Source organism: Arthrobacter sp. M2012083 (assembly GCF_000281065.1).
Taxonomy (GTDB): Bacteria; Actinomycetota; Actinomycetes; order Actinomycetales; family Micrococcaceae; genus Arthrobacter.
In genome coordinates, this window is sequence record NZ_AKKK01000047.1 from 56,123 (window position 1) to 170,501 (window position 114,379).

A 114,379-nucleotide genomic window follows, 5' to 3' on the forward strand; every position below is an offset into this window, starting at 1 on the left:
GTGCAGGCGGGCCACAACTGGGACGCCCTGGTGGAATACTCGGTGCTGCACGCCTGGTCCGGCCTGGAGGCCTTGTCCGGGATACCGGGAGCCACCGGAGCCACCCCGGTGCAGAACGTGGGAGCCTATGGCGCAGACGTTTCCCAAACCATTGCAGCTGTCCGTACCTGGGACCGCGAACGCAATGCAGTGCAGACGTTCACCAACTCCGAACTCAAGTTCGGCTACCGCGACTCCATCCTGAAGCAGACCACCGTCCAGGGTTCACCCCGCTATGTTGTGCTGACCGTCGAGTTCCAGCTGCCACTGGGACGCATGAGCGCCCCGGTCCGGTACGGTGAATTGGCCCGCGTGCTGGGCGTAGAGGCCGGCAAGCGTGCGTACTCCAACGATGTACGGAGGGAAGTCCTCCGGCTCCGTGCGTCCAAGGGCATGGTGCTGGATCCGGAAGATCGCGACACCTATTCCACGGGCTCCTTCTTCACCAACCCGATCGTGCCAGCGGAGCGTGCCTCAGCTCTGCCGGAGGACGCGCCCCGATATCCCGCTGGTGAGTACGGGCTCGTGAAGCTCTCCGCTGCGTGGCTCATAGACCAGGCCGGATTTGGCAAAGGCTTCGGTCTGGAGGAATCCAGCGTCTCCGGTGGGCGGGCTTCCCTGTCCACCAAACACACACTTGCCATCACCAACAGGGGTTCAGCCTCGGCCGCGGACATGGTGGCCGTCGCACGCGAGGTGCGTACCGGCGTCGTCGAACGCTTTGGCATCGAACTGCACCCGGAACCCTTGTTGATCGGCGTCAGCCTCTAGCGAGTGCGCCTCTCGGCTATCGGCAGGACTTTGTTGAGCAGCAGGAACGTGAGGCCGCAGCTGACCGCTCCCAGCAGGAAGATCTGGCTAAAAGCGATACTTTGCGGCGACGGTCCGCTGGGCATGAACAGCCCGGCCGTGGCGAAGCCGACCAAGCCCAGGAGCAGGACGATCGCTCCGAGCAAGAAGCTGCGGACCTGGGCAGCGGCTGCCGGGTAGAACCAGGGTTCGGGGGCGTCGTCGTCGCGGTCGGCTACGGGTTGGGTGGCGGCAGCGGTTCCGATGAGAAGGGCGGCTGCCGCAGTTGCCACCAGGCTTACTGTCTGGATGGCCTGCATTGAAGGGGAAAGGCTTACTCCGGTCCCTACCGCCACGATCAGCCCGGCTCCAAGCCCGGCGAGCGTGCAGAACCAGCCGGCGGTAGCCAACCACCGGCTCATCGGCCGCACGAACGGAGCTAGATCACCAAAAAGCATGAACCCATCCTAGGATCTACTGCTGGGTGACGGCTGGGAGGCACGGCAAGGTTCCCTGTGCTGGCCGGTCCTCTTAGGATGAAGCATGCCTGCAGAGAGAACCACTCCCACTCCGCGCGTTATGGGCCGGTTGCGGCTCGCCAGCCAAGGCCTGTTGGGTGGCTTCACTACAGCTTCGGACGCGGTCCGGTGGATGACAGCCATGCAGGCGCAGGACCTCGGCTCAGCTTTGTGGGCAGTAGGACAGCGCGTTCCGGGCACGGCTGCGTCGGACGTCCGGGCCGTCCTCGACGACGGGACGGTGGTCCGTTCGTGGCCCATGCGCGGGACATTGCACTTGCTTGCCCCCGAGGACCTCCGCTGGATTTTGGGCATCACCAGTGACCGGCTGATGAATTCACTGGCAGCCCGCCACCGTGAACTCGGCATCACGCCCCATGACATCAGCCATTGCCGGGACATCGCGTTCAAAACCCTTGAGGTCCTCAAGGCAGAGGGCGCGCCAGGAGCCACACGGGAGCAGCTGTTCCAAGCGTTCGAGGAGGCCGGCCAGTTCACCAAGGCGCAGCGGGGCATTCACGTACTGGGGAGCCTTTGCCAGCGCGCGTGGCTGGTCCAAGGGCCGATGGCAGGGACCAACGGCAAAGTGGGTGTGCAGCAGCTGTTCGTGCCGTTCGACGAGTGGATTCCGGACTCGAGGGAGCTGGGACGCGAGGAGGGAATTGCCGAGCTGCTGTTCCGCTACTTCCGGAGTCGTGGCCCCGCCACCATCAAGGATTTTTCGTGGTGGAGCCAGGTGCCCATGACCGAAGCGCGCAGGGCCCTGAACGAGGTACAGGGCCGCCTGGTTGAGATGCCGTTCGACGGCACCAGCTATTGGCTCTCGCCGGAAACAGCAGAAATGCTCGACGACGGCGTCCCCGGTTCGCGCTCGTTCCTGGCACTTCCGGGGTTCGATGAATTCCTGCTCGGTTACCAGGACCGGAGCCTGGTGCTGGCTCCCGAGCATGCGGAGTTGGTGGTGCCTGGCAAGAACGGAGTGTTCAAACGGATCATGGTGTCCGGGGGAGAAGTGGTGGGAACGTGGGCCAGGACGGTGAGTGGCAAGACCATAGGTGTGGTGCCGGAACCGTTCACAGGACAGCTGGGTCCGGCCGCTGAGCGTTCGTTCCAAGCCCAGGGCCGTGCCTACCTGAAGTTCATGGCCGCCTGAGACCTCAGCCAGAGCCCGCCGGCAGTCCCCCGTATACGTGGAAAACCCGCTGTTCCGTTGCTGGGCAGCCACGGAACAGCGGGTTGGCGACGTGCTAAGCCGGGCAGGGCTAGAGCTTGCCCGTCACAATGTTGAGCATGCGGCGGAGCGGCTCGGCCGCACCCCACAGGAGCTGGTCTCCCACGGTGAAGGCGCTGATGTATTCCGGTCCCATTTCGAGTTTGCGGATACGGCCCACGGGGATGTCCAGGGTGCCGGACGCTGCCACGGGGGTGAGGTCCGCCATGGAGGCTTCCTTGGTGTTGGGAACAACCTTGGCCCATTCGTTGTCCTTGGCCAGGAGGTTCTCGATTTCGGTCACGGACAGGTCTTCACGCAGCTTGAGCGTGAGGGCCTGGGAATGGGACCGCATTGCGCCGATGCGGATGCACAAGCCGTCCATGGCGATGTGGTCCTTGCCAGCGGTGCCGTTTCCGGTGCCGAGGATCTTGTTGGTCTCCACGCCGGCCTTCCACTCTTCCTTGGACTGGCCGTTGCCGAGGTCGGCGTCGATCCACGGAATGAGGGAACCGGCCAGCGGCACACCGAACTGGGTGGCATCAACGCCGGTGCGCTGGGCTGCGAGGACCTTGTGGTCGATTTCGAGAATGGCCGACGCGGGATCGTCCAGTTCGCTGCTGACCTCGTTGTTGAGGGTGCCGAACTGGTTGAGGAGCTCACGCATGTGCCGGGCGCCGCCACCTGAAGCTGCCTGGTATGTCATGGAGGTGCCCCACTCGACCAGGTTGTTCTTGAACAGGCCGCCGAGCCCCATCAGCATGCAGGAAACCGTACAGTTGCCGCCAATGAAGTCCTTCACGCCACCGGACAGTCCGGCGTCGATGACATCGCGGTTGATGGGGTCCAGCACGATGATCGAGTCGTCGTTCATGCGCAGGGTGGACGCAGCATCGATCCACAGGCCATCCCAGCCGCGGTTGCGGAGTTCGCCGTGGACCTGCTTGGTGTAGTCGCCCCCTTGGGCGGTGACAATAATCGGCAGCTTGGCCAGCGTCCCAATATCGAACGCATCCTCGAGCTTGCCGGCCCCATCAGCGAACGACGGGGCGGCACCTCCTGCGTTCGAGGTGGAGAAAAATACCGGGTTGATGTTGGCAAAGTCGTTCTCGTCCTGCATGCGCTGCATCAGGACGGAACCGACCATGCCACGCCAACCGACCAGTCCAACGGACGGATTAGCTGCTGTAGTCATTCACCAAGTCTAAACTTTCGGAGCAAAGTGCCGCTGTTGGTTACGTCACGCGCACAATGCCCGACGGCGGCACTCGCCGAAGCGATCAGGCGGACTCAGTCGCGGGGACTGTTACGCCGGGTGGGCGGCTCGAAAGTCTTGCCGTTCCGGTACCGAAGACGCGAGGCCTTGCGTTCCTTGAAGTAGAGGTACCAGGACGTAGGAATAATCCAGAGGCCGAAGACGATCCCAAACACGATCTGGCCCCAGTTGACCTCTTCTGTGCCGTCGACGAACAGCTTCACCATCAGCACACCCACCACAGTCATGATCAGAGTGATCAAGATGCTGAGGAAGAGGAGACCACTCGCGGAATTGATGGGCTTGACGGCGCTGCCGACGTCACCCTTGTACACGCCGTACTCTTCAACTGTCAGGCCCTGCCGCTCCGCCTCAGCCTCTACCTGCCGCGCGTAGTAACCCTTCCTTCGCCCACGGCGGTCGTCCGGGTGGCTCATGTGCCGGCTTGGCCGCGGGTAGCCAGGATCCGCCCCAGGAGACCGTTGGTGTCCAAACCTGTGGTCTCGCACCCCAAAAGTTTCCGGCCACCACAGCCCCCAAATCTGTTCAACCAACCGCTTCTGCGTCCAGTCGACCCTACGCCGTCAAGCCATGAGCCACGATGGGGAGAAGTACCCCGCCCTCACGCGACTCATCAGCGGCAGCCTAGAGGCCGGCGTCGTGTTCTTGCAGCAGGACGGCTTTACGCTTGCGCAAGGCAAAAAAAGCACCAAAGGCAAACACCTGTGTGACAACGATCAGCACGATAATCCCGGCAATTCTGTTGCCGCCCAAGATCATGGTGAGACCCACGATGGCAGAGATCAGGGCGAAGAGCGGCAGCAGCATATAGCCCAGCACGAACAGGGTTTCTGGTTTTTTCAGCATGCGGGCTTTCCTAGTTTTCGTTCCGGCGCCATGTGGTGAACCGGTAGTTGGTGCCGTTTTTGGCGGTGAGCCAGCCTTCGGAGGGGGCTACGGCGTCGAAGGTCCAATCCCCACCGAGTTCCGGAGCGAAGGTGTCGCCTTCGAGCTCGGCATCAATAATGGTGACGACGGCCAAGTTGGCGATACCCATGGACTGTTCAAAGATTTCGCCGCCGCCAATAATCCACACTTTTTGGCCACCGGGCGCGAACTGCGATTCCAGCAGTGCCGCATCGAGGGATGAAACCACGACGGCGCCCTGGGCCTCGGGCGTGGAGGCCCACTCGGCGTTGCGGGTCACCACTATGTTGGTGCGGCCGGGGAGCGGACGGTACTTTTCGGGGAAGGACAGCCAAGTCTTGCGGCCCATGATGACAGGGTGGCCCGTAGTGAGCTGGCTGAAGTGCTTCAAGTCCTCGGGGAGGTGCCAAGGCATGGCGCCGTCCTTGCCTATCACACCGGACGTGGTTTGGGCCCAGACCAGTCCGATGCCCGTCATGCGTGCCGCGGTCTCCTGGGTGAAGATGACGCCGGGAAGCTGGGATGGAGTCTCAGGGGTAGCCATGCTCATACCGCGATCGGAGCCTTGATGGTGGGGTGGTGGCGGTAATCCACAACCTCGAAGTCATCCAGCGTGTAATCGAAGATGGAGTCCGGCTTGCGAAGGATCTTCAATTGCGGGTACTCATAGGGCTCGCGGCTGAGCTGCTCAGCAACCTGGTCAACGTGGTTGTCGTAGACGTGGACATCGCCGCCGGTCCAAACGAATTCCCCTGGTTCGAGTCCAAGCTGCTGCGCCACCATGCGCGTGAGCAGGGCGTAGGAGGCAATGTTGAAGGGGACGCCAAGGAACGTGTCCGCTGAGCGCTGGTACAGCTGGCAGGACAGCTTGCCGTCCGCCACATAGAACTGGAAGAACGCATGGCACGGTGGCAACGCCATGTCCTTGAGCTCGGACACGTTCCAGGCAGACACGATGTGGCGCCGGGAATCGGGGTTGGCAGCCAGATTGGTCATGAGCTCGGAAATCTGGTCGATGTGGCCGCCATCAGGAGTGGGCCAGCTGCGCCACTGGACGCCGTAGACGGGACCCAATTCGCCGTCAGCATCCGCCCATTCGTCCCAGATGGACACACCTTGGTCCTGCATCCATTTCACGTTCGAGTCGCCGCGCAGGAACCACAGGAGTTCCACTGCCACGGATTTAAAGTGGACCCGCTTGGTGGTGATGAGCGGGAAGCTCTCGGCGAGATCGAACCTCAACTGGCGACCGAAAACGCTGCGCGTTCCGGTTCCGGTGCGGTCCGACTTGTGCGTGCCGTTGGCCATGACATCGCGCAAAAGGTCTTCATAAGGGGTGGGGATGCTCACGAGTCCAGCTTACTTGTTTCGGTAAGGCGTCCCCGAAGCATTTCCACGCGCACGTTAGTCGTCAAAAGGCTTGACCTGCTCCACTGACACGATTTTCCGTTCAGATCCCCGCGCTACCTGGCAAACAATGACCTCACCCGGCGACAGGTAGGGATCAGAGGAAGGAAGCAGGTTCCGCAGGACCTGTGACATGTGCTGGCCCAGTTGCTTCAGCGCCGTGGGCAGGGCGGGGCGATGCGTACACACGGCGATCGGCACCTGCTTGTCGAACAAAGCTTCAACAGCGGCTGCGGTCTTCTTGGGGGAGCGCTGGTGGGTGTGCTCGGTGAGTGCTTCCACCAGCTTTACTTTGGCCCCGGTGGCCTTGGCGTAAGGGGCGATAGTGGCGACACAACGCGCCCAAGGGCTGGTCACAATACGTTGCGGTTTCCACACGTCCAGGAGACGCTGGACGGCCACTGCCTGGCGCTGGCCGGTTGCTGCCAAGGGGCGGTCGCCCTCGGCCTTTGTCCATGAGGAGCGCGGCTTGGCTTTGGCATGGCGGATCAGTACCAACGGCCACGTGTCCAATTCCCCGCGGACGTGGGCCTTCTCGAGGTATTCGAGGGGCTCCACGTCCGTAGGGTTGCTCAGGAAGCTGGCCGCCCGGTCCGGGCTGCACCACATGACGCTGTCCACTTCCTTGCCGTCGGGCCGAAGCTGCGCTCCGTTGACCTTGACCGCCCAGTACCGGACCACCTTCAAGCCTGCAGCCACATGGTAGTGGATGGCCGGAAGGGGTATGCCCAGTGGGGCCTGTAGCCCAATCTCTTCCCACACTTCGCGGGCGGCGCATTCAGGAACTGTTTCGCCGGCGTCGAGCTTTCCTTTGGGCCATGACCAATCGTCGTAACGTGGACGATGGATCAGGAGGACCTCAAGTCCACCCTTTGTGACCCGCCAAGGAATGGCGCCGGCGGCGACAACGGCCACCGACTCACCGGGATGGTCTGTTTGATCCGCCACAGGGGTATCGCTGTTCAACTGGGTCCTTACCGCCGGGCCGCAGCGCGCTGGCGTGAGCGGGAAGCCAGAAGCCAGGACTGCATGTCCAGCAAAGGCTTGCCGTCTTCGTCCAAGTGGTGCCTGGTCCAGTGCCCCTGATCGTCCAGGTGCCAACTGGCGGTTCCGTCGTCAACATAGCGACGCATCAGGTCCATGACCGTTGCCGTGTCTTCCTTGCTGGCCAGCTGAACCAACGCTTCAACGCGGCGGTCCAGGTTGCGGTGCATCATGTCGGCAGAGCCGATGTATACCACGGGCTCGCCGCCGTTGCCGAAAGCAAAGACGCGTGAGTGTTCAAGGAAGCGGCCCAGTACGGAGCGGACGGTGATGTTCTCGCTGAGCCCCGGCACCCCCGGGCGCAGTGAGCAAATGCCGCGAACCACGACGTCCACCTTCACCCCGGCCTGTGAGGCGCGGTAAAGGGCATCGATAATGGCTTCGTCAACCATCGAGTTGACCTTGATCTGAACCAAACCGGGGACACCCGCACGTGCATTGCGGATTTCGGCCTCGATCCTGTCCACCAGCCCGGCACGTACCGAGCGGGGCGCCACCAGCAACCTCTTGAACGTTGACTTCGGGGCGTAACCGGAAAGCTGGTTGAACAGCTTGGAGAGGTCTTCGCCCACTTGCTCATTAGCGGTCAACAAGCCTAGGTCCTCGTAATAGCGTGCCGTGCGCGGGTGGTAGTTGCCGGTGCCGATGTGGCAGTAGCGGCGCAGCCCGTCCACTTCCTGTCGCACCACCAAAGACAACTTGCAGTGGGTCTTCAAACCCACGATGCCGTACACCACATGGACGCCTGCTTGCTCCAGCTTTCGCGCCCAGGAAATGTTGGCCTGCTCGTCAAAGCGGGCCTTGATCTCCACGAGGGCCAGGACCTGCTTGCCTGCTTCCGCGGCATCGATCAAGGCATCAACGATGGGGGAGTCACCGGATGTCCGGTACAGGGTCTGCTTGATGGCCTGCACCTTGGGATCGGCTGCTGCCTGTTCCAGGAAGGCCTGAACGGACGTGGAGAAGGAGTCGTACGGGTGGTGGAGCAGGATGTCCCTGCGGCGCATGGCGGCAAAGACATTGGCTGCCTTGGACGTCTCGGACTCATTCAGGTACCGCGACGTGTGGGGCACATGCTTGGGGTAGTGGAGGTCGGCGCGGTCGATGCCGCTGATAGCGGACAACCCGCGGAGGTCCAACGGTGCGGGCACGGAGTAGACCTCGGACTCTTCGACGCCAAGCTCCCGGATCAGCAGTGCCTTGATGTTCGGGTTGATGTCCGTAGTGACTTCCAAGCGGACCGGCGGGCCGAAACGGCGACGCAGCAGTTCCTTCTCCAAGGCCTGCAGAAGGTTCTCGGCGTCGTCCTCTTCAACTTCCAGGTCCTCATTGCGGGTAACGCGGAAGGTGTGGTGCTCCAGCACTTCCATGCCGGGGAAGAGCTTGTCCAAGTGGACAGCGATGACTTCTTCCAGGGCGATGAACCTGGCTACGCGGCCCGGGATTGCTCCGGCGCGCGGTCCGTCCACGGAAATGAGGCGGGGCAGCTGATCGGGAACCTTAACGCGGGCGAAGAGCTCTTTGTCGCTGATCGGGTTGCTGACGATCACGGCAAGGTTGAGGGAGAGGCCCGAGATGTAGGGGAAGGGGTGCGCAGGGTCCACAGCCAGCGGCGTCAGGATGGGGAAGACCTTCTCCTGGAACATGATGCTGATCCGGTGGCGGGCATCCTCATCCAGTTCATGCCAGTGCATGATGTGGATGTGCTCGTAGGCCAATGCGGGACGGATCTGCTCCGCGAAGACCCGTGCGTGGCGTTCCTGCAGCTTGTGGGCCTCTTCGCTGATCTGTTCCAGCACCTCAATGGGACTTAGTCCCGCAGGGGAGGGCACGGCGAGCCCGGTGGCGATGCGGCGTTTGAGGCCAGCTACGCGCACCATGAAAAACTCGTCAAGATTTGAGGCGAAGATGGAGAGGAAATTGACACGTTCCAGCAGGAAGAGGTCAGGATCTTCGGCGAGTTCCAGCACGCGGGAGTTGAAGGCCAGCCAGCTCAGCTCGCGGTCCAGGAAGCGATCCGGGGAGATGTCGCCCTCGGGCTCCAGGCTCGGCGCGAATTCCGGAATATCGATGCGGTCCTGGGTGGCTCGCGAAGCCGGCACTTCCGAGGATCCGAAGCGCGGGGGCAATGTTGCACCCTTCGAGGTGGATCCGGCGGTACCGACGGGGTCCGGCTGCATGGGGTTCTCCTAAGCTCAGGACGGGGTTTCCTCCCACATTACAAGCAATTTCGGTGCTCGAATCCAAGATGTCACCGGCTTTCCGTCCGGCGATCTCCCGAGGTTAATTTTCGGTTAACGGACCGTACATTACATCGGTGTCCCAGCGAACGAAGCCGAGTTTCTGATAAAGGGCTACCGCGGCCTGGTTATCAGCGTCCACGTAGAGCATCACAGCATGCAGGTCCTGGTCTTGGAGGTGCTTGATGCCCGCAACCGTGAGGGCCTTGCCAAGCCCCAAACCTTGCGCTGCCGGTGTCACGCCCACCACGTAGACCTCCCCGATGGCCGGATGGGGACCTTGCCGGGGGTGGACCTTGGTCCAGTGGAAACCCAGCAGCTCACCTTCAGTGTTCACAGCCAACAGGAAGCCTTCAGGATCGAACCAATCCTCGGCCTTGCGTGCCTCAAGGTCCGCGAGTGTCATGGACCCCTGTTCGGGGTGGTGGGAGAATGCGGCCTTGTTGGCTGCCAGCCAGGCCTGCTCATCCTGGCCCGGAACGAAGGCGCGGAGCGAAACACCGTCCGGGAGTCCGGCGTCGGGCAGTGATGCGGTTGAAGACATCAACCGCATCTTCCACAGTTCGCGCATTGGACCGTAGCCAAAGCGCGTGGCCAACTCGGCAGCGGCCTCGTGGTTGCCGTGTGACCATGCGCTCAATCCGTCGAGGCCCCGCTTGCCCTGCAGCGCGCCCAGCAGCCTTCCAGCAACGCCCTGGTTGCGGTAGCTGGGGTGGACGGCCAACTCCAGGACACCGCTTCCGTCTTCACTTTCAACGACGACGGCGACGCCCGCCAGGTCTTCAGCCGTCGCCGGATCTGAATCTTCGTCCGGGGCATAAAGCACGAAGGACAGGACTGAATGCTCGCCCGAGTCCGCACCACGCAGCATCACAAACGTCTGTTCGGAGAAGGGCGGGTTCCCGTCGGACTCCCCGGCGGCAGCGGCGAGGGTTTTGACGTCCCTGAGGAGTTCGGTGTCCAAAGCTCCGGCGATGATCAGTACGGGCCAGTTTTCCGGGTGCGCGTGACTCATGATGCAAGGCTATACGTCCGGTGCAACCCTGATGATTTGATGTCACTGGAAATGGGAGGTAGTCTCATTATCTCGTTCGGCATTGCGGTATGTCCGTGAGTCAGCGCAGGGGGGATCCACCAGTGGGGTGGCCTCGATACGTTCGACCCGTATGTCCTCCACCACGAAGCAAAGAAGAGGCCAGGATCCGTGTGGATCCTGGCCTCTTCTTTGGTTTCCTTCATGTGTCTGTCCCGGTCGCCGCTCAGGCTTCGGACAACTCATCGTCCGGGAGGCGGACAAGGGTGAGCCGGTAGCCAACGTTGCGGACTGTACTGATGAGGTTCTCGTGATCCACGCCGAGCTTGGCCCGAAGCCGCCGGATGTGGACGTCCACTGTCCTGGTGCCTCCGTAGTAGTCGTAGCCCCACACCTCGGTCAGCAACTGTTGGCGGGTGAAAACCCGGCCCGGGTGCTGGGCCAGGTACTTCAGGAGTTCGAACTCCTTGAACGTCAGGTTGAGTGGCTGTCCGCTTACGCGGGCGGTATAGCTTGCCTCATCAATCACGACGCCGGCCGCCCGGATTTCGGTCTGGGTTTCCTCTTCGCCGGGGACGGCACGCGCCATTGCCAGCCTGATGCGGGCCTCGACCTCCGCAGGCCCGGCGGAGTCCAGCACAATGTCATCCACTGCCCAGGCTGATGAAACGGCAGCCATGCCGCCTTCCGTGAGGATCAACATGAGCGGCGCACTGAGGCCGGTGGCCTTCAACAACTGGGTCAGTGAGCGGGCGCCCACCAGATCCTTCCGGGCATCCAGGAAGACAATATCCGTGGGGTCGGTCTCCAGTAGCGCGGTGGGTTCTGCCGGGAGGATGTGCACGCGGTGGTTCAGCAACTCCAAGGCAGGCAAAATGTCCACCGAAGAGCCGGTGCTGTTCGTTAGGAGCAGGATGTGCGACATAGTTCCTCCAATGGGCTTTACGCGCATCATCGGGCGTCGAAACCGGAGTCTCACCGGTCGGTCACAACGCATTGGCGGCCTCTCCCGTTGTAACGGGATCGCGGCCAACACAGTGCGCTGTTGAAGTCTGAGTATACCCATCAGTGCCTTACGACACATGGATTCGTGACGGGGAAGCGCTGGAATTACGACATATTGGCTCGGCTTAAGGCAGGATTGTCGAGAGGTCGTAAGGCGCATCGGATTGAGGTCGGCACACAGTGAAGTCTTGGAGCATCGGGGTATTCGGACTCGTGGCGCTCGCAGCCATCGTGGCCAGCACCTTCGTTTCCCGGGAAGCCATGGTGGGCGCAGGCATCGTGGCGTCAGCGGCCGTCGGGATCGGCTGGCCGCATTTCCTGGCTGTCCCGGCCAAGAAAACGCTGGCTGCCGTCATTGCTCTCGCGGGCGCGGGCTCTGCTGTCACTGCTGCCTACATGCCGGCGCCCGGATTCCTGGACGGTACACCCGCGTTCGTGGCTTTGGGCGTGATGGCAGTGTTCGTTGTCCAGTTGGTCAGGGGCACCGGGCAGGCCCAGCGCTTGGAATCCACCCTAGGCTGCTCTGCCGGCGTGCTGCTGAACTGCCTTGGCGCGGGATGGATCGCCAGTGCACGGTTCAACGGTGTCAGGGAAATGGTCCTTGTGGCCGGACTCAGTGCCGCGGTTGCCCTGCTGGTGGGAATCATCCGTTGGCCGGACAGGATCGTGGCTCCGCTCGGCGTTGTGATGGCTGGGCTGATGGGACCGCTGGCAGGTCTTGTTTTCTCCGACATCGCGGTGCTTCCGGCCGCTTTGGTTGGTGTGGTGGTGGGTTCCGTCCTGGTGTGCTTCCGGCGGATGACCACCCTCCGGAGGGGACGCCTGAACATACCGGCCGCGATAGGAATGGGCGTAGCGCCCGTTTGGGCTGTGGGGGCCTTGGCTTACTTCATAGACAAACTACTCATCTACTAACGGTTAGGATTGCATCATGTCTGTACTCGCATTTGAAATCTTCTTCCTCGTTCTCCTTGGCCTGGCCAGCGTCGCCATGGCCTGGTTCGCGGGATTTGTCGTTTACCGCCTTTTCAAGGGCCAGAAGTAACCTTCTGATCCTGCAGCTCGACAGAGGTAATCGTTGTGCCTATTGAGATCCCAACAGATCTGACGCCTGAACTCGTCCCCCTTTCCTGGCTCATTGGTGAGTGGGAGGGCCGCGGCCGGCTCGGCAGCGGAGACGAGGATTCCGAGCATTTCGTCCAGCACGTTTCCTTCACCCACAACGGGCTCCCGTACTTGCAGTACCGGGCCGAGACCTGGCTCAGTGACGACGCCGGCGAGAAGTTGCGCCCGTTGACCGTTGAAACGGGGTTCTGGGCCTTGGAACGGAAGCTTGAAGAGGGCGACGGCGGCCCCGGCCTGATACCGGCCGACATCGTCCCCGTCCTCAAAACAGCTGACGAAGTCGAGGAACGTCGCAACAAGGAGGGTGGCTTCGATATTTCGGTGTCAATCGCCCACCCCGGCGGAATCACCGAGCTCTACTACGGCCAGATCAAGGGACCCCAGATCCAGCTGAGCACCGATATGGTGATGCGCGGAAGCCACTCCAAGGAGTACACGGCGGCCACACGCATCTTCGGTTTGGTTGATGGCAACCTCCTGTGGCGTTGGGATGTCGCTGCCAGCGGCAAGGCTCTCGAAGCGCACGCCTCGGCATTCCTCCACAAGGTGTCCTGACCCGAGGCCTCACTGTACGTTCCATGGCAACCAGCAGAAGGAGCAGATAGTGAACAACCTCAAACCGGAGGGCTACAGCGGGCTCAAGGCTGTCTTCTTCAATGGCACGCTGAAGCCCTCGCCGCAGCTCAGCAACACCGACGGCCTGATCAAGATCAGCCGGGACATCATGGAGAAACAGGGCGTCAGTACCCGCCTTATCCGGACCGTGGACCACGACATCGCCAGTGGTGTGTACCCGGACATGCGCGAGCACGGCTGGAAGACCGACGAGTGGCCCGAGATCTATCCGGCTGTCCGCGACGCTGACATCGTTGTGGTTGCCGGGCCGATCTGGTTGGGCGACAACTCGTCCATGACCAAGAAACTCATCGAACGGTTGTATGCCCACTCGGGCGAACTGAACAGCAAGGGGCAATGGGCGTTCTACCCCAAAGTGGGTGGCTGCCTCATCACCGGCAATGAGGACGGGATCAAACACTGTTCCATGAATGTGCTGTACAGCCTTCAGCACATCGGCTTCACCATTCCGCCCCAGGCCGATGCCGGGTGGATCGGCCCGGTGGGACCCGGACCCAGCTATCTTGATGAAGGATCGGGCGGGCCGGAGAGTGACTTCACCAACAGGAACGCCACCTTCATGACGTGGAACCTGCTCCACATGGCCAAGCTCCTGCGGGATGCCGGGGGAATTCCTGCCTACGGCAACCTGCCGGAGGAATGGAAAGCGGGCACCCGATTCGATTTCGAAAACCCGGAATACCGCTGACCCGCAAGGACTTCTACTACATATGACTTACAAGAGCCCCCTGTTGTCGCGCCCTGGCGCCGTTGAAGATACCGGGCTGGATGCCGGCGTTGCGGCTCACTACGGTGAACCACTGCGTGAGCAGCGCGCCCTGGCGACCGGTACCGCCGTCGTCGATCTTTCGCACCGTGGCGTGGTGACCGTGACCGGCCCGGATCGGCTCAGCTGGCTGAACACACTCTCGTCCCAGCAGCTCACCAATCTCCAGCCCGGGGTCGCCAGCGAACTGCTGCTGCTCAGCGTCCAAGGGCGCATCGAGTTCGACGCCCGCGTCATTGATGACGGCAGCACCACATGGCTGGTCGTTGAGACCGCCGAGGCCGCACCGCTTGCTGAGTGGTTGAACAGGATGAAGTTCATGCTCCGCGTCGAGATCGAGGACGTCTCCGAGCAGTGGGCCGTTTTGGGCGCCACCAAGCCGGTGGAGCAGCTGTCCGGGCGCTTGGTATGGGAGGATCCATGGCCGCACGTCAGCCCGGGGGGATACGCGTACAGCATCGTCCCCGAGGAATCGCATCCGGGGCTTGAACGCCCTTGGTTCGAGTACCTTGTACCGGCCACCGAGTTGGAACAATCCGTGGAAGGCCTTCCCTTGGCAGGCGCCATGGCGGCAGATGCCTTGCGGGTTGCAGCGTGGCGGCCACGCCTTGGCGCCGAGACTGATGAAAAGACGATTCCCCACGAGCTGGATCTTTTGAGGACCTCGGTGCACCTGAACAAAGGCTGCTACAAGGGCCAGGAGACCATAGCGCGTGTCCACAACCTTGGCCACCCGCCCCGGCGCCTCGTGTTCCTCCAGCTTGATGGGTCGCAGCACACGTTGCCGGCTGTCGGCAGTGTCGTATTTGCCGGGGAGCGCAAGGTAGGTACTCTGACATCGGTGGCGCAGCACTTTGAAATGGGACCCGTTGCTTTGGCCGTGATCAAGCGGTCCGTTTCGGCGGAGGAAACCCTGACGGTGATGGACGGTGAGGAGCCTTACATCGCAGCCCAGGAAGTGATCGTCGCCCCCGACGCCGGCCAGGTTGTCGGGCGCCAGACCGGATTCCTGAAGGGACCCCACCGATGACCCAAGCCACAGGCCCCGACGACGAAACGTTGGCCCTGGCCCACGCCTTGTTCGATGCTGCCCGCGAAGGTGATACAGAACTGTTGCGGGGCTACTTGAACGCCGGCGCTCCTGCCACGTTGACGAATGCCGCAGGTGACTCCCTGCTGATGCTGGCGGCCTACCACGGGCACGAGGAAGCCGTGCAGCTCATCCTCCATCACGGTGCTGACGTAAATGCCCCGAATGATCGCGGACAGACGCCACTCGCCGGAGCGGTCTTCAAGGGATACACAGGTGTGGCGCGGGTCCTGCTGGATGCGGGAGCAGATCCCGACGCCGGAACTCCCACGGCGCGCGAGGCCGCCTCGATGTTCGCCAGGTCAGAGATTCAAGCCCTCCTGGGGTAACACCCAGGCAACGCGGAGAGAGCCCGGTCATAGCGACCGGGCTTTCTTGCGCCTGGATACTCCACGTGGAATAGTTGTTGTGGAATATCTGAAGGAAAAGGGGGGTCGTCGTGGCCAAAGTCGCGGAACTGACGCCGCTCGGTGTCGCCTCACTGGCGCTCCTGGCAGAAGAACCCAGGCATCCTTACGAGATGTACCAAGTGCTGATGGCACGCCATGAAGACCGGCTCGTCAAAGTTCGTCCCGGCACGCTTTATCACGCAGTGGGCCGACTGGCGGAAAACGGCCTTGTGGAGGCCACGGGAACGGAACGCGAAGGCAACCGTCCCGAACGGACGACGTACCGGATTACCGCCGCAGGTCATGACGCCCTCAACGCGCGGCTCCAAGGCATGCTCTCCACGCCCGTCAACGAATACCCCGTGTTTCCCCACGCAATCGCCGAAGCCCATAACCTTCCCGCGGATGTGGTGATGGAACTGCTGGCGGAGCGGCTGCTAGCCCTCGGCGCCGACCTCGACTTCCTCGTTCATGCCGAAGCAACCGTGACGGCCAAGGGGCTGGATCGCAAGTACTGGATCGACATCACATATCAACAAGCAATGCGTCGCACGGAGATCGCGTGGATCCGCGAACTCCTCGAGGAGTTGCGCAATGGGCGCCTGCCCTGGGATGAACCCCGGCCAACTCCAACTGAACTTTCATACAAGCCAAAGGAATCCCTTGGAAAACGTAGCTAAGCCGTGGCCCGCCCTGTGGTCACTGGTGGTGGGCTTCTTCATGATCCTCATCGACACCACTATTGTGTCGGTGGCCAACCCTCGGATCATGGAGGGCCTCAAGACGGACATCAACGCCGTCATCTGGGTGACCAGCGCGTACTTGCTGGCTTATGCAGTGCCCTTGCTGATCACTGGCAGGCTGGGTGACCGCTTCGGGCCCAAGAACCTGTACCTGATCGGCCTCGTCGTCTTTACGCTCGCCTCGCTGTGGTGCGGACTCTCCGGTGACGTCACCATGTTGATCGCGGCCCGTGCCGTCCAAGGCTTGGGTGCCGCCATGATGACTCCCCAAACCATGGCAGTAATTACGCGTATCTTCCCGCCGGACCGCCGTGGTGCAGCCATGGGGTTGTGGGGAGCCACGGCCGGCATGGCCGTGCTGATCGGACCGATCCTTGGCGGCTTGCTGGTGGACAGCCTCGGCTGGGAGTGGATCTTCTTCGTCAACGTCCCCATCGGGATCGTGGCCTTCATCCTGGTGATGCGTTTCGTGCCGAAATTGACGACCCATAGCCATACGTTCGACGTCGTGGGCGTGGTGCTTTCCGCCGTCGGTATGTTCCTGCTGGTCTTTGGCATCCAAGAGGGCCAAACGTACAAATGGGGAACGGTCGCAGGCTTCGTTTCCGTGTGGGGGCTGATCATCACGGGCCTCATAGTCCTGGTGCTGTTTGTCGCCTGGCAGTGGCTCCTTGAACGCCGCGGCGGGGAACCCCTGCTGCCGCTTGGCTTGTTCAAGGACCGCAACTTCTCCTTGGGCAACACCACCATCATGGCCGTTGGGTTCACGGTGACCGCCTTCCCGCTGCCCACCATCTTCTACTACCAGACCGTGCGAGGCCTGACGCCCACGCAGTCTGCGTTGCTGATGATTCCCATGGCCGTCATTTCAGGTGCGCTTGCCCCGTTCGTGGGCAAGCTCATAGACCGTGCCAACCCTCGCTGGTTCGCGTCCTTCGGCTTGGTCTGCCTGGCTGGGGCATTGTTCTGGACGGCGTCCCTGCTGGGGCCGGATACTCCCATCTGGATGTTCCTGCTGCCCAGCGCACTGCAGGGTGTTGCCAATGCATTCATTTGGGGGCCGGTGTCCAACGCCACCACCCGTAACCTGGAACCACGCCAGGCAGGGGCCGGTTCCGGCGTCTTCAACACCACGCGCCAAATCGGTGCTGTCCTTGGTTCGGCTGCCATCGCCGCCCTCATTCAGTCGCGGCTCGCGGCGGAGTTGCCCGCAGCTTCCGCCGGGGCTCCTGTGGGCGAAGCCTCCATGGGCGGAGTGTTGCCCGAGGCGCTCCACGCAGGATTCTCTACGGCGATGAGCCAGTCCATCTTGTTGCCCGCCTGCGCGATTCTGCTGGGTGCCGTGGTGGCGTTGTTCTTTGGCAAGCCGAAGTCGGTCAGAGGCTGGGGCGGTAAAGCCGCTGGAGAACCGGCCGTACAGGAATCTGTCCGGAAGTAGCAGGTGTTCGGTGCCGGGACCAGCCCACTTTTGGGCTGGTCCCGTCCTGTTTAAGGAAAGTTCCCGCCCTCTACTTGCCCAAAGCCGGGCCAGTTCGGTTCCTTTTTAGCCGAGGAGTACGCTCGCGTGGAGCCCGCCGGTGGCAAATCCCAAGCTGCGTGCCATCGCAAGCGCTCCGGTGTTGCTGACATCGGCCTTCCACTGAAGGGTCAGCCCGGATGCCAAGGCTTCGTGCGCAGCGATGGACGCGGCCAAGGTGCCCAAACCGCGCCGTCGCCAGGGAGGCGCAACCAGGACGCCCATATTGGCCAGGATGCCTTCCCACTCGGCATAGGCGCCGCAGGCCACGGGCGTGGGCTGGTCCTCTTCGGGGTGCATGATGGTGAAGCGATGCTCGAGCCCTTGCAAGCCAACTTCATTGACGTCATCCGGAGGGCACAAACCCTCCAGGCTGATTGCTTCGGGGTTGCCCTGCGAAACCGTAAGTTCGTCGGAGGGCTGTTGGAGCGGTAGATCGTCTGCAAAGAACAAGGCGGAGGAGCCAAGCCCATGCCCGCCGTGTGATCGCGTAATGGTCAGCAGCGTCACGTGTTGGGCGAGCTGGGTGTCAGCGATTGCTGCCGCATTATCCAGGGCCCATTGCGGTCCCACGAGCGCCGAGACACCAAAGAGGCGGAGGAAAACCAAGGCCCGCGCGGAATTATCCACGCGGACTATACGGTTGCCGGGGTCCCCTGGGTCTACCGAAGAAGTGGTGAGCCGGGCAGCCGCGCTGGCGAAAGCGTCGTCGTCGAGCCCCAAACGGCGAGCCCACGCCAGCTGGATAATGGCAGCAGACGTGGGCTCAAGAGTCATGGATTCAGCCTAGCCGACTAGCCGAACAGCACAGACGCTTCGTCGTAGCGGTGTTGCGGGACGGTCTTGAGCTTGCCGAGTGCTTCTTCGAAGCCCACGTGGGAGATGTCAGTACCCTTCAGGGCCACCATGGTGCCCCAGCGCCCCTCCACCACCGAGTCGATGGCTGCCATGCCCAAGCGCGTCGCCAGGACGCGGTCGTAGGCGGTGGGGACGCCGCCACGCTGGATGTGGCCGAGGATCGTGGCCCGGGTTTCAATGCCCGTGCGCGCTTCGATTTCGGGTGCCAGCTGATCGGCTATGCCGCCAAGGCGGGGACGGCCGAAGGTATCCAAGCCGCGCTCGGAGTGCGGGGACTCCATGTGGTCCGGGACGAAGCCCTCGGCAACCACCACCAGCGGCGCACGGCCACGGTCGTGGGCTTCCTGGACCCATTCAGTGATCTGCTCGATACTTGCCTTCTGCTCCGGAATCAGGATGGCGTGGGCGCCTGCTGCCATCCCGGCGTGCAAAGCGATCCAACCGACGTGGCGGCCCATGACTTCGGCGATCATGCAGCGGTGATGGGATTCGCCGGTTGTACGCAGCCGGTCGATGGCCTCGGTGGCGATCTGCACGGCGGTATCGAAACCGAAGGTGTAATCGGTGGCATCAAGGTCGTTGTCCACGGTCTTGGGGACGCCAACAATCTTCAGGCCCGCGTCGGTGAGGCGCTTGGCAGCTGCCAGCGTTCCCTCGCCCCCGATTGCGATGATGGCGTCGATGCCAAGGCGTTCCATGTGTGCCTTGATGACGTCCGGGCCACCGCCGTTTTCAAAGGGGTTGGTGCGGGAGGTGCCCAGAATGGTGCCACCCTGCTTGGCGATACCGCGGACCATGGTGCGGGGGATGTCGATGACATCACCTTCAACTACACCGCGCCAGCCGTCGCGGAAGCCCACAAACTCCTGGCCGTGGATGGCAATGCCCTTGAGGACTGATCCCCGGATCACTGCGTTGAGGCCGGGGCAGTCGCCACCGCTGGTAAGAATGCCAATTTTCATGTTTGCTCACTCATGGCTTGGAGGAATACGTGCAGAGCGCCACGCTGAGCTCCCCATGATTGTAGACGCGCATGTGGGGTGGGACACAAATGGTTACTTTTGCCCCTGGCCGTGCGGTATTGGAAACCTGGCTGAAAACAACGAAACGCCCCGCCAATTGGCGGGGCGTTCCATTTTTTGGGCTGGCCGTAACCGGCAACTACCGGGAACGCTGGCTGATAAAGGATTCGAGTGCGATCTTGTTGTTCTGGTCCGGCAAGATGAGCCAGCCCAGGATATAGACCACGAATGCGGGGCCGGGCAGCAGGCAGAAGAGCAGGAAAGCGACCCGGACGTACGCTACGTCGACCCTGAGCTTTGCTGCGATTCCGCCGCAGACTCCGCCGAGCCAGCGTTGCGGACCACGCTTCAGGCCGAAGCCCCTGACGATGCTGAAGAACTTGTCCATGGCTACACCCTTCCCTGTTGCGGTTGCTTTGTCACGTTGCTGCTTCCCATCACTTAGCCGGGCTCTTCGGTGTGCCGGAACCCTTGCGGGCCGACAGGAGACCGCCGACAACCAGGGCTGCTCCCGCGCCGATCATCAGGCCGATCAGGACATACGTACCGTTCAGCGTGACCCAGCCGAGTGTCGAGATGACGATCAGGGCCGCGAGGGCGATCACAATCAATCCCCACACCACTGTGCCTATCCGTGCCTGCCGGGGTTCGTCGTCGTCCGCATGTTCCACCTTGAAGCTGGGCTCCAACGGCGGCGTGAGCGGGATCTGCTGGAGGCTCGGCTTGGGAAGGGCCTCCGTGGGGCGGGTTTCCCTGGGCAAGGCCTCCGTGGGGCGGGCTTCGGTATTACGTGGTTCCTTGGGCAGTGGCTCGGTGGGTTGGGCCTCGCGTGCGTTCCCCGGCTCGTTGGTGCTCATATCAGTTTCCTTCCTGGATGGTCACGTTGCTGAACGTGCCGTCAATTTCCACCACGAGGTTGGCTCCGGGCTTTTCGGTGTTGTAGAGCGTCCTCTCGTCCTGCAGCCGGCCGCCTCGGTCCGTGCCACGTTCGTTGAGGTTGCCGAACGTCATGTCCGCCCTGACCTCCACAGGGACGTCGTCGGGGATGATGACGGTGACATTGCTGGCGGTGGCATCTACCGGAATCAGCACCTCGGAAACCAGCGGGGGTGTCATGGTGATTTCGCTCAGGTCCACCACGCCTTGTGCTCCGGTAACATCAATGCCTTGCCGTGCCTGCTCCAAGCTGGTGGGCGCCCAGTTCACGTCATGGAAGGTGAAGCGGTCGCCGTCCCTGGGGACCACATTGAAGATTCCACCAATGATGAGGGCGGCTACGGCGAGGAAGCCAAGGAAGCCTGACGTCCGTCCACGAAGTCCCGCGATGAGGATGCCCAAACCGAGTACGGCGGCACCTGTAGCCCAAACCACGGCGTTGCCCGAGTTGCCCAACTCGATGACGTTTCCGACGTCGAGCGCTTTCAAGGTACCGCCGGCAAGAAGGGCCGCACCGGCTGAGACCGAAACGATCGCAGCCCCAGGACCGTTGCTCCTGGGAGCAGCGGGCTTGGGCTGCCAGCCTTGTGGGGGAGTGGAACCGTAAGGAGGACGAGGGCCGGAGGGCGTGGACGGTCCTGAGGGGCCAATCGGCCCTGACGGGGGAACTGCCCCGGAACCGTGGCCATGACCGGATCCGTAGCCTCCTGCCGGGCCATAGGCGCCCCCTGTGGAAGGACCTCCGTAGGTTTTGCTGCCGGGCTGGCCACTGCCGTAGACGGGCACACCGGTGTTGGCGCCGGTGGTCGTGGTGGACGCGAATGACGTGGGCGTACCGTAGGCAGCTGTGCTGCCGGAAGAGTACGGTGCCGCGGAGTAATTCTGATGGCCCACAGGTGGTGTTCCCTTCGAAGCTTTGTTGCGTTGAACCAGGAAGTAGATGAGATAGACGACTCCGCCCATCCAGAAGAGCGTCCAGAACAGGCCAGGGAGTCCATCCCAGCCCCAGCCCCAGAATCCGCGGCCCAGGCTCGGCAGGCCAATAATGGTGGTGATCAACGCACCGGTCATGCCCCCTGACCATCGGCCCGCGGCGGCTTCCTGCACGTGGATGCGGCCGTCAGGCTCCGGGAGGAGTGCCCAAGCCACGCCGTACAGCAGCACGCCGACGCCCGCGAACAGCGCAAGGACGATGAAGATGCCCCTCACAATCAGGGGGTCGATGCCGAACCGGTGGGCCACTCCGCTGGAGACGCCGCCGATCCAACGGTCCGGTCCCCGGCGGATGCCTTGGTTACGGATCCAGTCGAAGAAATTCTGCTGGGAGGTTGCAGGTGCGCTGCCGGCTTGCGGATACCCGCTGCCGGCGGCGCCGGCTCCCGAGGGAGCACCGGTTTCGTCGGGTGCCCCGGAAGGTGCTCCCGAAGATGCCCCGGACGTTGCACCCTGGGCGCCGGTGGAAGCGCCGGTGTTGGCGCTGGAGCCGGATTCGCCGGCGGTGCCTGGCGTTCCGGGTTCCTCTGGGTTCATGCTGTTCGCGTTCATACTTCGATCCTGCCGCCCGGGCCATCCTTCCCTCTACTGGGGGATACCCTGATTGATCCCTGAAGGACCCCCGAACAACGCCGGATTGCGGTCCGGGGCACCCTGATCCGTGTTTGGATTGGTGCATGACAACCGTTGTGCAACGCCCCACGCTGGTCCGCAGCAGCGACCGCATGATCGCGGGCGTTTGCAGCGGTTTGGCCGATCATTTGGGCTGGCCGGTCAAGTTCGTCCGGCTGGGCATGATTCTGGCTTGCTTCGCGGGGGGAGCAGGCGTGGCCTTCTACGCATGGCTGTGGACCATGGTTCCCACCGCGGACGAGAACGCCAAGCGCAACGCCCGCCGCCCGGCGTCGCCCATTGCTCCTGCGGTGAGCCTCGCGCCCGCCTCCGGGGCCACAGGCCCTTCCGCGGCAACAACGTACGACGCCGGACCCTCGCCGACCGTGGCCGGCGCGCCTCCGGCTTCGGGTTCAGTCACGGGCAACGGTTCTGTCCTCGGAAATGCAGGTGCCAGGCCTGTCGCCGAACCTTCTGCCTTTGGCAGTGCCGCGTCCCCGGGGGATGGGGCAGGATCGCGGAACTGGGCCGGATCTTGGGACGAAGCAACCAACGGCACCGGAAGTACGTTGTGGTCCTGGTTCACGTTTCGCAAGATCCAGTACGGCAAGGAAATCCTGCTCGGTGCAGCCTTGCTCTTGGTCGCTGCGATACTGATCGCCCGCCAGTTCGGCGTTGACGTCCCCTTGGGCACCCTTATTCCGGCCGCGGCCATTCTTGGTGGCGCGGCGATTGCCTGGATGCAGCTCGATGAGACCCGCAGGGCCGGCCTGGTGGACAAGACCAAGGCCGACCAAGCCGGCGGCTGGACGCGCTTGGCAGCGGGTTTGGCGTTGGTGGTGGCCGGCGTCCTGGTGATGGTGTCCGGCTCGGGGTCGTGGGAGCAGACGTGGCTGGCGTTGCTTGCCTCCATCGCTGTTTTGGGCGGCGTTGCCTTGGTACTGCTGCCGTGGGGGCTGAAGTTCTGGAAGGACCTCGAAACCGAACGCGCCGGCCGGGTCCGTGAAACTGAACGCGCGGAGATCGCTGCCCACTTGCACGATTCCGTGCTTCAAACACTGGCGCTCATCCAGCGCAGGGCAGGATCCGAGCAGGACGTGATCCGGCTTGCAAGAGCCCAGGAACGCGAACTCCGGTCCTGGCTGTTCAGTGATCCTGCCAAGGAATCGGGCCTTCTGGCAGACAGGATCAAGGCTGTCGCCGCGGAAGTGGAGGACTCCCATGGGCATGCCGTGGAGGTTGTCACTGTCGGGGACACTGACATGACGGACCGGCACGAGGCGTTGGTCCAGGCAGCCAGGGAAGCCATGCTCAATGCGGCCCGGCATGGTGGCGGAACGGTGTCCGTGTACCTGGAGAGCACCGCCGGTAGTACGGAGATCTTCATCAAGGATCGTGGCCCGGGCTTCGACCCGGATGCTGTCCCGGATGACAGGCTGGGTGTCAAGGAGTCGATCATCGGCCGGATGAAGCGGCACGGCGGCACGGCGGTCATCAACAGCAGCAGCGATGGAACGGAAGTTCGATTGGGCCTTCCATCTATAAGTCCGGATGCCAGCGACCTGCGGAACAGCGACCTGCGGAACGGCGAACAGCGGAATGGAGAAGCGAAACAATGAACAACAGCCCTGAAACTGGTGCCGGACGCAGGGTGCGCGTGGTCATCGTGGACGACCACACCATCTTCCGCTCCGGATTGAAGGCGGACCTCGACGAACGCATGAACGTGGTTGGCGAGGCCGGAACGGTGGAGCAGGCCGTTGCCGTCATAGCCGCGACGCGCCCTGAAGTAGTGCTCCTGGACGTGCATCTTCCCGGCGGGTTGGGCGGTGGCGGCCGTGAAGTCATTGCCGGCTCCGGCGCTTTGCTCGGAACCACCAGCTTCCTGGCCCTGAGCGTGTCCGACGCCGCCGAGGACGTGGTGTCGGTCATTCGGGCCGGAGCACGTGGGTACGTCACCAAAACCATCTCCGGCAAGGAGATTTCCGATGCCGTTATTCGCGTGGCCGATGGCGACGCCGTCTTCTCGCCACGCTTGGCGGGCTTTGTGCTGGACGCTTTCGGGACCGCTCCCGCTGACATCGCCGACGACGAATTGGACAAGCTTTCTGCCCGCGAACTCGAAGTCATGCGGCTCATTGCCCGGGGCTACAGCTACAAGGAGGTGGCCAAGGAGTTGTTCATCTCCGTCAAGACGGTGGAATCGCACGTGTCGGCAGTCCTGAGGAAGCTCCAGCTGTCCAGCCGCCACGAACTCACCAAGTGGGCAGCCGAGCGTCGCCTCCTCTGAGCGCTGGCGAACACACCCGGAGCCGAATTGCGTTCCGCCGTCACCCACTTTGATGTCCATGCCGCCCCGACACGCCTCGCGGTGCCCGTGTTGAGGAAGCTTGCGGGGCCAATGTGGGTGATAGCGGCACCGTCCCCTCCACAGGAGCCGACAGAAGCTGGAGGTTCCTGACCTTCTTTGCAAACAAAGCAGCCTCCGGGCAACCTGTTCAGGTTGCCCGGAGGCTGATCCAGCTACCAAAGGGTCAGGAAGCCACGCTTCAGCCCTAAAGACTGATTACTTGGCCTTGCCCAGGAACTCCTGGATGCGGCGGACACCCTCGGCGAGGTCGTCATCGCCGAGTGCGTAGGACAGGCGCACGTAGCCGGAGGGACCGAAGGCCTCGCCCGGAACCACGGCAACTTCGACTTCGTCCAGGATGAGCGCTGCGAGTTCCGCAGAAGTCTCCGGGCGGACGGGACCGTTGGAGGTCTCGAATTCCTTACCCAGCAGGCCGCGCACGTCCGCGTAGACATAGAAGGCACCGGTCGGCGTCGGGCATTCAACACCATCGATCGCGTTCAGGCCGGCGACAATCGCCTTGCGGCGTCGGTCGAACGCAACTTTCATCTCGTCGACGGCGGTCAGCGGACCCGTGAGGGCTGCTGCGGCTGCGATCTGCATGATGTTGGAGACGTTGGACGTTGCGTGGGACTGCAGGTTGGTGGCGGCCTTGATGACGTCGGCAGGGCCGATCATCCAGCCAACGCGCCAACCGGTCATGGCATAGGTCTTGGCAACGCCGTTGAGGATGACAACTTTGTCGCCCAGTTCGGGTGCAGCCGTGGCGATGGACGTGAACTCGACGCCGTCGTAGGTCAGGTGCTCGTAGATCTCGTCAGTAACAACCCAGAGGCCCTTGGATGCGGCCCACTTGCCGATCTCCGCAACCTGCTCGGGGCTGTAAACAGCGCCGGTGGGGTTGGACGGGGAAACGAACAACAGGATCTTGGTCCTGTCCGTTACAGCGGCCTCAAGCTGCTCGACAGTGACCAGGTAGCCCTGTTCCGGTCCGGCGAAGACCTCAACGGGCACGCCGCCGGCGAGGCGGATGGCTTCCGGGTACGTGGTCCAGAAGGGCGTGGGAATGATGACTTCGTCGCCCGGGTCCACGAGGGTTGCGAACGTGTTGTAGACGGCCTGCTTGCCGCCGTTGGTCACCAGGACCTGGGAGGGATCAACCTGGTAGCCGGAGTCCCGCAGCGTCTTCTCGGCGATGGCCTTCTTCAGTTCGGGGAGGCCACCTGCGGGGGAGTAGCGGTGGTACTTCGGCTGGCCTGCCGCCTCAATGGCGGCCTGGACGATGTAGTCCGGGGTGGGAAAATCAGGTTCGCCGGCACCGAAACCGATCACGGGACGTCCCGCGGCCTTCAGTGCCTTGGCCTTGGCGTCAACGGCAAGGGTGGCGGATTCTGCAATGGCGGAGATTCGCTGTGAAATGCGGGCGGTAGTTGTTCCGGCAGACATCTAGGTACCGTTCTTCGCAGGCAGCTCGAGGGCTGGATGATGGGATTCGACGTAAACTACCTTATGCTGTTCTGCGGAGCTCCCGGGTGCCTGCAGAACTTTGTGACTGATAATGCTGGTCACAGGCTTTGAGGGCTGGGAGGTCCGGAATCGGGCCGGTTCGACTATCGCGAAATTCTTGCGTAGACTGGTTCACCGGTGTTGAAAAGCACCACAGGCTGAAGTGCGGCCTGAAACAATGGATTCGATCCATAGGGTAGTGGCGCAATTGGTAGCGCAGCGGTCTCCAAAACCGCAGGTTGCAGGTTCGAGTCCTGTCTGCCCTGCGCAAGCTGTTCCGGCGGAAACGCCGGAACACGCGCAGCAACCATGGCTCTGATCAGAGTCGGGTCAACGACTTTGCAAGGTGAGTGAGGACCAGGTGACCGAAACAGCTGCCAGCAGCTCGAAGGGCCGTCCCGCCAAGAAAGCCGATCGCGGCTTCTTCGCCCGTATTGCACTCTTCGTCCGCCAGGTGATTGGTGAACTGAAGAAGGTCGTTGCGCCCACCCGCAAGGAACTGATCAATTACACGCTCGTGGTGCTGGTGTTCGTAGCCATCATGATGCTCATCGTCAGCCTGCTGGACATCGCCTTCGGGACGGGAGCCAGCTGGGTCTTCGGTGGCACAGGGGCTGTGGACCGCTAAGCGGATCTGTCCGCAAACTGTGTGAATTCCTTGATTCTTCAGGGATTTTGCGGGGTTTGCGGAATTGAGCCATTTAAATAGGCATGTTAGGCAATGAGGAAGCAGGAGACCAAGTGTCTGAGCAGGAGCTCGAGGTAAACGAGACTGAGCTGGGCGGAACCGCCGAGGACTCAGCCGACGCCACGGCAATTGTCGCGGAAGAGTCCGAGGTTGATTCCGCTGCGCCCGAATCTGCCGACGCCGACGATTCCGAAGAGGACTTCGAAGCTGACGTGGACGCCGAGTCTGATGACGCGTCGGACGAGGTTGCCGGCGACGAGGAAGAGTCCGACGGCGACGACCTGGCAGCCGCTGCTGCTGCAGCACCGGCCGATCCGGCTGAGGAGTTCAAGGCCAAGCTGCGCCGCCAGGAAGGTGACTGGTACGTCATCCACTCCTACGCCGGTTACGAGAACCGCGTGAAGGCCAACCTTGAGACCCGCATCCAGACCTTGGACATGGAAGATTACATCTTCGAGATCCAGGTTCCCATGGAAGAGGTCGTCGAGATCAAGAACGCGCAGCGCAAGGTCATTAACCGCGTGCGCATTCCCGGCTACGTCCTCGTCCGCATGGACCTGACCGACGCTTCCTGGGGCGCCGTCCGCCACACGCCAGGTGTCACCGGCTTCGTGGGCAACGCCCACAACCCCGTCCCGCTGCGGCTCGATGAGGTCTTCTCCATGCTCGCCCCGGTCTTCGAAGAAGAGCAGGCAGAGCAGGGCAAGCCCGTCAACAAGCAGAACCAGGCTCCCGTGGCCGTCGACTTCGAGGTCGGCGAGTCGGTCATCGTCAAGGAAGGTCCGTTCGAGACTCTCCCGGCTACGATCTCCGAGATCAAGCCCGAGTCCCAGACCCTGGTGGTCCTGGTCTCGATCTTCGAGCGCGAAACCCCGGTGACGCTCGCATTCAACCAGGTCACCAAGATCTAGCTGATTCCAAAATTTCGCTCCAGTCCTGCCTGCTTAGCAGTTCGGGAGCGGCCGGTCGCCTCGCCATGGCGGCCACCAACCTGGGACGCGCTCCTGTGTCCCAGGAAGCTATTGAGAGAAGGACCCTACATTGGCTCCCAAGAAGAAGGTCACCGGCCTCATCAAGCTGCAGATCCAGGCAGGTGCCGCTAACCCGGCTCCGCCGATCGGTCCTGCGCTTGGCCAGCACGGTGTCAACATCATGGAATTCTGCAAGGCGTACAACGCTGCAACGGAATCCCAGCGCGGAAACGTTATCCCGGTTGAAATCACGGTCTACGAAGACCGTTCCTTCACCTTCATCACCAAGACCCCGCCGGCTGCAGAGCTCATCAAGAAGGCTGCAGGCGTCACCAAGGGTTCGGCTACCCCGCACACCGTCAAGGTTGCCAAGCTGACCCAGGCACAGGTCGAGGAAATTGCTTCCACCAAGATGGAAGACCTCAACGCCAACGACATCAAGGCAGCTGCCCTGATCATCGCAGGTACCGCCCGCTCCATGGGCATCACCGTAGAAGGCTAGTAACCTTCGAAGGCCCTTGCGGCCTTCACTCGCCGGGCAACCGGCATCTGAAACATTAAAATGTCGCGGGATCCTTGCCGGATCCGCGACTTGTGGCAGGGCCCAGCGCGGTCCGCAGACCACAACTGCACAAGGAGAAATAGCAGCATGGCAAAGCGCAGCAAAGCATATGAGGCAGCCGTAGCCAAGATCGAGGCAGACAAGGTCTACGCCCCGATCGAGGCCATCACCCTCGCGAAGGACACCAATCCTTCCAAGTTCGACGCAACCGTTGAGGTCGCTTTCCGCCTGGGCGTCGACCCGCGTAAGGCTGACCAGATGGTTCGTGGCACCGTCAACCTGCCCCACGGCACCGGTAAGACCGCCCGCGTCCTCGTTTTCGCAACCGGCGACAAGGCTGAAGCAGCTATCGCTGCCGGCGCCGACTTCGTTGGTTCCGATGACCTGATCGAAAAGATCGCAGCCGGCTGGACCGACTTCGACGCCGCAGTGGCAACCCCTGACCTCATGGGCAAGGTTGGCCGCCTCGGTAAGGTCCTCGGCCCGCGTAACCTGATGCCGAACCCGAAGACCGGTACGGTTACCCCGGATGTCACCAAGGCTGTCAACGACATCAAGGGTGGCAAGATCGACTTCCGCGTCGACAAGCACTCCAACCTGCACTTCATCATCGGCAAGGTGTCCTTCGACGTCAACAAGCTGGCTGAGAACTACGCAGCAGCACTGGAAGAGGTGCTTCGCTTGAAGCCGTCCGCTTCCAAGGGCCGCTACATCCAGAAGGCTACCGTTGCCACCACGTTCGGTCCGGGCATCACCGTTGACCCGAACGTCACCAAGGTCCTCGTCGACGCGTAAGCTTCGCGAGCACTTGCTCTGATAAAAGGACCGTCCGGCTTTGCCGGGCGGTCCTTTTTCTTGCCCTTTTCCCTGTTCACCACCGGGGGAGAGCCGTAGGCTGTGGTGCGTGCCGACGTCGAACTCTTTCGCCATCTCCGGGTTATCCGTGGAGCGGATCCCGGTCCCGGAAAGCCCCGATGCGAACGGCGAGCCCGATTTCCGGGCCTTCCATGACCTGGAAGTTGCCCACCACATGGATCTCTGGGGCAACCTGGACCGTTGCTCCACTCTGGCTGAGGCTGTCCTTTTCTGGCAGGGCAATGAATACGAAGAACGGCACGTCTTCCTGGCACGTCTCGATGGTTCGGTGGTGGGCAGCGGCACCCTGACCTTACCGCTGAGCGAAAACACGACGACGGCGGGCGTGGACGTCCTTGTTCACGCTGCCTATCGCCGGCGCGGTATTGGGACGAGGATCCTTGCTGTCCTGGAGCAGGTGTCCCGCGAACGGGGTCGTCTTTCCTTTGACGGCTATTGCGGGGAGCCCCTAGCTCCTGTGATGGCAGGCGCTGAACTCCTTGAGGCAAAGTCCGGAACCGGCGGGGTGCTCGTGAACTCTGCGTCGGCGCGCTTCGCTGTCCATCATGGGTATTCGCTGGAACAAGTGGAAACGAACAGCACGCTGCCGTTGCCCGTCCCGGAAGCACTGCTGCATGATCTCGAAGTAGTGGCGCTGCAGAAGGCAGCGGGCTACAGCTTCATTGCCTGGCAGGACCGCTGTCCTGATGAGTTAGTGGAAATCTTCGCCAGGCTCAAGAGCCTGATGAGCACCGAGGTGCCTCTTGCCGGGCTCGGCTGGGAAGGTGAACGGTGGGATGCTCCCCGCGTTCGCCAAGAGGAGGCGACGTGGCTGGCCGGAGGGTCTGATTCCGTGGTGTCGGCGGCCCGCCATGACGCCACCGGTGAACTGGCTGCCTATACCGTGCTTACCCACCGTTCTGCCTTGCCCGCCGTCATCTACCAAGAGGACACTTTGGTGGCTCCCGGGCACCGGGGCCATCGCTTGGGCATGCTGGTAAAAATAGCCAACCTTCGGCGGGCGGTGGAGCTATGGCCGGACGCCACATCGGTAATGACATGGAACGCCAGTGAAAACCGACATATGCTGGCCATAAATATCGCCCTTGGATTCAAGCCTTCCGGCTTTGAAGGCGAATGGCAGAAACGGCTGGGATGACTGTAGACGAGGCGAAGACCGTTCAAGTCGAGCAGCTGTGGGTGCCTGACACCCTGGACAGCCCCGACGCCGCTGATTTCCTGGACGCCGTTGAAGTTGGCCGCCGGGTACGCATGGAGACGTGGGGGAGTGACGACCTCGCCTATACGCCATTGGAAAAGCTGTTGGAGTTTGCCGATCCCTACGAGCGCCAAATCATCTTGGTGGCAAAGGTTGAGGGCGTCATCGTGGGCACAGTGGATATTGCCTTGCCGTTGGCCGACAACCTGGACTTGGCCGAGTTCACCTTGGACATCCTTCCCGAGTTCCAAGGGCAAGGTGTTGGCCGTCAGTTGCTGGAGGCGGCGGAGCAGCTCGCCCGGGCGGAAGGACGCACCATGGCACTGGTGGACACTAACCATCCGGCAACCTCGCTCACGGAGATACCCGAGGATCAGTTGATCCCGGGCAGCGGCGCCGGCTTTGTACCTGAGAGCAGCAGGGAGGTGGACTTCGCCAAACGGGCCGGGTACACCCTTCAGCACATCGAACAATTCAGTTCATGCGTGCTGCCATTGGATTCCAAGCTGGTGGGGGACTTGCAGCTTGAAGCCGAAGAAGCCAATGGCGGCCGGTATACCCTGCATCACTGGACTGACCGTTGCCCCGAACCATGGCTTGAAGCCGTGGCCGCACTGGAGAACGCTGCCGGCGAGGTAGTCCGTGACGACGCGGACCAAGACGCGCCGGAAGTGGAAGCGAGCGGAATGGTCTTCGACGCAACGGTGCTGCGCGAAACCGAGGACGCAGCTTTGGCGCAGGGCCGGCGCACGGTGGTGACCGCCGTCGAACATATTGAGAGTGGAAGGCTGGTAGGCCTGACAACCATCAGCGTCCTCGCGCACCGCCAGGACGTGGTTTTCCAGGACGATACTTTGGTCCTGCAGGACCATCGGGGCAACAAGCTCGGTTTGTTGATCAAGGTTGCCAACATGGAACGGCTGAGTGAGCAGTTTCCTGACGCCCGGGTCATCTATACCTGGAACGCCCCCGAGAACAGGTACCTCCTGACCGTGAACAAGCAGTTGGGATTTACCACCGCGGGTGTCACCGGGCTGTGGCAGAAGGAACTTCCGGGCAGGCTCACAGGGGCTACGTCGTCAGACTAGGCAGGGTCGATTTGGTTTGCCGAACACTCTCCCGTAACCTTGAAGTACCAAAGACCGTCGGTTGATGGGAATCCACTCTTTCGAGCACAGCTCAATTCTGTAGCTGCGCCCTTGAGGTAAAAGTGAATTCCTTGACGAAGGACCCTGAACATAGGGCGGCCGGCGCAGGTGAACGAAGCAAGTCTCCACGGATCAAACTGTGTTGAGCCAAGCCCCGTGCATCTGCGCGGGGCGTTTTTAGTTTTCAGCTCTCGTGAGCGGGGACCCGGAAGACCGGCTTTATTCCCCGGAAGGAGGGTTATGACAACGCCTAGCAAGATCTCCGCAGTTGCAGAGATCACCAACGATTTCAAGGAATCGAACGCGGCTGTCCTGACCGAATACCGCGGGCTCACTGTTGCACAGCTCAAGGAACTGCGTGTTGCGCTCGGCCAGGACACCAAGTTCTCGGTCGTCAAGAACACCCTGAGTGCCATTGCAGCCAAGGAAGCTGGAGTTGAAGCATTCAACGATCAGCTCGCCGGCCCTACTGCAATCGCCTTCATCAAGGGTGACGCTGTTGCTGCTGCCAAGAGCCTGACGGACTTTGCCAAGGCCAACAAGCAGCTGGTTATCAAGACCGGCGTCTTCGAAGGCAAGGCATTGGACGCAGCAGGAGTTGCCGCACTGGCAGCCCTCGAGTCCCGCGAGCTGCAGCTTGCACGTGTTGCTGGTGTCCTCAAGGCTCCCGCATCCGCTGCTGCACGCATCATCGACGCCCTGCGCCTCAAGCTTGAAGAAGAGGGCGGCGCATCTGCACCGGCCGCTGAAGAAGCCCCGGCCGCTGAAGAGGCTGCTGCTGAAGAGGTTGCGGCTCCGGCCGAAGCCGCTGAAGCTGCAACCGAAGAGAACTAAGTTCTCCCCTCAATCAAACTCTGGTGCACGGACAGGCTTAGCCCGGATCTGCACCAACTAATGGAAGGACGCCACCATGGCGAAGCTCAGCAACGAAGAGCTCATTGAAGCTTTCAAGGAACTGACCATCATCGAGCTCTCCGAGTTCGTCAAGCTCTTCGAAGAGACCTTCGAAGTTACGGCTGCTGCTGTTGCAGTTGCTGGCCCCGCTGCCGGCGGTGCTGCTGAAGCTGCTGAAGAGAAGACCGAATTCGACGTCGTTCTCGAAGCTGCTGGCGACAAGAAGATCGCAGTGATCAAGGAAGTTCGCGCCATCACCTCCCTCGGCCTCAAGGAAGCCAAGGACCTGGTTGACAGCGCACCGAAGGCTGTTCTCGAAGGCGCCACCAAGGAAGCTGCCGAGAAGGCAAAGGCTCAGCTCGAAGAAGCTGGCGCCACGGTTACCCTCAAGTAACTCGTCTTGCTTGTGGAAGTCCCGTCCGGTTCTCCGGGCGGGGCTTCCTGCGTTTAACGCATCCAAGGTTTCGGGCACCCAAGTAGGTAGCAGCTGAGGCCGTTTGGGGCTCAAAACGGCCTCATCCGCTACTTAGTTGGGTTCGCTGATGTCCGCTACTACCGCGCCCAAGGCGGCCGTGAGTGCGTCCGCATCAACGAAAGCACTCCGGCCATGCGCCCCGGCGCCCATGGAGATACGGCGCCCGGTAATGGTGGCGTCGGCATAGACGGGCCACGGTGTGGTGCTGCCAAGCGGAGTTATGGTTCCACGCTCGTAGCCGGTGGCGGCCAAAGCGACGTCGGCGTGGGGGAGCGAGAGTTTGTTGACACCCACCAAGGCTCGCAGCTTGGGCCAGGAGATCTGGCGGTCCCCCGGAATGAGTGCGAACAGGAAACTGCCATCACGGTGTTTGACCACCAACGATTTCACAATGTCCGCGGGACTGATGCCCAGGATGTCGGCAGCCTCTTCCAAGCTGCGGGCAGCTGGACGTTCGACGACGTCAACGTCCAGGCCGCGCGCGGCGGCGTCAGACAAGAATCGTTCGGCACCCTCCATCCCGGGCACAGGCACTGCTTCAGTCATCAGTCGCGGTACAGGAGGAGGGCTTCACCCTGTCCTCCGCCTCCGCACAAGGAGACAGCCGCTTTTCCGGTTCCCCTGCGCTTGAGCTCGTGCGCGGCATGCAGCGCGAGCCGCGCTCCGGAGGCCCCGATGGGGTGGCCCAAGGCTATGGCGCCGCCATGGATGTTGCACTTTTCCAGTGGGTAGCGGAGGTCCTTGAGGGACTGGACGGCCACCGAACCGAAGGCCTCGTTGATTTCGATGAAGTCCAGGTCCTCCGCTGTCCAACCGGCCCGTTTCAATGCCTGCGCTATGGCGTTCGATGGCTGGGAGTGCAGCGAGTTATCGGGTCCTGCGACTTGCCCGGGCTTGCCAACCACAGCCAGGTAGTCCAGCCCGTTGTCCTTGGCGAAGCGGCGACTGGTCAATACCAGTGCGGAGGCGCCGTCGGACAGGGGAGAGGAGTTGCCGGCGGTGATGGTGCCGTCGGTAGCGAAAGCAGCCTTGAGTGGCGCCAGCGTCTCCAATGAGGTGTTGGGCCTGACGCCTTCATCCGCGGTGAGCACCAGGGGATCGCCCTTGCGCTGCTTGACACTGACCGGAGCGATTTCGACGTCGAAAGTTCCGTCCGCAATTGCGGCTGCAGCCCGCTGGTGGGAGGCTGCCGCAACTTCATCCTGGGCCTTGCGGTCGATCCCGAGCGTGACGTTTTTCGTTTCCGTGGACAATCCCATGGACTGTCCGTCGAAAGCATCGGTGAGGCCGTCGTGAGCGGCGACGTCCAGGGCCTGAATGGCTCCGTAAGTCCAGCCTTGGCGGGAACCCGGGAGGAGGTGCGGCGCGCGCGTCATGGATTCCTGGCCTCCGGCAACCACCACTGTGGCATCACCGCTGCGGATCATGCGTGCTGCATCAATGACGGCTGTGAGGCCGGACAGGCACACCTTGTTGATAGTGACGGCAGGGATGTTCCAGCCGACGCCCGCGGCGATGGCGCTCTGCCGGGCGGGATTCTGGCCTGCACCGGCCTGAAGGACCTGGCCCATGATGACCGCGTCCACTTGTTCGGCCTTGACACCGCTGGCCGCGAGTGCGGCAGATATGGCATGGGCACCGAGGTCGACGGCGGTGAAGCCCGCCAATTGCCCGTTGAGCCGACCCTGTGGCGTACGGGAAGCAGCAAGGATGACAACGTCATTGTCGTCAGCGGAGTTGGTCATGATCTCTCTTCCGATCCGGGAGTGGGTGTAGCAAGGCTATCGCGGAGAGCGCTCCAGCCAACTTCTTCAACAATTGTGCCGTTCCTCCCATTCCTTGGCGGGTTCCTCAGGTACCTGCCCGGGCATTGGTGCCTGCAGCAACCGTGCTTGCAATCACGGACGATCTGGGGTAGACAGGAAGGCTACTTTGCCGTATCGTAGATATTTGCGTCTTCCCTGTTAACCTTCAGCCTTCATATAGCGGTGGGCTTTACCTCTCAGCTGCGTCATTGACGTGCCGTTCCGAAACGTGCACTGCCAAAAGCGGACTGGGTCCGGGTCATATAGCGGAACCGGAACAAGTATCCTGCGGAGCACTCTGCAGGATGCAAACGGGGGAGATCTGAAAACGCCTGAAGGTCTGTGGAAGGATCCCTCTTGGTCGCCTCGAGCACCTCTAATAACGAAACCGCTAACACGGCAAGCACCGATGGTGCCACCCGCCGCCTCTCATTCGCAAAGATTCACGAACCACTTGATGTTCCGAATCTTCTCGCCCTGCAGACAGACAGCTTTGACTGGCTGGTCGGAAACGAACGCTGGCAGGCGCGGGTAGCGAAGGCTGTCGAGGAGGGCGACCTCAGCGTCGCCACCACCTCCGGACTTGCCGACATCTTCGAAGAGATCTCCCCCATCGAGGACTTCCAGGGCACTATGTCCCTGAGCTTCTCCGAGCCGGAGTTCGCTGACCCGAAGTACACCATGGCCGAATGTAAAGACCGTGACGCCACCTACTCGGCCCCGCTGTATGTCAAGGCCGAGTTCATGAACAACAACACGGGCGAAATCAAGCAGCAGACCGTGTTCATGGGCGACTTCCCCCTCATGACTGAAAAGGGAACGTTCGTCGTCAACGGCACCGAGCGTGTCGTTGTCTCCCAGCTGGTCCGTTCGCCGGGCGCCTACTTTGAGCGCACCGCTGACAAGACCAGTGACAAGGACATCTTCACTGCGAAGATCATCCCGTCGCGTGGCGCATGGTTCGAACTCGAAATCGACAAGCGCGACCAGGTCGGCGTTCGCCTCGACCGCAAGCGCAAGCAGTCGGTCACGGTTCTCCTGAAGGCCCTTGGCTGGACCGAAGGCCAGATCCTGGAAGAGTTCGGCCAGTACGACTCCATGCGTGCAACGCTGGAGAAGGACGCCACCGAGACCCGCGAAGACGCGCTTCTGGATATCTACCGCAAGCTGCGTCCGGGCGAGCCGCCCACAGTTGAGGCTGCCCAGTCCCTGCTGGACAACCTGTACTTCAACGCCAAGCGCTACGATCTTGCCAAGGTTGGCCGTTACAAGATCAACCGCAAGCTCGGCATCGACCGTTCCCTTGGCGACAAGGAAGCATCGGTCCTGCACGTTGAAGACATCGTCGCCATGATCAAGTTCCTCGTTGCGCTTCACGCCGGCGAGAAGACCCTCATGGGCAAGCGCGACGGCGAAGACCACGAGCTTCGCGTCGACGTCGATGACATCGACCACTTCGGCAACCGTCGCATCCGCGCCGTGGGCGAACTGATCGAGAACCAGGTCCGCACCGGCCTCTCCCGCATGGAACGCGTCGTCCGCGAACGCATGACCACGCAGGACGTCGAAGCCATCACGCCGCAGACACTGATCAACATCCGTCCCGTCGTGGCAGCCATCAAGGAGTTCTTCGGAACTTCCCAGCTGTCGCAGTTCATGGACCAGAACAACCCGCTCTCGGGTCTCACCCACAAGCGTCGCTTGTCCGCGCTTGGCCCGGGTGGTCTGTCCCGCGACCGTGCAGGCATGGAAGTTCGAGACGTTCACCCGTCCCACTACGGACGTATGTGCCCCATCGAAACTCCTGAAGGCCCGAACATTGGTCTGATTGGTTCGTTGGCATCCTACGGCCGCATCAACCCGTTCGGCTTCATCGAGACGCCGTACCGCTTGGTCTCCGAGGGCGTCGTTTCCGACGAAGTCCAGTACCTGACGGCTGACGACGAAGCCGAGGTCCTAATCGCACAGGCCAACGCTCCGCTGGATGCTGACAAGAAGTTCGCGGAAGAGACCGTTCTTGTCCGTGCCCGTGGTGGTGGAGGCGAGCCTGTCCTGGTTCCCGCTGCCGACGTTCAGTTCATGGACGTTTCCCCGCGCCAGATGGTTTCCGTGGCAACCGCCCTGATCCCGTTCCTTGAGCATGACGATGCCAACCGTGCACTCATGGGTGCCAACATGCAGCGCCAGGCCGTGCCGCTGGTCCGTTCCGAGGCTCCCTTCGTGGGCACCGGCATGGAGCGCGCAGCAGCCGTCGACGCCGGTGACGTTGTCATCGCGAAGAAGGCAGGTGTGGTCACCGAGGTATCCGCCGAGCTGGTTGTCATGATCAACGACGACGGTACTGAGACGAACTACCGCATCAACAAGTTCGCCCGTTCCAACCAGGGCAACTGCTACAACCACCGCGTATTGGTCAGCGAAGGCCAGCGCCTGGAAGTTGGCGGCATCATCGCTGATGGTCCCGCAACGGACCAGGGCGAGCTCGCCCTTGGTAAGAACCTGCTCGTGGCATTCATGTCATGGGAAGGCCACAACTTCGAGGACGCCATCATCCTCTCCCAGCGCATTGTTGCTGAGGATGTACTTTCCTCCATCCACATCGAGGAGCACGAAATTGACGCCCGCGACACCAAGCTTGGTGCCGAGGAAATCACTCGTGATATCCCCAACGTGTCCGAGGAAGTCCTTGCAGGCCTGGACGAACGTGGCATCATCCACATCGGTGCCGAGGTTGAAGCCGGCGACATCCTGGTCGGAAAGGTCACCCCTAAGGGTGAAACCGAACTGACCCCGGAAGAGCGCCTTCTGCGCGCGATCTTCGGTGAGAAGTCCCGTGAAGTCCGCGACACCTCCCTGAAGGTGCCCCACGGCGAGTCCGGTACGGTCATTGGCGTGCGCGTCTTCGACCGCGACAACGACGACGAACTGCCCCCGGGCGTGAACCAGCTGGTCCGCGTCTACGTTGCAGCCAAGCGCAAGATCACCGACGGCGACAAGCTCGCCGGCCGTCACGGCAACAAGGGTGTTATCTCCAAGATCCTTCCGATCGAGGACATGCCCTTCCTTGCAGACGGTACCCCGGTGGACATCGTCCTGAACCCGCTGGGTGTTCCGGGTCGAATGAACGTTGGCCAGGTTCTGGAAACCCACCTCGGTTGGGTTGCCAAGACCGGTTGGAAGATCGAAGGCGAGCCGGAGTGGGTCAAGAACCTCCCGAACCTGCCCCGTGAAACCGGCCAGACCACCGTTGCCACCCCGGTGTTCGATGGCGCCCGCGAAGAAGAAATCACGGGCCTGCTTGACTCCACCAACGTGACCCGCGATGGCGACCGCCTGATCGACTCCTCCGGTAAGACCCGTCTGTTCGACGGCCGCTCCGGCGAGCCGTTCCCGGACCCGATCTCCGTCGGTTACATGTACATCCTGAAGCTCCACCACTTGGTGGACGACAAGATCCACGCGCGCTCCACCGGCCCGTACTCCATGATCACGCAGCAGCCGCTGGGTGGTAAGGCTCAGTTCGGTGGCCAGCGCTTCGGTGAAATGGAAGTGTGGGCGCTCGAAGCTTACGGTGCCGCTTACACCCTTCAGGAACTCCTCACGATCAAGTCGGATGACATCCATGGTCGTGTGAAGGTCTACGAAGCCATCGTCAAGGGCGAAAACATCCCTGAGCCTGGCGTTCCCGAGTCCTTCAAGGTCTTGATCAAGGAAATGCAGTCGTTGTGCCTGAACGTGGAAGTCCTTTCCACGGACGGAACAACGATCGAAATGCGTGACTCTGATGACGCAGTCTTCACGGCTGCGGAAGAACTGGGCATCGATCTGTCTCGTGCAGAGCCCAGTTCCGTAGAAGAGGTCTAGCAGCTGTTCCGGCGGGCAGCCTCAACAACTGTCCGTCGGAACAACTCCCTCTTCCCGTAACCAAGACTTCAGAATTTAGAGAACAAGAGAGAACAGGGACCATATGTCCAGCGAATCCTCCTTCGGCCTCATGCAGATCGGCCTCGCCACCGCGGAAGACATCCGCGGATGGTCTTACGGTGAGGTCAAGAAGCCGGAAACCATCAACTACCGCACGCTCAAGCCCGAGAAGGACGGCCTCTTCTGCGAGAAGATCTTCGGCCCGTCCCGCGACTGGGAATGCTACTGCGGTAAGTACAAGCGCGTCCGCTTCAAGGGCATCATCTGCGAGCGTTGTGGCGTTGAAGTCACCCGCGCCAAGGTGCGTCGTGAGCGCATGGGCCACATCGAGCTGGCCGCGCCTGTAACCCACATCTGGTACTTCAAGGGCGTTCCCTCGCGCTTGGGCTACCTTTTGGACCTGGCACCGAAGGACCTTGAGAAGGTCATCTACTTCGCTGCCTACATGATCACCAGCGTTGACACCGAAAGCCGTCACGCTGAACTGCCGAACCTCCAGGTCGAGCACGACCTCGAGAAGAAGCAGATGGTGGACAACCGCGACAGCGACATCGCCACGATCGCCCGCGACCTTGAAGACGAGCTTGCCCGTCTTGAAGGCGAAGGCGCCAAGGCTGCCGACAAGAAGAAGGCCCGCGACTCTGCTGACCGCCAGATGGCGAACGTCCGCAAGCGTGCCGACGCCGACATCGAGCGCCTTGAGCAGGTTTGGGACCGCTTCAAGAACCTCAAGGTCGCTGACCTTGAAGGTGACGAAGGCCTGTACCGCGAACTGCGCGACCGTTACGGTCTTTACTTCGAGGGCTCCATGGGTGCCGAGGCAATCAAGAAGCGCCTCGAGACCTTCGACATGCAGGCTGAAGCTGAGTCACTGCGCGACACCATCCAGAACGGCAAGGGCCAGCGCAAGACGCGTGCCTTGAAGCGCCTGAAGGTCGTCAACGCGTTCCTGACCACCAACAACAGCCCCCTCGGCATGGTTCTCGACGCCGTACCGGTGATCCCGCCGGAACTGCGCCCGATGGTCCAGCTGGACGGTGGCCGCTTCGCGACCTCCGACCTCAACGACCTCTACCGCCGTGTGATCAACCGCAACAACCGACTCAAGCGACTGCTTGACCTCGGTGCTCCGGAGATCATTGTCAACAACGAGAAGCGCATGCTTCAGGAAGCTGTTGACAGCCTCTTCGACAACGGTCGTCGCGGCCGCCCCGTCACGGGTCCCGGTAACCGCCCGCTGAAGTCCCTGAGCGACATGCTCAAGGGCAAGCAGGGTCGTTTCCGCCAGAACCTCCTCGGCAAGCGCGTTGACTACTCGGGCCGTTCGGTCATTGTTGTCGGCCCGCAGCTGAAGCTGCACCAGTGTGGTCTGCCCAAGCAGATGGCCCTGGAGCTCTTCAAGCCGTTCGTGATGAAGCGCCTGGTTGACCTCAACCACGCACAGAACATCAAGTCGGCAAAGCGCATGGTGGAGCGTTACCGTCCGCAGGTTTGGGACGTGCTGGAAGAGATCATCACCGAACACCCGGTGCTGCTCAACCGTGCACCTACCCTGCACCGCCTTGGCATCCAGGCCTTCGAACCGCAGCTTGTGGAAGGCAAGGCAATCCAGCTTCACCCGCTGGTTTGTGGCGCTTTCAACGCTGACTTCGACGGCGACCAGATGGCAGTACACCTGCCGCTGAGCCCGGAAGCCCAGGCCGAAGCACGCATCCTGATGCTGTCTTCGAACAACATCCTGAAGCCGTCCGATGGCCGTCCGGTGACCCTTCCTTCGCAGGATATGATCATCGGTCTCTACCACCTGACCACCAAGCGCGTCGGCTCCGCCGGCGAAGGCCGCATCTTCTCCTCGGTTTCGGAAGCCATCATGGCCTACGACGCCCGTGATCTGCACCTGAACTCCCAGGTGAAGATCCGTCTGGACGACTTCGTGCCTTACGCAGGTTGGGAAGCTCCGGAAGGTTGGGAGCCCGGTCAGCCGGCTCTCGTTGAAACCTCCCTGGGCCAGGTCATCTTCAACCAGACGCTGCCCGAGGACTACCCGTGGGTTGAGGCTGTTGCGGACAAGGGCGAACTGTCCCGGATCGTCAACGACCTCGCCGAGCGCTACCCGAAGGTTGTTACCGCGGCAACGCTGGACAACCTGAAGGACGCCGGTTTCTACTGGGCTACCCGTTCGGGTGTCACGGTTGCCATCTCCGACATCGAGGTGCCTACCTCCAAGCCTGCCATTTTGGCCGGTTACGAGAACATGGCTGCCAAGATCCAGGGCCAGTACGACAAGGGCCTGATCGACGACGACGAGCGTCGCCAGGAACTGATCGAAATCTGGAACAAGGCAACCAACGAAATCGCCCAGGCGATGCGCGACAGCCTGTCCCCGATGAACACCATCAACCGCATGGTGTCCTCCGGTGCACGTGGTAACTGGATGCAGGTCCGCCAGATCGCGGGTATCCGTGGTCTTGTGGCGAACCCGAAGGGTGAGATTATTCCTCGCCCGATCAAGTCCTCCTACCGCGAGGGCCTGTCGGTTCTGGAATACTTCATCGCCACGCACGGTGCCCGTAAGGGCCTGGCCGATACCGCTCTCCGTACCGCCAACTCGGGTTACCTGACCCGTCGTCTGGTGGACGTTTCGCAGGACGTCATTGTCCGCGAAGAGGACTGTGGTACCGAACGCGGTCTGGTCACCCCGATCGCCGTGCCGGATTCCAACGGTGAGCTCGTCCTGGACGAGAACGTCGAGAACAGCGCCTACGCACGTACGCTGGCTGTCGACGTCGTCGATGCCCAGGGCAACGTCCTGGCTGCCGGCGGCACTGACTGCGGCGACGTCGTTATCGACCAGCTGCTGGCTGCAGGCATCACCGAGGTCAAGGTCCGCTCCGTACTCACCTGTGAGTCCAAGGTCGGCACCTGTGCACTCTGCTACGGCCGGTCGCTGGCCACCGGCAAGACCGTGGACATCGGCGAGGCCGTGGGCATCATCGCCGCACAGTCCATCGGTGAGCCCGGTACCCAGCTGACCATGCGTACGTTCCACACCGGTGGTGCTGTTTCCGCCGGCGGTGGCGACGACATCACCCAGGGTCTGCCCCGTATCCAGGAGCTCTTCGAAGCCCGTACTCCGAAGGGTGTCGCACCGATTGCTGAAGCAGCCGGCCGCATCACCATCGAAGAGTCCGAGCGCCAGATGCGCTTGGTCATCACTCCGGACGACGGTTCCGAAGAGATTGCCTACCCGGTGCTGCGCCGTTCACGTCTCCTCATCGAGGATGGCGAGCACGTCAGCGTCGGCCAGAAGCTGATCAACGGTCCGGTGGACCCGAAGCAGGTTCTGCGCATCATGGGCCCCCGTGCCGCACAGAAGTTCCTTGTGGACGAGGTTCAGGGCGTTTACCGCAGCCAGGGTATTGGTATCCACGACAAGCACGTCGAGGTTATCGTCCGCCAGATGCTGCGCCGCGTGACCGTCATCGAATCCGGCGACTCCGACCTGCTCCCCGGTGAGCTTGCGGAGCGCGCCCGCTTCGAGGACGAGAACCGCCGCGTCGTGTCGGAGGGCAAGGCCCCGGCTTCGGGTCGTCCGGAACTCATGGGTATCACCAAGGCTTCCTTGGCTACCGAGTCCTGGCTGTCCGCAGCTTCCTTCCAGGAAACCACCCGCGTCCTGACGCAGGCGGCCATGGAAGGCAAGAGCGATCCTCTGCTCGGCCTCAAGGAAAACGTCATCATCGGTAAGCTCATCCCGGCTGGTACGGGTCTGCCCCGCTACACAGAGGTCACTGTGGAGCCGACGGAGGAAGCAAAGGCAAGCCTGTTCACGGGCCCCAGCGCTTTCACCGACTTCTCCTACGACGCCCTGGGTGGCGACGGCGCTCCCGAGTTCCACGCCATCCCGTTGGATGACTACGACCTCGGCAACGACTTCCGCTAAATCGGCAAGTTGACGCTGTAAAGGTCAGGTCCCGTACTCCACGAGTGCGGGGCCTGACCCGCTTAACTACGGCTTTCGTGTGGCAGACCAAGGGAGTGGAGGACGACGGCGGCAGCCGGCCTGCGCCGTCGTCCTCCATACACCCGATTAAGGCGCCAGATCAAGCCGTGCTAGACTTTTGGTAATTGTTCTGTGTGGCAGTGGATGAAGGCCGCCGCAGCATCATTTTGGTTTTGTTCTCATGGTGCTGGGTGGAGCCTGTTTCCGGGTTGCGGGCAACATGCGCAACGAATGCCGCACTTTTGCACGCCTACCGGAGTTTCGGCCGGCTGCACGAGCAACGCCAAAGTTCCCACGTTTACACCGGCTGGCGCCTGTGTGTGGGGGCAGAGATCAAACAACGGAGAACACGAAAGTGCCTACGATTAACCAGCTGGTCCGCAAGGGCCGCACGCCGAAGGTCTCCAAGACCAAGGCTCCTGCGCTGAAGGGCAGCCCGATGCGCCGCGGTGTTTGCACCCGCGTCTACACCACCACCCCCAAGAAGCCGAACTCGGCTCTCCGTAAGGTGGCACGTGTGCGCCTCAACGGTGGCGTAGAAGTTACCGCCTACATCCCCGGTGTTGGCCACAACCTCCAGGAGCACTCCATCGTGCTCGTCCGTGGTGGTCGTGTTAAGGACCTTCCGGGTGTCCGCTACAAGATCGTCCGCGGCGCACTCGACACCCAGGGTGTCAAGAACCGCAAGCAGGCTCGCAGCCGTTACGGCGCAAAGATGGAGAAGAAGTAATATGCCTCGCAAGGGTCCGGCCCCTAAGCGGCCGCTAGTTTCCGATCCCGTTTACGGCTCCCCGTTGGTCACGCAGCTGATCAACAAGGTTCTTGTCGACGGCAAGAAGTCCACCGCAGAGCGCATCGTTTACGGCGCACTCGAAGGTGCACGTGCCAAGTCCGGCGGCGACCCCGTTGCCGCTCTCAAGAAGGCCATGGACAACGTCAAGCCTTCCCTCGAGGTGCGTTCACGCCGTGTTGGTGGCGCTACCTACCAGGTTCCGGTTGAGGTCAAGCCGGGTCGCTCCACCGCCCTCGCTCTGCGTTGGCTCGTGGGCTACTCCAAGGCCCGCCGTGAGAAGACCATGACCGAGCGCCTCCAGAACGAAATCCTGGATGCCTCCAATGGTCTTGGTGCCGCTGTGAAGCGTCGCGAAGACACCCACAAGATGGCCGAGTCCAACAAGGCCTTCGCACACTACCGCTGGTAAAAACTTTCCGGACGCCGCCGGCTCACTGAGCCGGCGGCGAACGTGTAGTCCATCCGAAAGGGAGACCCCGTGGCACAGGACGTGCTTACCGACCTTAATAAGGTCCGCAACATCGGCATCATGGCCCACATCGATGCCGGCAAGACCACCACTACCGAGCGCATCCTGTTCTACACGGGTGTGAACCACAAGATCGGCGAGACGCACGACGGCGCTTCGACGACTGACTGGATGGAACAGGAAAAGGAACGCGGCATCACCATCACGTCTGCCGCCGTGACTTGCTTCTGGGACAAGAACCAGATCAACATCATCGACACCCCCGGCCACGTTGACTTCACGGTTGAGGTTGAGCGCTCCTTGCGCGTCCTCGACGGTGCAGTAGCAGTGTTCGACGGCAAGGAAGGCGTGGAGCCGCAGTCCGAGACTGTTTGGCGCCAGGCTGACAAGTACAACGTTCCGCGCATCTGCTTCGTCAACAAGATGGACAAGCTGGGCGCTGACTTCTACTTCACCGTAGACACCATCATCTCCCGCCTTGGTGCCAAGCCGCTGGTCATGCAGCTGCCCATCGGTGCTGAGAACGACTTCATCGGTGTTGTTGACCTCCTCGAAATGCGCGCCTTGGTTTGGCCTGGCGACGCAAAGGGTGACGTCACCATGGGCGCTTCCTACGAAGTTCAGGAAATCCCGGCGGACCTCCAGGCCAAGGCCGAAGAGTACCGTGCACAGCTCGTTGAGACTGTGGCCGAGGCTTCCGAAGAGCTCATGGAGAAGTACCTCGAAGGTGAAGAACTCACCCTCGAAGAGATCAAAGCCGGCATCCGCAAGATGACCATCAACTCTGAGCTCTACCCGGTGTTCTGTGGTTCTGCCTTCAAGAACCGCGGTGTCCAGCCGATGCTTGACGCCGTTGTTGACTTCCTGCCGAACCCGCTCGACGTCCCGCCGATGATCGGTCACGATCCCCGCGACGAAGAGAAGGAACTCACCCGCAAGCCGTCTGCAGACGAGCCGTTCTCGGCCCTCGCCTTCAAGATTGCTGCGCACCCGTTCTTCGGTCAGCTGACCTTCGTCCGCGTGTACTCCGGTCACGTCGAGGCAGGCGCCCAGGTGGTTAACTCCACCAAGGGCAAGAAGGAACGCATCGGCAAGCTGTTCCAGATGCACGCCAACAAGGAAATGCCCGTCGAGGGCGCTACCGCCGGCCACATCTACGCAGCCATCGGTCTGAAGGACACCACCACGGGTGACACCCTGTGTGACGCCAACAACCAGATCGTCCTCGAGTCCATGAGCTTCCCGGAGCCCGTGATCTCGGTTGCCATCGAGCCCAACACCAAGGGTGACCAGGAGAAGCTCTCCACGGCCATCCAGAAGCTCTCCGCTGAGGACCCGACCTTCCAGGTCTCCCTCAACGAAGACACGGGCCAGACCATCATCGCCGGCATGGGCGAGCTTCACCTGGACATCCTGGTGGACCGCATGCGCCGCGAATTCAAGGTCGAGGCAAACGTTGGCAAGCCGCAGGTTGCTTACCGCGAAACCATCAAGCGCGCCGTTGAGCGCCTTGACTACACGCACAAGAAGCAGACCGGTGGTTCGGGTCAGTTCGCAAAGATCCAGATTGCGATCGAGCCCATGGACACCGCCTCCGGCGAGCTGTACGCGTTCGAGAACAAGGTCACTGGTGGCCGCGTTCCGCGCGAGTACATCCCGTCCGTTGACGCTGGTATCCAGGATGCACTGAACGATGGCGTCCTGGCCGGGTACCCGGTTGTCGGCATCAAGGCCACGCTGATTGATGGCGCGTCCCACGACGTTGACTCCTCGGAAATGGCGTTCAAGATCGCCGGCCGTATGGCTTTCAAGGAAGCCGCACGCAAGGCGAACCCTGTTCTGCTTGAACCGCTGATGGATGTTGAGGTCCGCACACCCGAGGAATACATGGGTGATGTTATTGGTGACCTGAACGCCCGTCGTGGCCAGATGCAGTCCATGGAAGACGCAGCAGGTGTGAAGGTTATCCGTGCACACGTTCCGCTGTCCGGCATGTTCGGTTACATCGGTGACCTGCGGTCCAAGACCCAGGGTCGTGCTGTGTACTCCATGACGTTCAACAGCTACGCGGAGGTCCCCAAGGCAGTAGCCGACGAGATCATCCAGAAAACCCGCGGCGAGTAATCTCCCGGTAACGGATGCAATTCCGGTATCGGGAAGGCATCTGAGCGCTTGAGGCGGGGCTGCGGCGACAGCCGCGGCCCGGCCCCTGCGCAAACAGGCTCGAGGAACTACCATTGGTTCCTGAATCTGCAATTTCACCAAAACCAAGCCCCCAAGTAGACTTGCTAAAGTTTCTGCCGCGAAAAGCGCGGCCGAGGAGCACTTCACTTGAAATCGTTCTAGGAGGAACCTGTGGCAAAGGCAAAGTTCGAGCGGACTAAGCCGCACGTCAACATCGGCACCATTGGTCACGTTGACCACGGTAAGACGACGCTGACTGCCGCCATTTCCAAGGTGCTGTACGACCAGTACCCGGATCTCAACGAGCAGCGCGACTTCGCGTCGATCGACTCTGCTCCGGAAGAGCGCCAGCGCGGTATTACCATCAACATCTCCCACGTGGAGTACCAGACCGAGAAGCGCCACTACGCACACGTAGACGCCCCGGGTCACGCTGACTACATCAAGAACATGATCACCGGTGCTGCCCAGATGGACGGCGCAATCCTCGTGGTTGCCGCAACCGATGGTCCGATGGCTCAGACCCGTGAGCACGTTCTGCTCGCCCGCCAGGTTGGTGTTCCCTACCTGCTGGTCGCACTGAACAAGTCCGACATGGTTGATGACGAAGAACTCCTCGACCTCGTCGAAATGGAAGTTCGTGAGCTCCTGAGCTCGCAGGGCTTCGATGGCGATGAGGCTCCGGTTGTTCGCGTTTCCGGTCTCAAGGCTCTGGAAGGCGACCCGGTTTGGGTCAAGTCCGTCCAGGACCTGATGGCAGCTGTCGACGAGTCCGTTCCGGACCCCGTACGTGACCGCGACAAGCCGTTCCTGATGCCGATCGAAGACGTCTTCACGATCACCGGTCGTGGCACCGTTGTTACGGGCCGCGCCGAGCGTGGAACCCTCGCCATCAACTCCGAGGTTGAGATCGTCGGCATCCGCCCGATCCAGAAGACCACGGTTACCGGTATCGAGATGTTCCACAAGCAGCTCGACGAAGCATGGGCCGGCGAGAACTGTGGCCTGCTGCTCCGCGGTCTGAAGCGCGACGACGTCGAGCGTGGCCAGGTTGTCGTCAAGCCGGGTTCCATCACCCCGCACACCGACTTCGAGGCTAACGTCTACATCCTTTCCAAGGACGAAGGCGGACGTCACAACCCGTTCTACTCCAACTACCGCCCGCAGTTCTACTTCCGTACCACGGACGTAACCGGCGTTATCACCCTGCCGGAAGGCACGGAAATGGTTATGCCTGGCGACAACACTGAGATGACCGTTGCGCTCATCCAGCCGATCGCTATGGAAGAGGGCCTCGGCTTCGCTATCCGCGAAGGCGGCCGCACCGTTGGTTCGGGACGTGTCACCAGCATCATCAAGTAGTCTCTACTTGTAGATCGGTGACGCTCCGGCCCAGCCGGTAGTTAGCTAAAAGAACCCCACCGCTACGGCGGTGGGGTTCTTTTTGCTATAGTTACTCTATCGAATGGATAAAGGCAGTGCAGCTGCTGCGTCCGGCGCAACCTAGGAGCTTCCATGACTGCATTCCTCATACTGCTGCTCATCGTCGGTGTTGGCGGTGTTGGCTTTGCGGTCGGGTTGGCCAAGGGCCGCCGAGGGACTTCGTCCGATGCTTCTTCCATGCCGGACCAAGCCGCATATCAAGCGGGCTACCTCGCCGGCCACTTGGCTGGTTGGCGGGATGCGGAGGCCAAGGGGCAGGCTGCGGAAAGACCTGCGGAAAGACCTTCGAGCGTGACGGTAGTTGCTCCCCCTGTGAGCCCGCCTGTGGCTCCGCCGTACGGTCAGTCGCCCACAGGCTTGCCGGTCCAGCCCTCCATGCCAGCACCAGCTGTGCGGCACCCCTTGCCGAACCAGGCGCGGTATTTCCAACCGCCTACCCCACAGACCGTCAGTCAGCCTGTCCCTCAACCGCAGGCACCTTTGCTTGCTCAGCGGCCTCCGATTGCGCGGGAAACTCCCGAAGCCGCCGCTGCCCGCAAGGCGAAGCGTGACCAGCAAAACATCAACATCACTCTCTACGTGGCCAGCCTCCTGCTGGTAGCTGCGGGGGCGTTGTTCGTGGGCACTAGCCTCCCTGCGCTCTTCCGCTTCGTGGGTATTTGGTTCATCACTGCTTTGTTCTACGTGTCGGGCATGGTGATACATTCCCGCGTTCCCCGCCTGCGACCAGCTGCGATCGCCTTCGTGGGAACGGGCCTTGCGCTCATTCCCGTCACCGGTTTGGCCATGTACAACTTCGTTCTCCACAACGGTCCTGCCGCTTGGCTGGTCACGTCGTTGCTGGGCACGGCTGTTCATGCATACACAGCAGTGAAGTTGGACAACAAGGTCCTGGCCTTCCTTTCCCTTAGCTTCGTCGTCTCAACGGCGTGGTCCGGTGTCTCCGTTCTTGGGGGCGCCTTGGTCTGGTACTTCACGGCACTCATCGGCGTGGCCGTTCTCCTGACTGTTGTCTCCCTGCTGCGTCCCACGTGGCTTCCTCCGTTGTATGTCCGTCCGCTGATGGTGTTGCACCCCTCCTTGGTTCCCCTCGTGGCCGTTGCTGTGACCTTCACTCCGCAGCTTTTGGCGAAGGGGGAGTACGCCTGGGTGATGTTTATGTGCGGTATCTACTTTGCTGTCATGTTCTTCGTGCCGCGGGCCCGGTTCAGGATGCTGCATCTTTACGCTGCCAGGGCTGCGCTGACACTGGCTGTCCTTGGGGTGGTTTGGGATATCACCGCTGACGTGAGCTCCGTGATGTTGGCAGCAATAATCTGCCTCAGTGTTCAATCCTTGGCAGTTGCCTTCGGCGGCAGGAAGTTGTTGCCGCGCTTCTGGTGGCATGACGCCGTCTCTTGTGTGGCCTTGCAACTGATCGCCTCGGCCATACTCACTGTTGTGCTGGAGTTCGGGTCGTTCGAGCTTCCCAACTATGTTCCCCTGTCCCTGACGATGCTGACCGCCATGTTGGTTGGCTGGAAACTGGGCCAAGGCATGGAATTTGCCCCGGCCGTAGTGCTCGGGGTGGGCGGTGCGCTGGGTGGACTGCTGGGTGCATGGACCGTTGCGGCACTCCTGGCTTCAGCCGCACTTTACTGGTTCGTGCGGGCGACTATGAGGCCCGTTGCTTACCGCCAGTATTTGATCCTTGCGGGTCGGGCCGCGCTCACCCTGGCAGTGCCCGCCGGTGTGGCAGGCATGATGACCGGAAATCCGGACAGGACTGCATACTCCTGGCTGGCACTCGTTGCCGGGGCCGCCGTACAGCAACTTGTGAGCGCCGGGCTGGAACGTGGGGGAGTGCGCCTGTTGGCCCCCCAAGCTTCTGTGGCCGGCTTCGGCTGTGTCGCCGTGGCAGGGCTCCTTGTCCTCCCGGTATTCGATGGCAGTGCCGGGCGCCCGGCCGTAGCTGCGGGTGTTCTGCTCGTCTTGTCGGCGGCCTTGGTCTCGGGCCTCCTGATGTTTCCGGGAACCCATCGGGTGCCGGGTGTCCAGGTTGCGTGGCGCCCTACGGTGGCTGAGGTCATCGCTCCGGTCACTTCGGTCATCGCTGGTGGCATGGCAGCAGCCTTCGTGTCCTGGACGCTGGGGAATGCTGTGCTTCTGGCCTTGTTTGCCTACTTTGTGGTCACGGCCCTCCGAATCCCTTCCTCTTTCCACAGGCAGTGCTATTGGTGGCTGGCCCGGGCAACGGGCACGGCGTTGGTGGCGTCGGCCTACGGCGATGCAACTCGCGACGACTGGAGCATTCGCCTCGTCGGTGAAACTCCGGCTGTAGGGCTTGTGGTCGTCATCGCCGCTGCACTCCAGTTGTTCCTTCCCCTGCACGCCGGGAACCGGCGCCGCTACGCTCGTGCGTCCGTCATCGATGCCGGCTCTGTGGTTGTCGTAATGGCCGCGGCCACCACCTTCCTTAGTGTCACCACGGCGTTGGGAGCGTGGAGCGCACGTGACAGCTGGCAGCCGGGTGTTGCCGCGATAACAACTGCCCTTGCTGCCGTCGTGGTCAGTGCGATTCTCCGAAGCCACTCCGCAGCTTGGGTCTTCGCTCCCGCGGCATTTGTGCTGCTCCTGGCTCTTCGGCTGGGGAATATCCGGGACGTCGAAATTTTGCTTGGCATCTTTGCCGCCTACAGCGGTTTCATGATGGGCGTGGTACGCGACCGATTGGTCCGGGGTGGATACCTGCTGGCCGTCCGGGCACTGGGGGGCGCCTTCATCGCTGTGACGGTCGCCGATGTCACCGACTCACCGGCAGCGGTGTCCATCAGCCTGGCCGTGGTGCTCGTGTTGCAGCATGTGCTCACTTTGCTCCTGCGTAGGCGCGGCGTCGATGTCGCTTTCCAAGAGGCAACCGTTCAGGCCACCTTAGGTGCCCAACTCTTGCTGCCGTTCGCCTACTTGCTCGCAGGAGATTACGACGGCGGTGGCCGCTGGGTGGTGCTGATTCAGTTGGCCCTGGTCCCGGCTTGCGCTGCGGTCGCCTGGCGCGTCCTCGGTGCACGTGGATCCCAATACTTCGGTGTCGCGGCGATAGGGGCGGGAGTTATTGCAGCAGGGCCCGCGCTCACGTTCCCTGTACCTACGTGGTTGCACCAGCCACTGCTGGACAAGTCCCAAGTACCCGTTGCCTTGCTGACGCTGGCTATGGCGATGATTGCAGTCAGGGCCGTGTTCCGGCCGGAAAGGACGGCCGCCGGTGCGGTCAGGGGTGTTGCGGAGAGGTGGTTCTGGCTCATCTCTGCCATTGCGTTCACTGTTGCGGGTGGTTTCCTGACGTTGGGTGTTTCCTACTCCCTGACCGGACTGTCTGTGGTGGTCCTGGCTTGTGTTCTGTTCGCAGCCTCACACTTTGAACGGGTGCCGGCTCTTTACGCGGCAGCCGCTCCGGCGGTGCTGGTAGGGGCGATTCCTGCTGTCGACGGGTTGCTCCAAGGACTGCCTGCGGGCATCTGGAGCGATTACGCTGTTTGGCTCATTGGCGGAGTCGGTACCGCTGTGCTCCTTTATTCGCTGAAGACCTTTGGCGGACCCGCCATGAGGGACGAAGACTGGCGGCGGAACTCCCTGTCTGCCGCGGCGGCCTTGGCGATTGCGTCGTCGGCGGTGGTGGGACTGGGGCGTGACGAAACATCCATGGTCGGGTTTATCCTGGTGGTCGCAACCGGGGTGCTGGTGGTGGCTGAGGTTCCACGCGGTAAATGGGTGGCCGCTGAGGCTGCAGGGCTGGTCTCTGTTGCAGCCCTCCAACGGGCGGTGCTCTTTGTGGACGCATCCACGCCTGATTGGTTCTGGGCCGCGCAGTGGTACGTGATAGCTGGTGCCGTTATAGCAGGGCTGCGCTATATGAAGGGGCAGCGGGCAGATGGCTTGATGAGGCTCTGCATTGCGGCCGGCGCTCTGTCCCTGACATCCCTGGGAACCATCGTCGGTGGGACCTCATCGCAGCAACTGTACGTACTCGTGGCACATGTCCTGCTACTGGCCGCCGGCCTTCTGCTGGCGGAGCGGGTACTGGTCTGGTGGGGCGCCGTCGCCGTTGCGTTGAGCATCATGTGGTCGTTGCGCTCCTATGCCTTTGCGTTGCTCGCCCTCGTCGCATTGGGCCTGATTGTGCTGGCGGTGTGGCGCTTGAACCGGAAGCCGCCAAGCAACACAGGCGGACCGCGAGAGGGCGGGAGTCCGAGTGATGCCCCTCCTGCGCGGAGCCATGACGGAATCCGATAATGTTGCAGTCTACGGAGAGGAGCGCACCATGGAATTCCTGATTTTCCTGGCAGTCATTGCGGCTATCGGCGGCGGCGTGTTGTGGGGTCGAAAGAACTTCAAGAGCGAGATCGAACGCGCAAAGCGGATTCGGCGCGCCAACAAGAACAAATAGGGCGACGCTCCGAACTGCAAGGGTCAAGTTAACTCAGGCGGGCTATATGTGCCGGTGACGTGCGCGGCCCAGCGACCTGTACCAGTAGAACGAATCCTTGGGCGTCCTTTCCAAGGTTTCGAAGTCCACATGGATCAGGCCGAATCGCTGCGAGTAGCCTGCGGCCCACTCAAAATTGTCCAGCAAGGTCCAGACGTAGTAGCCGCGCAGATCCACATCCTCGGCGATGCCCCCGGGGCCGGTTGCGGTCAGCGCATGGCCCAGGTGCTCAGCCAAATAGGTGATGCGGTTGGTGTCCTGGACGGGTCCCTCAACGTGGGGAGGTTCGGGATAGCTGGCTCCACCTTCGGTGATGTAAATGGGAGGAAGTGCATCACCGTACCGGTCCTTCATTTCGCGAAGCAGCAACGCCAGGTACTCCGGTGCAACCGGCCAGCCGAAGCCGGTGGTCTCATACTCCTGGTAGGCGGCCAAGTGGAAGGGAACCTTGGTCATCTCCGGCGACCTTCCGGTGGGTATCTCCGCCGGGCCGGGGCCCGCCGCAGCCTTCACCGGGTAGTAGTAGTTGAGCCCATAGAAGTCCAGGGGTTGGCTGATTAGTTCAAGGTCGCCGTCGTGAACTGTGCCCAGCGAGCGGAACCACGGTTTCATAGGCAGGGGTGGCTTGGGGTATTGGCCAAGCAGTATCGCATCGGCATAGATGCGGTTGAGGATCAGATCCAGCGCCTGCGCCATCAGTCGGTCACCGAGACTGTTGCTTGCAGGCTCAACAGGGCAGTGCATGTTGGACACGCCAATCTGTCCTTTGACACCGGCGTTTCGAAGGACCTGGACCGCCAGTCCGTGGCCCAGCAGTTGATGATGCGCGGCAGGCAGGGAGTCGAAAAGCAGTTGACGGCCTGGTGCGTGCACTCCCAGCGAGTATCCCTGAACCGTAACTGACACGGGCTCGTTCATGGTGACCCAGTGCTCAACGCGATCCCCGAAGCGCTCGGCTGCTGCTTGGCAGTAGACGGCGAAGCGTTCGGCAGTGTCCCTGTTCATCCACCCTCCGGCATGCTCCAACTCCAGCGGGGTGTCCCAGTGGTACAACGTGGCCATGGGGGAGATGCCAGCGGCAAGGAGTTTGTCGATCAGGCGATCATAGAAGTCCAGCCCCCGCTGGTTGACGGCGCCCTTGCCGCCAGGTTGGATGCGCGGCCAGGAGAGTGAGAAGCGGTAGGAGTCGACTCCGAGCTCCTGCATCAAGGCGATGTCCTCGTCCGAACGGTTATAGTGGTCGCACGCCACGGTGGGGGAGCCGCCGTCGACAATTGCCCCGGGCTTTTCAGAGAACGCATCCCAGCCGGACGGTCCCCTCCCATCAGCGGTCAGCGAACCCTCTATTTGGAACGCGGCAGCCGCGACCCCCAGCGTGAACCCAGGGCGGAGGCGGGCGGCGAGATCTTCCACGGAACCTGAATCCTGGGCATTCATGACCCCATCATCCTCACCGGATGGGGGCCGGGCAATGGCTCCTATGGGCCGATTGGCCTTTACACCATATTTCCGCCATACTGGATGAGTTGTTCAAGCGCTTCTTCGTGTCCCGATCCGGATAATGCCGGGTGTCAGGGTCCAGGCTGAAGCCCAAACATAACCCTGAACCCCATGATTGCGGTCGAGTTTGCGTGGAAATCGCGACACGCCCGACCGCGGGGGTCGGTGCGCCGACAAGGTGAGGAACCCGGATTACTCCGGATTCAGCTTGTGCGGCGTGTGGTGGTAGATCCTCAAACGCTTCGGCGGCCACATCAACAGGTAAGTAAACAGAGCAGCCCTAACTAGAGCAGCACTAGCTGAAAGAGAGTCAGGCGACATGGCGGGACAAAAAATCCGCATCCGGCTGAAGTCATATGACCACGAGGTCATTGATGTTTCAGCGCGGAAGATCGTTGAGACGGTCACGCGCGCAGGCGCAACGGTAGTCGGCCCGGTGCCGCTGCCGACGGAGAAGAACGTTTACTGCGTTATTCGCTCTCCTCACAAGTACAAGGACAGCCGTGAGCACTTCGAAATGCGTACTCACAAGCGTCTGATCGACATCATCGACCCCACGCCGAAGGCTGTTGACTCGCTTATGCGTCTCGACCTGCCCGCCGACGTGAACATCGAAATCAAGCTCTAGGGAGGTGCTGAGAGACTATGACCGCAACCCGTAACGTAAAGGGCCTGCTGGGCACGAAGCTCGGCATGACCCAGGTCTGGGACGAGAACAACAAGCTCATCCCGGTAACTGTTGTCCAGGCTGACTCGAACGTCATCACCCAGCTGCGCAACGCTGAGGTAGATGGCTACGTCGCCGTCCAGATCGGCTACGGCCAGATCGACCCCCGCAAGGTCACCAAGCCGCTGGCTGGTCACTTTGAAAAGGCTGGCGTAACTCCTCGCCGCCACGTCGTCGAACTGCGTACCGCAGACGCCGCATCCTACGAGCTGGGCCAGGAGCTCTCTGTTGAGATCTTCGAAGCCGGCCAGAAGATCGACGTCGTCGGCACCTCCAAGGGTAAGGGCTTTGCCGGTGTTATGAAGCGTCACGGCTTCCACGGCGTTGGCGCTTCCCACGGTGCCCACAAGAACCACCGTAAGCCTGGCTCCATCGGTGGCGCATCCACCCCGAGCCGCGTCTTCAAGGGCCTGAAAATGGCCGGCCGCATGGGCGCCGAGCGTCACACCACGCTGAACCTCACGGTTCACGCCATTGACGCTGAGAAGTCGCTGCTCCTTATCAAGGGTGCCGTCCCCGGTGCCCGCGGCCAGGTCGTACTCGTACGCACCGCCGTGAAGGGAGCCTAGTTAAATGACTAGCACTGTCAAGGTAGACCTGCCTGCAGAGATCTTCGACGTCCAGACCAACGTGCCCCTGCTGCACCAGGTCGTCGTCGCACAGCTCGCTGCTGCACGCCAGGGTACCCACAAGACGAAGACCCGCGCCGAGGTTTCCGGTGCAGGTCGCAAGCCGTTCAAGCAGAAGGGCACCGGCCGCGCCCGTCAGGGTTCAATCCGTGCTCCTCACATGACCGGCGGTGGCGTTGTCCACGGTCCGACCCCTCGTGACTACAGCCAGCGCACCCCCAAGAAGATGAAGGCTGCTGCACTCCGCGGCGCCCTGTCTGACCGCGCCCGCAACGGCCGCATCCACGTCATCGCTGAACTGGTAGCCGGCACCAAGCCGTCCGCCAAGGAAGCACTGGCTTCGCTGCGTGCAGTCTCCGAGCGCAAGAACCTGCTCGTCGTAATCGAGCGCGCCAACGATGTTGCTGCACTCTCCGTGCGCAACCTCGCAGGTATTCACGTTCTGTACGCAGACCAGTTGAACACCTACGACGTACTCATCTCCGACGACGTGGTCTTCACCAAGGCTGCTTTCGAGGCGTTCGTCGCTGACAAGGCCAAGAACGAGGAGGCCTCCAAGTGAGCGTAACCACCATCAAGGACCCGCGCGACGTCGTGCTTGCACCCGTCGTTTCGGAAAAGAGCTACGGTCTGATCGACGAAGGCAAGTACACCTTCCTGGTGGACCCTCGCTCGAACAAGACCGAGATCAAATTGGCCGTTGAGAAGATCTTCTCGGTCAAGGTTGACTCGATCAACACCATCAACCGTGCCGGTAAGCGCAAGCGCACCAAATTCGGCTGGGGACAGCGCAAGAGCACCAAGCGTGCAATTGTCACCCTCAAAGAAGGCACAATCGACATCTTCGGCGGTCCGCTCGCGTAGCGGAGACCACTTTAACGAGGAAATAAATTATGGGAATCCGTAAATACAAGCCGACTACCCCGGGCCGTCGTGGCTCGAGCGTAGCCGACTTCGCTGAAATCACGCGATCGACTCCGGAAAAGTCGTTGCTGCGTCCGCTGCACAAAACAGGCGGCCGTAACAACTCCGGTAAGATCACCACCCGTCACAAGGGTGGTGGGCACAAGCGCCAGTACCGTCTGATCGACTTCCGTCGTCACGACAAGGACGGCATCAACGCCCGCGTTGCCGAAATCGAGTACGACCCGAACCGTACGGCTCGCATCGCACTCCTGCACTACGTTGATGGCACCAAGCGTTACATCATCGCTCCCAACAAGCTGTCCCAGGGTGACTTCGTCGAGGCTGGTCCTGACGCTGACATCAAGCCGGGCAACAACCTGCCGCTGCGCAACATCCCGGTTGGTACCGTAATCCACGCAGTTGAACTGCGTCCGGGTGGCGGCGCCAAGATGGCACGTTCCGCAGGTGCTTCGGTACAGCTCGTTGCCAAGGAAGGCCGCTTCGCCCAGCTGCGTCTGCCCTCCGGCGAAATCCGCAACGTTGACGTGCGCTGCCGCGCAACCGTCGGCGAGGTCGGCAACGCCGAGCAGTCGAACATCAACTGGGGCAAGGCCGGCCGTATGCGCTGGAAGGGCGTTCGCCCGACTGTCCGTGGTGTAGCCATGAACCCGGTTGACCACCCGCACGGTGGTGGTGAAGGTAAGACTTCCGGTGGACGTCACCCGGTTAACCCGAACGGCAAGCCCGAGGGCCGTACCCGCCGTCCGAACAAAGAGAGCGACAAGCTTATTGTTCGTCGCCGCCGTACTGGCAAGAACAAGCGATAGGAGCCTGGACACATGCCACGCAGCCTGAAAAAAGGTCCTTTCGTTGACCAGCACCTCTTTGTGAAGGTCGCACGGGAAAACGATAAGGGCACCAAGAACGTCATCAAGACCTGGTCCCGCCGTTCGATGATCATCCCCGACATGCTCGGGCACACGATCGCCGTACACGACGGACGCAAGCACATCCCGGTGTTTGTCACTGAGTCGATGGTCGGGCACAAGCTCGGCGAATTCGCTCCCACGCGGACATTCCGCGGCCATGTTAAGGACGACCGTAAGGGCAAGCGCCGCTAGGCGCCTGACTTTACGTCTTAGACGAGAGAAGGAAAGCAATGGAAGCCAAGGCTATTGCGCGTCACATCCGCGTAACGCCTATGAAGGCCCGGCGCGTCGTCAACCTTGTTCGTGGTAAGCAAGCGAATGAGGCTCTGGCAATTCTGAAGTTTGCCCCCCAGGCAGCTTCGGAGCCGGTATTCAAGGTACTTCAGTCGGCAATGGCCAACGCACGTGTCCTCGCGGACCGTGACGGCGTTGCATTCGACGACAGCGACCTCTTCATCACCGAAGCATTTGTTGATGAAGGCCCGACCATGAAGCGGTTCCAGCCGCGTGCCCAGGGCCGCGCCTACCGCATTAGGAAGCGGACCAGCCACATCACGCTGGTTGTCGCAACCCCGGAGAAAGAGGAGGCTCGCTAAGTGGGACAGAAAGTAAACCCGCACGGGTTCCGACTCGGCATCACCACCGACCATGTTTCGCACTGGTTCGCTGACAGCACCAAGCCCGGACAGCGCTACAAGGACTTCGTCCGCGAGGACATCAAGATCCGTCAGCTCATGTCCACCGGCATGGAGCGCGCCGGCATCGCCAAGGTCGAGATCGAGCGCACCCGTGACCGTGTCCGCGTGGATATCCACACGGCACGCCCGGGTATCGTTATCGGCCGCCGCGGCGCTGAAGCAGACCGCATTCGCGGCGAGCTCGAAAAGCTCACTGGCAAGCAGGTTCAGCTGAACATCCTCGAGGTCAAGAACCCCGAGATGGAAGCACAGCTTGTTGCCCAGGGCATCGCTGAGCAGCTGACTTCCCGCGTGGCTTTCCGCCGTGCGATGAAGAAGGCCATGCAGTCCGCACAGCGTGCGGGTGCCAAGGGTATCCGTGTTGCTTGCTCGGGTCGTCTGGGTGGCGCAGAAATGTCCCGCTCGGAGTTCTACCGCGAAGGCCGTGTGCCCCTGCACACCCTCCGTGCGAACATCGACTACGGCTTCTACGAAGCCAAGACCACCTTCGGCCGTATTGGCGTGAAGGTTTGGATCTACAAGGGTGACGTAACTGCCAAGGAACTGGCTCAGCAGGCAGCTGCTGCTCCGTCCCGTGGCCGTGCAGGAGACCGTCCGGGCCGTCCGGGTGGCGACCGCCGTCGTCGTAACGACCGTCCGGCAGCTGAGGCAGCACCCGCTGCCGTTGAAGCACCGGCCGCTGAAGCTGCTGCTCCGACAGCAGAAGGAGGACAGGCTTAAATGCTTATCCCACGTCGAGTCAAGCACCGTAAGCAGCACCACCCGGGTCGTTCCGGCGCTGCAACGGGCGGCACCAAGGTCAGCTTCGGTGAGTACGGTATCCAGGCTCTCAGCCCGGCATACGTAACCAACCGTCAGATCGAGTCCGCTCGTATCGCGATGACCCGCCACATCAAGCGTGGCGGTAAGGTCTGGATCAACATCTACCCGGACCGTCCGCTGACGAAGAAGCCTGCTGAAACCCGCATGGGTTCCGGTAAGGGTTCTCCGGAATGGTGGGTCGCAAACGTCAAGCCGGGCCGGGTTCTCTTCGAACTCTCCGGTGTCAATGAAGAGGTAGCTCGCGAGGCCCTGCGCCTGGCAATCCACAAGCTCCCGTTGAAGGCACGCATTGTGCGTCGCGAAGGTGGTGAATAGAAATGGCAGTAGGGTCGAAGGATCTCGCACCCGCACAGCTGGACGGTTTCGACAACGAGCGTCTCGTTGAAGAACTCCGCAAGTCCAAGGAAGAGCTGTTCAACCTGCGTTTCCAGTCCGCCACCGGACAGCTGGAGAACCACGGTCGCCTGCGCGCGGTAAAGAAGGACATCGCACGCATCTACACCGTTCTCCGTGAGCGCGAGCTGGGCATTCGTGCCGAGGTTGCCGCACCGGTTGTGGAAGCCAAGGAAGAAAAGAAGTCCAAGAAGGCTGCCAAGGCTGAAAAGGCCGAAGTTGAAGCTGGAGAGGACGCCAAGTGAGCGAGAAGGAAACTGTGACGGAAGCAGCAGCCAGCGCTGAACAGCGCGGTTACCGTAAGACGCGTCGCGGCTACGTTGTCTCTGACAAGATGGAAAAGACCATCGTTGTTCAGGTTGAAGACCGCGTGAAGCACGCTCTGTACGGCAAGGTTATTCGCCGCACCTCGAAGATCAAGGCTCACGACGAAGAGAACACCGCCGGCATCGGCGACCTCGTTCTCATCTCTGAGACCCGCCCGCTCTCCGCTACCAAGCGGTGGCGCCTGGTGGAGATCCTCGAAAAGGCCAAGTAAATCCGACGCCGGGCACGCCCGGCAGTGGTTCACTGGAAAGGCCCGCATTCCTTTGGGAATGCGGGCCTTTCCGCTTCTCCAGCCGTTTCGGTTTCAGGCCGTAAACGTGCTAGGATATTGAGTTTGTATGGCGCCACTTGTGCGTCGTCCACTACCTCGTAAACAATCGTGCCGCTGCATACTGCCCCGCGCAGAGTTTTCTGCAAGGGAAGCTGATGCTTGTGGCACGGGCGTTTAGGCCTGTACTGGCAAAATCCAGGCAGGTCAAGAGACACCCCGATCAACCGTTCCGCAAGGCTCATTCCGTATGCATGATTTCGGTCTGAGAACCGGCGCGACGCAAGGAGTAAAAATTGATTCAGCAGGAGTCGCGACTCAAGGTCGCCGACAACACGGGTGCTAAGGAAATCCTTACCATTCGCGTTCTCGGTGGATCCGGTCGTCGCTACGCAGGCATCGGCGACGTCATCGTCGCCACCGTCAAGGACGCTATCCCTGGCGGCAACGTAAAGAAGGGTGACGTCGTCAAGGCTGTCATCGTTCGTACCAAGAAGGAACGCCGCCGTGCGGATGGTTCCTACATCAAGTTTGACGAAAACGCAGCTGTGATCCTGAAGAACGACGGTGACCCCCGCGGTACCCGTATCTTCGGCCCGGTTGGTCGTGAACTTCGCGACAAGAAGTTCATGAAGATCGTTTCGCTGGCCCCGGAGGTGCTTTAGTCCATGGCTAAGATCAAGAAGGGTGACCTCGTTCAGGTCATCACCGGCGCCAAGCAGGAACGTGGCGGCGACCGCGGCAAGCAGGGCAAGGTCCTGCGCGTATTCCCGGACACCAACCGCGTGCTGGTAGAGGGAATCAACCGCGTCACCAAGCACTCCAAGGTCGGTCAGTCGCAGCGCGGCACCAAGACCGGTGGCATCGAGGTTGTTGAAGCCCCGATCCACGTTTCCAACGTTGCTTTGGTTGACCCGTCGACCAAGAAGCCGACCCGTGTTGGTTTCCGTCTCGACACCGTTGAGAAGGATGGCGCTACCAAGACCGTCCGTATCCGCGTGTCCAAGGCCACCGGGAAGGACATCTAATGACTGAGACTCTCGAGACTCCAGTAAAGATCGTTCCGCGTCTGAAGACGAAGTACGCAGAGACCATCAAGAAGTCCCTGCAGGACGAATTCAGCTACGCGAACGTCAACCAGGTTCCCCGCCTGGTGAAGGTTGTAGTGAACATGGGTGTTGGAGATGCCGCCAAGGACTCCAAGCTGATCGACGGCGCTGTCCGCGACCTCACCCTGATCACCGGCCAGAAGCCGCAGGTAACCAAGGCCCGCAAGTCGATCGCACAGTTCAAGCTGCGCGAAGGCATGCCCATCGGTGCACACGCAACTCTGCGTGGAGACCGCATGTGGGAATTCGTGGACCGTCTGGTTTCGCTGGCTCTGCCGCGTATCCGCGACTTCCGCGGCCTCAACGGCAAGCAGTTCGATGGCAACGGCAACTACACCTTCGGTCTGACCGAGCAGGTTATGTTCCACGAAATCGACCAGGACTCCATTGACCGCGTTCGCGGTATGGACATCACGGTCGTCACCACCGCCAAGACCGATGACGAAGGCCGCGCGCTGCTCAAGGCGCTTGGTTTCCCGTTCAAGACCGAAAACTAACTACGTGACAGGTCCGTCCGCGCTGGCTCTTAGGAGCAAGCGCAGCGGAAACCGGTACGAGGAAGGGCTATAGCCCAAATGACTATGACAGATCCTGTCGCAGACATGCTCACGCGTCTGCGCAATGCAAACTCGGCATACCACGACACCGTGTCCATGCCGTACAGCAAACTGAAGGCACGCGTTGCTGACATCCTGAAGGCAGAAGGCTACATTGCCGGCTGGAAGGAAGAAGACGCCGAGGTTGGCAAGAAGCTGACCATCGACCTGAAGTTCGGTCCGAACCGCGAGCGTTCCATCGCTGGCGTCCGCCGCATCTCCAAGCCGGGCCTCCGCGTTTACGCGAAGTCCACCAACCTGCCGCACGTGCTGGGTGGCCTGGGTATCGCAATCCTGTCCACCTCTTCCGGCCTCCTGACTGACAAGCAGGCCGGTAAGAAGGGCGTGGGCGGCGAAGTCCTCGCGTACGTCTGGTAACGGGAAAGGAAGAGAATAATGTCACGTATTGGACGTCTCCCCATCACCGTTCCTGCCGGAGTTGAGGTCAAGCTCGATGGCTCCGTCATCAGCGTCAAAGGTGCCAAAGGCGAGCTGAGCCACACTGTGGCCAGCCCGATCGAGGTTACCCAGGAAGAGAACACTCTCACGGTCACCCGCCCGAACGACGAGCGCAACTCGCGTTCGCTGCACGGCCTGACCCGCACCCTGATCGCCAACATGATCCAGGGCGTTACCGAGGGCTACGAGAAGAAGCTTGAAATCGTTGGTACTGGTTACCGCGTTCAGGCCAAGGGTTCTGACCTGGAGTTCGCTCTGGGCTACAGCCACCCGGTCAACGTCTCTGCACCCGAAGGCATCACCTTCGTAGTAGAGGGTCCGACCAAGCTCTCTGTTGCGGGTATCAACAAGCAGCAGGTCGGCGAGGTTGCTGCCAACATTCGCAAGCTGCGCAAGCCCGACCCCTACAAGGGCAAGGGTGTCCGTTACGCCGGCGAAGTCATCCGCCGCAAGGTCGGAAAGGCTGGTAAGTAAACCATGGCCATCGCAATTAACAAGAAGCGTTCGAACAAGAGCAAGTCTGCTGCACGCAGCCGTCGCCAGCTTCGTATCCGCAAGCGCATCACCGGTACGGCTGTACGTCCTCGTCTGGTCGTCAACCGTTCGGCACGTCACGTATTCGTCCAGGTTGTCGATGACAGCAAGGGTGTAACCGTGGCTTACGCTTCCACCCTGGAAGCTGACCTCCGCGCATTTGACGGAGACAAGACTGCCAAGGCCAAGCGTGTCGGCGAGCTCGTTGCCGAGCGTGCCAAGGCTGCAGGCGTCGAAGCTGTTGTCTTCGACCGTGGCGGTAACAAGTACCACGGCCGCATCGCCGCCGTCGCTGACGGTGCTCGCGAAGGTGGGCTGGCACTGTGACCGTTGAAAATAACGAAAAGGACATTCAGGTGACTGAAGCTGTAGCTGCTGAAGCAACTGAGACCGCACCCGCTACCGATGACCGCCGCGGCGGACGTCGTGGCGAGCGCGGCGACCGTGGCCAGGGCCGCGGCGACCGTGGTGGCCGTGGTGGCCGCGACGGCGGTCGTGAGGCTGAGAAGAGCCAGTTCGTAGAGCGCGTTGTCACCATCAACCGCGTTGCCAAGGTCGTCAAGGGTGGTCGTCGCTTCAGCTTCACCGCTCTCGTCGTCGTCGGTGACGGCAACGGTATGGTCGGCGTCGGCTACGGCAAGGCCAAGGAAGTTCCCGCGGCTATCGCAAAGGGCGTTGAAGAGGCCAAGAAGTCCTTCTTCCGCGTTCCCCGCGTTGGCAGCACCATCCCGCACCGTGTGCAGGGTGAGGCCGCTGCAGGTGTAGTCCTGCTGCGTCCGGCTTCCGCCGGTACCGGTGTTATCGCCGGTGGTCCGGTCCGCGCGGTATTGGAGTGCGTGGGTATCCACGACATCCTCTCCAAGTCGCTCGGTTCCTCAAACGCGATCAACATCGTTCACGCGACTGTTGCCGCTCTGAAGCAGCTCGAAGAGCCCGCTTCCGTGGCTGCCCGCCGTGGCCTGCCGCTGGACGAGGTTGCTCCTGCTGCTCTGGTGCGCGCGCTCCAGAACCAGAAGGCAGGTGTTTAGTCATGGCTAAGAACCTGACTCCCTCCGACGCCAAGTTGGAGATCACCCAGATCAAGGGCGTCATTGGCGCCAAGCAGAACCAGAAGGCCACCCTTCGGTCCCTCGGCCTGAAGCGCATCGGACACACCGTTGTCCGCAACGCTGACGCCGTGACCGTTGGAATGCTGAACACGGTTCCGCACCTCGTGAATGTAGAGGAGGCGAAGTAATGGCAGAGAACAAGACCGCCGAAGAGACTGCTGAGATGCAGCACGCTCTGAAGGTCCACCACCTGCGCCCCGCCCCGGGTGCCAAGACCGCCAAGACCCGTGTTGGTCGTGGTGAAGGCTCCAAGGGTAAGACCGCTGGTCGCGGTACCAAGGGTACGAAGGCCCGCTACCAGGTAAAGGCTGGCTTTGCCGGCGGCCAGTTGCCGCTGCACATGCGCCTGCCGAAGCTGCGCGGCTTCAAGAACCCGTTCCGGGTTGAGTTCCAGGTTGTTAACCTGGAGAAGCTCAACGAGCTGTTCCCGGAAGGTGGCGTTGTCACCGTCGAGTCCCTGGTTGAGAAGGGTGCCGTTCGCAAGAACCAGCCCGTCAAGGTGCTGGGCACCGGCGACATCACCGTCAAGGTTGACGTCACCGCCCACGCATTCTCTTCCAGCGCTGCGGAAAAGATTGCTGCAGCAGGCGGAAGCACCACTGCTCTCTAAGAGCCAGTGGGGCAAATGCCCGTTGTAAAAGGATCCCGGTATGCGGGGCTTCGGCCCTGTATACCGGGATTTTTTGCGTGATTGTGGACTCTCGATTATTCCGACGGCGTTACAAGCGGTTAGACTCGGTTGTTGGGTTTCATTGATCCCATCCACATCCTTGTACTTTCTACTCAGGAGGACGCTTGCTAAGCGCATTCGGCCGGGCGTTTCGGACGCCTGATTTGCGACGCAAGTTGTTGTTCACGCTGGGAATCATCACAATCTTCCGCTTGGGAGCTTTTATCCCCTCGCCTGGTGTGAACTACCAGAATGTCCAGCAATGCTTGAACACCGGTGACACCTCGCAGGGCATCTACCAGCTGGTGAACTTGTTCAGCGGCGGCGCGTTGCTGCAGGTTTCAGTGTTTGCCTTGGGCATCATGCCCTACATCACGGCGAGCATCATCGTGCAGCTGCTACGGGTGGTCATTCCCCGGTTCCAGCAGCTCTACGAAGAGGGCTCCTCCGGTCAGTCAAAGTTGACGCAGTACACCCGGTACCTCACCATCGCTCTCGGACTGCTGAACGCCACCACGTTGGTGTCGCTCGCCCGCTCCGGCCAGTTGCTGCCCGGCTGCAACCTGCCCATCATTCCTGATGAGAGCATCATGACCACCATCCTCATCATCATCACGTTGACGGCCGGTACTGGCCTCATCATGTGGATGGGTGAACTGGTCACGGAAAAGGGTGTGGGCAATGGCATGTCGCTGCTGATCTTCACCTCCATCGCTGCAAGCTTCCCCGGCTCGCTGGGCTCCATCTGGGAGTCGAAGGGCCCGGGTACCTTCTTCATGGTCCTGGCCGTTGGCTTGCTGACGGTGGCCTTGGTGGTCTTCGTGGAGCAATCCCAGCGTCGCGTTCCAGTTCAGTACGCCAAGCGTATGATCGGACGCCGCACAGTGGGTGGCACCAGCACCTATATCCCCATCAAGGTGAACATGGCCGGCGTCGTGCCTGTCATCTTCGCGTCCTCCATGCTCTACCTGCCCGGGCTGATTTCACAGTTCAACCAGCCGGCGCCAGGGGAGCAGATGGCCCCGTGGGTTGAGTGGATCAACAACAACCTCACCCGTGGCGATCACCCCATCTACATGGCACTGTATTTCGCCATGATTGTGTTCTTCACCTACTTCTATGTCGCCATCACCTTCAACCCTGAAGAAGTGTCGGACAACATGAAGAAGTACGGCGGGTTTATTCCGGGCATCCGGGCGGGTAAACCGACCGCGGACTACCTGCAGTACGTGCTTTCCAGGATCACCTTGCCTGGAGCCCTTTACCTGGGCTTCGTGGCTTTGATTCCTTTGGTTGCACTCGTCCTGATCAACGCCAACCAGAACTTCCCGTTCGGTGGCACGTCAATCCTGATCATGGTGGGTGTTGGCCTGGAGACCGTCAAGCAGATTGATGCGCAGCTACAACAACGTCACTACGAAGGGCTTTTGCGATGACGAGAATGCTGATCATTGGACCTCCCGGTTCGGGCAAGGGTACGCAGGCTGAGCGGATTTCCGAGCGCCTCGGCGTAGTCGCCATCTCCACCGGCGACATCTTCCGTGCCAACGTAAAGGGCGAAACCCCTTTGGGCATCGAGGCCAAGAAGTACATGGACGCCGGTGACTTTGTTCCGGACAGCGTCACGAACAACATGGTTCGCGACCGCCTGAGCCAGAGCGATGTCGAAAACGGCTTCCTCCTGGATGGCTACCCGCGCACCACCGCGCAGGTGGACTACTTGGACCAGATCCTCGCTGAGGGTGAGCAGGAGCTCGACGTCGTGCTCCAGCTGACCGCCGATGACGAAGAACTGGTAACCCGACTCCTTGGCCGTGCCAAGGAAACGGGCCGTTCGGATGACAATGAAACCGTCATCCGGCACCGCCTGGATCTCTACCACGAGCAGACCGAGGCGGTTGTGGCCAAGTACGCCGAGCGTGGCATCCTCACGCAGGTTGACGGCATTGGCGGTATCGACGAAGTTACCGACCGTGTGCTGACGGCGATCGAGTCGGCCAAGGCCGTTTAGTTTGTTCTCCACATAGCCCGTAAAACGGCGCTGGAGCGAGGGGTGTGTCCCGTACCGTGAGTGCGGGGCACACCCTTTTCTTTTCCATCCTGCTTTTCAATTTCGGCCACGCTCCCGGGTACGGGAAAATGGTTGAAGCACGAGGCCTGATCGGCCTCTACAGCAAACCTTCCAGAGGAGATCATGGCGTTCGGTCAGCCCCGCATTGAATACAAAACCAACGAGCAGATGCGAACCATGCACCAGGCAGGCCTTGTCCTGAGCCGTGCACTCGACGCTGCCGTTGCGGCGGCCAAGCCGGGTGTCACCACCAAGGACCTGGACGACGTTTTCGCCGCAGTCCTCAACGATGCCGGAGCAAAGTCGAACTTTCTTGGTTATCACGGCTTCCCGGCCACCATCTGCACCTCGGTCAATGAGGAAGTGGTCCATGGCATCCCGGGCGGCAGGGTCCTCAACGACGGCGACATTATTTCCATCGACGGCGGCTGCATCGTTGACGGCTGGCATTCCGACTCTGCCAGGACCGTGATTGTTGGCAAGGTTGATCCCGAAGACCAGCGTCTTTCCGACGTGACCGAAGCAGCCATGTGGCGCGGCATAGCAGCCCTCGCCCAAGGCAAGTTTGTAGGAGACATTGGGAACGCGATCGATGACTACGTGTCATCCGTCCCCGGAAAGCCTTTGGGCATCCTGGAGGACTACGTGGGCCACGGCATTGGCTCAGAGATGCACATGGCCCCGGACGTTTTGAATTACCGCACCAGTCACCGCGGCCCCAAGATCCGTCCGGGCCTATGCCTGGCCATAGAACCCATGCTGGTTCGCGGCGGCATCGAGACCGCTACCCTCGACGACGACTGGACCGTCGTCACCACGGACGGCAAGCGTTCCTGCCAGTGGGAGCACTCGGTAGCTGTTCACGAAAAGGGCATCTGGGTCCTGTCCGCCCCGGACGGGGGAGCCGAGCAGTTGGCACCGCTCGGCGTCGTGCCTGTCCCCATCCCGTAACACCTGCAGATGAAGAGCTGGGCTACTCAAGTAGCCCAGCTCTTCGCATATCCGGGAAGGCAGTTATGCCTTCAGTTTGGGCTTTACATCCTTGGTGTAAATGCCCTCGAGGGTCTTCTTGAGTTCGGTCATGGTTGCTTGGACGTCACCTTGCTGCGTCAGGATCTTGGCCGCCGATTTGGCCATCTCCTGGTCAGCGCCCGGCAGGAACACGCGGGCGTTGTCCTGAACCTTGGTGGCGGCTAGCTGATCCATGGCGGTCTTGATCTGTGGGGTCGCCGCGAGAACCGCCGACATGTCGGCTGAGAGCCTGGTGGGCATGTAGCCGGTGGCGGCTGAGAAAGCGGCGGTGTTCTCCGGTTCGGTCATGAACTTGAGGAACGTCGCAGCAGCCAGTTGCTCTTCCTTGCTGATGCCGCTGGGGATACCGAGGCCCGCGCCGCCTGTGGGGCAGACTCCGCTGGGTGCCTCCGGGCCGCCGGGAAGGAATCCCACGCCCACGTTGAACTTTGCCGCCTTTAGGACGCCAAGCAAGGACCCTGTGGAGGAAATCGTGGACGAGGTGATCCCAGCGGCGAAGTCGTCAGCTGCCTCCTTGGACGAGACGCCGGCCCAGCCATCCTTGTAGATGGTGTCCTGCGCCCACTGCAGTGCGGCGACGGACTGAGGGGAATCGCAAGTGATGTCCCAGTCCTTTGACCAGCCTCCGCCCCAGCCCCACAGGTTGTTCTGAAGGGTCCAGCCTGCGTACCCGGCCAAGGCGGGGTAGATGTAGGCGTACTGCGCACCAGAGGTGGCCTTGAGTTTCGGCGCCCACTCTGCGAACTCTTGCCAGGTGGCAGGCGCCCGATCCGGAAGCCCTGCGGCCTTGAAGTGGTCCTTGTTGTAGTAGAACAGCGGTGTGGAACGGCCGTAGGGGAGCGCCCACTGCTTGTCCTCGTACTTGTAGTCGTCCACCAGCGACTTCTGGAAGTCCTCGATGTTGATATCCAGTTGCTTCACCAAGCCATCAAGGGGAATGATGCTGCCGTTTGAGTAGTAGCGGAACCACCAGACATCCGAGAGGACGACCAATCCCGGCAGGCCAGTCTTGGCCGCCTGGGACGTCTGGAACTTCTGGGCGATCTCTTCGTAGTTGGCGCCCGCCGTCACCAAGTTGACCTTGATGTCAGGGAACTTGGCGTGGAACTTCCCGATGATCGCCTTCTCCACGTCCTGCGACTTACCCGGGTGGTTGGTCCAGAAGTCGATGGAGGCCGCGGGCTTTACCCCGCTGAAGTCGATCGATGCGGTGTCGACGGCGTCTGCCGTACCCGCCGTCGACGGTCCGCCGCATGCGGCAAGGGCCGCAGCTCCGGCGCCGAGGCCGGCGAGTCCCAGGAAATGTCGGCGGTCAAGGTTGGTGCGCATGGTGTTTCCTCTCAATAACGTACTTCGATGCGAATGGTGCGGTTGGAGAAAAATCAGCCGGTGACACTGCCTTGGGTCAGGCCGGCAACGATGTAGCGCTGGAGTGCTGCGAACACCAGCAGGATGGGCACGATCACCAAGACTGCTCCTGCCATGAGGATTCCCCAGCCGGCACCATTGCCCTCCGAGTTCTGCAGCAGGGTCAGGCCCACGGGAAGCGTCATGGTTTCGGGGCGGTCGGTGATGATGAGGGGCCAGATGTAGTCGTTCCATTCACTGACCACGGTCACCAGCGCCACAGTTGCAATCGATGGCACCGAGACCGGGACGATGATCTGCCACAGCCGGCGCCAGTGACCCGCACCGTCAATTTCAGCTGCTTCGAGGATCGACGGCGGCAGGGTCAGGAAGTGTTGTCGCAGCAGGAACGTACCGAACGCCGTTCCCAAGCCTGGAAGAATGATTCCCCACAGGGTGTTCTTGCCACCCATCCCCGCGATCAGGATGTAGTTGGGCAGGATGGATACCTGCGCCGGAACCATGAGCGCCACCAGGATCAGCACGAAGATCACGTTCTTGAACGGGAAACCGACAAACACCAGCGCGTAAGCGGTGAGGATCGCCAAGATGACCTTGATGGACGAACCCACCACCGTAACGATCAAGCTGTTGGCGAAGAACTGCGCGAACGGAACCGTAGTCATGGCTGTGGCGTAGTTCTCCAGGTTCAAGGACTCCGGCAGGATCTTCAGATCCATGGTGACGATCTCGCCCGGTTGCTTGAAGGAACTCAACAACATCCAGAGCAACGGCAGGAACACCACAAGCGTTGCGATGACCAGAGGCACATAACCGGTGGCCACCGTGCGGATGATGTTGGCTTTGGAAAAGGGGCCCAGTGGCTCATTCGGGTTGGGCTTTTGGGAGGCCTCTGGTGAGGAATCGACGACGACTGCGGGTGCGGGCGCGCTCATGAATAGTGGACCTTTCGCTCAACGAACCTCAGTTGGAGAACCGTAATGATCAGCAGGATCGCGAAGAGAATCACCGAAATTGCCGCAGAGTAGCCCGCCCGGTTATAGGCGCCGAATGCCTGGAGGTACGCCTCGTAAATCAGCGTGCTGGTGCCGTTGCCCAGCGGAGTCATGATGCGGATAAGGTCGAAGGCCTGCAATGAACTCAGCATGGTGGTGATCAGTAGGAAGAACGTAGTGGGGGAGAGCAACGGCATGGAGATGTTGAAAAATCTCCGCACGCTGTTGGCGCCGTCCAACGCCGCAGCTTCCATGACGTCCCTGGGCAGGGACTGCAGGCCGGCCAGATAAACCACGGCGCAGTAGCCCAGGTTCTTCCAGACGTACACGATGATGACCATCACCAAGGAAAGCTGGGGATCATTGATCCACTGCGGGCTCTGTTGTCCGAGGCCGCGCAGGACCCAGGCGAGCACTCCGTAGCCGGGATCAAAGATGAACAGCCACACCAAGCCGACACCCACCCCGGAAAGCACATAAGGCGCGAACACCGCGGAACGGGCGAACGTGGTGCCGCGAACCTTGGAGTTCAAGGCAAGGGCAACCAGCAGCCCAAGCACCATGGAACCGCCCACCGTAACCAGCGTGAAGATAGCTGTAGTCCCCAAGACCTTAGAGGCATCCTCACTGGTGAAGAACGTGACGTAGTTCTCCAGCCCAACAACCGTGGCCGAAACCGAACCGAGCGTCCAATCCAACGTGGAGTAGTAGATGTTGTTGATCAGCGGCCAATAGGTGAAGATGCCGATCAACGCCAAGTTGGGCAACGCCATGGCAAGGAAGACCACAAAGTCACGGCGACTGCGACCGGACCAACGCTTCCTGTCAAGACGGGGCTTTGCCTCCGCACCGGCCGCAACCGGCGGCTGTGGGCCTGGCCTGCCTGCAGGCTCAGCGCTGCTGCTATGAATCTGTCGGATAGTCATGAGTCACTAACGGTTTCGGACGAATGTGGGGCGCCTGCTCCCGGACCGGGGCGGCGAAGACAGGCCTAGCTCACCACACCGACAGGCACCGATCGGACGAAAAGGGCGTCCCGTACCGATAGTTGGCTGACACTTCCAGAGCCGTTTACGCGGCGTTACTCGCGTGTTCGAATTCGAGGCTCGGCTCCCACTTGTTGCAGAACTTTCCCCCGATGGCGAGGCCAACCGGGCCGCAACCCTCGGTGCGCTCGGTCGTTCCTCCCCAACGGCCCCCCTAACCTCGCAAGCTCGGCCAGGGAACCCGGCCATCGTGGGCCTACCTTAGACGCGCGCTGCCGGGTCGCACCCGGCCGGCCTTCGAAGCGGGGAGTGAGGCAGGTGGAGAATGGAGCCATGAATTCGATCACCGATGTTGCTGGCATACGGGTTGGGCATGTGCAGAGGGTAGGGAAGGGGTGGTTGTCCGGGGTAACTGTGGTGCTCCCTCCCGTGGAGACTGTGGGGTCCGTGGATGTGCGCGGCGGAGGTCCGGGCACTCATGAGACCGATGCCCTGGATCCCACAACGCTGGTTTCCACTGTGGATGCCGTGGTGCTGACCGGGGGAAGTGCCTTTGGTTTGGCTTCTGCTACCGGTGCCCAGCTGTGGTGTGAGGAGCAGGGGCGGGGGTTTGCTGTTCCCGGGACGGTGGTGCCGATCGTGCCGGCGGCCGCCATCTTCGATCTCGGACGCGGCGGAGACGTCAAAGCGCGCCCCGACGCCGACATGGGCTACCAGGCTGCCGCCGCAGCGTACGCCTCAGGCGACCATGCCGCCGTCGGGCGTGGAAACGTGGGTGCCGGGACCGGGGCCGTCATTGGGCGCGGGCAGTACAAGGGTGGGATCGGTACGTCGTCCATCACGCTCGGTGACGGTGTGATCGTCGGGGCCATTGCCGTGGTGAACGCGCTGGGTATGCCGATCGGTCTTGTCCCGGACGCCGTTCCGGGGACGCCGGCCGCACAAGGGCTCAATACGACGCTCGTGGTGATTGCGACGAATGCTGTTCTGGATGCGGCGGAATGTAAGCGGACCGCCAGTGCCGGTCATGCAGGGTTGGCCCGGGCGTTGAATCCGTCCCATACTTTGGCGGACGGCGACACCGTGTTCGCGTTGGCGACCGGCGCCGTCGGGCTTGATCGCAGCACTGAGCAGGCGCGGCAGGTGTCGCTGATAACGCTCCAAAGCGCCGCGGCTGAAGCTGCCCGGCTGGCAATTCTGGATGGCGTCCTTGCGGCCGCAAGCGTCTCGACGGCGGCGGGCGACTTCCCCGCCTATCAGCCGGTGGGGGAGTGACGGCTGGAGGCAGGTGCGCTACCATAGACGGATTTAACTTTCCGGCCTCATTGGCGTAGAGTTATTTGTTGGTTGTCTGTGCAGCCACGCCCTTTTTAGTGTCGTGGTTCCAAGAGGGCCAAGCAAACAAAAAACGTCCGCTGGATCTTCGGTGCCTAACTGGAGGACGGCGGCAAACAACAGTTAGCGGAGGATATGGCCAAGAAGGACGGGGTCATTGAGATCGAGGGCGTTGTGACTGAGGCGCTGCCCAATGCGATGTTTCGTGTTGAGCTCACCAATAAGCACGTCGTTCTCGCACACATCTCTGGGAAGATGCGACAGCACTACATTCGAATCCTCCCCGAGGACCGGGTAGTGGTGGAGCTGAGCCCATACGACCTCACACGTGGTCGTATCGTCTACCGCTACAAGTAAATTGCTGGGCGGCAAGGCAATAGTGCCTAAGCCGCTCCAGCAGATCAACTGCAAAACACGCAAAGGAACGCCATGAAGGTCAAGCCGAGCGTCAAGCAGATCTGCGACAAGTGCAAAGTGATCCGCCGTAACGGCCGGGTCATGGTGATCTGCGAGAACCCGCGCCACAAGCAGCGCCAGGGCTAATTCCCCTTTCGGGAATCAGCGTCCGCGAGGACAAACCTGGGCTGCTAGCCCACGCAAGTAAATAAAGGCAGCACAAGCTGTGCCAGGACTGCATTACAGAGCCTGGTCAGCGAACCCCCGGTCGGAGGCTGGGGCCACACTGAACGTGTGGGTGTACTGCCTACGACCTCCGGTTTATTCAAGGAGTACTGCCACTATGGCTCGTCTCGCTGGCGTAGACATTCCCCGCGAAAAGCGGTTGGAAATTGCGCTTACTTACATCTACGGCGTGGGCAAGACCCGTGCACACGAAACCCTGGCTGCCACCGGCATCAGCGCTGACGTTCGCGTCAAGGACCTGACTGACGCCGAATTGGTCCAGCTGCGTGACTACATTGAAGGCAACTACAAGGTTGAGGGTGACCTTCGCCGCGAGGTAGCCGCTGACATCCGCCGCAAGGTAGAGATCGGCAGCTACGAAGGCCTGCGCCACCGCAAGGGCCTGCCCGTACGCGGACAGCGTACGAAGACCAACGCTCGTACCCGCAAGGGCCCGAAGCGCACCGTCGCCGGCAAGAAGAAGGCCGGACGTTAATCCCTCGGGATTGATCCGGTTTTCCCCCGATAACTTTCTGTAGGAGAAACAATGCCCCCGAAGACTCGTGGAGCGGTTCGTAAGCCGCGTCGCAAGGATAAGAAGAATATTGCGCTTGGCCAGGCGCACATCAAGAGCACCTTTAACAACACCATCGTGTCCATCACGGACCCGAACGGTGCTGTAATCTCATGGGCTTCCGCCGGTGAGGTTGGCTTCAAGGGCTCCCGTAAGTCCACCCCGTTCGCTGCCCAGATGGCTGCCGAAGCTGCTGCAAAGCGCGCTCAGGAGCACGGTCTGCGCAAGGTTGACGTATTCGTCAAGGGCCCGGGATCCGGACGCGAAACCGCAATCCGTTCGCTTCAGGCCGCTGGCCTCGAGGTTGGCTCCATCCAGGACGTCACCCCCAGCGCCCACAACGGTTGCCGCCCGCCGAAGCGCCGCCGCGTCTAATTAGGTCTTCCCCGCCTGACCGGCCGGGCCTGCTATGGATGGTTTCGATCATCCGTCAGCATGGCCCGGCTGGTCAGGCTGGAAACCGAAGCCGATTTCCACCACCTGTGTTGCGTCATATAGCGGATGCTCGCCGAAAGGAAACCTAAGTGCTCATTGCACAGCGCCCCACCCTGTCTGAAGAAGTTGTATCCGAGAACCGCTCCCGTTTCATCATTGAACCGCTGGAGCCGGGCTTCGGCTACACCCTCGGAAACTCCCTCCGCCGTACCCTGCTCTCCTCCATCCCCGGTGCTGCTGTAACCAGCATCCGGATCGATGGCGTGCTGCACGAGTTCACCACGGTTCCGGGTGTCAAGGAAGATGTCACCGAGATCATCCTGAACATCAAGAACCTTTCGGTTTCCTCCGAGCACGATGAGCCGGTTGTTGCTTACCTGCGCAAGCAGGGCCCCGGAGTCGTCACCGCCGCGGACATCGCTCCGCCGGCCGGCGTCGAATTCCACAACCCGGATCTGCACATTGCCACTCTGAACTCGAAGGGCAAGTTCGAACTCGAACTGACCATCGAGCGCGGCCGTGGCTACGTTTCGGCAGCTCAGAACAAGTCCGGCGACTCCGAGATCGGCCGTATTCCGGTTGACTCGATCTACTCGCCGGTCATGAAGGTAACTTTCCGCGTGGAAGCTACCCGTGTTGAGCAGCGCACCGACTTCGACAAGCTCATTGTCGACGTCGAGACCAAGCAGGCCATCGCCCCGCGCGATGCTGTTGCTTCCGCAGGCACCACCTTGGTGGAACTGTTCGGTCTGGCTCGTGAGCTGAACACCGCAGCTGAAGGTATCGAGATTGGCCCGTCGCCGACGGACGCTGCCCTGGCAGCGGACATGGCTCTGCCGATCGAGGATCTGGACCTCACCGTCCGTTCCTACAACTGCCTCAAGCGTGAGGGCATCCACACCGTGGGTGAACTCGTTGCCCGCTCCGAGGCTGACCTGATGGACATTCGTAACTTCGGTGCGAAGTCCATTGACGAGGTCAAGGCAAAGCTCGTCGAACTGGGTCTGTCCCTCAAGGACTCCCCTCCCGGTTTCGATCTCGCAGCCCGCGCCGCAGCCATCGAAGAGGACGACGCCGCGTTCAGCGACGACGAGCTCTAAACAGCAGATCTTGGCCGCCGGGTCCAGCGATGGACCTGACCGGCTTACATAACAGGAGAAATAACTATGCCTACCCCCACTAAGGGTCCGCGCCTCGGAGGCGGCCCGGCTCACGAGCGCCTGATGCTCGCGAACCTGGCAGCTGCTCTTTTTGAGCACAAGCGCATCACCACCACGGTCACCAAGGCCAAGCGCCTTAAGCCGTACGCAGAGCGTCTGGTCACCTTCGCCAAGCGTGGCGACCTCGCTTCCCGCCGCCGCGTTCTCGGCCTGATCAGCGACAAGGGCGTTGTCCACGAGCTGTTCACTGACATCGCCGGTGCCGTTGCTAACCGCGATGGTGGCTACACCCGCATCACCAAGATCGGCAACCGCAAGGGCGACAACGCTCCCATGGCTGTCATCGAGCTCGTTCTCGAGCCGGTTTCCCCGAAGCAGGCCGTTGTTGCTGAAGCAACCGCTGCCGCTGCCAAGGCTGCTCCGGCTGCCGAGGAAGAGGTCGTTGAGACCGAAGCTGCAGAGACCGAAGCCGCTGAAACCGAAGAGGCTCCGGCCGCTGAGGCAGAAGCCGCTGAAGCTGAAGCTGCTGAGACCGAAGAGGCTCCGGCCGCTGAGGACAAGAAGTAATTCACTGAATTCTTCACAGTAGACTTAAGTCTATGAACGAACGAAAACCCGCTGCCCCCGTTATGGGGGGCGGCGGGTTTTTGCGTGTCCGTCTGGATCTTTCCTACGATGGCGGCCCTTTTAGCGGGTGGGCTCTGCAGCCAGGTCTCCGGACCGTGCAAGGATCCCTTGAGGAAGCTTTGGCGCTTCTACTACAGCGACCGGTTCGCGTGACGGTTGCAGGCCGGACGGACGCCGGCGTCCACGCCCGCGGTCAAGTCGTTCACCTGGACCTGACGGAAGCCGAGTGGCTGTCACTGCCGCGCGGGCACGAACTCGATCCCGCCGTCGCGCTTTTACGCCGACTCCGCGGTGCTTTGAGCCGCATCCTCGGCGACCTGACAGGTGCGGTTGAAGTTCACGACGCCGGTCTGGCGCCGGAAGGGTTCGACGCCCGCTTTTCAGCGTTGTGGCGGAGGTACAGCTACCGGATTGCCGACGGTCCGGAACGCTGGGACCCGGTTCTGCGGGGGATTACCTTGTGGCATAAGGCGCCGTTGAATGTGGAGCTCATGAACGAGGGCGCCTTTGCGTTGCTGGGCCTCCAGGATTTCCGTTCTTACTGCAAACCCCGCGAGGGAGCCACGACCATCCGCGAGCTGCAGCAGTTCTCGTTTGCTCGGGGAAGCGACGACGTTATTGTTGCCACCGTGCAGGCCGATGCGTTCTGCCACAACATGGTGCGGTCCCTTGTAGGTTCCGCCTTGCGAGTGGGGGAGGGTTTGGAGTCTCCGGCGTGGCTGTACACGCGGCTCTTGGAACGAAAGCGCGATGCCAAGTCAGTGCTCGCTGCGCCACATCCGTTGGTACTGGAAGAAGTTGCCTACCCGTCCGACAACGAGTTGCTGGCTCGCGCCGAACTGACTCGGGCGCGGCGGGAGTAGTCCTGTCTGTCCCTGCCTATGGTGAGTTGAGCGGACGTGGGAGGACCCCCTCCCGGCTCTGGGTACCGGAAGGGGGCCGTTGTGGCCGCCCGAGGTCTGGGATCCGCGAACGGCCGGTCTATTTCCCGAGGGACAAGATCAGCCGAATGCCTGCATGATCTTGATGACTGCGGGACCCAGAAGGACTATGAACAGCACCGGGAAGATGCAGAACAGCAAAGGGAACAGGACTTTGACGGGAAGCTTCATCGCCTTCTCTTCTGCTGCCTGACGGCGCTTGACGCGTGCCTGCTTTGCCTGTGCACGCAGGACGTTGGCTATGCCGATGCCGTACTTGTCAGCCTGGATGACTGCGAGGACAAAGCTCCGGATGTCCGGAACGGCGCACCGTTCCGCCAAGGCCTCATAGGACTCTTGCCGTGGTCTGCCTACCTGGATATCCTGCAGCGTCCGCATGAGTTCCTGAGGGAGTGGGCCTGATCCTTGAGAGGCTGCCCTTTCCATAGCTGACTCAAATCCGAGGCCAGCCTCAACTGAGATGAGCATCTGGTCGAGGGTGTTCGCGAACTCAAGCTTGATGGCTTCCTGTCGTTTTATCCCGGTGTTGTAAATCATGAGATCGGGAAGGAAATAAAGAAGCATCACCGCGAAAAGGGATATTCCAACAATGCCCGGGCCGGGGCTGACAAGAAATAGGAGTATTCCGGCAACTGACCCTGCAAGGGCGAGAGCCGGCTTCATGGCTATGAGTTTCGGCAAGGGCATGGATGCCGGTCGCCCAGCGAGGGCGAGCCAATGATCCAATTTTGCTTCGTAGCTTCCTGGAGTCAGCTTTCTGGCAACACCAAGCATGAGAGGTGGGCGCTTCAGGTTTACAGCCGTGCCTTGCGCGAATCCTGATCCAAGGTTGCTTTGGATAGCGACGATGCCCTTCCGGTCAAGGCTGAGCAAAGACCACGCGAAGTACGCGAGAGGCAGAACAATAACGGCAATGATCAGCCAGACTATGGGAGTCATGAGCCCTGCCTCCTAGAACTTGATCTTCACTGTGCGGCTCATCCAGAAGCCGCCGATGACGAATAGGACGGCACTTACTACTACTAAGGCGATCCCTACCGGGTGTTCGGCGAAGAGCCTCATGTAGCCGGGGTTCAACACGGACATGAAGAGGCCCACTGCGATGGGAAGAATCATCAGAACCACGGCGGACATTTTGCCCTCAGCGCTCAGGGCACGTACGTGTCCTTTGATTTCGCTGCGTTCCCTGATGGTTCCTGCGACCTGTTCGAGCACCTCGGCCAGGTCACCGCCCACTTCCCGGTTAATCTGGATGGCTTGACCAATCCAGCGGAAATCCTCGCTGTCCATACGTTGTGCGCAGTCATCTATCGCCCGACGCGGATCCTGTCCGATTCTGACTTCGTTGACGATGCGGCTGAGCTCTTCCGATGTGGGGACTTGTGCCTCTTGGGCTGCTGCTTCCAACGACCTCATGATGCTGTGACCCACACGTAGCCCACCGATCAACATCTGAATCGTGTCCGTGAGCTGGGCATCGAACTTGGCGCGTCGTTTCTGGGTTCTTATTATCAACACCAATTTCGCAAGCAACGGCGCCGCGACGGCCAACAAAACCCCAATGAAAATGTGGAAGAGCAAAGTGCCAATGACTGCCGAGACTATTGCGCTGGCAATAACCGTTACCGTGAAGTCGGCTGGAGAGTGCTTGACTCCGGCCTGGTAGAGAACTTCCCTGTTGAAGGGGCCACCCGAGCGACCCAGCGCGGTGTCCATGAACTGTACGGCTGTCTCGGATACGCGACCCACAGCTGAGTTGTCGTGTGATAACTCGTAGCGGCGACGCTCGATGGGGATGGATCCGTTTCGAGGCTTCAGGACGAAGACTATTGTCAGGATGAGCGCCCCTATGCAAAGTCCGATGGCAGCGAAGAAGAGAACAGGAGAATCCATCGCTATCGCCTCCCAACGGGTTGCGCAACCACGCCGAAGGTGGCCGGCGAAACCTGGATGCCAAGTTCGGAAAACCGGTCGAGGAAACGGGGCCGGATTCCCGTTGGAACTGCCTTGCCCAGGAAACGGCCCTGAGCGTCCAAGCCAGCGGAGTAGTCGAAAAGAAAAGCATCCTGTAGCGTCACGACTTCACCCTCCATGCCTTGTACTTCGGTCACATGGGTGACCCGCCGACTGCCATCGCGCAAACGGGTCACCTGGACGATGAGATCAACGGCGGAGGACACCTGTTCGCGGATGGCTCGTAGTGGTAGGTCCATTCCAGCCATGAGGACGAGTGTCTCCAAACGGGCTATGGCATCACGCGGGGAGTTTGCGTGGACCGTTGACAGGGATCCGTCATGGCCGGTGTTCATGGCCTGAAGCATGTCCAGGGATTCACCGCCACGTACTTCGCCAACAATGATGCGGTCTGGTCGCATACGGAGAGAGTTCCGTACCAGGTCGCGGATGGTGACAGCACCTCTTCCCTCAATGTTGGCTGGCCGGCTTTCCAGCCTGACAACGTGTTGCTGTTGAAGTTGAAGCTCCACTGCGTCTTCAATCGTGACGATCCGGTCAGACTCCGGGATGAAGGAAGAAAGAACGTTCAGTAGCGTCGTCTTTCCGGTGCCGGTACCGCCTGAGACGATCACATTCAGGCGCGCTCGAACGCACGCACTCAACAAGTCAGCCATCTCGTGGCTTATGGAACCCCAGTCAATGAGATTCCTGACAGTGAGTGGGGTATGACTGAATTTCCTGATGGTGAGTGAAGGTCCGTTGACCGCAAGCGGAGGAATGATGGCGTTGACGCGGGAGCCATCCTCCAAGCGGGCATCGACGAGTGGTGACGATTCATCAATGCGGCGCCCCACCTTGGATACAATTCGTTCGATGACCTTTCTCAAGTGGTCGTCGGAACTGAACTGCAGGTCCGTCAAAGCCAAATGACCGTGGCGTTCCACGTAAATCTGGTCATAACGGTTGACCATCACTTCGGTGATCGACGGATCTTCCAACAAACGCTGCAGCGGGCCAAAGCCCATGACCTCATCCGCGATCTCCCGGATGAGGCGTCGCCGCTCTTCCGGCGACAACGGGACCTGCTCGTCATCAATGACGGCGGAAAGTTCATCCACGGCAAAGGTGCGAAGGTCCTCCTCGGAACTCGACGTGTCCCCGATACGATTGCCGATGCGCTCGAATAGTGCATTAGCGGCCCGTTGCTTCAGGCCAGCCAACGCATCGACAGCAGGAGCACTTGGCGCTCCGCCAAGGAGTGGTGCGGCCGGGGAATGCACTGGCAGTGAAGGGACGGGCGAGGTGACCTTGGCAGAGCCATCCTTGCCACCTTCGCCCGAAACATCGACACCAAGCGGAGTGTTCTTTGAAAGCCTTTCCGACAGTTTCACGAGACCACGACCCTTCTGTGTTGCTTGCTCTGCGGTGCAGCGGCCAAGCGGGGATCAAAGCGCTCAACCAGTTTGCGGAGTCCTTTTGTGGCGGAGTCGCGTGTCGTCCCCTGCAGAACCGGCACGCCTCTGTTGGTTGAAAACGGCAGATTGCGGGACCTGGGGATGACTGTGTCAATTGGTACCCCAATGGTTGCTTCGACGTCCTGCACCGAGATGCCACTCTTCCTGTCGGCAAAATTCAGCACCGTATGCCGGCCCTGGGGAAGAAGTTGCAACTCTTTGAGAACGCTGAAGCTCTTACGAAGACCCCGGATACTTGGGACGTCCATACCGCAGACCCAGACTCCGTCGGTGGCAAGCTCAAGTGTCGCCAGGCAGTGTTCCCCCAAGCCGGGAGCGGTGTCCACAACGACGTATTTGAATTCCGTCGCCAGCTGGTTCAGAAGGCGGGACACGTGCTCGGCTGTGATGTAGTCCGATTCGGATGGCCTGCTTGGAGCACACAAAGCATAGATGCCGGCGGGATGCACCGTCAGGAAGGCTTTTAGAACCATGGAGTCCTGGGCTGCAGAACCGTGCACTGCTTCAGTGATCGAGTGTTCCGGCTCAAGCAGGAGACCGGACGCCACATCTCCGAATTGCAAATCCAAATCTACGATGACGACGCTCATCGGAGCGACGGCTCCCAGACCCACGGCCAGATTGGTTGCAACGGTTGTCTTGCCTACCCCGCCCTTCGGAGACATCACGGCAATGACCCGTCCTCGTTCATGCCCTGGCTCGGCCGCAGGCTGCATACCCCGTCGTCGGCTGGCCGCAGCGAGGCAGGCGCGCTCCAGAAGGACGCGGAGCTCATTCACCTCGATCTCGGGGGATATGACATCCCGGACGCCGGCATGCATTGCGCGCAAAACAAGATCGGGCTCAGGCTCGGAGACGAGGAGGAGGCTGATCTCGGGATACTGGAGATCGAAGACGGTCGCCAGCTTCAGTGCGTCGTCCGATTTTACGCCGGGGCCCAAAATCATGACCTCGGGTGGGGCACCTGTCAGTCGCTTGAAGACATCGTCGGTGCCACCTTGCAAAACCTCGGGTGACAGGGTCTCCAGGTCTCCATGGAGTGCTCCAGTAATGGCTTGTCGGACACGGGATTCAAAGTCCCTGACTGCAGTGATCGCTACGAAGCGGCTCATTGGACCAGCCCTCCGAAAGTCGTCGTGGGCGGGTCGCCTTTCACGGTCTTGTCGGTCTGCTTGGACAACCACAGCGTTCCAAACTCTGCGCCAAAGACCATCTTGGCGGCGTTTGCGTCACTAAGGGCAACGGTCACGTAGGCCGATCCGTTAGGTAATGCGACGCCCTTGTCCGTGCCTGCTGACTTTTCGGCGTCGGGTGCCGCTTGTTGAACGGCCGTCACAAGCACATCGTGATAGAGCAGCTCCGTGAAATCTTTCCAGCCGGTGAGATTGGCAGGAAGATTGGCGCCTGCCGGGATGGCTTCATCCAACTTGAATGAAGCATATACAGTGACGGTGTCACCCGCTTCAATGCGACCTCCCAAAATACGCTCAGGAGCCAGAACGAACGTGGCTTCCTGCAATCCCTCAGGAACAGGAACGGTCCCCGGTACCAATTCGTTGGGGTTCACCAGCTTGACGCCAAGCATTTGTTCGCCGGGCTGCAAATCGACGCTGGTGACCTTGCCTTTTTGGTCGCCCAAGGCACTGATTGTTCCCTGGGCAACCGCCGTTTGGGGCAGGGTTTCAGTTGTTACTTTGTTTCCGAGCTCCTCGACCTTGGTTCCGGCCGGGATGCGTTCTTTGACGACGAGTACATTTACGGGTTCGAGCCCTTGCTGCGCCCGCTTATCGGCTCCCTGCACATAGGTAACCAATAAGACGGTGCCAATGACTGCCAACAGCAGTGCGGCAATGCCTCCCAGTAGGCGTGCTTTCACTTTTACTCCTTGCAAATAATAGGAATGGTGAGTTGCCGTATCAGATGCGGCTACTCGGTGAGCGAGACAACGGAGGCCCCATAGTTAGGGATGCCTGGCGTTACTTGCATGCCCTCTTCGAGTGATACGAAGCGGGTGAAGAACCCCTGAAGCCCCCGGCAATTTCCGTTGCAACTTGGAGCAAGAGGGTCCACAACGGCCCCAGAGCCGCTGAACTTGTAACCGGTTACCTGGAATGCCGCGAAACCTATAAGCGTGTATTCCGCATTGCTTCCGTTACCGGTAGCTGAATCGAAGAGGGGTATCAATGCCGGCTCATTCATGATGTTTGCCAGGGCAGTGTTGCAGCCGGTTGCGTTCGGGAAGTGGTTGCCTGTTTGTCCATCCACGGTTGCATCAAGATCGATGTCCGTTGTGCAGCCCGTGTCAGTGAGCAGCCAGCCGAAACCACCAGGTTGATATCCGTTTTGCGCAGCACAGCCGGGCACCGTGGGTGCATTCTCGTCGTACCTGAGGAGGATATGGGTCGGTGTCGGGTCGCCTGTAAAGGTCCCCGTGGAGTTCAAGGATGCAAGTTGCGTTGCTGAGAGGTACTTCTTGAAGACACACTCGCTGACAGTCCAGGGAAGCGTGGTGGCCGTGGAAGGTGCACCCCACGAGGCTTCTGCAGCCGCGCCCACTTCGGCCGTGTCGTACCCCAAAGCCCTGGCAAAAAGGAGCGTGAGATTGTCTTCTCCGTTGGTACGGGCGTTTGTGACGACGCGAACGGTGGTCGCCGCCGGAAACGAGACGGCGGCTCCGCTGGATGCATCGTTTGCATTGTTATTGGCGAAGAAGTCAGCAGTCCCGGAACTGTCGCCGCAGCTGCCGCTGGCGCAATCCGAAGCGACCGCCAAGGCTGCGGCATCGGCACCATTCTGTAACTGTGCTTTCTCCGCATAAACCGCGCCCACATCAACGGCCAACGCGGCGAAGCCTAGGAGAACCACCATCGAACCAGCGACCAAAACCGCAACGGCACCTCGTTCGCCGGACTCATTGGTACCAGCCGCAACCACCATACGGGCTCGGAATTTCGCTAACCACCGCATCTCATCACCCCGACACCTGTCATATTGATTGGGAAGATTCCGGATCCACCGAAGAAGCCAGCATCCAGAAAACCGGTCATTGACTGCAATGAAACGCTGGTCGTGACTTCCACGTTGGAACCGGGTGCACAGTTCGAAGCATTATCTGAAACAGTGACCCCCAGCCCGTCCAAGGCCGGCGCGGCCGCCAAAGCTGCGCCGGAGACGTCCAAGCTGCCGTCCTGGTAGTGCACCGCCGCGTGGCGGGCACCTTCACGCGCCGCTTGCGTGAGGGAAACCTGGACATTGTAGGCGCGCCCGAACTCCATGATTCCGAACAGGATTAGCAGCAAAAGTGGCAGTATGATGGCCAATTCCACGGCCGCTGCGCCACGCTCATTTGTTTTGGATTTCACATCCGTCTCCAAGTCCCAGATCTCAACAGAATGTGCCCTTAAAGCAACGGGTTGGTCGTGGTTGCCAAACGGCAGCCGCGACCAACCACGTCACTGGCTGAGCCTAGAAGACGATGCCGTCGAAGAGGAGATCGACTCGAACACCAAGTGCGAAGGCGGCAACACCGACGACGACTGCGATGGCGGCGACCATGATGCCGTATTCAACCATCGTCGCGCCCCTCTCTTCCTTGGTGAAGCGGTCCTTGACGCCGGCGATGTACGAAGTGATGGTGAACATAAGAGCAGACATTGGAAAATTCCTTCCCAGAATGAATTTAGTGTTTTTAGATTTCTTGGTTATAGGTCCAGCAAATTATCGGAATTTGCTTTCGATTCCCGAACTACCCCCATGTTGCCTTTAGCGGTTCGGAACTCGATGAGATAAGAATTCACCCTGGACGCGCTGCTGAACAATGCGTAGTCGTACTCGAATTCCTGCAACGCATATGACGCGGTCACCCGTAGAAGGGCGGGGGAGTACTCAGTTTGGAAGCCCAAAAGGGGAGGGGCTACTTGGAATAGACAGCAGCCTTACATTTTTGAGGCCATGCAGGGCCCCGGAAATCCAGGAGAACAAGGACTACTGAAGTAGGAGAGTCACACCCAGTGCTGCGATAACCATCGCGGGTCCGTGCGCCGTTTCCACCGTCTTTTCCTTGCGATTCAGGCGCAACATCAGCACCGTGAGCACCCCGCCCACCACAAATCCCAGTAGCCCGCCGTAGAGTACTTGCTTCCAACCCAAGTACCCCAAGTACAGTCCGATGGGTGCTGCGAGCTTCACATCGCCCATTCCGAGGCTTCTCGGCGAAATAAGTCCCAGAATCAGGTAGCAAACGAAGAGTATGAGGCCTCCAGCGAGTGCTCGGAGCAGCTCGGGCCAGGCGGGATCCAGTGCCGCGGACGTGGCAAGGAGAACAAAACCGCCCCCCAGCAGGAACAAAACGAGGGGGTTTGGCAGCAAGTGGAGGGTGAAATCAATTCTCGAAAGCTGCACCCCAACGAGTGCCAATAAAAGGAACGCCGGCAATTCCGGAGTAAAACCAAAGCGCCACCCCAGCAGCGCAAAGAGCAGCGCGGTGATTGCCGCCGTCGTAATCCGGACGGCAGGGGAGGGGAGTCCGCCCAGGCGCGGAAGGCCGCGGGCGATCACTAGCTCGGCAGTAGGGCTGAGCAGCAACCCGAGGAGCGCAATGAGGAGCGGGACGCCGGGGCCATCGGTCATGTTTCTCCCTTAGTAAAAGTGCGCTACCCCTGGGGGCGGTTACCCCATTTTGACCCGGACGCCCTAGTGACGGTATTGTTTAGAGTCGTTGTGCGTGTCCTATCTCGATGACACATGCCTTCCGGGGGATCCAGTTGCAGGATCGCTAACTCCTGAGGCATTTCGAGATCTTGGGATAACTGGTACATAGAGCCCTCACCTCTGCTCCGGTAGCGCATACATAGTAGGTGCACGCCTTATTGCGTGCCGCCTAAAACATGAACGCCAGAACAAGAACGAGGCAAAACCGTGCGTACGTACACCCCGAAGCCCGGCGATATCAACCGCCAGTGGCACGTCATTGACGCCACCGACGTTGTCCTTGGTCGTCTTGCCAGCCAGACCGCAACACTGCTGCGCGGAAAGCACAAGCCGACCTTTGCGTCCCACATGGACATGGGCGACTTCGTCATCATCATCAACGCTGAAAAGGTTGCCCTCACCGGCGCCAAGCTGGAGCAGAAGCGCGCATACCGCCACTCCGGTTACCCGGGCGGCCTGACCTCCGTCAACTACGCCGAGCTGTTGGAATCCAACCCGGTTCGCGCTGTTGAGAAGGCCATCAAGGGCATGCTCCCCAAGAACTCCCTCGCCGCTCAGCAGTTGGGCAAGCTCAAGGTCTACGCAGGCCCGGAGCACCCCCACGCTGCACAGCAGCCGAAGACTTTCGAAATCACCCAGGTCGCCCAGTAGTCCTGGCCACCAAACAACTTTTCATTACAAGGAGAACCGTGGCTCAGAACGAAGAACTGACCGCCGAAGCCGTCGAGGCTGAGGAAACCCTCACCAGCTACACCTCTGAAAGCACATCTGGTGAAGATGCGCCCAAGAAGGAGCGCCCGGCACTGACCGTTGCCGGTGCAGCTGTTGGCCGCCGCAAGGAAGCCGTTGCACGCGTTCGCGTTGTTCCGGGCTCCGGCAAGTGGACCATCAACGGCCGCACGCTGGACAACTACTTCCCTAACAAGCTGCACCAGCAGGACGTCAACGAGCCCTTCAAGATCCTCGATCTCGAAGGCGCCTACGACGTCATCGCCCGTATCCACGGCGGTGGCATCTCCGGCCAGGCCGGTGCGCTGCGCCTCGGTGTTGCTCGCTCGCTGAACGAGATCGACGTCGACAACAACCGCGCCACCCTCAAGAAGGCCGGTTACTTGAGCCGTGACGCCCGCGTCATCGAGCGCAAGAAGGCTGGTCTCAAGAAGGCACGTAAGGCTCAGCAGTACTCCAAGCGTTAATCTGCGCTTACTCGGAAGCCCGTTCCGCCGTTTCGGCGGGGCGGGCTTCCGTCGTTTCAGAACCGACGCAGGGGAGTCAAGAGGGGCGCCGTGTGTGACCCTCCGGCGGCCCCTTGAACAAGTGCTGTCCCGGCGTCGTCTAAACTTGACCCGATGTCTAGATTATTTGGAACAGATGGCGTCCGCGGTCTCGCGAACGGATTGCTCACCGCCGAACTGGCTATGCAGCTCGCGCAGGCAGCCGCCGTCGTACTCGGCCATGACCGCACAAGCGATGGGAGACGGCCGCGCGCCGTCGTCGCCAGGGACCCCCGGGCCAGCGGCGAGTTCCTTGCCGCTGCCGTTGAAGCCGGGCTTTCAAGCTCCGGCATCGACGTGTACGACGCCGGTGTGCTCCCCACGCCCGCAGCGGCTTACTTGGTGGCAGACCTCGACGCCGACTTCGGAGTCATGCTCTCTGCCTCGCACAACCCGGCTCCGGACAACGGCATTAAGTTCTTCGCCCGGGGCGGGCAGAAGCTACCGGACGATGTTGAGGACGCCATCGAGGCGCAGCTGGGCAAAGAGCCCCAGCGGCCGGTAGGCGCCGACGTCGGGCGCATCCAGCGGTTCTCAGACGCCGAGGACAGGTACATCGTGCACCTGCTGGGCACCCTTCCCAAACGTTTGGAGGGCCTGAAGGTGGTCCTGGACTGCGCCCACGGCGCAGCGAGCGGCTGTTCACCGCAGGTGTTCAAGGACGCCGGGGCCGACGTCGTGGTGATCGGGGCAGAGCCGGACGGCCTGAACATCAACGACGGCGTGGGTTCCACGCATCTGGGTCCGCTGAAGGAAGCGGTGGTCAAGCACGGCGCGGACCTTGGCGTAGCGCACGACGGCGATGCTGACCGCTGCCTGGCCGTCGACCATGAAGGCAACGAAGTGGACGGCGACCAGATCATGGCGATCCTGGCGCTGGCACTGAAGGAAGCCGGAAAGCTCAAAGACAACATCCTTGTTGCCACGGTCATGAGCAACCTTGGCCTGAAGATCGCCCTGCGCGATGCCGGCATCACCATCCGGGAGACCGGTGTTGGCGACCGTTATGTCCTGGAAGAGATGCGCGACGGCGGGTACAACCTTGGTGGCGAACAGTCCGGCCATGTGATCTTCTCGGACTTCGCCACCACGGGTGACGGTGTCCTGACCGGACTCCAGCTTGCCGCGCAGGTTGCGCTCACGGGTCGCAGCCTCAAGGACCTTTCGAGCGCCATGACCAAGCTTCCGCAGATCATGATCAACGTCAAGGACGTGGATAAGGCTCGTGCCGCCACGGATGAGGGCGTGGCCCAGGCCGTTGCGGCAGCGGAGCTTGAACTGGGTGAGACCGGCCGTGTGCTGCTCCGCCCCTCAGGTACAGAAGCGTTGGTCCGTGTCATGGTGGAAGCCGCCGACATGGAAACAGCAGAGCGGATCTGCAAGGGTCTTGCTGCCGTGGTCAAGGACCGGCTGGGTGCGCCCAGCGAATTGGCAGTCTAGGAAAGCACACTTTTTGGCCCGCTATCTTGCTCCAGCTGAAGCAGGGGAGCGGGCCTCGGTGTTTAAGAAACTAGAGGTAGTCCGGCGCTGCTTCGAGCCCGAAGTACTCTTCCACGGTGGCAATGCCGCGCGTGGCCATATCCGTGGCTGCCTCCACGCCGATGTAGCGCAGGTGCCAGGACTCGTAAAAGTACCCGGTGGTGTCGTGGAACATCCACGGATACCGGACCACAAAGCCGAACTTGTGGGCGTTGGCTTTCGCCCACACAGCGGCGGGTTGTTCGGCAAAGCAAGGTTGGAAGCTGCAGGCTCCCGCGCCGTCGCCAATGTCGAAGGACCAGCCGGTCTGGTGCTCTGAGTGCCCTGGCCGGGCGGACGCGCGGTCCGCTGTAGCCTGACCGGTACTGGCTACGTACCCGTTGTACGTGGTCACTTGGGTGGAATAAGAACGGTAACCAGAGGCCAGTGTCATGATGACGCCCTCCGCGGCTGCGGCGCCGAACATCTTTTCTGCGGCAGACGCCGTCGTGCTGTTAAGCAAAGCCGCTTCACCGCTGACGGCGAGCCGTACGCCCGGCTGCACCAAATCTGTCGGAACGAAGTCCTGGGGGGCCAATGGCCTGTGCTTGTTGACGACAACCCAAGGACTCGCCGGATCCGTCAGTGAGTGCTGAGGGGCTACGGAATGCGAGGGGGCGGTGCTGGCAGGTATGTCGCTGGAGGGTGCAGGCTCAACGGGTACCGCAACGGGTCCAGGCTCGGTAGGCGTGGCCACGGAAGGCGTTGCGGAGGCCGAAGGGACCTCGCTGGCGGCGTTTGCGGCCACAGGGGAGGGAGCGGTGCTGTCCGGCGTGCAGGCGGCGAGGGCGGCCATTCCTGCACCAGCGGTCAGCAGGCTCGCGAAAACCCTCCGGCTGGGCAGTGGTTGGGGATTGTTCTGCAAGCTAGACCTTCCTCAGCAACATGCGGCGGATGGAGTGGTCTGCGTCTTTGGTAAGGACCAATTGTGCACGTCCCCGGGTAGGAAGTACGTTCTCTTCGAGGTTTGGCTCGTTGATGCGTTTCCAAATGCCGCGCGCGGTGGATTCGGCGTCGTCGTCGGACAGCGTGGCGTAGCGGTGGAAGTAGGACTCGGGCTGGGCGAAGGCTGTGGTCCGCAGCTTCCGGAAGCGGTCTACGTACCACTCCTCGATGTAGGACGTCTTGGCGTCCACATAGATGGAGAAATCGAAGAAGTCGCTGACGGCCAGTCCTTGTTTCCCGTCCATGCGCGGACGGGCGGGGGCCAGGACGTTGAGGCCTTCCACGATCAGGACATCCGGACGCCGCACCACCACTTCCTTGCCTGGCACGATGTCGTAGGTGACGTGGGAATACCAAGGGGCGCGGACCTCCTCAGCACCGCCTTTGACTTCCGAGACGAAGCGAAGAAGGCCGCGGCGGTCATAGGATTCCGGGAATCCCTTTCGCTCCAGTAGATGCCGTCTTTTCAGCTCGGCCAAGGGGTAGAGAAAGCCATCTGTGGTGATGAGTTCAACGTTGGGAGTTCCAGGCCAGCGCCGGAGCATTTCGCGGAGCACACGGGCGATGGTGGACTTGCCGACTGCAACTGAACCGGCAACGCCGATCACGAACGGCGTGCGTTGCGTCTGCTCACCCAGGAAGGTGGTGGTGGCTGCGTGCAACTGGTGGGATGCCTCGACGTACAGGTGCAGGAGGCGTGACAGCGGGAGGTAGACCTCCCGGACTTCCTTCATGTCCAGGGGATCGCCGAGGCCGCGGAGACGGAAAATGTCCTCTTCGTTGAGGGGCTGCTCCATCTGCGCTGCAAGCCGGGACCACGTTTGACGGTCCAGCTCTACAAACGGGGAAGCGCCGTCGCCATTAGCTTCGGTGCGTTGCAAAGTCACGCTCATGATTCTGCCCTCCGCGGGGCAGATCAGGAAATGCAGGGCGACTGGCAGGTGAATTATGAGTGGCAGCTCTCGCACAAAGAGGGGCCAGAGGGGGGATGTCCCACATCAGTTGTTTGCACTAGCCGCTAGGCTTGTACCCATGTGTGGAATCGTAGGCTATGTTGGCAATTCGTCTCGCAAGGCAGCTGGATACAGCGCTCTTGACGTTGTGGTGGAAGGGCTGCGCCGTCTGGAATACCGCGGCTATGACTCCGCCGGCGTCGCAGTAGTCGCTGATGGGACCATCTCGTCCCGTAAAAAGTCCGGCAAGCTGAGCAACTTGATCGCAGAACTGGAAGCAAGTCCCGTTCCTGAGTCCCTGACCGGTATTGGCCATACCCGTTGGGCTACGCACGGTGGACCCACCGACCGTAACGCACACCCACACCTTTCCGACGGCGGCAAGCTGGCGGTCATTCACAACGGCATCATTGAGAACTTCGCTGAGCTTAAGCAGGAACTGCTGGGCAAGGGCGTCACCTTCGAGTCGGAAACCGACACTGAAGTTGCGGCCGCCCTTATCGGTGACATCTTCCGCAACCAGCTCAATGGCGACGGCGGCAACCTCACCGAGGCGATGCGCCTGGCTTGCCAGCGACTCGAAGGCGCTTTCACCCTTCTCGCGGTCCACGCGGACCAGCCCGACGTCGTCGTGGCCGCCCGCCGCAACTCCCCGTTGGTGGTGGGCTTGGGCGATGGCGAGAACTTCCTCGGCTCCGACGTTTCCGGATTCATCGACTACACCCGCCGTGCCGTGGAACTGGGACAGGACCAAATTGTCACCATCACCGCGGACACCGTGGAGATCACCGACTTCTTTGGCGCTCCGGCCGAGGGCAAGGAATACCACGTTGACTGGGACCCGGCTTCGGCCGAAAAGGGTGGATTCAGCTCCTTCATGGAGAAGGAAATCCACGACCAGCCTGACGCCGTAGCGCAGACCCTCCTGGGCCGCTCTGACCTCAACGGCAAGCTAACCCTTGACGAAGTCCGCATCGATCCTGAGCTCCTCAAGCAGGTGGACAAGATCATCGTGCTGGCTTGCGGTACCGCAGCCTACGCAGGCCTCGTGGCCAAGTACGCAATCGAAAACTGGTGCCGGATTCCCACCGAGGTGGAGCTCGCACACGAGTTCCGCTACCGCGACCCCATCGTTGACTCCAACACGCTGGTGGTTTCCATCAGCCAGTCGGGCGAGACCATGGACACGCTGATGGCTGTCCGCTACGCCCGCGAGCAGGGCGCCAAGACAATCTCCATTTGCAACACCAACGGTTCAACCATCCCGCGTGAATCCGACGCCGTGCTCTACACGCACGCAGGCCCGGAAATCGCCGTCGCGTCCACCAAGGCATTCCTGGCGCAGATCACAGCGGCGTATCTGCTCGGCCTGTACCTGGCCCAGCTGCGGGGCAACATCTTCTCCGGACAGATCAAGGACGTCCTCGCGGACCTCAACAAGATCCCGGCCAAGATCCAGAAAATCCTGGACAACGCAGGGCCCCTGCGCGAGCTGGCCCGCAGCATGAAGGACGAGAAGTCCGTCCTGTTCCTGGGCCGCCACGTTGGCTACCCCGTAGCCCTCGAAGGTGCCTTGAAGCTCAAGGAAATCGCCTACATCCATGCTGAAGGCTTCGCCGCAGGCGAGCTCAAGCATGGTCCGATCGCCCTGATCGACGACGGCCAGCCGGTTTTCGTTGTTGTCCCGTCCCCGCGTGGCCGCGATTCCCTGCATTCCAAGGTAGTCAGCAACATCCAGGAAGTCCGCGCACGTGGTGCCCGAACCCTGGTGATCGCTGAAGAGGGCGACGAATCGGTCAAGGATTACGCTGAGCACGTGTTCTACGTACCGGAGACTCCCACTCTGCTGATGCCGCTGCTCACCACTGTTCCGCTGCAGATCTTTGCTGCTGAGCTCGCTGGTGCCAAGGGTTACGACGTCGATCAGCCGCGTAACCTGGCCAAGAGCGTGACCGTAGAATAACGCCATGATCGTTGGCATTGGCGTAGACGTCGTAGACATCGAGCGGTTCGGTCGGCAGTTGGAACGGACACCGGGACTCCGGGACCGATTGTTTGTTCCTGCCGAGCGGGAACTCAACACCCGGTCGCTGGCCGCGCGTTTTGCTGCCAAGGAAGCCGTGGCCAAGGTGCTGGGCGCTCCGGCGGGCATGAACTGGCAGGACTGCTGGATCGGCTTGGACGAGAACGGACCCACCGTTCAAGTCAAGGGGACAGTGCTTGCCGTGGCTGAGGCCAAGGGCGTCAAGCGCTGGCACTTGTCCATGAGCCACGACGGCGGCATAGCCACGGCGACTGTCCTCGCCGAGGGCTAAGCGAACTTCATAAAGCAATGATCAGCGCCTTCACCGGACTACAGATCAGGGATGCGGAACAGCCGCTCCTGGTTTCCGGTGAGGGCGCTGTTCTGATGCAACGGGCAGCTTATGGCCTGGCCCAGGCCGTGGTTCGCGAGGTCAAAAGCAGGCGCAAGCTTGCAGGCGCCAGTGTCACGGTGCTGGCCGGCAAGGGCAACAATGGCGGCGACGGCCTTTTCGCTGCGGCTATGTTGGCCCGTCGCGGAATGCGCACGACGGCGGTACTCGCCGCAGCTGAGGTGCATCAGGATGCGCTGGCTGCTTTTGTCGCAGCTGGCGGGCGTGTTGTCCAGCTGGAGGCCTCGAACGCCGAAGAGCTTGCAGTCCTGTGCGCGGGTGATGACTGCATCATTGACGCGCTGCTCGGGACCGGGGCACGCGGGGGATTGAGGGAAGCTCCGGCCGAATTGGTGGCGTCCCTCCAAGAGCTTCGTCCCCGTTTGGTGGTGGCATGCGACCTCCCCAGTGGACTGGACGCCAACAGCGGGGAAGTGCATTGGCCTGTCCTGGACGCGGATATCACCGTGACATTTGGTGGTATCAAAGCCGGGCTCATGGCGGATCCGGGGGAGGGCTGTGCAGGCCGCATAGAGCTAGTGCCGATCGGGATCGGGAAATCCTTGGAACACGCCAACCCTGAGCTTCGCCGTCTCACTGACTTGGACCTTGGCGCTTTGCTGCCCAAGCCCGGCCGACGTGCGCACAAATACTCGCGGGGCGTCCTGGGAGTAGTGGCAGGTTCGGTGCGTTTCGCGGGAGCTGCCACTCTGAGCGTTCACGCCGCGGCTCTCGCCGGAGTGGGCATGGTGCGCTACCTTGGGCCGCAATCTGCGGCCCAACTGGTTCTCGCCCGAACTCCGGAAGCCTTGTGGGAGACGGATCATCCCGGCCGTGTCCAAGTCTGGTTGCTGGGGTCCGGGGTTGATGGCGAGGAACAACTGCAGCGTGCGAAGGAAGCCGGCACTTCGGCCCTCGCTGACGATTTGCCGGTGGTCGTCGACGCCGGAGCCTTGAGTCTCTTGCCGGAACGCTGCCCCGCTCAGTGGATACTGACACCCCATGCCGGCGAGCTGGCTACCTTGCTGAACTCGCTTCCTGCCACGGGGGAAGTGAAGGTGACCCGGGGCGACGTCGAATCCCGGCCTCTCCACTTCGTGCGGCAGGCCGCCGAGCGGACCGGTGCAACCGTGCTCCTGAAGGGTGCCACCACACTGGTGTCGTCGCCGTCGGGCGTGGTGTTCAGCCAATCCGAAGGCACCGCCTGGATGGCCACCGCAGGGAGCGGCGATGTCCTGGCCGGCGTTCTGGGCGCCCTGCTGGCGCAGGCTGCAGAGTCCATCCGGAACGACGACGGCGCATATGCGGCCTTGGGTCTGGACCCTGCCGACCGCTGGGCTGCCCTGGCCGCGGTTGCTGCGAGCGTCCACGGCAGGGCTGGTGCTCTGGCATCGGCAGATTTCGACGGGGGACCCCTTACAGCCTCGGCGATCGCGGCAGCTGTACCCCGCGTTATTGGTTCGCTCAGCGCGGAATACGACCCAACAAGACCGTAAGGTTGCTGTCGGTGTCTGGGGGCTTGAGTAGGCTTGCAACAGTTGTTCGCATCATCAAGAGGAGAACGCATGGAAGTCTGGCCTGGATCGGCTTATCCGTTGGGTGCCACCTTTGACGGCACCGGCACCAACTTCGCGCTGTTTAGCGAGAAGGCCGAAAAAGTGGAATTGTGTCTCTTCGACGACGACGGCGGGGAAGTCCGCGTAGACGTTACCGAAGTGGATGGTTACGTATGGCACTGTTATCTGCCGCAGGTTCAACCTGGCCAGAAGTACGGCTATAGGGTTCACGGCCCTTACGACCCCGACGCCGGCCAACGCTTCAACCCCAACAAACTGCTGCTGGATCCTTACGCAAAGGCCATCCACCGGCAGATCGACTGGGACCCGTCCCTGTTCTCGTACAACATGGGAGACCCGGACTCCCGCAACGACGAGGACTCGGCGCCGCACATGATGCTGGGCGTGGTCATCAACCCGTTCTTCGACTGGGACGGCGATAAGCTCCTGCGGATTCCGTACCACAAGTCCGTGATCTATGAGGCACATGTCAAGGGCCTTACCCAGCTGCACCCGGAGGTGCCCGAGGAGCAGCGCGGCACGTATGCCGGCGTCGCCCATCCAGCGGTTATTTCCCATCTGCAGAAGCTGGGGATCACGGCCATCGAACTCATGCCGGTGCACCAGTTCGTCAATGACGGCATCTTGCAGGACAAGGGCCTGAACAACTACTGGGGCTACAACACCATCGGTTTCTTTGCACCCCACAACAGCTACAGCTCCAAGGGTGATACCGGACAGCAGGTCCAGGACTTCAAGGCCATGGTGCGGGCGTTGCACACAGCTGGCATCGAGGTCATCCTCGACGTCGTGTACAACCACACAGCCGAGGGAAACCACCTTGGACCCACGCTGTCCTTCAAGGGCATCGATAACTCCGCGTACTACCGCCTGGTGGAAGACGACCAGAAGTACTACATGGACTACACCGGCACGGGCAACTCGCTCAATGTCCGCAGCCCCCACTCCCTCCAGCTGCTCATGGACTCCCTGCGGTACTGGGTGACCGAGATGCACGTTGACGGATTCCGCTTCGACCTCGCATCCACACTGGCCCGTGAGTTCTACGATGTGGACAAGCTGTCCACCTTCTTCGAACTCATCCAACAGGACCCGGTGGTCTCCCAGGTGAAGCTGATTGCCGAGCCTTGGGACGTTGGGCCCGGCGGCTACCAAGTGGGCAACTTCCCTCCCCAGTGGACAGAGTGGAACGGCCAATACCGCGACACGGTCCGCGACTTCTGGCGCGGCGAGCCTTCCACCTTGGGCGAGTTCGCATCCCGGTTGACAGGCTCGGCGGACCTCTACGAGCACTCCGGGCGTCGCCCCGTGGCCTCGATCAACTTCGTCACCGCCCATGATGGCTTCACACTGGCCGACCTTGTGTCCTACAACGAGAAGCACAACGAGGCCAACGGTGAGGGCAACAACGACGGCGAATCCCACAACCGTTCCTGGAATTGCGGTGTGGAAGGGCCCACGGATGATCCCACGGTCCTTGGCTTAAGGGCACGCCAGCAGCGCAACTTCATTGCCTCGCTGTTCCTGTCCCAGGGTGTTCCCATGCTTCTGCACGGCGACGAACTCGGCAGGACGCAGAACGGCAACAACAACGGCTACTGCCAGGATTCCGAGCTCACCTGGATCAACTGGGACAACGTGGACCAGCCCCTGATTGAGTTCACAGCAGCGGTCAGCGCACTCCGGGCCAAACACCCCAGCCTACGCCGCAGCCGATTCTTCGATGGCCGTCCGGTGTTGCGTGGTGAGGGCGAACGTCTCCCGGACATCGTATGGCTGGACGCTGACGCGAGCACCATGACGCCGTCCGATTGGGACGAAGCCCTGGGACGCTCTGTGGGCGTGTTCCTTAATGGCGACGGTATCCATGGCCGGGATACGCAGGGCCGACGGATCACTGACGTCAACTTCCTGCTGTACTTCAACGCCGACCAGGACGAAGTAGGATTCCGGATTCCTTCGGATGAGTACGCGCCCGCTTGGGATGTCATGATCGATACCGCTGGAGAAGGGGCTGAAGCGGGGGTCATCAAGCCCGACCAGATCCTGATGGTTGGCGGTAAGTCACTGGTGGTGCTCCGCGCGCACAGCACGCCGGAAATTGAACCGGATCACTCAGTTGCTGCTTCCCTTGCCGCGCTGACCCAGACGAGCACTCCGGAGACGGCGTCCATCACCGCCCCCGCGGTGACGTCGTTGCCGTTCGATTACAAGGGCGTTGCGCCCGAGGGCAATGACGAAGATGAAGCGAAGGAGTCGGACGCATGAGAACGCCCGTCTCCACATATCGGCTCCAGATTCGTTCGAGCTTCACACTGCAGGATGCGGCTGAGCTCACGGGATACCTGCACTCCTTGGGAGTTGACTGGGTTTACGTGTCACCGATCCTGACTGCAGAAAAGGGCTCGGATCACGGCTATGACGTGACCGATCCCTCTACTGTGGATCCCTCGAGGGGAGGTTCCGAAGGGCTTGCCGCACTGTCGAAGGCAGCGAAGGACAAGGGGCTAGGCATCCTGGCCGACATTGTGCCCAACCACATGGGCGTTGCTTCGCCCAAGCAAAACGCATGGTGGTGGCAGCTCCTGAAGGAAGGCCGCGGCTCAAAGTATGCCGAGGCCTTCGACGTCGACTGGGAGTTCGGCGGGGGGAAAATCCGCATCCCTGTCCTGGGAAGTGACGATGACCTTGATGAGCTGAAGCTCGTGGACGACGAACTGCGCTACTACGACCACAGTTTCCCGCTGGCCGAGGGGACGTACACCTCCGGGGACAACCCGCGCGAGGTCCATGCACGGCAGCACTATGAGTTGGTTGGCTGGCGCCGGGCGGACGCCGACCTGAACTACCGGCGGTTCTTCGCAGTGAACACCCTTGCCGGCGTACGCGTCGAGATTCCCTGGGTCTTTGACGAATCCCATGAAGAGATCGTTCGCTGGTTCCGCGAAGGACTGGTGGACGGCCTGAGGATCGACCACCCCGATGGGCTCGCCGACCCCGAGGGCTACCTCGCGAGGCTGCGCGAGGCGACCGGCGGCGCTTACCTGTTGGTGGAGAAGATCCTGGAACCGGGGGAGAGGCTGCCCGAGACTTTCGACTGCGAAGGGACTACGGGATACGACGCATTGGCCGATGTTGACCGCCTTTTTGTGGACCCGGCTGCGGAGGAGTACCTGAACTCCCTCGATGCCCGTCTAAGGAATGCGGACGCTCCGGCGGATTACCACGCCATGATTCATGCGACCAAGCGCCGTATCGCCGATGGCATCCTGCGCTCGGAAATCCTGCGGCTTGCCCGCCTCGTGCCTGAATCCTTGGAGCTGCCGTTCGCCAAGGTGGCCGACGCACTGGCCGAAGTAATTTGCTGCTTCCCGATCTACAGGACATATCTGCCCTACGGCGGAAAGACGCTCATGGAGTCCGTGGAGAACGCCGCCAAGGAGCGCCCTGACCTGGCAACCGTCCTCAGCCAGCTTCAGCCGCTCTTGCTGGATGAGACCAGTTTGCTGGCCCGGCGTTTCCAGCAGACGTCCGGCATGGTGATGGCCAAGGGCGTGGAGGACACAGCGTTCTTCCGCTATACCCGGCTCGGATCACTGACGGAAGTCGGAGCGGACCCCACGGAATTCTCGATCCCCAGTGGAGTCTTCCACGAGCGCATGGCCCGCAGGCAGCAGCTCTTGCCGCTCTCCATGACAACGCTGAGCACTCACGACACCAAGCGAAGCGAGGACGCAAGGGCCAGGATCTCGGTCATCTCCGAGGCAGTTCCCGAATGGGAGCTTTTCCTCGGAACCGTCCAGGAACTCGCCCCGATCCCCGATGGACCCCTCTCAGCATTGGTCTGGCAATCGATCGTCGGCGCATGGCCCGCAGATCGCCAACGGCTGCAGTCTTATGCCTTGAAAGCAGCCCGGGAAGCCGGTAATTCCACCAACTGGACCGACCCCAACCAGGAGTTCGAGCGCAAGTTGGCTGCCGCCGTCGACGCCGTATTCGACGTCCCGGAGGTAACCGCCGCCCTGACGAACTTCGTGGACGAGCTCGAACCTTATGGAACGTCCAACTCGCTGTCCGCCAAACTGATCCAGCTGACCATGCCTGGCGTGCCCGACGTCTACCAAGGGACCGAATTCAGGGACGGCTCGCTGACTGACCCCGACAACCGGCGGCCAGTGGACTTCCAAGCTCGCATCGCTGCCTTGGCGGAGCTGGATGACGGTGCCAAGCCTGCGTTCACGGATGAGGCCGCCAAGCTTCTGGTGGTCTCCCGTGCGCTAAGGTTGCGCCGTGACAGGCCCGACTTGTTCGCCGGCTACCTCCCGGTAGCGGCCCAAGGCGCTGCCGCCGCACACGTGGTGGCCTTCGATCGTGGGTCCGACCGTCGGGGAGCTCTCACCGTTGCCACGCGTTTGCCTAAGCGTCTGGCCAGGGAAGGCGGCTGGCGGGATACGTCCATCGAACTGACAGTGGACTGCCGGGATGAACTCACTGGGGCCACATACGGGGCCGGTGCTGTGCCTGTGGCCACTTTGCTGGAGCAATACCCGGTGGCCCTACTGGTACCCACGGACTGATTGTTGGACGGTCCTGATGATCTGACCGTCACCATCGTCACTGCAAGCACGCTTAAACACGTACAGGGGAACTTGATGCTGGAAAACGCTGCTGGAAAAAACCGTTACGACGTCTGGGCGCCGAACGCCGATTCTGTTCGGCTGCTGGTCGGAGACCGGGAGTACGGCATGGAACACCATCACGACGGCGGCGCCCGCGGGTGGTGGCGCGCGCCGGCTGATGTGGCGGCGCAGCAAGCCGACGGAATGCGGTACGGCTACATCATTGACGGGGAAGGACCGTTTCCCGATCCCCGCTCGAGGAGGCAGCCAGACGGGGTCCACGGTTTATCTGCGACCTTCGATCCCTCCATGTATGCGTGGAAGGACAACGGATGGAAGGGGCGGAAGCTCAAAGGATCCGTGATCTACGAGATGCATCTGGGTACCTTCACACCCGAAGGAACGTTGGATGCCGCCGCCGGGAAGCTTGACTACTTGGTGGAGCTTGGTGTTGACTTCATCGAGCTGCTGCCGGTCAACGGCTTCAATGGTGTCCATAACTGGGGCTACGACGGTGTCCTTTGGTACGCCGTTCACGAACCGTACGGCGGACCGGAGGCCTACCAGCGCTTCGTGGATGCTGCGCACGCTGCCGGATTGGGTGTCATCCAGGACGTTGTTTACAACCACCTCGGGCCGAGCGGCAACTATCTGCCCAAGTACGGCCCCTACCTGAAATCCGGGGAGGGCAACACCTGGGGCGATTCGGTCAACCTGGACGGGCCCGGCTCGGACGACGTTCGCCGCTACATCCTGGAAAATGCGGCGATGTGGCTCCGGGACTACCATGTGGACGGACTTCGCCTCGATGCCGTGCATGCCTTGCGGGACGAGCGCGCCGTTCACATCCTTGAGGAGTTTGGCGCGCTGGGAGATGAGATTGAGGCGGAAACGGGAATTCCCCGGACCATGATCGCCGAATCTGATCTGAACAACCCTCGGCTCATCTATCCGCGCAAGGACAACGGCTACGGGTTGGAAGGCCAGTGGAGCGACGACTTCCATCACGCAGTGCACGTCAACCTCAGCGGGGAGACTACCGGCTACTACGCGGACTTTGACTCCTTGGCAGTCTTGGCGAAGGTCTTGCAACATGGCTTCCTTCACGATGGCAGCTACTCCAGCTTCCGGGAACGGCATCACGGTCGGCCCATCAGGCACGACTTGGCGCATCCCTCCGCGCTGGTGGTCTGCTTGCAGAACCACGACCAAATCGGCAACCGGGCAATTGGCGATCGGCTCACAGCCTCGCTGTCGTACGGAAAGCTGGCCATAGGCGCTGTGCTGACCATGACGTCCCCCTTCACGCCCATGTTGTTCATGGGCGAGGAATTTGGAGCCTCTACGCCGTGGCAGTTCTTCACCTCCCACCCGGAACCTGAGCTTGGGAAGGCTACGGCGGAGGGGCGGATCAAGGAGTTCGAACGCATGGGTTGGGACCCGGCCGTTGTCCCCGATCCACAGGACCCGGAAACGTTCCAGCGTTCCAAGCTCAAGTGGGACGAAGCAGGAGAAGGCGACCACGCCCGCTTGCTGCAGCTGTACAAGGATTTAGCACAGCTGCGCCGGAACACTCCGGAGCTGGCGGACGCTGGATTCGGTGAGACCTCCGTTGAGTTCGACGACGACGAACACTGGCTGCAGTTCTCCCGCGGCTCAGTCCGGGTGGTTTGCAACTTCGGGGACGAAGCACTTGGGACGCCGCTGACCGGTTCCGTGTTGTTGGCCACCGACAGCGAAGCAGCTCTGGAAGAAGGGACACTGATGCTTCCCGGCGCTAGCGCCGCCGTCGTGCGCGTCCAGTAAGCCCTCCGGACCGAGGGTGACGGCGCCCACATAGCGGACAGCGCCGTCACCCCGGTTTATGCAGTGGCAGGATGGTACGTATGACTTATTCGGCCGCGGAAAACCGCTACGAAACCATGCCCTACCGCCGCGTCGGACGCAGTGGACTCAAGCTCCCCGCCATCTCGCTGGGCCTCTGGCACAACTTCGGCGACGACAAACGCTTCGACGAACAGCGCGCCATCCTGCGCCGTGCCTTCGACCTCGGCGTGAACCATTTCGACCTCGCCAACAATTACGGACCGCCGGACGGATCTGCCGAGACCAACTTCGGGCGTCACTTGAAGGACGACTTCAAGCCGTACCGCGACGAACTTGTCATCTCCACCAAAGCCGGCTACTACATGTGGCCCGGGCCGTACGGGGAATGGGGATCCCGGAAATACCTGATCTCCAGTCTCGACCAGTCGCTGGAACGCATGGGCCTGGACTATGTGGACATTTTCTACAGCCACCGTCCCGACCCCGAAACGCCGCTGGAAGAGACCATGGGTGCGTTGGACTACGCGGTCCGGTCTGGGAAGGCACTCTACGCGGGCATCTCCTCCTATACGCCGGAGCAGACCCTCGAAGCTGCCCGGATCCTGAAGGAGCTCGGAACCCCGCTGCTCATCCACCAGCCCAGCTACTCCATGTTGAACAGGTGGACGGAAGACGGGTCCCCCAACCTGTATGAAGCGCTGGACCAGGTGGGCGCCGGTTCAATTGCCTTCTCACCGCTCGCCCAAGGCATGCTCACCAACAGGTACCTCAACGGCGTGCCGGCGGACTCCCGTGCAGCCAAGGAACGCTTCCTGTCCGAGTCCGCGCTGACCGAAGACAAGCTGAACCGCGTGCGAGGCCTGAACGCCATTGCCGAGGGGCGCGGGCAGACCCTCGCGCAGATGGCCATTGCGTGGATCCTTCGCGATCAGCCCAAGGGTTCGCCGGTGACATCAGCACTTATTGGTGCTTCCAGCGTGGCCCAGCTTGAGGACACTCTCAGCGCAATCAACAACCTGAAATTCACTACAGACGAGCTGACGGCGATTGACGAGTTCGCCGTCGAGTCGGACATCAATCTGTGGGCGCAGAAGTGACGTTCAAGAACTGACATAAACAGCGGAAGTCGGGAGGGAACAAAACCGGCTTCCGCTGTGTTGGTTACAATGCAAGTGTGCGCCGAATGGCGCCGTGCCAATCAGCCGTGCCCTGGACTCAGTCAGGGATGCGCCTGGCACCTGAGGTTATTTCTCAAAAGGAGTTCCGTGTCTTCACATCCGATTCGTGTTGCCATTGTCGGCGTAGGTAACTGCGCCGCATCGCTGGTCCAAGGTGTTCAGTACTATCGCGACGCTGACCCCAAGGCCACGATCCCGGGTCTGATGCACGTCGAGTTTGGCCAGTACCACGTCAACGACGTCCAGTTCGTTGCTGCTTTCGACGTTGATAGCAAAAAGGTTGGGCTGGACCTCGCAGACGCCATCGGTGCCAGCGAAAACAACACCATCAAGATCGCCGACGTTCCCGCCACTGGTGTGACCGTGCAGCGCGGCCACACCCTTGACGGTCTCGGCAAGTACTACCGCGAGACCATCGTCGAGGCCTCGGAAGAGGCCGTTGACATTGTTGCCGCGCTCCGCGAGGCCAAGGCCGACGTCATGGTCTGCTACCTGCCTGTCGGTTCGGACCAGGCAGCCAAGTTCTACGCCCAGTGCGCCATCGACGCCGGCGTTGCTTTCGTCAATGCCCTGCCTGTCTTCATCGCAGGCACCAAGGAGTGGGCTGACAAGTTCACTGAAGCTGGTGTTCCGATCGTTGGCGACGACATCAAGAGCCAGATCGGTGCCACTATCACGCACCGCGTCATGGCCAAGCTGTTCGAAGACCGCGGTGTCACTTTGGACCGCACGTACCAGCTGAACGTCGGCGGCAACATGGACTTCAAGAACATGCTGGAACGCGACCGCCTCGAGTCCAAGAAGATCTCCAAGACCCAGGCTGTTACCTCCAACGTCGAGGCTGAGCTCCACGCCGACGATGTCCACATTGGACCGTCCGACTACGTTGCATGGCTCGACGACCGCAAGTGGGCCTTCGTCCGCCTTGAGGGCCGCAACTTCGGTGACGCTCCCGTTTCCCTTGAATACAAGCTCGAAGTCTGGGACTCACCGAACTCTGCCGGCGTGATCATCGACGCCATCCGCGCTGCGAAGATCGGCTTGGACCGCGGCATCGGCGGCCCGCTGCTTTCCGCTTCCAGCTACTTCATGAAGTCGCCCCCGGAGCAGTTCAACGACGACCTCGCCCGCGACAAGGTTGAAGCCTTCATCCGCGGCGACATCGAACGCTAAACACCCCCGTTACACCAAACGCCCCCGTATTCCGATACGGGGGCGTTTGTCGTTCCCGGACGCTCTATCACTTTCCTCGGGTTTGGGCCGGACGCTCTATCACTTTCCTCGGGTTTGGGCCGGACGCTCTATCACTTTCCTAAAAGGAGTGAGAGAGGGTCGGGTTGAAGGGGTTGGGTTGTGAGAGAGGGGCGGGTTGAAGGGGGTGGATGTGAGAGAGGGCTAGAAAAGGCCAGTGGGGTTGCCGTCAGCGTCCACGTCCATGCGCATCGCAGCGGGTTCCTTGGGGAGGCCGGGCATGGTCATCACCGCGCCGGTCAACGCAACAATGAACCCGGCACCCGTCTTGGGAATCAGCTCGCGGACGTGCACCCGGAATCCCTTGGGCGCTCCAAGCCTGGAGGCATCGTCAGTGAAGGAATACTGTGTCTTGGCCATGCACACTGGGAGTCCTGACCAGCCGTTCCTCTCGATCTCGGCGAGGCGCCTGAGTGCCGGAACTGAGAACTCCACGCCATCGGCCCCGTAGATCTCCTGCACAATCGTTTGGATCTTGTCCTCAACGCTGAGCTCCAGCGGGTACAGGTGGCGGAAGTCGGAGGGCGCTTCCAGGGCCGCCGCAACTTTGGCAGCGAGCTCGTCACCCCCGTCGCCTCCGCCCCCGCGGCCCCAAACATCAGCAACGGCGGCTTCCACGCCTTCTGCTGCGCACCAGGCGAGGAGCCACTCAAGTTCCTCGGGAGTGTCGGTTCCAAACTTGTTGATGGACACAACCGGCGAAATGCCGAACTTCGCGACGTTGCCCACGTGCCTTTTCAAGTTCTCGACGCCGGCTGCCATGGCCTCGATGTTTGGCTCGCTGAGCTTCTCCTTGGGAACCCCGCCCTGCATCTTCAAGGCGCGGATTGTTGCAACCACCACGACGGCGGATGGCGCCACGTCGGCGATGCGCGCCTTGATGTCCATGTACTTCTCAGCGCCCAGGTCTGCGCCGAAGCCCGCTTCGGTGACCACGATGTCCGCAAGCTGCATGGCGGTGCAGGTAGCGATCAGGGAATTGCAGCCGTGGGCAATGTTCGCGAAGGGTCCGCCGTGCACCAACGCAGGGGTGCCCGCGATGGTTTGGACGAGGTTCGGCTTGATGGCATCTTTCAGGAGCATGGTCAGGGCACCCTCCACGCCGAGGTCTGACACAGTGACCGGGGTGCGATCGTAGGTGTAGCCGAAGGTGATGCGTCCCAGCCGTGCCCGAAGGTCGTCGAGGTCCGTGGCGAGACAGAAGACCGCCATGATTTCCGACGCGACCGTTATATCGAAGCCGTCTTGCCGTGGAACTCCCTGTAGTGGGCCGCCGAGCCCGATGACCACTTCCCGTAGCGAGCGATCGTTCATGTCCAAAACGCGTTTGAACGTCATGCGCCGGGGATCGATTCCGAGTTGGTTGCCTTGAAAAACGTGGTTGTCCACGAGCGCCATGAGGGCGTTGTTCGCAGAAGTGATGGCGTGGAAGTCCCCGGTGAAGTGCAGGTTGATGTCATCCATGGGCAGCACTTGTGAGTACCCGCCGCCGGTTGCCCCTCCCTTCATGCCCAGGATGGGGCCCAGGGAGGGTTCACGCAGGGCGATCATCACTTTGTGCCCGGCGCGGGCCAGGGAGTCAGCGAGACCCACGGTGGTAGTGGACTTTCCTTCGCCTGCCGGGGTCGGAGACATGGCAGAGACCAACACCACCTTGCCGGGCGTCTTTCCTTGGGGGAATACCAGCTTGGCCCGGTTGATCTTGGCCTTGTAGGGCCCGTACAGCTCCAGGGCGTCACCATTGATGCCCGCGCGTTCGGCGATGTCTTCAATGGGAAGCATGGTTGCGTGGCGGGCAATGTCAAGATCACTCAGGATCTTGTTTTCAGACATCGTTGTCCTTCGGCTCTGCCCGCAGCGGGAATGGTGCTGCTGGGGTTCTGACACTTGATTCTTACGCTGTGCGCGACAATCTATCAGCCCGGGAGCGCATACGAGCGGAGACTCAGCGCCGCGGAACCAGCAGGCCGCCGACGGCTTCCCGGTAACTTTCCAAGGTAATGGCCGCAGTGCGCTGCCATCCAAAGGACTCGGCGTGGGTGGCGGCGAGCCGGCCCATGTCTTCCCGGGTTTGCACGTCGTCGTAAAGATCCTCAAGGGCGTCGGCCCAGTCTGAGGGGTCGTGCCCGTCCACCAGCAGGCCGGTTCGTCCGTCCGAGATGGCGCGGGAGAGGCCGCCAACGTTGGTGGCGACCACGGGCGTACCGCACGCCTGTGCTTCCAACGCCACCAAACCGAAGGACTCGCTGAAGGACGGCATCACCACTACGTCAGCGGACCGGAACCAGCTGGCCAGCTCCGGTGCCACCACAGGCGGCCGGTGAGTGACGACGTCGGCCAGTCCGGCGTCTTCGATGAAGTGCTGGAGATTGAAGTCCTTGGCACCGCTAAGGGAACCCAGAATAGTCATTTCCAGATCGATGTCAGGCCTGCGCTGGCGGAGGATGCCGGCCGCTTTGACAAAAACCTGCGGGCCTTTGAGTCGCTGGATCCTGCCGGCGAAGAGGATATGGAAGCTGTCGGGCCTGACTCCCCGCAAGGAACGGGACTTCCGCCGGAATGACGGCGTGAACACCTTCAGGTCCACCCCGGGCGGCGCGACGTCAATGCGATCAAGGTCCGCCCCGTAGTGGGAAACCAGTTCGTCCGCCTCGGCAGGAGTGTTGGCAACCAGCCGGGAGGCGCCGTCAACAATCCGCTGTTCGCCTTCTTCGCGGCGCCGTGGCTCAGGCCGTTCGCCGGACTCCAGGACGAGGTTTTTGACTTTGGCCATGGTGTGCATGGTGTGGACCAGCGGGACACCCCACAGTTCTGACAACTCGAGCCCTGCCACCCCTGAAACCCAGTAGTGGGAATGGATCGCGTCGTAACGCCCATGGAGCTGTTGGTGGCGGATCTTGTCGATTTCTTCCACCATGTGGTGCAGAAGGGCCGGCAGTTCCTCTTTGGGGAGTTTGCGCCGCGGACCTGCCATGACGTTATGGACGCAGACCCCCGGTCCGGGATGCTCCACCGCAGGCTGACCGGCTTTGGTGGACCGGGTGAAGATCTCCACCTCCACGCCGGACTCGGCAAGTGCCATGGCCAGGGCGCGGACGTAGACGTTCATTCCGCCGGCATCTCCCGCGCCGGGCTGCTCCATGGGGGAGGTATGCAACGACAGGAACGCCACACGACGGATCAACGGCACCCAGTCCTCCTCACGATCACGGCAATAATCAGCTTTGCCCTGCAGAAAACACTACTCCTGCGCTCGAGTCCCGGGCCGAGCAAACTCCCCTATGTGGACAAGGCTGCTAGCGTGGCGGCTGTGAGCCAAGAACAAAACTTCCACATCCGCAAAGCAACTCCTGAAGACTGGCCCGGCATCTGGTCCATCCTGAAACCCGTGATCCGCGACGGCGAGACCTTTACCTGGGACCGTGACACCACAGAGGATGCAGCCAAGACCAAGTGGATCAAGGAAGCGCCCGGACAAACTTTCGTGGCGGTGCGCCAGGGCACTGGCGAGATACTGGGAACGGGGGAGTTCCACGCCAACCAATCCGGCGGTGGCAGCCATGTGGCCAACGCCGGGTACATGGTGGGCGCCAACAACTCAGGCCAGGGGATCGCCCGGGCGCTCTGTGCCTACTCGCTGACCGAAGCCAAGGCAGCCGGGTTCCTCTCCATGCAGTACAACGCCGTGGTGGAGAGCAACGTAAGGGCCGTGTGGTTGTGGCAATCCATGGGGTTCAAGATTCTGGCCACTGTTCCCGAAGCCTTCAACCACCCGGAGATTGGCTACGTGGGCCTCCACGTCATGTACAGAAAGCTCTAGGCCCACAACTGGCTTAGCCCGGGAAAAGCTGCCTCGTACCCTTCCAGTAGTTGCCGGCCCAAGGGGGCCGAACCTACCAAAGGGTGAGCGGCAAATGCTTGGACAGCGGCCTCGCGCTCGCCGCCGACAACGGCCCGGATGGTCAGCTGTTCAACCTCCTTCACATGCTGCATCAGAGTGAGGAACTGCCCGTCCGGCCGGTCCTGCGGAAGTGGCAGCGCGCCGTCGGGCGTTACCTCGCAAGGAACCTCGACGACGGCGTCTGCCGGCAACCCGGGAACGGCCACCTCTGCGGTAGACGCGGCACGGAACACCGGCGAGTTGGGTACATTGAGGATCAGCTGGGCGGTCCCACCGCCGGAGAGGGCACGCATAACGGACAGGGCAACGCGTTCGTAGCCGCCCCCTGCCAGATCAGACTCGTCGCGCTGCTCCCCATGCGTCCGCGCTTCGGCCAGGTACCCTTCCTCGCGGGAGCGCCGGGCAGCATCCCAGAGCTTATAAGGATGTGAGGCCTGAAGAAGCGACGGGTAGAGCGCCAGTTGCTGGTCATGGATGGACGCTCCGCGCGTCTCGCCTTGCTGTCCAATGGCTGCGGTGGCCTGCGACGTTTGGTAGTAGTAGTACAGGTATTCGTTGGGCAGGCAGCCAAGTTGCAGCAGGGTGTGCTGCCCGAACAACCTCCCCTCCTCCATGGTTTCGAGAGCCGCGGAATCGGACAGCAGATCCGGTAAAAGATCGTGTCCTCCAGGCGCCAAGCGGTAAAGCCAGCCGAGGTGGTTCAGCCCGTAGTAGCCCACGCCGTCGAGCGTTCCTTCTCTAAGGGGCGCACCGGCAGCGCGGGCCGCCCGCTGGACCAAACCACCTGCGGAGTCGCAGATGCCGATCACCCGGCGCCCCAGAACGGGAACCAGCGCTTCAGTGACCATGCCGGCAGGGTTCGTGAAATTGATCAGCCACGCGTCGGGGCAATGGAGCCGCATGGCTTCGGCGAGTTCCAGCATGTGGGGGATAGAGCGGAGCGCATACGAGATACCTCCGGCGCCAGTAGTTTCCTGGCCTAGCAACCCCAGCCGCAAGGGAACCTGTTCGTCCGCGATCCTGCCGGCGGTGCCGCCCGGACGGATCGCCGCGAACACCATGTCCGTCCCCCTGAGAGCCTGCCCAAGATCTGTGGAGACCACGACGGCGGGCGCGGAACCTTGGTCGGCGGGCATGTCCCGGAGGACCGCCTCCATGGCCGCGAGACGTGAGCCGTCCACGTCAAAAAGGACGAGTTCATCCACAAGTCCGGCAAAGGGCCCCGCGCACAAAGCCCGATATACAAGGGGAACCCGGAATCCGCCGCCACCGGCGATCATGAGCCGCATGGTCCGAGTCTATGCAGGCCGGCAAGACTATGCAGCCCAGTACGTGCAGCGTAGTCTGCCGTGCATGGACGCAATACCCCAGCGACGATTCGACCCCCTGGCTGCGCTGCGGTCGGATGGGGATCACCAATGCGACCTCCTGCTGACTGGAACGGTATTCCAGGACATCATCTTCACCGGGCTCCCGCACGCGCCCGAACCCGGCACTGAGGTTTGGAGTGAGGGCATGGGCAGCTGCCCCGGTGGTGTCGCGAACCAAGCCATTGCCGCCGCGCGCCTCGGTTTGCGGACCAACCTCGCGGCAACCTTCGGGGACGACGGCTACGGTGACTACAACTGGCAGATCCTGGAAAGCCAGGAACATGTTGACCTTTCGCTCTCGCAGAGGGTTCCGGGCTGGCATTCACCCGTCACGGTATCCATGTGCGTGAACCAAGACCGGTCCATGGTGACCCACGGCCACCCCGCCCCGATCAGTTCCTCCGAACTGATCGGGAAGCCACCTAAGGCGCTTGCCGCCGTCGCTGACCTGGGCGAGGAACTGGAACCGTGGATGCTCGCAGCGAATGAGGCAGGCACCAAGCTGTTCGGAGTGGTGGGCTGGGACCCAACAGGGGTGTGGTCAGAGCGCCGACTGGACCAGCTGGGAAACTTTTACGCCTTCCTGCCCAATGCCCCTGAAGCGATGGCGTTTACCGGCAAAGCAGACCCCTGGGCGGCGCTATATTCGCTGGCGGACCGGGTGCCCGTGGCAGTGGTAACCCTTGGCCCCCAAGGCGCGGTGGCAGTGGATTCGGAAACGGGGGAAGAGGAGTGGGTGCCGTCCCTGCCCGTGTCGGCCTCAGATCCCACGGGCGCCGGGGACTGCTTCGGGGCCGCCTTCATCGTGGGATGCCTGGCAGGGTGGAGGTTGGGGGACCGGCTCCGGTTCGCGAACCTTTGCGCCTCCTTGGCGGTCCAGGAGGTGGGCGGCTCACTGGCGGCACCCGGTTGGGGTGACATCGCCGACTGGTGGCAGCGGGCGAATGCGCGGAAGGAACGTCAGTCAAGTCAGTGGTTGCGGCGCTTCGCCTTCCTGGAACCGATCGTGAAGGACATCCCCGCGGAAGCACAGCGTCGGGCCCGGGCGACCATTGCGCATTTGTCGGACGCGCAGTAGCTGTGAAAGCCCCACGGCTACTGCGCAGTTAACCCGAGTTCACTGACAGCACTAGAATCTCTAGGGTGACTTACGAAGCAGCTGCAGATATCGGTATCGGGTCGAAGGCCTCCATAGCAAAGTCAGCGGTGCTGGAACGCTCCGCCGTGATTGATCTCGACGCCGTGCGGCACAACGTTCGTCAGTTTGTCGGCATCGCCTCCCCGGCAGCTGTTATGGCCGTGGTTAAGGCAGACGCTTATGGGCACGGCGCCGTGCAAGTTGCCAGGGCAGCCCTCGACGCCGGAGCGGCCTGGCTGGGTGTCGCCCACATTTCCGAGGCGCTCGCCCTGCGTGCCGCCGGAGTTGATGCCCCGCTACTCGCCTGGCTGCATACCCGCGAAAGCAACTTCCAAGCGGCAGTGGCCGCCGGCATCGACGTCGGAATTTCCGGTTGGGAACTTGAAGCCGTGGTGGCTGCAGCCCGGGAGCAGGAACGGCCGGCGCGTGTGCATCTCAAGGTGGACACGGGGCTGGGCCGGAACGGCTGCACCATCGCAGACTGGGACCAGTTGTTGGGCCAGGCCATGGAATACCAGGATCAAGGCCTCTTGCGGGTTGTGGGCATCTTCTCCCACCTCGCCGTTGCTGACGAACCCCAGCGCCCTGAAACCGATGATCAATTGGCTGTTTTTCGCGAAGCCCTCGCCATGGCCGAAGACGCAGGCGTGGATACCGAGGTCCGGCACATTGCCAACACGCCTGCAGCGTTGTCCCGCCCCGACTCACACTTTGACCTCGTCCGAGTGGGCCTGGGCATCTACGGATTGTCGCCCTTCGAAGGGGCTACGTCCGCGGAACTTGGCTTGCATCCCGCAATGACGGTCCGGACTCTTCTGTCCAACTGCAAAAAGGTGCCCGAAGGCCAGGGCGTTTCCTACGGACTCCATTACCGGACCAGCCAGGAAAGCACGCTGGGCTTGGTGCCGCTCGGGTATGCAGACGGCGTCCCGCGGATTGCCACGGGAGGTCCTGTGCGGGTGGAGGGCATCAACTACCCGGTGGTTGGCAGGATTGCCATGGACCAAATGGTCATCGATCTGGGGCCGTTGTCCCCTGAAGCGGCGGCGAACCTCAAGGGCGCCGAGGCTGTCATGTTCGGCAACGGTGCCAACGGCGGGCCCACCGCCGATGATTGGGCGGCCGCGGCGGGAACCAACAACTACGAAATCGTGACGCGCATCAGCCCCAGGGTTCCACGCAGCTACGTCAATGAGATGCCCGCGCGGGCCGAAGTCAACAACGCAGCAGATGCGGCCGCGCTGTGAGCGAAGCACAGTGGGAGCGCACCCTCACGGTTTCGACGGCGGAGCAGACCCATGCGCTCGCAGCAGCTTTGGGTGGGGTGCTTGAAGCCGGAGATCTCCTGGTCCTGACCGGAGAACTGGGTGCGGGCAAGACGACGTTCACCCAAGGGCTTGGCGAGGGGCTGGGTGTCCGTGCCGGCATCATTTCGCCGACCTTTGTCCTGGTACGGATCCACCCCAATCGCGCCGATGGCCCCAGGCCCGGGGGCCCCGACCTGGTCCATGTTGACGCCTACCGCCTGGACTCGGCAGCGGAGATTGACGACATCGATCTCGAGAACACCATGGATACAGCGGTCACCGTGGTGGAGTGGGGCCGGGACCGGGTGGAGCATCTCTCGGACAGCCGCTTGGAGGTTGACCTTCTCAGGTCGGTTGGCGGGGAAGACACGGAAGCCACAACGGACGGCGGCGTCATGGACTTCGATACCGATGACGACGACGAACCCCGCACCATCGTGTTCCGCGGTTTCGGTCCCCGCTGGGCCGAAGCACCGCAACTCCTCGAAATTACTTCACCGGTGGAAGGCAACTGATGCTGATACTGGCCATTGATACCTCAGCGGTTGCCAGTGCGGCCCTGATCTCGGACGATGCCATGGAAAGCGTAGTGGACTCCTTCACTACGGAAGACACCCGAAGCCACGCGGAAGTGCTGGCACCCGGGATCGAGAAGCTCCTGGCTGGTGCCGGGGTCACCGGCGCGGACATCGATGCGATCGTCACCGGCGTGGGACCCGGCCCGTTTACCGGCCTCCGCTCCGGTATCGCGACCGCCCGCACTCTCGCCTTCGTGTGGGACAAGCCGTTGTACGGGCTCATGAGCCTGGATGCCATCGCCTTGGAAGTTGCGGAGTCCACCGCAGCGACCCCCGAATTCCTGGTGGCGACGGATGCCCGGCGCAAAGAGGTCTATTGGGCCCGTTACACCCTGGCCGAGGGCCAGCTTCCGGAACTCGTGGACGGCCCCCATGTTGGTTTCGCTTCTGAGTTGCCCGAGTTGCCGGTGTTCGGCGCGGGAGCAGGCTTATACGCCGATGTCCTCAAGGCGGATGAAGATTTCGCAACCACCCAGCCGGATGCGGCTTCGTTGGGCCAATTCGCCCTGGCAAAGCTCACTGCCGGGCAGGCCTTGCTTGACTCAACACCTCTGTATTTGCGGGAATCGGACGCCCAGGTGCCCGGGCCCAGGAAGCGCGCACTGTGATGGGAGGGACACTGTGAAACTGTCACCCAAGATGGAACTCGAAGGGGTTTCCCTGCGCGAAATGACCGAGGCCGACGTCCCGGCCGTGGAGGTCCTGGAGCGCCGCTTGTTCCCCGTGGACGCGTGGCCCCTGCAGATGTTCTTCGACGAGCTGGCCCAGCCCGAGACACGGCGATACGTGGTGGCAGAGGTTGCAGGGGAGATCGTGGCTTACGCCGGATTGATGTGCATCGAGCCGATCGCGGACGTCCAGACGATCGCCGTCGTGCCTGAATTCGAGGGCAAGGGCATTGGCTCTGCTGTCCTGGCAGAACTGATTGACGAAGCTCGGCGCCGCCGTGCGGAGGATGTCCTGCTGGAAGTCCGGGCGGACAACCCACGCGCCCAGCAACTGTACCTGCGGTTCGGCTTCGAGCAGATCCACGTCAGGCCCCGCTACTACAGGGACGGCACGGACGCCCTGATTATGCGTCTTGAATTGAACAAACCCCAAGAAGGAGCCACAGCGTGAGCGGGCCGTATCCGGAACAGCCAAAGCAGCCGCTGGTGCTTGGCATTGAGTCATCCTGCGACGAGACCGGTGTGGGCATCGTGCGGGGGACCACCTTGCTGACCAACACGGTGTCATCGTCCATGGATGAACATGTTCGCTTTGGCGGCGTCATCCCGGAGATCGCATCACGCGCCCACTTGGATGCCTTTGTGCCCACCTTGCAGGAGTCGCTCCACGAGGCTGGCGTCACCTTGGATGATATCGATGCCATTGCCGTCACGTCCGGTCCGGGCCTCGCAGGTGCGCTGATGGTGGGTGTTTGCGCTGCGAAGGCGCTCGCTGTCGCAACCGGCAAACCGCTCTATGCCATCAATCACCTGGTGGCGCACGTTGGCGTGGGACTGCTGGATGGCAGGGCAGCTTCGGGTGGAGCGCCCGACGCCGTTGCTGCCGCCGGCTTGGGTGCCGGGAAGCTGCCGGAGAACCTCGGAGCACTGCTGGTATCGGGTGGGCACACGGAAATCCTTCGCATCCGAAGCATCACTGACGATGTCCAGCTGCTGGGTTCAACCATCGACGACGCCGCCGGCGAAGCCTATGACAAAGTGGCCCGCATCCTCGGCCTCGGGTATCCGGGTGGGCCCGCCATCGACAAACTTGCACGCCAAGGCAACCCCAAGTCCATCCGCTTCCCGCGCGGGCTCACCCAGCCCAAGTACATGGGCACCGCGGAGGACAAGGGCCCGCACCGCTACGACTGGTCCTTCAGCGGCCTGAAAACGGCAGTGGCCCGGTGCGTTGAGCAGTTCGAAGCCCGCGGCGAGGAAGTTCCTGTGGCAGACATCGCCGCGGCGTTCCAGGAGGCCGTGGTGGACGTTATCAGTTCAAAGGCAGTCCTGGCCTGCAAAGAGCACGGCATCACTGACGTCCTGCTGGGTGGGGGCGTTGCAGCAAACTCGAGGCTGCGGGAACTGACTGGGCAGCGCTGTACTTCCGCGGGAATCAAGCTGCATGTTCCGCCGCTGGACCTGTGCACGGATAACGGGGCCATGGTTGCCGCGCTCGGAGCGCAGCTGATCATGGCCGGCATTGCTCCCAGCGGAGTGGAGTTCGCGCCTGATTCCTCAATGCCGGTAACTACGGTGTCAGTGGCTGCCTGAGCTGTACCAGCTACGCGTCAGGTCCTTTGCGCATCTGTTTCACGAGGTCCATGACCACTGCCTGCAGGTCACCGTTGTGTTCTGCGGCCACCCGGCGCTGCCGCTGGTAGCTTGCTCCGCGCTCGATGATCTTCAGGACGTCTGCCAGTTCTTCTGAGCAACCCAGCTTGGCTGCCACAGGTTCCAGCCGGGCGACGGTTTCCGCGAGGTGCTCCGTGACCAGCTGCTCGTTGCCCTGGGCATCGAGGATGATGATGGCTTCCATGCCGTAGCGTGCGGCACGCCATTTGTTCTCCTGCACATGCCACGGCGGCATGGTGGGGATGCTGCCACCGGCATCAAGGATGGAGGAGAACTCGTCCACCAGGCATTGGGTCAGCGCAGCAATAGCGCCTACTTCTTCAAGTGTGGCCAAGCCGTCGCAGATGCGCATCTCGATGGTGCCCAGGTTCGACACCGGCCGGATGTCCCAGCGGATTTCCGAGGTTGCGTCGATGACACCTGTGGTGAACATGTCCTGGACGTAGGACTCGTAGGCTTCCCATGTTTCGAACTGGAAGGGAAGCCCGGCAGTGGGAAGCTGCTGGAACATGAGCGCACGTTGGGAGGCGTATCCGGTTTCTTCGCCGGCCCAGTAAGGGCTGGAGGCGGACAACGCTTGGAAGTGCGGGAAGTAGTTGACCAGGCCATCCAGAATGGGAAGGACCTTGTCCCGGCGGTCGATGCCCACATGGACGTGAACGCCGTAGATCACCATTTGGCGTCCCCACCATTGGGTCCGTTCGATCAGCTTGGCGTATCGCTCCTTGTCCGTGACGGGCTGGAGCAGGGGCGGGCTGAAGGGGTGGCTGCCTGCGCAGAAGACTTCCACACCCATGGGATCGGTGACTTCACGGACGGCGGCGAGGGAACGGCTGAGGTCCTCTTTGGCATCCTTGACGGTCTCGCAGATGCCAGTGACCAGTTCCACAGTATTGAGGAGCAGTTCGCGCTTGATATGGGGGTGTTCGTCGTCCTCGTTGAGGTCGGGGTGGTTCGCGGCGACGCCCTTCAGGACGTCGTTGGCCACGGAGACCAATTCCCCGGTGCGTGCATTGACGAGCGCCAACTCCCATTCCACACCCAGTGTCGATTGCCTGGATGGCGCAAAATCAATCTGCACGTAGTCCCCTCATAGTCTGTCTCAGCCGGACGCGGTTCCCCGCTGTGGGGCCGCCAGCGGTCGGATCAAGTCTAATGCAGCCGGAACATAGGTGGCTGCTGTGAGCTAGGGACGACAAGCATCATCATTTGCTAATGAGAATGCTTCGCAATAGAATCGAGGCATGCATCTCACAGTCCTCAGTTCCCTGGACAGCCAGTGCCGGGAGTCGGCCGCGGCCAGGCTCGGCCAAACGCACGCCAATTCCGTGGTGGTCCTTCACGATCTTCTGGATGGTTCCCTGGTCCTGCGGCGCGTCTATCGGAACGGCCAGCTGTTCGAACGCGAAACCACGGTATTGGAGCATGGTTGCCTTAGCTGCACCGTCAGGTTGGACGTAGTCCCGACGGCGGAACGCCTCGCCTCATGCGGCTTCGACCACGTTGTCCTGGGCCTCCCGCCCGGCGTTGCAGCAGGGATGGCCGTCACCGGGCTTCGGCGTGGATTGAGCAGCCCTGCGGCGATCGACAACGCCGTGCTGGCCCTGGACCCCGTAGACCTGGACGACCATATCTGGGATCGTCACACGCTCTTCGAATCAGGATTTACATCCATGCCCACTGATGAGCGCACCAGCGGAGAATTTCTGATCGGCGAGTTCGGGCAGGTGGACACCGTCATGGTGCACCCCGGACTGGGTGCCGCGCTGACCGGAGATCCGCGCGAAGGTTCCGCACAGTGGCTGCTGGGCGTCGAATTGCTTGGCCAGTTGGCGTCCCATGCCAGCGTTGTTGGCGCGGCTGACGACTACCGGCCGGGATGCTTCGACGACGCCGAAGCAGCGGCCCGTAACAAGCCCGGCGTCGTGCGTGTGCCCGTCAGCGATGCGGAAGGTTCCTTCCGGACGGTGCTCCATAAAGCGGGTCGACCACTGCATCCTGGACGCTTCCGTGATGCGCTTCCACAGCTGGCGGCCGGCACTCATTGGCTGCGCGGCCGCCTGTGGATTGCTTCAGCGCCTAAAACGCGGATTGCCGTTCAGGGAATCGGGCCACGTGTGTGGCTGGAAAGCACCGGAAAGTGGCTGGCCGACTCCGCTGAATCAGCGCCAGGCCTGATGCGCCCGGGAAAGGCGGGTGCCGACGTCGACTCCCTCCTTGACTGGCATCCCGGCAATGGCGACCGCGGAACTGTCCTAGCCATCACTGGAAGGTCGGATGACATTGATCCGCAGGAAATCAGCCAGCTCTTGGACGGTTGC

The 114,379-nt window shown here is 61.6% G+C and carries 114 protein-coding genes and 1 tRNA gene (2 of these 115 cut by a window edge); 78 read left to right on the plus strand and 37 right to left on the minus strand.

Annotation, left to right across the window (positions count from 1 at the left end; genetic code table 11):
* Positions 1-810: the 3' portion of a UDP-N-acetylmuramate dehydrogenase gene (locus A477_RS0117535; protein ID WP_017200235.1), read on the plus strand. 258 nt of this gene lie to the left of the window's left edge; 810 of the gene's 1,068 nt are visible here — the last part of the coding sequence; the start codon falls outside the window, past its left edge; its stop codon occupies positions 808-810.
* Here the strand turns inward: A477_RS0117535 and A477_RS0117540 are convergent.
* Positions 807-1,286: a hypothetical protein gene (locus tag A477_RS0117540; protein WP_017200236.1), complete on the minus strand. Its 480-nt coding sequence runs from the start codon at positions 1,284-1,286 to the stop codon at positions 807-809. The two genes, A477_RS0117535 and A477_RS0117540, sit on opposite strands and share 4 nt — an antisense overlap.
* Before the next feature lie 85 nt (positions 1,287-1,371).
* On the opposite strand from A477_RS0117540, the gene A477_RS0117545 reads away from it, so the two are divergent.
* Positions 1,372-2,499, plus strand: a complete 1,128-nt coding sequence (locus tag A477_RS0117545) for a winged helix DNA-binding domain-containing protein (RefSeq protein WP_017200237.1) — start codon at positions 1,372-1,374, stop codon at positions 2,497-2,499.
* Between the two features lie 109 nt (positions 2,500-2,608).
* Here the strand turns inward: A477_RS0117545 and asd are convergent, their stop codons facing one another.
* The 9 genes from asd to A477_RS0117590 all read right to left on the minus strand — a co-directional run bounded on the left by asd (position 2,609) and on the right by A477_RS0117590 (position 11,387).
* Complete coding sequence (gene asd / locus A477_RS0117550; protein WP_020372841.1) at positions 2,609-3,751, minus strand: aspartate-semialdehyde dehydrogenase; 1,143 nt, start codon at positions 3,749-3,751, stop codon at positions 2,609-2,611.
* Between the two features lie 95 nt (positions 3,752-3,846).
* The gene (locus tag A477_RS0117555; RefSeq protein ID WP_017200239.1) at positions 3,847-4,248 is read right to left on the minus strand and encodes a hypothetical protein; all 402 of its coding nucleotides are present in this window, start codon (positions 4,246-4,248) and stop codon (positions 3,847-3,849) included.
* A 208-nt stretch (positions 4,249-4,456) separates the two neighbouring features.
* Complete coding sequence (locus A477_RS0117560; protein ID WP_017200240.1) at positions 4,457-4,678, minus strand: NF038396 family protein; 222 nt, start codon at positions 4,676-4,678, stop codon at positions 4,457-4,459.
* Positions 4,679-4,688: 10 nt separating this feature from the next.
* A complete protein-coding gene (locus tag A477_RS0117565) occupies positions 4,689-5,288 on the minus strand; it encodes a dihydrofolate reductase (protein ID WP_017200241.1) in 600 nt (199 codons plus the stop codon).
* The gene (locus tag A477_RS0117570) at positions 5,285-6,088 is read right to left on the minus strand and encodes a thymidylate synthase (protein WP_011775634.1); all 804 of its coding nucleotides are present in this window, start codon (positions 6,086-6,088) and stop codon (positions 5,285-5,287) included. The genes A477_RS0117565 and A477_RS0117570 overlap by 4 nt, the downstream gene beginning before the upstream one ends.
* A 54-nt stretch (positions 6,089-6,142) precedes the next feature.
* Entirely contained in the window at positions 6,143-7,111 is a 969-nt protein-coding gene (locus A477_RS0117575) for an NUDIX hydrolase (RefSeq protein ID WP_017200242.1), read from the minus strand.
* 8 nt (positions 7,112-7,119) lie between these two features.
* Complete coding sequence (locus A477_RS0117580) at positions 7,120-9,369, minus strand: RNA degradosome polyphosphate kinase (protein ID WP_017200243.1); 2,250 nt, start codon at positions 9,367-9,369, stop codon at positions 7,120-7,122.
* 103 nt (positions 9,370-9,472) lie between these two features.
* Positions 9,473-10,444: a mycothiol synthase gene (mshD, locus tag A477_RS0117585; RefSeq protein ID WP_017200244.1), complete on the minus strand. Its 972-nt coding sequence runs from the start codon at positions 10,442-10,444 to the stop codon at positions 9,473-9,475.
* Between the two features lie 244 nt (positions 10,445-10,688).
* On the minus strand, positions 10,689-11,387 hold the full coding sequence (locus tag A477_RS0117590; RefSeq protein ID WP_018776718.1) for a winged helix-turn-helix transcriptional regulator: 699 nt from the start codon (positions 11,385-11,387) through the stop codon (positions 10,689-10,691).
* Between the two features lie 260 nt (positions 11,388-11,647).
* Between A477_RS0117590 and A477_RS0117595 the strand changes: the two genes are divergently transcribed.
* From A477_RS0117595 to A477_RS0117630, 7 genes are all read left to right on the plus strand, one after another.
* Positions 11,648-12,382 carry a hypothetical protein gene (locus A477_RS0117595; protein ID WP_017200246.1) on the plus strand — a complete coding sequence of 245 codons (735 nt, stop codon included), beginning with the start codon at positions 11,648-11,650 and terminating at the stop codon, positions 12,380-12,382.
* 165 nt (positions 12,383-12,547) lie between these two features.
* Entirely contained in the window at positions 12,548-13,147 is a 600-nt protein-coding gene (locus A477_RS0117605; protein WP_017200247.1) for a nitrobindin family protein, read from the plus strand.
* A 49-nt stretch (positions 13,148-13,196) separates the two neighbouring features.
* Entirely contained in the window at positions 13,197-13,916 is a 720-nt protein-coding gene (locus A477_RS0117610) for a flavodoxin family protein (protein WP_017200248.1), read from the plus strand.
* Positions 13,917-13,938: 22 nt separating this feature from the next.
* A complete protein-coding gene (gene ygfZ / locus A477_RS0117615) occupies positions 13,939-15,024 on the plus strand; it encodes a CAF17-like 4Fe-4S cluster assembly/insertion protein YgfZ (protein WP_017200249.1) in 1,086 nt (361 codons plus the stop codon).
* Positions 15,021-15,413, plus strand: a complete 393-nt coding sequence (locus tag A477_RS0117620) for an ankyrin repeat domain-containing protein (protein WP_017200250.1) — start codon at positions 15,021-15,023, stop codon at positions 15,411-15,413. Before ygfZ ends, A477_RS0117620 begins: the two co-directional genes overlap by 4 nt.
* A 110-nt stretch (positions 15,414-15,523) precedes the next feature.
* Positions 15,524-16,153, plus strand: coding sequence for a PadR family transcriptional regulator (locus A477_RS0117625; protein ID WP_017200251.1), 630 nt, complete (start codon positions 15,524-15,526; stop codon positions 16,151-16,153).
* Positions 16,137-17,654, plus strand: coding sequence for a DHA2 family efflux MFS transporter permease subunit (locus A477_RS0117630; protein ID WP_017200252.1), 1,518 nt, complete (start codon positions 16,137-16,139; stop codon positions 17,652-17,654). The genes A477_RS0117625 and A477_RS0117630 overlap by 17 nt, the downstream gene beginning before the upstream one ends.
* Positions 17,655-17,759: 105 nt before the next feature.
* On the opposite strand, the gene A477_RS0117635 is transcribed toward A477_RS0117630, so the two are convergent.
* The 5 genes from A477_RS0117635 to A477_RS0117655 form a co-directional block, all read right to left on the minus strand.
* Complete coding sequence (locus A477_RS0117635; protein ID WP_017200253.1) at positions 17,760-18,509, minus strand: GNAT family N-acetyltransferase; 750 nt, start codon at positions 18,507-18,509, stop codon at positions 17,760-17,762.
* A 17-nt stretch (positions 18,510-18,526) separates the two neighbouring features.
* Positions 18,527-19,552, minus strand: coding sequence for an ATP-dependent 6-phosphofructokinase (locus tag A477_RS0117640; RefSeq protein WP_014922397.1), 1,026 nt, complete (start codon positions 19,550-19,552; stop codon positions 18,527-18,529).
* A gap of 199 nt (positions 19,553-19,751) precedes the next feature.
* A complete protein-coding gene (locus A477_RS0117645) occupies positions 19,752-20,000 on the minus strand; it encodes a PspC domain-containing protein (protein ID WP_017200254.1) in 249 nt (82 codons plus the stop codon).
* 49 nt (positions 20,001-20,049) lie between these two features.
* A complete protein-coding gene (locus tag A477_RS23785; RefSeq protein ID WP_237715831.1) occupies positions 20,050-20,301 on the minus strand; it encodes a hypothetical protein in 252 nt (83 codons plus the stop codon).
* 169 nt (positions 20,302-20,470) lie between these two features.
* Positions 20,471-22,093 (minus strand): PspC domain-containing protein, encoded by a 1,623-nt coding sequence (locus tag A477_RS0117655; RefSeq protein WP_017200256.1) that lies wholly within the window; start codon positions 22,091-22,093, stop codon positions 20,471-20,473.
* A gap of 125 nt (positions 22,094-22,218) precedes the next feature.
* On the opposite strand from A477_RS0117655, the gene A477_RS0117660 reads away from it, so the two are divergent.
* Both A477_RS0117660 and A477_RS0117665 read left to right on the plus strand, forming a co-directional pair.
* Positions 22,219-23,772, plus strand: a complete 1,554-nt coding sequence (locus tag A477_RS0117660) for a PspC domain-containing protein (RefSeq protein WP_044569131.1) — start codon at positions 22,219-22,221, stop codon at positions 23,770-23,772.
* Positions 23,769-24,443, plus strand: a complete 675-nt coding sequence (locus A477_RS0117665) for a LuxR C-terminal-related transcriptional regulator (protein ID WP_017200258.1) — start codon at positions 23,769-23,771, stop codon at positions 24,441-24,443. Before A477_RS0117660 ends, A477_RS0117665 begins: the two co-directional genes overlap by 4 nt.
* Positions 24,444-24,719: 276 nt before the next feature.
* Here A477_RS0117665 and A477_RS0117670 read toward each other — a convergent pair whose 3' ends face one another.
* A complete protein-coding gene (locus A477_RS0117670) occupies positions 24,720-25,949 on the minus strand; it encodes a pyridoxal phosphate-dependent aminotransferase (RefSeq protein WP_017200259.1) in 1,230 nt (409 codons plus the stop codon).
* A 253-nt stretch (positions 25,950-26,202) separates the two neighbouring features.
* Between A477_RS0117670 and A477_RS0117675 the strand changes: the two genes are divergently transcribed.
* From A477_RS0117675 to rplL, 9 genes are all read left to right on the plus strand, one after another.
* Positions 26,203-26,275: transfer RNA gene (locus A477_RS0117675), tRNA-Trp, on the plus strand.
* A gap of 80 nt (positions 26,276-26,355) precedes the next feature.
* A complete protein-coding gene (gene secE / locus A477_RS0117680) occupies positions 26,356-26,637 on the plus strand; it encodes a preprotein translocase subunit SecE (protein ID WP_017200260.1) in 282 nt (93 codons plus the stop codon).
* Between the two features lie 113 nt (positions 26,638-26,750).
* Positions 26,751-27,608 carry a transcription termination/antitermination protein NusG gene (gene nusG, locus A477_RS0117685; protein WP_026005738.1) on the plus strand — a complete coding sequence of 286 codons (858 nt, stop codon included), beginning with the start codon at positions 26,751-26,753 and terminating at the stop codon, positions 27,606-27,608.
* A 130-nt stretch (positions 27,609-27,738) separates the two neighbouring features.
* A complete protein-coding gene (gene rplK / locus A477_RS0117690; protein WP_017200262.1) occupies positions 27,739-28,170 on the plus strand; it encodes a 50S ribosomal protein L11 in 432 nt (143 codons plus the stop codon).
* Between the two features lie 147 nt (positions 28,171-28,317).
* Entirely contained in the window at positions 28,318-29,025 is a 708-nt protein-coding gene (gene rplA, locus A477_RS0117695) for a 50S ribosomal protein L1 (protein WP_011775608.1), read from the plus strand.
* 109 nt (positions 29,026-29,134) lie between these two features.
* The gene (locus tag A477_RS0117700) at positions 29,135-30,244 is read left to right on the plus strand and encodes a GNAT family N-acetyltransferase (RefSeq protein WP_017200263.1); all 1,110 of its coding nucleotides are present in this window, start codon (positions 29,135-29,137) and stop codon (positions 30,242-30,244) included.
* On the plus strand, positions 30,223-31,392 hold the full coding sequence (locus tag A477_RS0117705; RefSeq protein ID WP_017200264.1) for a GNAT family N-acetyltransferase: 1,170 nt from the start codon (positions 30,223-30,225) through the stop codon (positions 31,390-31,392). The genes A477_RS0117700 and A477_RS0117705 overlap by 22 nt, the downstream gene beginning before the upstream one ends.
* Before the next feature lie 300 nt (positions 31,393-31,692).
* Positions 31,693-32,286: a 50S ribosomal protein L10 gene (gene rplJ / locus A477_RS0117710; RefSeq protein ID WP_011775605.1), complete on the plus strand. Its 594-nt coding sequence runs from the start codon at positions 31,693-31,695 to the stop codon at positions 32,284-32,286.
* A 76-nt stretch (positions 32,287-32,362) separates the two neighbouring features.
* Positions 32,363-32,740: a 50S ribosomal protein L7/L12 gene (gene rplL, locus A477_RS0117715; protein WP_011775604.1), complete on the plus strand. Its 378-nt coding sequence runs from the start codon at positions 32,363-32,365 to the stop codon at positions 32,738-32,740.
* Between the two features lie 132 nt (positions 32,741-32,872).
* Here the strand turns inward: rplL and A477_RS0117720 are convergent, their stop codons facing one another.
* Both A477_RS0117720 and A477_RS0117725 read right to left on the minus strand, forming a co-directional pair.
* Complete coding sequence (locus A477_RS0117720; RefSeq protein ID WP_017200265.1) at positions 32,873-33,367, minus strand: aminoacyl-tRNA deacylase; 495 nt, start codon at positions 33,365-33,367, stop codon at positions 32,873-32,875.
* A complete protein-coding gene (locus A477_RS0117725) occupies positions 33,367-34,566 on the minus strand; it encodes an acetyl-CoA C-acetyltransferase (protein WP_017200266.1) in 1,200 nt (399 codons plus the stop codon). The genes A477_RS0117720 and A477_RS0117725 overlap by 1 nt, the downstream gene beginning before the upstream one ends.
* 417 nt (positions 34,567-34,983) lie before the next feature.
* Between A477_RS0117725 and rpoB the strand changes: the two genes are divergently transcribed.
* The 8 genes from rpoB to A477_RS23890 all read left to right on the plus strand — a co-directional run bounded on the left by rpoB (position 34,984) and on the right by A477_RS23890 (position 51,865).
* A complete protein-coding gene (rpoB, locus tag A477_RS0117730) occupies positions 34,984-38,490 on the plus strand; it encodes a DNA-directed RNA polymerase subunit beta (RefSeq protein ID WP_026005740.1) in 3,507 nt (1,168 codons plus the stop codon).
* 103 nt (positions 38,491-38,593) lie between these two features.
* Complete coding sequence (locus A477_RS0117735) at positions 38,594-42,493, plus strand: DNA-directed RNA polymerase subunit beta' (protein WP_011775600.1); 3,900 nt, start codon at positions 38,594-38,596, stop codon at positions 42,491-42,493.
* Between the two features lie 415 nt (positions 42,494-42,908).
* Positions 42,909-43,283 (plus strand): 30S ribosomal protein S12, encoded by a 375-nt coding sequence (gene rpsL, locus A477_RS0117740; RefSeq protein ID WP_009358312.1) that lies wholly within the window; start codon positions 42,909-42,911, stop codon positions 43,281-43,283.
* A 1-nt stretch (position 43,284) separates the two neighbouring features.
* The gene (gene rpsG / locus A477_RS0117745) at positions 43,285-43,755 is read left to right on the plus strand and encodes a 30S ribosomal protein S7 (RefSeq protein ID WP_003803829.1); all 471 of its coding nucleotides are present in this window, start codon (positions 43,285-43,287) and stop codon (positions 43,753-43,755) included.
* Positions 43,756-43,824: 69 nt separating this feature from the next.
* Positions 43,825-45,939, plus strand: a complete 2,115-nt coding sequence (gene fusA, locus A477_RS0117750; RefSeq protein ID WP_011775599.1) for an elongation factor G — start codon at positions 43,825-43,827, stop codon at positions 45,937-45,939.
* Positions 45,940-46,170: 231 nt separating this feature from the next.
* Positions 46,171-47,361, plus strand: coding sequence for an elongation factor Tu (gene tuf / locus A477_RS0117755; protein ID WP_011775598.1), 1,191 nt, complete (start codon positions 46,171-46,173; stop codon positions 47,359-47,361).
* A 153-nt stretch (positions 47,362-47,514) separates the two neighbouring features.
* Positions 47,515-51,711: a membrane protein gene (locus A477_RS0117760; protein ID WP_020372842.1), complete on the plus strand. Its 4,197-nt coding sequence runs from the start codon at positions 47,515-47,517 to the stop codon at positions 51,709-51,711.
* Between the two features lie 28 nt (positions 51,712-51,739).
* A complete protein-coding gene (locus A477_RS23890) occupies positions 51,740-51,865 on the plus strand; it encodes a hypothetical protein (RefSeq protein WP_272941655.1) in 126 nt (41 codons plus the stop codon).
* Between the two features lie 42 nt (positions 51,866-51,907).
* Here the strand turns inward: A477_RS23890 and A477_RS0117770 are convergent, their stop codons facing one another.
* On the minus strand, positions 51,908-53,341 hold the full coding sequence (locus A477_RS0117770) for a GH1 family beta-glucosidase (RefSeq protein WP_017200269.1): 1,434 nt from the start codon (positions 53,339-53,341) through the stop codon (positions 51,908-51,910).
* Positions 53,342-53,723: 382 nt separating this feature from the next.
* On the opposite strand from A477_RS0117770, the gene rpsJ reads away from it, so the two are divergent.
* The 23 genes from rpsJ to map all read left to right on the plus strand — a co-directional run bounded on the left by rpsJ (position 53,724) and on the right by map (position 66,602).
* Positions 53,724-54,032, plus strand: coding sequence for a 30S ribosomal protein S10 (rpsJ, locus tag A477_RS0117775; protein ID WP_003803825.1), 309 nt, complete (start codon positions 53,724-53,726; stop codon positions 54,030-54,032).
* Between the two features lie 17 nt (positions 54,033-54,049).
* The gene (rplC, locus tag A477_RS0117780; RefSeq protein ID WP_011775595.1) at positions 54,050-54,700 is read left to right on the plus strand and encodes a 50S ribosomal protein L3; all 651 of its coding nucleotides are present in this window, start codon (positions 54,050-54,052) and stop codon (positions 54,698-54,700) included.
* Positions 54,701-54,704: 4 nt separating this feature from the next.
* Positions 54,705-55,322 carry a 50S ribosomal protein L4 gene (rplD, locus tag A477_RS0117785; RefSeq protein ID WP_011775594.1) on the plus strand — a complete coding sequence of 206 codons (618 nt, stop codon included), beginning with the start codon at positions 54,705-54,707 and terminating at the stop codon, positions 55,320-55,322.
* Positions 55,319-55,624 (plus strand): 50S ribosomal protein L23, encoded by a 306-nt coding sequence (gene rplW, locus A477_RS0117790; RefSeq protein ID WP_011775593.1) that lies wholly within the window; start codon positions 55,319-55,321, stop codon positions 55,622-55,624. Before rplD ends, rplW begins: the two co-directional genes overlap by 4 nt.
* 29 nt (positions 55,625-55,653) lie before the next feature.
* Complete coding sequence (gene rplB, locus A477_RS0117795; RefSeq protein WP_011775592.1) at positions 55,654-56,493, plus strand: 50S ribosomal protein L2; 840 nt, start codon at positions 55,654-55,656, stop codon at positions 56,491-56,493.
* A gap of 12 nt (positions 56,494-56,505) precedes the next feature.
* Positions 56,506-56,787, plus strand: a complete 282-nt coding sequence (rpsS, locus tag A477_RS0117800; protein ID WP_011775591.1) for a 30S ribosomal protein S19 — start codon at positions 56,506-56,508, stop codon at positions 56,785-56,787.
* Positions 56,788-56,825: 38 nt separating this feature from the next.
* Entirely contained in the window at positions 56,826-57,191 is a 366-nt protein-coding gene (gene rplV, locus A477_RS0117805) for a 50S ribosomal protein L22 (RefSeq protein ID WP_011775590.1), read from the plus strand.
* Positions 57,192-58,013, plus strand: a complete 822-nt coding sequence (rpsC, locus tag A477_RS0117810) for a 30S ribosomal protein S3 (protein ID WP_017200270.1) — start codon at positions 57,192-57,194, stop codon at positions 58,011-58,013.
* Positions 58,014-58,430, plus strand: a complete 417-nt coding sequence (rplP, locus tag A477_RS0117815) for a 50S ribosomal protein L16 (RefSeq protein ID WP_003803795.1) — start codon at positions 58,014-58,016, stop codon at positions 58,428-58,430.
* Between the two features lie 2 nt (positions 58,431-58,432).
* A complete protein-coding gene (rpmC, locus tag A477_RS23895; RefSeq protein WP_014922387.1) occupies positions 58,433-58,753 on the plus strand; it encodes a 50S ribosomal protein L29 in 321 nt (106 codons plus the stop codon).
* Positions 58,750-59,046, plus strand: a complete 297-nt coding sequence (gene rpsQ / locus A477_RS0117825) for a 30S ribosomal protein S17 (protein WP_011775587.1) — start codon at positions 58,750-58,752, stop codon at positions 59,044-59,046. Before rpmC ends, rpsQ begins: the two co-directional genes overlap by 4 nt.
* A 353-nt stretch (positions 59,047-59,399) precedes the next feature.
* The gene (gene rplN / locus A477_RS0117830; protein WP_003803789.1) at positions 59,400-59,768 is read left to right on the plus strand and encodes a 50S ribosomal protein L14; all 369 of its coding nucleotides are present in this window, start codon (positions 59,400-59,402) and stop codon (positions 59,766-59,768) included.
* Positions 59,769-59,771: 3 nt separating this feature from the next.
* The gene (gene rplX / locus A477_RS0117835; protein WP_011775586.1) at positions 59,772-60,131 is read left to right on the plus strand and encodes a 50S ribosomal protein L24; all 360 of its coding nucleotides are present in this window, start codon (positions 59,772-59,774) and stop codon (positions 60,129-60,131) included.
* Positions 60,131-60,709, plus strand: a complete 579-nt coding sequence (rplE, locus tag A477_RS0117840) for a 50S ribosomal protein L5 (RefSeq protein ID WP_011775585.1) — start codon at positions 60,131-60,133, stop codon at positions 60,707-60,709. Before rplX ends, rplE begins: the two co-directional genes overlap by 1 nt.
* Before the next feature lie 78 nt (positions 60,710-60,787).
* Complete coding sequence (gene rpsH / locus A477_RS0117845) at positions 60,788-61,186, plus strand: 30S ribosomal protein S8 (RefSeq protein ID WP_011775584.1); 399 nt, start codon at positions 60,788-60,790, stop codon at positions 61,184-61,186.
* 18 nt (positions 61,187-61,204) lie between these two features.
* A complete protein-coding gene (gene rplF / locus A477_RS0117850) occupies positions 61,205-61,741 on the plus strand; it encodes a 50S ribosomal protein L6 (protein WP_011775583.1) in 537 nt (178 codons plus the stop codon).
* Between the two features lie 3 nt (positions 61,742-61,744).
* Complete coding sequence (rplR, locus tag A477_RS0117855) at positions 61,745-62,128, plus strand: 50S ribosomal protein L18 (protein WP_011775582.1); 384 nt, start codon at positions 61,745-61,747, stop codon at positions 62,126-62,128.
* Between the two features lie 29 nt (positions 62,129-62,157).
* A complete protein-coding gene (rpsE, locus tag A477_RS0117860) occupies positions 62,158-62,829 on the plus strand; it encodes a 30S ribosomal protein S5 (protein WP_011775581.1) in 672 nt (223 codons plus the stop codon).
* Positions 62,830-62,831: 2 nt separating this feature from the next.
* Positions 62,832-63,038, plus strand: coding sequence for a 50S ribosomal protein L30 (gene rpmD / locus A477_RS0117865; protein WP_011775580.1), 207 nt, complete (start codon positions 62,832-62,834; stop codon positions 63,036-63,038).
* Complete coding sequence (gene rplO / locus A477_RS0117870) at positions 63,038-63,520, plus strand: 50S ribosomal protein L15 (RefSeq protein ID WP_017200272.1); 483 nt, start codon at positions 63,038-63,040, stop codon at positions 63,518-63,520. Before rpmD ends, rplO begins: the two co-directional genes overlap by 1 nt.
* A gap of 185 nt (positions 63,521-63,705) precedes the next feature.
* A complete protein-coding gene (secY, locus tag A477_RS0117875; RefSeq protein ID WP_017200273.1) occupies positions 63,706-65,016 on the plus strand; it encodes a preprotein translocase subunit SecY in 1,311 nt (436 codons plus the stop codon).
* A 5-nt stretch (positions 65,017-65,021) separates the two neighbouring features.
* On the plus strand, positions 65,022-65,591 hold the full coding sequence (locus tag A477_RS0117880) for an adenylate kinase (RefSeq protein WP_017200274.1): 570 nt from the start codon (positions 65,022-65,024) through the stop codon (positions 65,589-65,591).
* A 183-nt stretch (positions 65,592-65,774) separates the two neighbouring features.
* Positions 65,775-66,602, plus strand: coding sequence for a type I methionyl aminopeptidase (map, locus tag A477_RS0117885; protein ID WP_026005742.1), 828 nt, complete (start codon positions 65,775-65,777; stop codon positions 66,600-66,602).
* 63 nt (positions 66,603-66,665) lie between these two features.
* Here the strand turns inward: map and A477_RS0117890 are convergent, their stop codons facing one another.
* From A477_RS0117890 to A477_RS0117900, 3 genes are read right to left on the minus strand one after another with little or no spacing between them, the layout of a single operon-like run.
* Positions 66,666-68,012, minus strand: coding sequence for an ABC transporter substrate-binding protein (locus A477_RS0117890; RefSeq protein ID WP_017200275.1), 1,347 nt, complete (start codon positions 68,010-68,012; stop codon positions 66,666-66,668).
* A gap of 53 nt (positions 68,013-68,065) precedes the next feature.
* On the minus strand, positions 68,066-68,986 hold the full coding sequence (locus tag A477_RS0117895) for a carbohydrate ABC transporter permease (protein WP_017200276.1): 921 nt from the start codon (positions 68,984-68,986) through the stop codon (positions 68,066-68,068).
* Positions 68,983-69,972 (minus strand): carbohydrate ABC transporter permease, encoded by a 990-nt coding sequence (locus A477_RS0117900; protein ID WP_017200277.1) that lies wholly within the window; start codon positions 69,970-69,972, stop codon positions 68,983-68,985. Before A477_RS0117900 ends, A477_RS0117895 begins: the two co-directional genes overlap by 4 nt.
* A gap of 393 nt (positions 69,973-70,365) precedes the next feature.
* On the opposite strand from A477_RS0117900, the gene A477_RS0117905 reads away from it, so the two are divergent.
* From A477_RS0117905 to A477_RS0117940, 8 genes are all read left to right on the plus strand, one after another.
* Complete coding sequence (locus A477_RS0117905) at positions 70,366-71,307, plus strand: P1 family peptidase (RefSeq protein ID WP_192812022.1); 942 nt, start codon at positions 70,366-70,368, stop codon at positions 71,305-71,307.
* A 195-nt stretch (positions 71,308-71,502) separates the two neighbouring features.
* Positions 71,503-71,724, plus strand: coding sequence for a translation initiation factor IF-1 (infA, locus tag A477_RS0117910; protein ID WP_011775571.1), 222 nt, complete (start codon positions 71,503-71,505; stop codon positions 71,722-71,724).
* Between the two features lie 72 nt (positions 71,725-71,796).
* The gene (rpmJ, locus tag A477_RS0117915) at positions 71,797-71,910 is read left to right on the plus strand and encodes a 50S ribosomal protein L36 (protein ID WP_011775570.1); all 114 of its coding nucleotides are present in this window, start codon (positions 71,797-71,799) and stop codon (positions 71,908-71,910) included.
* A 196-nt stretch (positions 71,911-72,106) separates the two neighbouring features.
* Positions 72,107-72,484: a 30S ribosomal protein S13 gene (rpsM, locus tag A477_RS0117920; RefSeq protein ID WP_011775569.1), complete on the plus strand. Its 378-nt coding sequence runs from the start codon at positions 72,107-72,109 to the stop codon at positions 72,482-72,484.
* A gap of 51 nt (positions 72,485-72,535) precedes the next feature.
* Positions 72,536-72,937: a 30S ribosomal protein S11 gene (rpsK, locus tag A477_RS0117925; RefSeq protein WP_014922380.1), complete on the plus strand. Its 402-nt coding sequence runs from the start codon at positions 72,536-72,538 to the stop codon at positions 72,935-72,937.
* Between the two features lie 149 nt (positions 72,938-73,086).
* Positions 73,087-74,097: a DNA-directed RNA polymerase subunit alpha gene (locus A477_RS0117930; protein WP_011775567.1), complete on the plus strand. Its 1,011-nt coding sequence runs from the start codon at positions 73,087-73,089 to the stop codon at positions 74,095-74,097.
* A 66-nt stretch (positions 74,098-74,163) separates the two neighbouring features.
* On the plus strand, positions 74,164-74,724 hold the full coding sequence (gene rplQ, locus A477_RS0117935; protein WP_017200279.1) for a 50S ribosomal protein L17: 561 nt from the start codon (positions 74,164-74,166) through the stop codon (positions 74,722-74,724).
* Positions 74,725-74,756: 32 nt separating this feature from the next.
* Positions 74,757-75,647 (plus strand): tRNA pseudouridine synthase A, encoded by an 891-nt coding sequence (locus tag A477_RS0117940; protein ID WP_237715826.1) that lies wholly within the window; start codon positions 74,757-74,759, stop codon positions 75,645-75,647.
* 138 nt (positions 75,648-75,785) lie between these two features.
* On the opposite strand, the gene A477_RS0117945 is transcribed toward A477_RS0117940, so the two are convergent.
* From A477_RS0117945 to A477_RS0117990, 9 genes are all read right to left on the minus strand, one after another.
* Positions 75,786-76,664 carry a type II secretion system F family protein gene (locus tag A477_RS0117945; protein ID WP_017200281.1) on the minus strand — a complete coding sequence of 293 codons (879 nt, stop codon included), beginning with the start codon at positions 76,662-76,664 and terminating at the stop codon, positions 75,786-75,788.
* A 12-nt stretch (positions 76,665-76,676) separates the two neighbouring features.
* Positions 76,677-77,618 carry a type II secretion system F family protein gene (locus A477_RS0117950; RefSeq protein ID WP_017200282.1) on the minus strand — a complete coding sequence of 314 codons (942 nt, stop codon included), beginning with the start codon at positions 77,616-77,618 and terminating at the stop codon, positions 76,677-76,679.
* Positions 77,619-77,620: 2 nt separating this feature from the next.
* Positions 77,621-79,072: an ATPase, T2SS/T4P/T4SS family gene (locus A477_RS0117955; RefSeq protein WP_017200283.1), complete on the minus strand. Its 1,452-nt coding sequence runs from the start codon at positions 79,070-79,072 to the stop codon at positions 77,621-77,623.
* Entirely contained in the window at positions 79,069-80,268 is a 1,200-nt protein-coding gene (locus A477_RS0117960; protein ID WP_017200284.1) for a CpaE/TadZ family protein, read from the minus strand. Before A477_RS0117960 ends, A477_RS0117955 begins: the two co-directional genes overlap by 4 nt.
* Positions 80,265-81,032, minus strand: coding sequence for a Flp pilus assembly protein CpaB (cpaB, locus tag A477_RS0117965; protein ID WP_017200285.1), 768 nt, complete (start codon positions 81,030-81,032; stop codon positions 80,265-80,267). The genes A477_RS0117960 and cpaB overlap by 4 nt, the downstream gene beginning before the upstream one ends.
* Before the next feature lie 50 nt (positions 81,033-81,082).
* Positions 81,083-82,093: a pilus assembly protein TadG-related protein gene (locus A477_RS0117970; protein WP_017200286.1), complete on the minus strand. Its 1,011-nt coding sequence runs from the start codon at positions 82,091-82,093 to the stop codon at positions 81,083-81,085.
* A gap of 17 nt (positions 82,094-82,110) precedes the next feature.
* The gene (locus A477_RS0117975) at positions 82,111-82,518 is read right to left on the minus strand and encodes a TadE/TadG family type IV pilus assembly protein (protein ID WP_017200287.1); all 408 of its coding nucleotides are present in this window, start codon (positions 82,516-82,518) and stop codon (positions 82,111-82,113) included.
* Between the two features lie 103 nt (positions 82,519-82,621).
* Positions 82,622-82,810, minus strand: coding sequence for a Flp family type IVb pilin (locus tag A477_RS0117980; protein WP_044569151.1), 189 nt, complete (start codon positions 82,808-82,810; stop codon positions 82,622-82,624).
* Between the two features lie 330 nt (positions 82,811-83,140).
* Positions 83,141-83,785, minus strand: coding sequence for a prepilin peptidase (locus A477_RS0117990; RefSeq protein WP_017200289.1), 645 nt, complete (start codon positions 83,783-83,785; stop codon positions 83,141-83,143).
* A 288-nt stretch (positions 83,786-84,073) separates the two neighbouring features.
* Here A477_RS0117990 and rplM point away from each other — a divergent pair, with 288 nt between their 5' ends.
* The 3 genes from rplM to glmM all read left to right on the plus strand — a co-directional run bounded on the left by rplM (position 84,074) and on the right by glmM (position 86,580).
* Positions 84,074-84,517, plus strand: a complete 444-nt coding sequence (rplM, locus tag A477_RS0117995) for a 50S ribosomal protein L13 (RefSeq protein WP_011775554.1) — start codon at positions 84,074-84,076, stop codon at positions 84,515-84,517.
* Positions 84,518-84,555: 38 nt separating this feature from the next.
* Complete coding sequence (gene rpsI, locus A477_RS0118000; RefSeq protein WP_017200290.1) at positions 84,556-85,062, plus strand: 30S ribosomal protein S9; 507 nt, start codon at positions 84,556-84,558, stop codon at positions 85,060-85,062.
* A gap of 153 nt (positions 85,063-85,215) precedes the next feature.
* Positions 85,216-86,580, plus strand: coding sequence for a phosphoglucosamine mutase (glmM, locus tag A477_RS0118005; RefSeq protein WP_017200291.1), 1,365 nt, complete (start codon positions 85,216-85,218; stop codon positions 86,578-86,580).
* Positions 86,581-86,650: 70 nt separating this feature from the next.
* Here glmM and A477_RS0118010 read toward each other — a convergent pair whose 3' ends face one another.
* Positions 86,651-87,523, minus strand: a complete 873-nt coding sequence (locus A477_RS0118010; protein WP_017200292.1) for a D-alanyl-D-alanine carboxypeptidase family protein — start codon at positions 87,521-87,523, stop codon at positions 86,651-86,653.
* A 1-nt stretch (position 87,524) separates the two neighbouring features.
* Complete coding sequence (gene coaA / locus A477_RS0118015; protein ID WP_011775550.1) at positions 87,525-88,496, minus strand: type I pantothenate kinase; 972 nt, start codon at positions 88,494-88,496, stop codon at positions 87,525-87,527.
* A 139-nt stretch (positions 88,497-88,635) separates the two neighbouring features.
* Between coaA and glmS the strand changes: the two genes are divergently transcribed.
* From glmS to A477_RS0118055, 8 genes are all read left to right on the plus strand, one after another.
* Positions 88,636-90,519, plus strand: a complete 1,884-nt coding sequence (gene glmS / locus A477_RS0118020) for a glutamine--fructose-6-phosphate transaminase (isomerizing) (RefSeq protein WP_017200293.1) — start codon at positions 88,636-88,638, stop codon at positions 90,517-90,519.
* A gap of 4 nt (positions 90,520-90,523) precedes the next feature.
* Positions 90,524-90,871, plus strand: a complete 348-nt coding sequence (locus tag A477_RS0118025) for a holo-ACP synthase (protein WP_011775548.1) — start codon at positions 90,524-90,526, stop codon at positions 90,869-90,871.
* Between the two features lie 17 nt (positions 90,872-90,888).
* Complete coding sequence (locus A477_RS0118030) at positions 90,889-92,466, plus strand: NAD(P)H-hydrate epimerase (protein ID WP_017200294.1); 1,578 nt, start codon at positions 90,889-90,891, stop codon at positions 92,464-92,466.
* Between the two features lie 69 nt (positions 92,467-92,535).
* Positions 92,536-94,815: a glycogen debranching protein GlgX gene (gene glgX / locus A477_RS0118035; RefSeq protein ID WP_017200295.1), complete on the plus strand. Its 2,280-nt coding sequence runs from the start codon at positions 92,536-92,538 to the stop codon at positions 94,813-94,815.
* Positions 94,812-97,124, plus strand: a complete 2,313-nt coding sequence (gene treY, locus A477_RS0118040; protein ID WP_017200296.1) for a malto-oligosyltrehalose synthase — start codon at positions 94,812-94,814, stop codon at positions 97,122-97,124. The genes glgX and treY overlap by 4 nt, the downstream gene beginning before the upstream one ends.
* 75 nt (positions 97,125-97,199) lie before the next feature.
* Complete coding sequence (gene treZ / locus A477_RS0118045) at positions 97,200-98,972, plus strand: malto-oligosyltrehalose trehalohydrolase (RefSeq protein WP_026005743.1); 1,773 nt, start codon at positions 97,200-97,202, stop codon at positions 98,970-98,972.
* Positions 98,973-99,052: 80 nt separating this feature from the next.
* Positions 99,053-100,090, plus strand: a complete 1,038-nt coding sequence (mgrA, locus tag A477_RS0118050) for an L-glyceraldehyde 3-phosphate reductase (RefSeq protein ID WP_017200298.1) — start codon at positions 99,053-99,055, stop codon at positions 100,088-100,090.
* Between the two features lie 168 nt (positions 100,091-100,258).
* Positions 100,259-101,344, plus strand: a complete 1,086-nt coding sequence (locus tag A477_RS0118055; RefSeq protein WP_017200299.1) for an inositol-3-phosphate synthase — start codon at positions 100,259-100,261, stop codon at positions 101,342-101,344.
* 222 nt (positions 101,345-101,566) lie between these two features.
* On the opposite strand, the gene A477_RS0118060 is transcribed toward A477_RS0118055, so the two are convergent.
* Together A477_RS0118060 and mshA are read right to left on the minus strand one after the other, a co-directional pair.
* Positions 101,567-103,255, minus strand: coding sequence for a formate--tetrahydrofolate ligase (locus A477_RS0118060; RefSeq protein ID WP_017200300.1), 1,689 nt, complete (start codon positions 103,253-103,255; stop codon positions 101,567-101,569).
* A gap of 112 nt (positions 103,256-103,367) precedes the next feature.
* The gene (gene mshA, locus A477_RS0118065; protein ID WP_017200301.1) at positions 103,368-104,612 is read right to left on the minus strand and encodes a D-inositol-3-phosphate glycosyltransferase; all 1,245 of its coding nucleotides are present in this window, start codon (positions 104,610-104,612) and stop codon (positions 103,368-103,370) included.
* A 111-nt stretch (positions 104,613-104,723) separates the two neighbouring features.
* Between mshA and A477_RS0118070 the strand changes: the two genes are divergently transcribed.
* Complete coding sequence (locus tag A477_RS0118070; RefSeq protein ID WP_017200302.1) at positions 104,724-105,242, plus strand: GNAT family N-acetyltransferase; 519 nt, start codon at positions 104,724-104,726, stop codon at positions 105,240-105,242.
* Here A477_RS0118070 and A477_RS0118075 read toward each other — a convergent pair.
* Positions 105,239-106,612, minus strand: coding sequence for a 6-phospho-beta-glucosidase (locus A477_RS0118075; RefSeq protein ID WP_017200303.1), 1,374 nt, complete (start codon positions 106,610-106,612; stop codon positions 105,239-105,241). The genes A477_RS0118070 and A477_RS0118075 overlap by 4 nt on opposite strands.
* Positions 106,613-106,676: 64 nt before the next feature.
* Here A477_RS0118075 and A477_RS0118080 point away from each other — a divergent pair, with 64 nt between their 5' ends.
* The 6 genes from A477_RS0118080 (at position 106,677) to tsaD (ending at position 111,977) form a co-directional block, all read left to right on the plus strand.
* A complete protein-coding gene (locus A477_RS0118080; protein WP_237715828.1) occupies positions 106,677-107,771 on the plus strand; it encodes a carbohydrate kinase family protein in 1,095 nt (364 codons plus the stop codon).
* Positions 107,772-107,836: 65 nt separating this feature from the next.
* A complete protein-coding gene (gene alr, locus A477_RS0118085) occupies positions 107,837-109,078 on the plus strand; it encodes an alanine racemase (protein WP_017200305.1) in 1,242 nt (413 codons plus the stop codon).
* Positions 109,075-109,653, plus strand: coding sequence for a tRNA (adenosine(37)-N6)-threonylcarbamoyltransferase complex ATPase subunit type 1 TsaE (gene tsaE / locus A477_RS0118090; RefSeq protein ID WP_017200306.1), 579 nt, complete (start codon positions 109,075-109,077; stop codon positions 109,651-109,653). The genes alr and tsaE overlap by 4 nt, the downstream gene beginning before the upstream one ends.
* On the plus strand, positions 109,653-110,324 hold the full coding sequence (gene tsaB, locus A477_RS0118095) for a tRNA (adenosine(37)-N6)-threonylcarbamoyltransferase complex dimerization subunit type 1 TsaB (protein ID WP_017200307.1): 672 nt from the start codon (positions 109,653-109,655) through the stop codon (positions 110,322-110,324). The genes tsaE and tsaB overlap by 1 nt, the downstream gene beginning before the upstream one ends.
* Positions 110,325-110,337: 13 nt before the next feature.
* The gene (rimI, locus tag A477_RS0118100) at positions 110,338-110,835 is read left to right on the plus strand and encodes a ribosomal protein S18-alanine N-acetyltransferase (protein WP_017200308.1); all 498 of its coding nucleotides are present in this window, start codon (positions 110,338-110,340) and stop codon (positions 110,833-110,835) included.
* Positions 110,832-111,977: a tRNA (adenosine(37)-N6)-threonylcarbamoyltransferase complex transferase subunit TsaD gene (tsaD, locus tag A477_RS0118105; protein ID WP_017200309.1), complete on the plus strand. Its 1,146-nt coding sequence runs from the start codon at positions 110,832-110,834 to the stop codon at positions 111,975-111,977. The genes rimI and tsaD overlap by 4 nt, the downstream gene beginning before the upstream one ends.
* 10 nt (positions 111,978-111,987) lie before the next feature.
* Here tsaD and A477_RS0118110 read toward each other — a convergent pair whose 3' ends face one another.
* A complete protein-coding gene (locus A477_RS0118110) occupies positions 111,988-113,139 on the minus strand; it encodes a glutamate--cysteine ligase (protein WP_017200310.1) in 1,152 nt (383 codons plus the stop codon).
* A gap of 163 nt (positions 113,140-113,302) precedes the next feature.
* Here A477_RS0118110 and A477_RS0118115 point away from each other — a divergent pair, with 163 nt between their 5' ends.
* Positions 113,303-114,379: the 5' portion of a GTP-binding protein gene (locus A477_RS0118115; protein ID WP_017200311.1), read on the plus strand. It continues 75 nt past the right edge of the window; 1,077 of the gene's 1,152 nt are visible here — the first part of the coding sequence; its start codon is at positions 113,303-113,305; its stop codon lies off the right edge, out of view.

What these genes read in the sequence shown, in the direction of transcription:
- rplA (WP_011775608.1), top strand. Translation starts at nt 28,318, where the DNA reads ATGGCAAAGCGCAGCAAAGCATATGAGGCAGCCGTAGCCAAGATCGAG.
- glmM (WP_017200291.1), top strand. Translation starts at nt 85,216, where the DNA reads ATGTCTAGATTATTTGGAACAGATGGCGTCCGCGGTCTCGCGAACGGA.
- A477_RS0117980 (WP_044569151.1), bottom strand. Translation starts at nt 82,810, where the DNA reads ATGTCTGCTCTTATGTTCACCATCACTTCGTACATCGCCGGCGTCAAG.
- A477_RS0117640 (WP_014922397.1), bottom strand. Translation starts at nt 19,552, where the DNA reads ATGAAAATTGGCATTCTTACCAGCGGTGGCGACTGCCCCGGCCTCAAC.
- A477_RS0117945 (WP_017200281.1), bottom strand. Translation starts at nt 76,664, where the DNA reads ATGACTCCCATAGTCTGGCTGATCATTGCCGTTATTGTTCTGCCTCTC.
- A477_RS0118060 (WP_017200300.1), bottom strand. Translation starts at nt 103,255, where the DNA reads ATGTCTGAAAACAAGATCCTGAGTGATCTTGACATTGCCCGCCACGCA.
- A477_RS0117970 (WP_017200286.1), bottom strand. Translation starts at nt 82,093, where the DNA reads ATGGTGGTTGCGGCTGGTACCAATGAGTCCGGCGAACGAGGTGCCGTT.
- A477_RS0117735 (WP_011775600.1), top strand. Translation starts at nt 38,594, where the DNA reads ATGTCCAGCGAATCCTCCTTCGGCCTCATGCAGATCGGCCTCGCCACC.
- asd (WP_020372841.1), bottom strand. Translation starts at nt 3,751, where the DNA reads ATGACTACAGCAGCTAATCCGTCCGTTGGACTGGTCGGTTGGCGTGGC.
- rpmD (WP_011775580.1), top strand. Translation starts at nt 62,832, where the DNA reads ATGGCTAAGAACCTGACTCCCTCCGACGCCAAGTTGGAGATCACCCAG.
- rplB (WP_011775592.1), top strand. Translation starts at nt 55,654, where the DNA reads ATGGGAATCCGTAAATACAAGCCGACTACCCCGGGCCGTCGTGGCTCG.
- A477_RS0117950 (WP_017200282.1), bottom strand. Translation starts at nt 77,618, where the DNA reads ATGGATTCTCCTGTTCTCTTCTTCGCTGCCATCGGACTTTGCATAGGG.
- A477_RS0117895 (WP_017200276.1), bottom strand. Translation starts at nt 68,986, where the DNA reads ATGAGCGCGCCCGCACCCGCAGTCGTCGTCGATTCCTCACCAGAGGCC.
- A477_RS0117960 (WP_017200284.1), bottom strand. Translation starts at nt 80,268, where the DNA reads ATGAGCCGCTTCGTAGCGATCACTGCAGTCAGGGACTTTGAATCCCGT.
- A477_RS0117590 (WP_018776718.1), bottom strand. Translation starts at nt 11,387, where the DNA reads ATGTCGCACATCCTGCTCCTAACGAACAGCACCGGCTCTTCGGTGGAC.
- rpsK (WP_014922380.1), top strand. Translation starts at nt 72,536, where the DNA reads ATGCCCCCGAAGACTCGTGGAGCGGTTCGTAAGCCGCGTCGCAAGGAT.
- glmS (WP_017200293.1), top strand. Translation starts at nt 88,636, where the DNA reads ATGTGTGGAATCGTAGGCTATGTTGGCAATTCGTCTCGCAAGGCAGCT.
- rplJ (WP_011775605.1), top strand. Translation starts at nt 31,693, where the DNA reads ATGACAACGCCTAGCAAGATCTCCGCAGTTGCAGAGATCACCAACGAT.
- rplX (WP_011775586.1), top strand. Translation starts at nt 59,772, where the DNA reads ATGGCTAAGATCAAGAAGGGTGACCTCGTTCAGGTCATCACCGGCGCC.
- A477_RS0117620 (WP_017200250.1), top strand. Translation starts at nt 15,021, where the DNA reads ATGACCCAAGCCACAGGCCCCGACGACGAAACGTTGGCCCTGGCCCAC.
- ygfZ (WP_017200249.1), top strand. Translation starts at nt 13,939, where the DNA reads ATGACTTACAAGAGCCCCCTGTTGTCGCGCCCTGGCGCCGTTGAAGAT.
- rplO (WP_017200272.1), top strand. Translation starts at nt 63,038, where the DNA reads ATGGCAGAGAACAAGACCGCCGAAGAGACTGCTGAGATGCAGCACGCT.
- A477_RS0118025 (WP_011775548.1), top strand. Translation starts at nt 90,524, where the DNA reads ATGATCGTTGGCATTGGCGTAGACGTCGTAGACATCGAGCGGTTCGGT.
- rpsJ (WP_003803825.1), top strand. Translation starts at nt 53,724, where the DNA reads ATGGCGGGACAAAAAATCCGCATCCGGCTGAAGTCATATGACCACGAG.
- A477_RS0117635 (WP_017200253.1), bottom strand. Translation starts at nt 18,509, where the DNA reads ATGACTCTTGAGCCCACGTCTGCTGCCATTATCCAGCTGGCGTGGGCT.
- mshD (WP_017200244.1), bottom strand. Translation starts at nt 10,444, where the DNA reads ATGAGTCACGCGCACCCGGAAAACTGGCCCGTACTGATCATCGCCGGA.
- rplD (WP_011775594.1), top strand. Translation starts at nt 54,705, where the DNA reads ATGACTAGCACTGTCAAGGTAGACCTGCCTGCAGAGATCTTCGACGTC.
- A477_RS0117880 (WP_017200274.1), top strand. Translation starts at nt 65,022, where the DNA reads ATGCTGATCATTGGACCTCCCGGTTCGGGCAAGGGTACGCAGGCTGAG.
- A477_RS0117655 (WP_017200256.1), bottom strand. Translation starts at nt 22,093, where the DNA reads ATGAACGCGAACAGCATGAACCCAGAGGAACCCGGAACGCCAGGCACC.
- A477_RS0118080 (WP_237715828.1), top strand. Translation starts at nt 106,677, where the DNA reads ATGGACGCAATACCCCAGCGACGATTCGACCCCCTGGCTGCGCTGCGG.
- A477_RS0117540 (WP_017200236.1), bottom strand. Translation starts at nt 1,286, where the DNA reads ATGCTTTTTGGTGATCTAGCTCCGTTCGTGCGGCCGATGAGCCGGTGG.
- rplR (WP_011775582.1), top strand. Translation starts at nt 61,745, where the DNA reads ATGGCCATCGCAATTAACAAGAAGCGTTCGAACAAGAGCAAGTCTGCT.
- rplF (WP_011775583.1), top strand. Translation starts at nt 61,205, where the DNA reads ATGTCACGTATTGGACGTCTCCCCATCACCGTTCCTGCCGGAGTTGAG.
- mgrA (WP_017200298.1), top strand. Translation starts at nt 99,053, where the DNA reads ATGACTTATTCGGCCGCGGAAAACCGCTACGAAACCATGCCCTACCGC.
- glgX (WP_017200295.1), top strand. Translation starts at nt 92,536, where the DNA reads ATGGAAGTCTGGCCTGGATCGGCTTATCCGTTGGGTGCCACCTTTGAC.
- A477_RS0117705 (WP_017200264.1), top strand. Translation starts at nt 30,223, where the DNA reads ATGGCAGAAACGGCTGGGATGACTGTAGACGAGGCGAAGACCGTTCAA.
- A477_RS0118075 (WP_017200303.1), bottom strand. Translation starts at nt 106,612, where the DNA reads ATGCGGCTCATGATCGCCGGTGGCGGCGGATTCCGGGTTCCCCTTGTA.
- A477_RS0117940 (WP_237715826.1), top strand. Translation starts at nt 74,757, where the DNA reads ATGAACGAACGAAAACCCGCTGCCCCCGTTATGGGGGGCGGCGGGTTT.
- A477_RS0117905 (WP_192812022.1), top strand. Translation starts at nt 70,366, where the DNA reads ATGAATTCGATCACCGATGTTGCTGGCATACGGGTTGGGCATGTGCAG.
- A477_RS0117580 (WP_017200243.1), bottom strand. Translation starts at nt 9,369, where the DNA reads ATGCAGCCGGACCCCGTCGGTACCGCCGGATCCACCTCGAAGGGTGCA.
- A477_RS0117660 (WP_044569131.1), top strand. Translation starts at nt 22,219, where the DNA reads ATGACAACCGTTGTGCAACGCCCCACGCTGGTCCGCAGCAGCGACCGC.
- A477_RS0117665 (WP_017200258.1), top strand. Translation starts at nt 23,769, where the DNA reads ATGAACAACAGCCCTGAAACTGGTGCCGGACGCAGGGTGCGCGTGGTC.
- coaA (WP_011775550.1), bottom strand. Translation starts at nt 88,496, where the DNA reads ATGAGCGTGACTTTGCAACGCACCGAAGCTAATGGCGACGGCGCTTCC.
- A477_RS0117720 (WP_017200265.1), bottom strand. Translation starts at nt 33,367, where the DNA reads ATGACTGAAGCAGTGCCTGTGCCCGGGATGGAGGGTGCCGAACGATTC.
- rplP (WP_003803795.1), top strand. Translation starts at nt 58,014, where the DNA reads ATGCTTATCCCACGTCGAGTCAAGCACCGTAAGCAGCACCACCCGGGT.
- A477_RS0117545 (WP_017200237.1), top strand. Translation starts at nt 1,372, where the DNA reads ATGCCTGCAGAGAGAACCACTCCCACTCCGCGCGTTATGGGCCGGTTG.
- A477_RS0117770 (WP_017200269.1), bottom strand. Translation starts at nt 53,341, where the DNA reads ATGAATGCCCAGGATTCAGGTTCCGTGGAAGATCTCGCCGCCCGCCTC.
- rpmC (WP_014922387.1), top strand. Translation starts at nt 58,433, where the DNA reads ATGGCAGTAGGGTCGAAGGATCTCGCACCCGCACAGCTGGACGGTTTC.
- rplL (WP_011775604.1), top strand. Translation starts at nt 32,363, where the DNA reads ATGGCGAAGCTCAGCAACGAAGAGCTCATTGAAGCTTTCAAGGAACTG.
- rplE (WP_011775585.1), top strand. Translation starts at nt 60,131, where the DNA reads ATGACTGAGACTCTCGAGACTCCAGTAAAGATCGTTCCGCGTCTGAAG.
- A477_RS0117890 (WP_017200275.1), bottom strand. Translation starts at nt 68,012, where the DNA reads ATGCGCACCAACCTTGACCGCCGACATTTCCTGGGACTCGCCGGCCTC.
- rpsG (WP_003803829.1), top strand. Translation starts at nt 43,285, where the DNA reads ATGCCTCGCAAGGGTCCGGCCCCTAAGCGGCCGCTAGTTTCCGATCCC.
- A477_RS0117900 (WP_017200277.1), bottom strand. Translation starts at nt 69,972, where the DNA reads ATGACTATCCGACAGATTCATAGCAGCAGCGCTGAGCCTGCAGGCAGG.
- A477_RS0117565 (WP_017200241.1), bottom strand. Translation starts at nt 5,288, where the DNA reads ATGAGCATGGCTACCCCTGAGACTCCATCCCAGCTTCCCGGCGTCATC.
- rpmJ (WP_011775570.1), top strand. Translation starts at nt 71,797, where the DNA reads ATGAAGGTCAAGCCGAGCGTCAAGCAGATCTGCGACAAGTGCAAAGTG.
- A477_RS0117645 (WP_017200254.1), bottom strand. Translation starts at nt 20,000, where the DNA reads ATGGACAAGTTCTTCAGCATCGTCAGGGGCTTCGGCCTGAAGCGTGGT.
- A477_RS0117760 (WP_020372842.1), top strand. Translation starts at nt 47,515, where the DNA reads ATGACTGCATTCCTCATACTGCTGCTCATCGTCGGTGTTGGCGGTGTT.
- A477_RS23890 (WP_272941655.1), top strand. Translation starts at nt 51,740, where the DNA reads ATGGAATTCCTGATTTTCCTGGCAGTCATTGCGGCTATCGGCGGCGGC.
- treZ (WP_026005743.1), top strand. Translation starts at nt 97,200, where the DNA reads ATGCTGGAAAACGCTGCTGGAAAAAACCGTTACGACGTCTGGGCGCCG.
- rplC (WP_011775595.1), top strand. Translation starts at nt 54,050, where the DNA reads ATGACCGCAACCCGTAACGTAAAGGGCCTGCTGGGCACGAAGCTCGGC.
- rplQ (WP_017200279.1), top strand. Translation starts at nt 74,164, where the DNA reads ATGCCTACCCCCACTAAGGGTCCGCGCCTCGGAGGCGGCCCGGCTCAC.
- tsaB (WP_017200307.1), top strand. Translation starts at nt 109,653, where the DNA reads ATGCTGATACTGGCCATTGATACCTCAGCGGTTGCCAGTGCGGCCCTG.
- A477_RS0117990 (WP_017200289.1), bottom strand. Translation starts at nt 83,785, where the DNA reads ATGACCGATGGCCCCGGCGTCCCGCTCCTCATTGCGCTCCTCGGGTTG.
- A477_RS0117725 (WP_017200266.1), bottom strand. Translation starts at nt 34,566, where the DNA reads ATGACCAACTCCGCTGACGACAATGACGTTGTCATCCTTGCTGCTTCC.
- rpsM (WP_011775569.1), top strand. Translation starts at nt 72,107, where the DNA reads ATGGCTCGTCTCGCTGGCGTAGACATTCCCCGCGAAAAGCGGTTGGAA.
- rpsS (WP_011775591.1), top strand. Translation starts at nt 56,506, where the DNA reads ATGCCACGCAGCCTGAAAAAAGGTCCTTTCGTTGACCAGCACCTCTTT.
- map (WP_026005742.1), top strand. Translation starts at nt 65,775, where the DNA reads ATGGCGTTCGGTCAGCCCCGCATTGAATACAAAACCAACGAGCAGATG.
- rpsH (WP_011775584.1), top strand. Translation starts at nt 60,788, where the DNA reads ATGACTATGACAGATCCTGTCGCAGACATGCTCACGCGTCTGCGCAAT.
- A477_RS0118030 (WP_017200294.1), top strand. Translation starts at nt 90,889, where the DNA reads ATGATCAGCGCCTTCACCGGACTACAGATCAGGGATGCGGAACAGCCG.
- rplV (WP_011775590.1), top strand. Translation starts at nt 56,826, where the DNA reads ATGGAAGCCAAGGCTATTGCGCGTCACATCCGCGTAACGCCTATGAAG.
- A477_RS0117560 (WP_017200240.1), bottom strand. Translation starts at nt 4,678, where the DNA reads ATGCTGAAAAAACCAGAAACCCTGTTCGTGCTGGGCTATATGCTGCTG.
- A477_RS0117555 (WP_017200239.1), bottom strand. Translation starts at nt 4,248, where the DNA reads ATGAGCCACCCGGACGACCGCCGTGGGCGAAGGAAGGGTTACTACGCG.
- treY (WP_017200296.1), top strand. Translation starts at nt 94,812, where the DNA reads ATGAGAACGCCCGTCTCCACATATCGGCTCCAGATTCGTTCGAGCTTC.
- infA (WP_011775571.1), top strand. Translation starts at nt 71,503, where the DNA reads ATGGCCAAGAAGGACGGGGTCATTGAGATCGAGGGCGTTGTGACTGAG.
- A477_RS0117670 (WP_017200259.1), bottom strand. Translation starts at nt 25,949, where the DNA reads ATGTCTGCCGGAACAACTACCGCCCGCATTTCACAGCGAATCTCCGCC.